Annotated in this window: 101 protein-coding genes and 2 tRNA genes (2 of these 103 running past the window's edge); 41 read left to right on the top strand and 62 right to left on the bottom strand. The window is 59.6% G+C overall.

All coding sequences use genetic code 11. The features are described 5' to 3' along the window. Positions 1-2,016: the 5' portion of an ATP-dependent RNA helicase HrpA gene (gene hrpA, locus JFT44_RS12955; protein ID WP_057958822.1), read on the bottom strand. The gene continues 1,896 nt to the left of window position 1, outside the view; only the first 2,016 of its 3,912 coding nucleotides appear in the window; the start codon lies at positions 2,014-2,016; its stop codon lies off the left edge, out of view. Between the two features lie 207 nt (positions 2,017-2,223). Further along, complete coding sequence (aceK, locus tag JFT44_RS12950) at positions 2,224-3,957, bottom strand: bifunctional isocitrate dehydrogenase kinase/phosphatase (RefSeq protein WP_057441325.1); 1,734 nt, start codon at positions 3,955-3,957, stop codon at positions 2,224-2,226. A 226-nt stretch (positions 3,958-4,183) separates the two neighbouring features. Here aceK and JFT44_RS12945 point away from each other — a divergent pair, with 226 nt between their 5' ends. Beyond that, positions 4,184-5,080 carry a DMT family transporter gene (locus JFT44_RS12945; protein WP_120732165.1) on the top strand — a complete coding sequence of 299 codons (897 nt, stop codon included), beginning with the start codon at positions 4,184-4,186 and terminating at the stop codon, positions 5,078-5,080. Between the two features lie 30 nt (positions 5,081-5,110). Here JFT44_RS12945 and JFT44_RS12940 read toward each other — a convergent pair whose 3' ends face one another. From JFT44_RS12940 to cysK, 3 genes are all read right to left on the bottom strand, one after another. Further along, on the bottom strand, positions 5,111-5,971 hold the full coding sequence (locus JFT44_RS12940; protein WP_198830781.1) for a DMT family transporter: 861 nt from the start codon (positions 5,969-5,971) through the stop codon (positions 5,111-5,113). Between the two features lie 689 nt (positions 5,972-6,660). Beyond that, complete coding sequence (locus tag JFT44_RS12935; RefSeq protein WP_057441260.1) at positions 6,661-7,599, bottom strand: aspartyl/asparaginyl beta-hydroxylase domain-containing protein; 939 nt, start codon at positions 7,597-7,599, stop codon at positions 6,661-6,663. Positions 7,600-7,804: 205 nt separating this feature from the next. Next, positions 7,805-8,779, bottom strand: coding sequence for a cysteine synthase A (gene cysK, locus JFT44_RS12930; RefSeq protein ID WP_057958819.1), 975 nt, complete (start codon positions 8,777-8,779; stop codon positions 7,805-7,807). Positions 8,780-8,904: 125 nt separating this feature from the next. Here cysK and JFT44_RS12925 point away from each other — a divergent pair, with 125 nt between their 5' ends. From JFT44_RS12925 to JFT44_RS12915, 3 genes are all read left to right on the top strand, one after another. Further along, the gene (locus JFT44_RS12925) at positions 8,905-9,981 is read left to right on the top strand and encodes a DUF748 domain-containing protein (protein ID WP_057958818.1); all 1,077 of its coding nucleotides are present in this window, start codon (positions 8,905-8,907) and stop codon (positions 9,979-9,981) included. 117 nt (positions 9,982-10,098) lie between these two features. Next, on the top strand, positions 10,099-10,944 hold the full coding sequence (locus JFT44_RS12920) for a MoxR family ATPase (RefSeq protein WP_029292347.1): 846 nt from the start codon (positions 10,099-10,101) through the stop codon (positions 10,942-10,944). A gap of 11 nt (positions 10,945-10,955) precedes the next feature. Continuing rightward, positions 10,956-12,134 (top strand): VWA domain-containing protein, encoded by a 1,179-nt coding sequence (locus tag JFT44_RS12915; RefSeq protein ID WP_057441266.1) that lies wholly within the window; start codon positions 10,956-10,958, stop codon positions 12,132-12,134. Positions 12,135-12,250: 116 nt separating this feature from the next. Here the strand turns inward: JFT44_RS12915 and JFT44_RS12910 are convergent, their stop codons facing one another. From JFT44_RS12910 to JFT44_RS12900, 3 genes are read right to left on the bottom strand one after another with little or no spacing between them, the layout of a single operon-like run. Then, positions 12,251-13,165 carry a biotin-dependent carboxyltransferase family protein gene (locus tag JFT44_RS12910; protein ID WP_198830780.1) on the bottom strand — a complete coding sequence of 305 codons (915 nt, stop codon included), beginning with the start codon at positions 13,163-13,165 and terminating at the stop codon, positions 12,251-12,253. After that, positions 13,162-13,866, bottom strand: a complete 705-nt coding sequence (gene pxpB / locus JFT44_RS12905) for a 5-oxoprolinase subunit PxpB (RefSeq protein WP_170045512.1) — start codon at positions 13,864-13,866, stop codon at positions 13,162-13,164. Before pxpB ends, JFT44_RS12910 begins: the two co-directional genes overlap by 4 nt. Continuing rightward, positions 13,863-14,606, bottom strand: a complete 744-nt coding sequence (locus tag JFT44_RS12900) for a 5-oxoprolinase subunit PxpA (RefSeq protein ID WP_057958815.1) — start codon at positions 14,604-14,606, stop codon at positions 13,863-13,865. Before JFT44_RS12900 ends, pxpB begins: the two co-directional genes overlap by 4 nt. 178 nt (positions 14,607-14,784) lie before the next feature. Here JFT44_RS12900 and JFT44_RS12895 point away from each other — a divergent pair, with 178 nt between their 5' ends. Next, positions 14,785-15,711, top strand: a complete 927-nt coding sequence (locus JFT44_RS12895) for a LysR family transcriptional regulator (protein ID WP_057958814.1) — start codon at positions 14,785-14,787, stop codon at positions 15,709-15,711. Between the two features lie 525 nt (positions 15,712-16,236). On the opposite strand, the gene JFT44_RS12890 is transcribed toward JFT44_RS12895, so the two are convergent. Genes JFT44_RS12890 through JFT44_RS12880 form a run of 3 tightly spaced genes read right to left on the bottom strand, consistent with a single transcriptional unit; the run spans position 16,237 to position 18,062 of the window. Then, entirely contained in the window at positions 16,237-16,779 is a 543-nt protein-coding gene (locus JFT44_RS12890; protein ID WP_057958812.1) for a DUF2937 family protein, read from the bottom strand. A gap of 11 nt (positions 16,780-16,790) precedes the next feature. After that, positions 16,791-17,567, bottom strand: a complete 777-nt coding sequence (locus JFT44_RS12885; RefSeq protein WP_057441274.1) for a class II glutamine amidotransferase — start codon at positions 17,565-17,567, stop codon at positions 16,791-16,793. A gap of 30 nt (positions 17,568-17,597) precedes the next feature. Then, on the bottom strand, positions 17,598-18,062 hold the full coding sequence (locus JFT44_RS12880) for an MFS transporter (protein WP_225923868.1): 465 nt from the start codon (positions 18,060-18,062) through the stop codon (positions 17,598-17,600). 90 nt (positions 18,063-18,152) lie between these two features. On the opposite strand from JFT44_RS12880, the gene JFT44_RS12875 reads away from it, so the two are divergent. Then, positions 18,153-20,207, top strand: coding sequence for a S9 family peptidase (locus JFT44_RS12875; protein ID WP_198830779.1), 2,055 nt, complete (start codon positions 18,153-18,155; stop codon positions 20,205-20,207). Here JFT44_RS12875 and JFT44_RS12870 read toward each other — a convergent pair. Next, on the bottom strand, positions 20,204-20,485 hold the full coding sequence (locus JFT44_RS12870) for a hypothetical protein (RefSeq protein WP_057441276.1): 282 nt from the start codon (positions 20,483-20,485) through the stop codon (positions 20,204-20,206). The two genes, JFT44_RS12875 and JFT44_RS12870, sit on opposite strands and share 4 nt — an antisense overlap. A gap of 81 nt (positions 20,486-20,566) precedes the next feature. On the opposite strand from JFT44_RS12870, the gene JFT44_RS12865 reads away from it, so the two are divergent. Further along, entirely contained in the window at positions 20,567-21,253 is a 687-nt protein-coding gene (locus JFT44_RS12865; protein WP_057441278.1) for a spermidine synthase, read from the top strand. A gap of 12 nt (positions 21,254-21,265) precedes the next feature. Here JFT44_RS12865 and rarD read toward each other — a convergent pair whose 3' ends face one another. Then, positions 21,266-22,150, bottom strand: coding sequence for an EamA family transporter RarD (gene rarD / locus JFT44_RS12860; protein WP_057441280.1), 885 nt, complete (start codon positions 22,148-22,150; stop codon positions 21,266-21,268). Positions 22,151-22,762: 612 nt separating this feature from the next. Here rarD and JFT44_RS12855 point away from each other — a divergent pair. The 3 genes from JFT44_RS12855 to JFT44_RS12845 all read left to right on the top strand — a co-directional run bounded on the left by JFT44_RS12855 (position 22,763) and on the right by JFT44_RS12845 (position 24,198). Further along, a complete protein-coding gene (locus JFT44_RS12855; RefSeq protein WP_038448187.1) occupies positions 22,763-23,137 on the top strand; it encodes a YajD family HNH nuclease in 375 nt (124 codons plus the stop codon). A 182-nt stretch (positions 23,138-23,319) separates the two neighbouring features. Further along, positions 23,320-23,787, top strand: coding sequence for an RNA methyltransferase (locus JFT44_RS12850; RefSeq protein WP_057441281.1), 468 nt, complete (start codon positions 23,320-23,322; stop codon positions 23,785-23,787). Between the two features lie 69 nt (positions 23,788-23,856). Next, positions 23,857-24,198, top strand: a complete 342-nt coding sequence (locus JFT44_RS12845; RefSeq protein ID WP_057958810.1) for a DUF2892 domain-containing protein — start codon at positions 23,857-23,859, stop codon at positions 24,196-24,198. Between the two features lie 492 nt (positions 24,199-24,690). Here the strand turns inward: JFT44_RS12845 and JFT44_RS12840 are convergent, their stop codons facing one another. Together JFT44_RS12840 and JFT44_RS12835 are read right to left on the bottom strand one after the other, a co-directional pair. After that, a complete protein-coding gene (locus JFT44_RS12840) occupies positions 24,691-25,923 on the bottom strand; it encodes a hypothetical protein (RefSeq protein ID WP_057958809.1) in 1,233 nt (410 codons plus the stop codon). Positions 25,924-25,932: 9 nt separating this feature from the next. After that, on the bottom strand, positions 25,933-26,382 hold the full coding sequence (locus tag JFT44_RS12835) for a YcgN family cysteine cluster protein (protein WP_029292333.1): 450 nt from the start codon (positions 26,380-26,382) through the stop codon (positions 25,933-25,935). A gap of 153 nt (positions 26,383-26,535) precedes the next feature. On the opposite strand from JFT44_RS12835, the gene JFT44_RS12830 reads away from it, so the two are divergent. After that, the gene (locus tag JFT44_RS12830) at positions 26,536-27,129 is read left to right on the top strand and encodes a nitroreductase family protein (RefSeq protein WP_120732150.1); all 594 of its coding nucleotides are present in this window, start codon (positions 26,536-26,538) and stop codon (positions 27,127-27,129) included. Between the two features lie 78 nt (positions 27,130-27,207). Here the strand turns inward: JFT44_RS12830 and JFT44_RS29150 are convergent, their stop codons facing one another. The 7 genes from JFT44_RS29150 to cynR all read right to left on the bottom strand — a co-directional run bounded on the left by JFT44_RS29150 (position 27,208) and on the right by cynR (position 36,659). Continuing rightward, positions 27,208-27,579: a hypothetical protein gene (locus JFT44_RS29150; protein ID WP_374068180.1), complete on the bottom strand. Its 372-nt coding sequence runs from the start codon at positions 27,577-27,579 to the stop codon at positions 27,208-27,210. A 3,161-nt stretch (positions 27,580-30,740) separates the two neighbouring features. Beyond that, positions 30,741-31,673, bottom strand: a complete 933-nt coding sequence (locus JFT44_RS12820) for a D-2-hydroxyacid dehydrogenase (protein ID WP_057441285.1) — start codon at positions 31,671-31,673, stop codon at positions 30,741-30,743. 113 nt (positions 31,674-31,786) lie between these two features. After that, entirely contained in the window at positions 31,787-32,080 is a 294-nt protein-coding gene (locus JFT44_RS12815; RefSeq protein WP_057441287.1) for a YcgL domain-containing protein, read from the bottom strand. Next, entirely contained in the window at positions 32,077-33,210 is a 1,134-nt protein-coding gene (gene rnd / locus JFT44_RS12810; RefSeq protein ID WP_057958805.1) for a ribonuclease D, read from the bottom strand. The genes JFT44_RS12815 and rnd overlap by 4 nt, the downstream gene beginning before the upstream one ends. Before the next feature lie 122 nt (positions 33,211-33,332). Further along, positions 33,333-33,989, bottom strand: a complete 657-nt coding sequence (locus JFT44_RS12805) for a class I SAM-dependent methyltransferase (protein WP_057441289.1) — start codon at positions 33,987-33,989, stop codon at positions 33,333-33,335. A gap of 98 nt (positions 33,990-34,087) precedes the next feature. Beyond that, a complete protein-coding gene (locus tag JFT44_RS12800; RefSeq protein WP_057441291.1) occupies positions 34,088-35,461 on the bottom strand; it encodes a glutamine synthetase family protein in 1,374 nt (457 codons plus the stop codon). Positions 35,462-35,747: 286 nt separating this feature from the next. Continuing rightward, positions 35,748-36,659 carry a transcriptional regulator CynR gene (gene cynR / locus JFT44_RS12795; RefSeq protein WP_057958802.1) on the bottom strand — a complete coding sequence of 304 codons (912 nt, stop codon included), beginning with the start codon at positions 36,657-36,659 and terminating at the stop codon, positions 35,748-35,750. Positions 36,660-36,771: 112 nt separating this feature from the next. Here cynR and JFT44_RS12790 point away from each other — a divergent pair, with 112 nt between their 5' ends. The 3 genes from JFT44_RS12790 to JFT44_RS12780 are packed head-to-tail and all read left to right on the top strand — an operon-like array spanning position 36,772 to position 38,809. Beyond that, a complete protein-coding gene (locus JFT44_RS12790; protein WP_057958801.1) occupies positions 36,772-37,413 on the top strand; it encodes a carbonic anhydrase in 642 nt (213 codons plus the stop codon). A 28-nt stretch (positions 37,414-37,441) separates the two neighbouring features. Continuing rightward, positions 37,442-37,912 (top strand): cyanase, encoded by a 471-nt coding sequence (gene cynS, locus JFT44_RS12785; protein WP_057958800.1) that lies wholly within the window; start codon positions 37,442-37,444, stop codon positions 37,910-37,912. Between the two features lie 54 nt (positions 37,913-37,966). Then, complete coding sequence (locus JFT44_RS12780) at positions 37,967-38,809, top strand: cache domain-containing protein (protein WP_198830777.1); 843 nt, start codon at positions 37,967-37,969, stop codon at positions 38,807-38,809. Positions 38,810-38,864: 55 nt separating this feature from the next. Here the strand turns inward: JFT44_RS12780 and JFT44_RS12775 are convergent, their stop codons facing one another. Together JFT44_RS12775 and pobA are read right to left on the bottom strand one after the other, a co-directional pair. Next, on the bottom strand, positions 38,865-40,319 hold the full coding sequence (locus JFT44_RS12775; RefSeq protein ID WP_233098352.1) for an MDR family MFS transporter: 1,455 nt from the start codon (positions 40,317-40,319) through the stop codon (positions 38,865-38,867). Between the two features lie 117 nt (positions 40,320-40,436). Further along, entirely contained in the window at positions 40,437-41,621 is a 1,185-nt protein-coding gene (gene pobA, locus JFT44_RS12770) for a 4-hydroxybenzoate 3-monooxygenase (RefSeq protein ID WP_169960425.1), read from the bottom strand. A gap of 189 nt (positions 41,622-41,810) precedes the next feature. Here pobA and JFT44_RS12765 point away from each other — a divergent pair, with 189 nt between their 5' ends. Further along, complete coding sequence (locus JFT44_RS12765; protein WP_115127604.1) at positions 41,811-42,686, top strand: helix-turn-helix domain-containing protein; 876 nt, start codon at positions 41,811-41,813, stop codon at positions 42,684-42,686. Positions 42,687-42,901: 215 nt separating this feature from the next. Here JFT44_RS12765 and JFT44_RS12760 read toward each other — a convergent pair whose 3' ends face one another. Beyond that, entirely contained in the window at positions 42,902-43,075 is a 174-nt protein-coding gene (locus JFT44_RS12760; protein ID WP_162947714.1) for a hypothetical protein, read from the bottom strand. A 90-nt stretch (positions 43,076-43,165) separates the two neighbouring features. Then, entirely contained in the window at positions 43,166-44,080 is a 915-nt protein-coding gene (locus JFT44_RS12755) for a LysR family transcriptional regulator (RefSeq protein ID WP_057441299.1), read from the bottom strand. Positions 44,081-44,193: 113 nt separating this feature from the next. Between JFT44_RS12755 and JFT44_RS12750 the strand changes: the two genes are divergently transcribed. From JFT44_RS12750 to JFT44_RS12735, 4 genes are all read left to right on the top strand, one after another. Continuing rightward, positions 44,194-45,060 carry an MBL fold metallo-hydrolase gene (locus JFT44_RS12750; RefSeq protein ID WP_057441301.1) on the top strand — a complete coding sequence of 289 codons (867 nt, stop codon included), beginning with the start codon at positions 44,194-44,196 and terminating at the stop codon, positions 45,058-45,060. A gap of 33 nt (positions 45,061-45,093) precedes the next feature. Beyond that, positions 45,094-45,708, top strand: a complete 615-nt coding sequence (locus JFT44_RS12745; RefSeq protein WP_120732140.1) for an NAD(P)-dependent oxidoreductase — start codon at positions 45,094-45,096, stop codon at positions 45,706-45,708. A gap of 161 nt (positions 45,709-45,869) precedes the next feature. Continuing rightward, positions 45,870-47,057, top strand: a complete 1,188-nt coding sequence (locus JFT44_RS12740) for a cyanate transporter (RefSeq protein WP_198830775.1) — start codon at positions 45,870-45,872, stop codon at positions 47,055-47,057. Positions 47,058-47,194: 137 nt separating this feature from the next. Continuing rightward, complete coding sequence (locus tag JFT44_RS12735) at positions 47,195-48,151, top strand: LysR family transcriptional regulator (RefSeq protein ID WP_198830774.1); 957 nt, start codon at positions 47,195-47,197, stop codon at positions 48,149-48,151. A gap of 17 nt (positions 48,152-48,168) precedes the next feature. Here the strand turns inward: JFT44_RS12735 and JFT44_RS12730 are convergent, their stop codons facing one another. Further along, the gene (locus tag JFT44_RS12730) at positions 48,169-49,071 is read right to left on the bottom strand and encodes a LysR family transcriptional regulator (RefSeq protein ID WP_057958792.1); all 903 of its coding nucleotides are present in this window, start codon (positions 49,069-49,071) and stop codon (positions 48,169-48,171) included. A gap of 108 nt (positions 49,072-49,179) precedes the next feature. Here JFT44_RS12730 and JFT44_RS12725 point away from each other — a divergent pair, with 108 nt between their 5' ends. Both JFT44_RS12725 and JFT44_RS12720 read left to right on the top strand, forming a co-directional pair. Beyond that, a complete protein-coding gene (locus JFT44_RS12725) occupies positions 49,180-49,377 on the top strand; it encodes a hypothetical protein (RefSeq protein WP_057441308.1) in 198 nt (65 codons plus the stop codon). A gap of 67 nt (positions 49,378-49,444) precedes the next feature. Continuing rightward, on the top strand, positions 49,445-49,837 hold the full coding sequence (locus tag JFT44_RS12720) for a VOC family protein (RefSeq protein WP_057441310.1): 393 nt from the start codon (positions 49,445-49,447) through the stop codon (positions 49,835-49,837). Between the two features lie 30 nt (positions 49,838-49,867). On the opposite strand, the gene JFT44_RS12715 is transcribed toward JFT44_RS12720, so the two are convergent. The 7 genes from JFT44_RS12715 to JFT44_RS12685 all read right to left on the bottom strand — a co-directional run bounded on the left by JFT44_RS12715 (position 49,868) and on the right by JFT44_RS12685 (position 62,354). After that, entirely contained in the window at positions 49,868-50,014 is a 147-nt protein-coding gene (locus tag JFT44_RS12715) for a hypothetical protein (RefSeq protein ID WP_162947713.1), read from the bottom strand. A 188-nt stretch (positions 50,015-50,202) separates the two neighbouring features. Further along, positions 50,203-50,457 (bottom strand): hypothetical protein, encoded by a 255-nt coding sequence (locus JFT44_RS12710; RefSeq protein WP_169989322.1) that lies wholly within the window; start codon positions 50,455-50,457, stop codon positions 50,203-50,205. Positions 50,458-50,994: 537 nt separating this feature from the next. Next, entirely contained in the window at positions 50,995-56,520 is a 5,526-nt protein-coding gene (locus JFT44_RS12705; protein ID WP_169989321.1) for a DEAD/DEAH box helicase, read from the bottom strand. Next, positions 56,517-57,557 (bottom strand): hypothetical protein, encoded by a 1,041-nt coding sequence (locus tag JFT44_RS12700; protein ID WP_169989320.1) that lies wholly within the window; start codon positions 57,555-57,557, stop codon positions 56,517-56,519. Before JFT44_RS12700 ends, JFT44_RS12705 begins: the two co-directional genes overlap by 4 nt. Before the next feature lie 10 nt (positions 57,558-57,567). Then, positions 57,568-59,445 (bottom strand): hypothetical protein, encoded by a 1,878-nt coding sequence (locus JFT44_RS12695; protein WP_198830773.1) that lies wholly within the window; start codon positions 59,443-59,445, stop codon positions 57,568-57,570. Beyond that, positions 59,429-60,865 (bottom strand): hypothetical protein, encoded by a 1,437-nt coding sequence (locus tag JFT44_RS12690; protein ID WP_198830772.1) that lies wholly within the window; start codon positions 60,863-60,865, stop codon positions 59,429-59,431. The genes JFT44_RS12695 and JFT44_RS12690 overlap by 17 nt, the downstream gene beginning before the upstream one ends. A 259-nt stretch (positions 60,866-61,124) precedes the next feature. After that, positions 61,125-62,354, bottom strand: coding sequence for a Druantia anti-phage system protein DruA (locus JFT44_RS12685; RefSeq protein WP_169989317.1), 1,230 nt, complete (start codon positions 62,352-62,354; stop codon positions 61,125-61,127). A 929-nt stretch (positions 62,355-63,283) separates the two neighbouring features. On the opposite strand from JFT44_RS12685, the gene JFT44_RS12680 reads away from it, so the two are divergent. Together JFT44_RS12680 and JFT44_RS12675 are read left to right on the top strand one after the other, a co-directional pair. Next, positions 63,284-64,903 carry an SEC-C metal-binding domain-containing protein gene (locus JFT44_RS12680; RefSeq protein WP_169989316.1) on the top strand — a complete coding sequence of 540 codons (1,620 nt, stop codon included), beginning with the start codon at positions 63,284-63,286 and terminating at the stop codon, positions 64,901-64,903. Between the two features lie 43 nt (positions 64,904-64,946). Then, a complete protein-coding gene (locus JFT44_RS12675; RefSeq protein WP_169989315.1) occupies positions 64,947-65,762 on the top strand; it encodes a restriction endonuclease in 816 nt (271 codons plus the stop codon). Between the two features lie 369 nt (positions 65,763-66,131). Here JFT44_RS12675 and JFT44_RS12670 read toward each other — a convergent pair. From JFT44_RS12670 to dapA, 5 genes are all read right to left on the bottom strand, one after another. Continuing rightward, positions 66,132-66,221: transfer RNA gene (locus JFT44_RS12670), tRNA-Ser, on the bottom strand. Between the two features lie 83 nt (positions 66,222-66,304). Further along, on the bottom strand, positions 66,305-67,018 hold the full coding sequence (gene purC, locus JFT44_RS12665) for a phosphoribosylaminoimidazolesuccinocarboxamide synthase (protein WP_198830771.1): 714 nt from the start codon (positions 67,016-67,018) through the stop codon (positions 66,305-66,307). A 28-nt stretch (positions 67,019-67,046) separates the two neighbouring features. Beyond that, complete coding sequence (locus JFT44_RS12660) at positions 67,047-67,805, bottom strand: MBL fold metallo-hydrolase (protein WP_057958791.1); 759 nt, start codon at positions 67,803-67,805, stop codon at positions 67,047-67,049. Positions 67,806-67,809: 4 nt separating this feature from the next. After that, complete coding sequence (gene bamC / locus JFT44_RS12655; protein WP_198830770.1) at positions 67,810-68,925, bottom strand: outer membrane protein assembly factor BamC; 1,116 nt, start codon at positions 68,923-68,925, stop codon at positions 67,810-67,812. 17 nt (positions 68,926-68,942) lie between these two features. Beyond that, positions 68,943-69,821 carry a 4-hydroxy-tetrahydrodipicolinate synthase gene (gene dapA, locus JFT44_RS12650; protein ID WP_057444335.1) on the bottom strand — a complete coding sequence of 293 codons (879 nt, stop codon included), beginning with the start codon at positions 69,819-69,821 and terminating at the stop codon, positions 68,943-68,945. A 260-nt stretch (positions 69,822-70,081) separates the two neighbouring features. Between dapA and JFT44_RS12645 the strand changes: the two genes are divergently transcribed. Both JFT44_RS12645 and JFT44_RS12640 read left to right on the top strand, forming a co-directional pair. Beyond that, on the top strand, positions 70,082-70,642 hold the full coding sequence (locus JFT44_RS12645; protein WP_029299075.1) for a glycine cleavage system protein R: 561 nt from the start codon (positions 70,082-70,084) through the stop codon (positions 70,640-70,642). 11 nt (positions 70,643-70,653) lie between these two features. Next, a complete protein-coding gene (locus JFT44_RS12640; protein ID WP_057958790.1) occupies positions 70,654-71,127 on the top strand; it encodes a peroxiredoxin in 474 nt (157 codons plus the stop codon). A 115-nt stretch (positions 71,128-71,242) separates the two neighbouring features. Here the strand turns inward: JFT44_RS12640 and JFT44_RS12635 are convergent, their stop codons facing one another. After that, a complete protein-coding gene (locus tag JFT44_RS12635) occupies positions 71,243-71,482 on the bottom strand; it encodes a sulfurtransferase TusA family protein (RefSeq protein ID WP_057441319.1) in 240 nt (79 codons plus the stop codon). A gap of 95 nt (positions 71,483-71,577) precedes the next feature. Here JFT44_RS12635 and JFT44_RS12630 point away from each other — a divergent pair, with 95 nt between their 5' ends. Next, positions 71,578-73,011 carry a M48 family metalloprotease gene (locus tag JFT44_RS12630; protein WP_029299078.1) on the top strand — a complete coding sequence of 478 codons (1,434 nt, stop codon included), beginning with the start codon at positions 71,578-71,580 and terminating at the stop codon, positions 73,009-73,011. 73 nt (positions 73,012-73,084) lie between these two features. Here the strand turns inward: JFT44_RS12630 and JFT44_RS12625 are convergent, their stop codons facing one another. From JFT44_RS12625 to rpoE, 4 genes are all read right to left on the bottom strand, one after another. Next, entirely contained in the window at positions 73,085-74,521 is a 1,437-nt protein-coding gene (locus JFT44_RS12625) for a DegQ family serine endoprotease (RefSeq protein WP_057958788.1), read from the bottom strand. Between the two features lie 240 nt (positions 74,522-74,761). Further along, a complete protein-coding gene (locus JFT44_RS12620; RefSeq protein ID WP_198830769.1) occupies positions 74,762-75,718 on the bottom strand; it encodes a MucB/RseB C-terminal domain-containing protein in 957 nt (318 codons plus the stop codon). A 16-nt stretch (positions 75,719-75,734) separates the two neighbouring features. Then, positions 75,735-76,322, bottom strand: coding sequence for a sigma-E factor negative regulatory protein (locus JFT44_RS12615; RefSeq protein ID WP_198792369.1), 588 nt, complete (start codon positions 76,320-76,322; stop codon positions 75,735-75,737). Between the two features lie 32 nt (positions 76,323-76,354). Then, positions 76,355-76,936 carry an RNA polymerase sigma factor RpoE gene (gene rpoE / locus JFT44_RS12610; RefSeq protein ID WP_003172477.1) on the bottom strand — a complete coding sequence of 194 codons (582 nt, stop codon included), beginning with the start codon at positions 76,934-76,936 and terminating at the stop codon, positions 76,355-76,357. A gap of 468 nt (positions 76,937-77,404) precedes the next feature. On the opposite strand from rpoE, the gene nadB reads away from it, so the two are divergent. Then, positions 77,405-79,021 (top strand): L-aspartate oxidase, encoded by a 1,617-nt coding sequence (nadB, locus tag JFT44_RS12605; RefSeq protein WP_057958785.1) that lies wholly within the window; start codon positions 77,405-77,407, stop codon positions 79,019-79,021. Here nadB and JFT44_RS12600 read toward each other — a convergent pair. Together JFT44_RS12600 and JFT44_RS12595 are read right to left on the bottom strand one after the other, a co-directional pair. Continuing rightward, a complete protein-coding gene (locus tag JFT44_RS12600) occupies positions 78,990-79,442 on the bottom strand; it encodes a hypothetical protein (protein ID WP_170045537.1) in 453 nt (150 codons plus the stop codon). The genes nadB and JFT44_RS12600 overlap by 32 nt on opposite strands. Beyond that, positions 79,426-79,680: a succinate dehydrogenase assembly factor 2 gene (locus JFT44_RS12595; protein WP_017736358.1), complete on the bottom strand. Its 255-nt coding sequence runs from the start codon at positions 79,678-79,680 to the stop codon at positions 79,426-79,428. Before JFT44_RS12595 ends, JFT44_RS12600 begins: the two co-directional genes overlap by 17 nt. Positions 79,681-79,817: 137 nt before the next feature. Here JFT44_RS12595 and JFT44_RS12590 point away from each other — a divergent pair, with 137 nt between their 5' ends. Together JFT44_RS12590 and JFT44_RS12585 are read left to right on the top strand one after the other, a co-directional pair. Next, on the top strand, positions 79,818-80,759 hold the full coding sequence (locus JFT44_RS12590) for a folate-binding protein YgfZ (protein ID WP_198830768.1): 942 nt from the start codon (positions 79,818-79,820) through the stop codon (positions 80,757-80,759). Positions 80,760-80,795: 36 nt separating this feature from the next. Next, on the top strand, positions 80,796-81,617 hold the full coding sequence (locus JFT44_RS12585) for an HDOD domain-containing protein (protein ID WP_057439740.1): 822 nt from the start codon (positions 80,796-80,798) through the stop codon (positions 81,615-81,617). A gap of 24 nt (positions 81,618-81,641) precedes the next feature. On the opposite strand, the gene JFT44_RS12580 is transcribed toward JFT44_RS12585, so the two are convergent. Together JFT44_RS12580 and JFT44_RS12575 are read right to left on the bottom strand one after the other, a co-directional pair. Next, positions 81,642-83,027 carry a sensor histidine kinase gene (locus JFT44_RS12580; RefSeq protein ID WP_057439741.1) on the bottom strand — a complete coding sequence of 462 codons (1,386 nt, stop codon included), beginning with the start codon at positions 83,025-83,027 and terminating at the stop codon, positions 81,642-81,644. Further along, a complete protein-coding gene (locus tag JFT44_RS12575; protein WP_057439742.1) occupies positions 83,020-83,691 on the bottom strand; it encodes a response regulator in 672 nt (223 codons plus the stop codon). Before JFT44_RS12575 ends, JFT44_RS12580 begins: the two co-directional genes overlap by 8 nt. A 247-nt stretch (positions 83,692-83,938) precedes the next feature. On the opposite strand from JFT44_RS12575, the gene JFT44_RS12570 reads away from it, so the two are divergent. From JFT44_RS12570 to JFT44_RS12550, 5 genes are read left to right on the top strand one after another with little or no spacing between them, the layout of a single operon-like run. After that, the gene (locus JFT44_RS12570) at positions 83,939-85,231 is read left to right on the top strand and encodes an OprD family porin (RefSeq protein WP_115127584.1); all 1,293 of its coding nucleotides are present in this window, start codon (positions 83,939-83,941) and stop codon (positions 85,229-85,231) included. Positions 85,232-85,275: 44 nt separating this feature from the next. Beyond that, positions 85,276-86,259, top strand: coding sequence for a tripartite tricarboxylate transporter substrate binding protein (locus JFT44_RS12565; RefSeq protein WP_120732104.1), 984 nt, complete (start codon positions 85,276-85,278; stop codon positions 86,257-86,259). Positions 86,260-86,319: 60 nt separating this feature from the next. Beyond that, entirely contained in the window at positions 86,320-86,778 is a 459-nt protein-coding gene (locus tag JFT44_RS12560) for a tripartite tricarboxylate transporter TctB family protein (protein ID WP_115127583.1), read from the top strand. A 1-nt stretch (position 86,779) separates the two neighbouring features. Next, positions 86,780-88,294 carry a tripartite tricarboxylate transporter permease gene (locus JFT44_RS12555; RefSeq protein WP_057439746.1) on the top strand — a complete coding sequence of 505 codons (1,515 nt, stop codon included), beginning with the start codon at positions 86,780-86,782 and terminating at the stop codon, positions 88,292-88,294. Beyond that, positions 88,287-89,324 carry an AbrB family transcriptional regulator gene (locus JFT44_RS12550; protein ID WP_198830767.1) on the top strand — a complete coding sequence of 346 codons (1,038 nt, stop codon included), beginning with the start codon at positions 88,287-88,289 and terminating at the stop codon, positions 89,322-89,324. The genes JFT44_RS12555 and JFT44_RS12550 overlap by 8 nt, the downstream gene beginning before the upstream one ends. Before the next feature lie 98 nt (positions 89,325-89,422). On the opposite strand, the gene ung is transcribed toward JFT44_RS12550, so the two are convergent. Beyond that, positions 89,423-90,115 (bottom strand): uracil-DNA glycosylase, encoded by a 693-nt coding sequence (ung, locus tag JFT44_RS12545; RefSeq protein ID WP_057958776.1) that lies wholly within the window; start codon positions 90,113-90,115, stop codon positions 89,423-89,425. Positions 90,116-90,249: 134 nt separating this feature from the next. Here ung and JFT44_RS12540 point away from each other — a divergent pair, with 134 nt between their 5' ends. Continuing rightward, entirely contained in the window at positions 90,250-91,362 is a 1,113-nt protein-coding gene (locus JFT44_RS12540) for an enoyl-CoA hydratase/isomerase family protein (protein ID WP_057439749.1), read from the top strand. Between the two features lie 25 nt (positions 91,363-91,387). Here the strand turns inward: JFT44_RS12540 and JFT44_RS12535 are convergent, their stop codons facing one another. Both JFT44_RS12535 and JFT44_RS12530 read right to left on the bottom strand, forming a co-directional pair. After that, a complete protein-coding gene (locus tag JFT44_RS12535) occupies positions 91,388-91,813 on the bottom strand; it encodes a DUF3757 domain-containing protein (RefSeq protein ID WP_170059966.1) in 426 nt (141 codons plus the stop codon). Between the two features lie 145 nt (positions 91,814-91,958). After that, positions 91,959-92,318 (bottom strand): hypothetical protein, encoded by a 360-nt coding sequence (locus JFT44_RS12530; RefSeq protein WP_128593595.1) that lies wholly within the window; start codon positions 92,316-92,318, stop codon positions 91,959-91,961. 217 nt (positions 92,319-92,535) lie between these two features. On the opposite strand from JFT44_RS12530, the gene JFT44_RS12525 reads away from it, so the two are divergent. The 6 genes from JFT44_RS12525 to JFT44_RS12500 all read left to right on the top strand — a co-directional run bounded on the left by JFT44_RS12525 (position 92,536) and on the right by JFT44_RS12500 (position 98,360). Then, positions 92,536-92,748 (top strand): cysteine-rich CWC family protein, encoded by a 213-nt coding sequence (locus JFT44_RS12525; RefSeq protein WP_057439751.1) that lies wholly within the window; start codon positions 92,536-92,538, stop codon positions 92,746-92,748. Then, entirely contained in the window at positions 92,748-93,440 is a 693-nt protein-coding gene (locus tag JFT44_RS12520; protein ID WP_120732098.1) for a 16S rRNA pseudouridine(516) synthase, read from the top strand. The genes JFT44_RS12525 and JFT44_RS12520 overlap by 1 nt, the downstream gene beginning before the upstream one ends. 295 nt (positions 93,441-93,735) lie before the next feature. Further along, entirely contained in the window at positions 93,736-94,620 is an 885-nt protein-coding gene (locus JFT44_RS12515) for an alpha/beta fold hydrolase (RefSeq protein ID WP_115127580.1), read from the top strand. 141 nt (positions 94,621-94,761) lie between these two features. Then, positions 94,762-94,835 (top strand) — tRNA-Gly (locus tag JFT44_RS12510). 181 nt (positions 94,836-95,016) lie between these two features. Then, positions 95,017-96,276, top strand: coding sequence for an integrase arm-type DNA-binding domain-containing protein (locus JFT44_RS12505; protein WP_198830766.1), 1,260 nt, complete (start codon positions 95,017-95,019; stop codon positions 96,274-96,276). Between the two features lie 86 nt (positions 96,277-96,362). After that, positions 96,363-98,360: an acyltransferase family protein gene (locus tag JFT44_RS12500; protein ID WP_198830765.1), complete on the top strand. Its 1,998-nt coding sequence runs from the start codon at positions 96,363-96,365 to the stop codon at positions 98,358-98,360. 55 nt (positions 98,361-98,415) lie between these two features. Here JFT44_RS12500 and JFT44_RS12495 read toward each other — a convergent pair whose 3' ends face one another. The 11 genes from JFT44_RS12495 to JFT44_RS12445 form a co-directional block, all read right to left on the bottom strand. After that, positions 98,416-100,980: a phage tail fiber protein gene (locus tag JFT44_RS12495; RefSeq protein WP_198830764.1), complete on the bottom strand. Its 2,565-nt coding sequence runs from the start codon at positions 100,978-100,980 to the stop codon at positions 98,416-98,418. 69 nt (positions 100,981-101,049) lie between these two features. Then, on the bottom strand, positions 101,050-107,169 hold the full coding sequence (locus JFT44_RS12490; RefSeq protein WP_198830763.1) for a hypothetical protein: 6,120 nt from the start codon (positions 107,167-107,169) through the stop codon (positions 101,050-101,052). Continuing rightward, entirely contained in the window at positions 107,166-109,277 is a 2,112-nt protein-coding gene (locus JFT44_RS12485; RefSeq protein WP_198830762.1) for a transglycosylase SLT domain-containing protein, read from the bottom strand. Before JFT44_RS12485 ends, JFT44_RS12490 begins: the two co-directional genes overlap by 4 nt. 10 nt (positions 109,278-109,287) lie before the next feature. After that, entirely contained in the window at positions 109,288-109,830 is a 543-nt protein-coding gene (locus JFT44_RS12480) for a hypothetical protein (protein WP_198830761.1), read from the bottom strand. A 12-nt stretch (positions 109,831-109,842) separates the two neighbouring features. Next, positions 109,843-110,310, bottom strand: coding sequence for a hypothetical protein (locus JFT44_RS12475; protein WP_198830760.1), 468 nt, complete (start codon positions 110,308-110,310; stop codon positions 109,843-109,845). After that, entirely contained in the window at positions 110,297-112,639 is a 2,343-nt protein-coding gene (locus JFT44_RS12470; RefSeq protein WP_198830759.1) for a hypothetical protein, read from the bottom strand. The genes JFT44_RS12475 and JFT44_RS12470 overlap by 14 nt, the downstream gene beginning before the upstream one ends. Next, positions 112,636-113,235 (bottom strand): hypothetical protein, encoded by a 600-nt coding sequence (locus tag JFT44_RS12465; protein ID WP_198830758.1) that lies wholly within the window; start codon positions 113,233-113,235, stop codon positions 112,636-112,638. Before JFT44_RS12465 ends, JFT44_RS12470 begins: the two co-directional genes overlap by 4 nt. 59 nt (positions 113,236-113,294) lie before the next feature. Beyond that, the gene (locus JFT44_RS12460) at positions 113,295-113,681 is read right to left on the bottom strand and encodes a hypothetical protein (protein ID WP_198830757.1); all 387 of its coding nucleotides are present in this window, start codon (positions 113,679-113,681) and stop codon (positions 113,295-113,297) included. Beyond that, complete coding sequence (locus JFT44_RS12455; protein ID WP_057700677.1) at positions 113,674-114,066, bottom strand: Bbp16 family capsid cement protein; 393 nt, start codon at positions 114,064-114,066, stop codon at positions 113,674-113,676. The genes JFT44_RS12460 and JFT44_RS12455 overlap by 8 nt, the downstream gene beginning before the upstream one ends. 37 nt (positions 114,067-114,103) lie before the next feature. Further along, positions 114,104-115,099, bottom strand: a complete 996-nt coding sequence (locus JFT44_RS12450) for a major capsid protein (RefSeq protein WP_120732075.1) — start codon at positions 115,097-115,099, stop codon at positions 114,104-114,106. A gap of 29 nt (positions 115,100-115,128) precedes the next feature. After that, positions 115,129-115,343, bottom strand: the end of a protein-coding gene (locus tag JFT44_RS12445; protein WP_198830756.1) for a hypothetical protein. Its footprint extends 502 nt past the window's final position; the window shows 215 of its 717 coding nt (coding positions 503-717); its start codon lies beyond the right edge, outside the window; it ends in the stop codon at positions 115,129-115,131.

Raw genomic sequence — 115,343 nt, 5'->3', positions numbered from 1 at the left:
GGCGGTCATCAACCATTGCGGGCGCTTCTTGCCGATGCCCGATGACGGATGAATCCAGAAGCGCCGCTGGCGGGCGCCGAGGTAGTCGCCGTCTTCGGTTTTCTGGCCGATCTGGCTCAACAGGCCGGACAGCACCGCCTTGTGCAGTTTCGCGAAGTCCGCCGGTTCCTTGTTGACCGTCAACTGCATATCACGGCAGATCAGGCTCAACTGGCGATGGGAGTCGCGCCACTCACGCAGGCGCAGGTAATTGAGGAAGTTCTTGCGGCACCAGTTGCGCAGCGGGCTGGCGGTCAGTTCCTGGCGCTGCTCTTCAAAGCCGCGCCACAGATTGACCAGCCCGGCGAAGTCCGAATCGGGATCCTTCCATTGCGCGTGGGCCTGGTCGGCCGCTTGCTGGCGCTCCGGCGGGCGCTCGCGCGGGTCCTGGATCGACATGGCACTGGCGACGATCAGCACTTCCTGCAAACTGCCGAGCTTGGCCGCTTCCAACAGCATGCGGCCCATGCGCGGGTCCACCGGCAGGCGCGCCAGTTGCCGGCCCAGGGGTGTCAGCTGGCTGTTACGGTCCACCGCCGAGAGTTCCTGCAGCAGGTTGAAGCCATCGCTGATGGCCTTGCCATCCGGCGGCTCGATAAACGGGAAGTCGGTAATTTCACCCAGGCGCAGGTGCAGCATCTGCAGGATCACCGCCGCCAGGTTAGTGCGCAGGATCTCCGGGTCGGTAAATTCCGGGCGCCCGATAAAATCTTCTTCGCTGAACAGGCGCACGCAAATGCCCGGCTCGACCCGACCGCAGCGGCCCTTGCGCTGGTTGGCGCTGGCCTGGGAAATCGCCTCGATCGGCAGGCGCTGGACCTTGGCCCGGTAGCTGTAGCGGCTGATGCGTGCGGTGCCGCTGTCGATCACATAGCGGATGCCCGGCACGGTCAGCGAGGTTTCCGCGACGTTGGTTGCCAGCACCACGCGCCGCCCCGGATGGGACTGGAAAATACGCTGCTGCTCGGCCGGCGACAGGCGCGCGTACAACGGCAGGATTTCCGTGTGCTTGAGCTGGGCCTTGCGCAGCATATCGGCGGCATCGCGGATCTCGCGCTCACCGGGCAGGAACACCAGCACATCGCCTGGGCTCTTGCGCTCGCTGCGTTCAAAGGCGGCGATTTCATCAAGGGTGGCAAGGATCGCCTGGTCCACGGTCAAGTCGTCTTCGACGCGGTTGCCTTCCTCGTCCTGCTCCAGGGTCAGCGGGCGATACCAGGTTTCCACCGGGAACGTGCGCCCGGAGACCTCGACAATCGGCGCATCGTCGAAGTGCTTGGAAAAGCGCTCCAGGTCGATGGTCGCCGAGGTGATGATGACTTTCAGGTCCGGGCGGCGTGGCAGCAGGGTCTTCAGGTAACCAAGCAGGAAGTCGATGTTCAGGCTGCGCTCGTGGGCTTCGTCGACGATGATTGTGTCGTAGCGCTCGAGGTATCGGTCGTTCTGGGTTTCGGCCAGCAGGATGCCGTCGGTCATCAGCTTGATCAGGGTGTTGGCGTCGCTCTGGTCCTCGAACCGCACCTGATAGCCCACCAGCGCCCCCAGCGGGGTGGCCAACTCTTCCGCGACCCGGCTCGCCACACTGCGCGCGGCGATCCGCCGGGGCTGGGTATGGCCGATCAAGCCGTACTGGCCGCGACCGATTTCCAGGCAGATCTTCGGCAACTGCGTGGTTTTACCCGAGCCGGTTTCGCCCGCGATGATCAGCACCTGATGCTTGAGCAACGCCGCCTTGATCTCGTCGCGCTTGGCGGCGATGGGCAGGCTGTCGTCATAGCGGACCTGCGGCACGCTGGCCGCGCGCGCCGTGACCTGGGCACAGGACGCCTGCATGCGCGCCACCCACTGCGCCAGCTTCTCCTCATCGGGCTTCTTGCGCAGCTCAAGCAACTGCCGACGCAAGCGGTGGCGGTCGGCGAGCATGGCGTGATCGAGGTTTTTCAGGAGTTGGTCGATAGCGGGCGCTTGGTCAGTCATCAGGTACTTTGAAGGTCGTCTATTTATGCACGGCCGGCAATTGTGGCAGAAAAGCGCACACAACGTTAAAGGCCGCGTAAATCACGCGTGGGAGCTGTCGAGCCCCGGCGAGGCTGCGATGACGGCGGCACGGCCAACATCAATGCTGCCAGGCCCAGCGCTATCGCAGCCTCGCCGGGGCTCGACAGCTCCCACAGGGTTTAGCCCCTATTCGTTATCCAGGCCCTTGCGCCGATACGGGAACACATCAATCACCTTCCCCGCCCGAATCGCCTCCTGCAGGCCTTTCCAGTAGTCGGCGTTGTACAACTCGCCGTGCAGCTCATCGAACAAACGCCGTTGCCCGGCATCGGCAAACAGAAATGGCGGGAACTCTTCGGGGAACACGTCCAGCGGGCCGATGGAGTACCAGGGCTCGGAGGCCATTTCATCTTCCGGGGTGCGCGGTGCCGGGATATGGCGGAAGTTGGCTTCGGTGAGGAAGCAGATCTCGTCGTAGTCGTAGAACACCACGCGACCATGACGGGTGACGCCAAAGTTTTTCAGCAGCATGTCGCCGGGAAAGATATTCGCCGCCGCCAATTGCTTGATGGCCAGGCCGTAGTCTTCGAGGGCTTCGCGCACCTGGGCCTCGTTGGCGTTCTCCAGGTAGAGGTTGAGCGGAGTCATGCGCCGCTCGGTCCAGCAGTGGCGAATCAGTACCGTGTCGCCTTCCACCTCGACTGTGCCGGCAGCCACTTCCAGCAATTCGGCCAGGCATTCAGGCTCGAATTTGCTCAAGGGGAAACGGAAGTCGGCAAACTCCTGGGTATCGGCCATGCGCCCGACCCGGTCGACACTTTTCACCAGGCGGTACTTCTCGATCACCGTGGCGCGGTTGACGTTTTTCGATGGCGAGAAACGGTCCTTGATGATTTTGAACACCGTGTTGAAACCCGGCAGGGTGAACACGCTCATGACCATCCCGCGCACGCCCGGGGCCATGATGAACTGGTCATCGGTGCTGGCCAGGTGGTTGATCAGCGCCCGGTAGAACTCCGACTTGCCGTGTTTGTAGAAGCCGATGGAGGTGTACAACTCGGCGATGTGCTTGCCCGGCAGGATGCGTTTGAGAAAGCCGATGAATTCCGCCGGCACCGGCACATCCACCATGAAATAGGAGCGGGTGAACGAGAAGATGATCGACACATCGGCTTCATCGGTGATCAACGCGTCGATGCGGATACCCTGCCCTTCGCGGTGCAGCAGCGGAATCACCAGCGGCCACTGTTCATCGCGGGTGTAGAGGCGGCCCACCAGGTACGCGCCCTTGTTGCGATAGAGCACCGAGGAAAACAGCTCGACGTTGAGGTCCGGATCCTTGCACACCCAGTCCGGCAGGTTCTCGCGCAGTTGTGCTTCCAGGCGCTGCAGGTCGGCAGGCAGGTCGGCGTAGGGCTCGCTGAAGCGGTAGTCGCTGAAGATCTGCTCGAGCATGCCCGCCAGTTGGCCCTGGGGCTTGTAGGTACGGGTTTGCGCAGCACGGGCGCGGCGCAGGCTCGGGCGGGTGGTATGGATGAACATGCAGCCGTCGCTGATCAGGTCGTGGCTGAACAGCCCGCAAAAGATCGAGTTGTACCAGGTCTCGGACAGCTCATCGTCAAACCGCAGGTCGATCAGGCTGATATAGGCACTCTTGACCAGGGGCCAGGACTGGATGTCCAGCAGCGCGCCCTCGTCGAAGGTAGCCCGCAAACGCGTGGTGACTTCGCCGACCTTCTCTTCATACAGGTTGATCCGCGCCGCCGAGGCCGTTTGCGCCTCTTGCCACTGGGCCTTTTCAAAACGCTCACGGGCGCCGTCGGTGATCTGGCGAAAGTGTTCGCGGTAATCGTCGAAGCCATCGAGGATCATCTGGGCGATGGACTGCGCGGTGTCGATGGCAGACGTTTGCTGCGGCATGTCGGAGACCTCTGCGGGCATTCGGAAGACCTGAGATTAGCCAGTGTCCGCAGCCAGGAGAAGTACAATTTTTGCTGGGAGCTGTGTCCCGGATAGAGGGGCTTCAAACCCTGGCCGTGCACCTCAGTGGCTGGGTGACGCGCTTTATTGTGCAGTGGATACGTAAAAGATTGTGTCAGGCAGGCCCCTGGGCAACACTCTCGCCCTGGTTAAGAAGGAGTTGTCCGTGAGACCTGTCGACACCCTGTACCTGCTGGTACTGGCCGCCATCTGGGGCGCGAGCTTTTTGTTCATGCGAATCATCGCACCGGAAATCGGTACGCTGCCCACGGCGTTTTTCCGCGTTTCGATAGCCGCCGCCGGCCTGCTGGTGATCCTGGCCCTACTGCGGGTGCGCTGGGACTTCCAGGGCAAGTTCAAGACCGTGCTGTTGCTGGGGGTGATCAACTCGGGCATTCCCGCCACCATGTATTCGGTGGCGGCCCAGGTCTTGCCGGCGGGTTACTCGGCGATTTTCAATGCGACGACGCCGTTGATGGGGGTGTTGATTGGCGGGCTGTTTTTCCATGAACGGCTGACCCCCTCGAAGATCGCCGGGGTGTGCCTGGGGCTGTTCGGCGTAGGCATCCTGACGCGGGCCGGGCCGGTGGCATTTGACCTGGAACTGCTGATGGGCGCCCTCGCCTGCCTGTTGGCCACCACCTGCTACGGCTTCGCCGGCTTCCTGGCGCGCCGCTGGCTGGATCAACAGGGTGGCCTGGACAGCCGTCTTTCAGCACTGGGCAGCATGCTCGGCGCCACATTGTTTCTCTTACCCTGGTTTGGCTGGAACGCCATCAGCCATCCGCCGGCCAGCTGGGGCGGCTGGAATGTGTGGTTGTCGTTGCTGGGCCTGGGGCTGCTGTGTACGGCGTTCGCCTACATCTTGTACTTCCGTTTGCTGACCTCCATCGGGCCAGTGAAGTCGATGACGGTCACCTTCATGATTCCGCCATTCGGCGTGTTGTGGGGGGCGTTGCTGCTGGATGAGCCATTGTCCATGGCGCACCTGTATGGCGGGATGTTGATCGCGGGGGCATTGTGGCTGGTGCTGCGGCCGGGGAAATTGATCAAAGCTGTGTAGGAGCCGGCTTCCGGCTCCTACACAGGGGGATCATGCTTTACGGAAGACGAATACCAACCCAATGATGATCAAACCCATCCCCAGCACGCTCAGCACTGCCAGCCGATTGCCGAAGATCAGGTAGTCCATCACCGCAGTGACTGCCGGCACCAGGTAGAACAGGCTGGTGACATTCACCAGGTTACCCCGTGCAATCAGGCGGTACAGCAGCAGCGTCGCCAACACAGACACCACCAGCCCCATCCACAGCACCGGCAGGTAGAAGCCGCTGTTGTGCTCGAAAGCAAAGGGCTGGAACGGCACGAACACTGCGCACAACAACAAGCCCGCCAGGTACTGCACCGGCAAGGTGCCCAATGGGTTATCGGTGATGCGCTTCTGCATGATCGAGCCCAGGGTCATGCTCGCCAGCGCCAGCAAACCAAACAGCATGCCGGCCAGGGACATGCCGGCCAGACCGATGCCCTGGTACACCACCATGATCAGGCCCGCCAACCCCAACGCCAGGCCGAACATCCGGCGCCATGAACGCTGGCGCTCCATCAGCACCACGGTGAGGATCGGTTGCACACCCATGATGGTCGCCATCACGCCGGGGGTGACCTTCAGGTCCAGGGCCAGCAGATAAAAAATCTGATAGGCCCCCAATAGCACCAGCCCGGTGGCCGCCGCATACCACAGCGGTTTGCCCGTGCGCGGCAACTGCAGCTTGAGGATCGGCACCAGCAGCACCAGACCCGCCAGGGCAATGGCAAAGCGGATCAACAGGAAGGCAAAGGGTGACGCATGGGCCAGGCCCAACTTGGAGAAAATCGCCCCGCTGCTCCACAGCAGGACAAACAGGCTCGTCGAGGCCGCCGCGGCCACGGATTGTTTCGAAATAACAGACATAAGAACACCTGTAGTCAGGCAAAAAGCCAACTCAGCCAAGGCTGAAATTCAGTAGGTTCGGTACAGGCGGGCAACGGGGAACAGCGGTTTGCTGATCAGCCCGAAACGCCAACGCCCGGCGGTGATACGACTGCGTACACCGGCGTGCTACTGACAGGTGGGGGGTAATGACTGATCTGCACAAGCTGCTGATTCCCGCACGGCACGACTGCAGCGTTGACCGCTGAATCGACTACCGCTATGCATGGGGATGCAGGCATGGGCTGATCTTTTTTGAAGGGATGAAAGGTGCTGCGAAACACCTGGCGCCGACTATAACCAGCCGGCGACACGCTTTGCAATGGCTTTGCCAAAAGACCAGTAAGGACACGTTGAGAAACCACCTCTAGCCTTGGGAAAAACCAACGCACTCCACTTAAGGAGACTTTCGACTCATGACCGCCAATGCCAAAAACACGCGACGCCTTGCGATTCCAGCTCTACCGATCCAAAGCCTTACGCCTTGCTACTGCATCGACGCATCTCCCCTCTATCAAAACCTGGGCTTTGACTTCGATTCACGGAGCAGGCTTGTGATAGCGGTAGAGAACGAATAGCTTCGAAAACATGTTCAATTAATGATCAATTGTGGAGGCTGCATGGGAGAACGTATAAAAAAACCGCTCATACGAGCGGTTTTTTTGAACCCATCAGCCAAATAACCAATACACCAACGCCACAACCACCACCGCCGCCAACACCGGCCGCATGATGCGATAGGCTTTGGGATGCTTGCGCTTCCACTGCTTGACCACCCCACTGAAGCGATCGCTGAAGCTCTTGCTCCAGGCATAGGCCTGGTTGATCCCGCCCACGCGCTCGTCATCCAGATTCTGTGGCGCGGTTGCACGGCCTAGCTGGGCACTGACCCAACGGTTGATGCGGGTCATCAGCCGGTTGCTCAGTGGTCGCTCGATATCACAGAACAGAATCACCCGGGTCTTCTCGGTTTCGTTCTTTACCCAGTGCACGTAGGTTTCGTCGAACATCACGTCTTCGCCATCACGCCAGGCGTAGATCTGGCCATCGACGAAAATGCGGCAGTCGTCGGAATTGGGTGTCGACAACCCCAAGTGATATCGCAGGGAGCCGGCAAACGGATCGCGATGGGGGTTGAGGTGGCTGCCACCGGGCAACAGCGCAAACATGGCGCCCTTGACGTTGGGGATGCTGCTGACCAGGGCCACGGTTTTCGGGCACAGCAGCTCGGCCGACGGCAGCGGTTTGTCGTACCACTTGAGGTAGAAGCGCTTCCAACCTTTCTTGAAGAACGAGCCAAAACCGGCATCGTTGTTCTTCTCGGCGGCGCGGATATAGCCTTCGTCGAACAGGTGCATGGCCTCGTCGCGAATCACTTCCCAGTTGTCCTTGAGCACATCCAGCTCGGGGAACTTGCTGCGGTCCAGGTAGGGCTTGGACGGCACCGCCGAGAAGATGTACATCAAGGCGTTGTAAGGGGCGAACAAGGCCGAATGGTTGACGAACTGGCGCAGCACCGGCAAACGTGCCTTGCCGCGCAAATGCACGTACAGCGTACTGCCGATAAACAGCAACAGCACCGACAGCTTGGCGGCCAAAGAAAAGGTCATGCAGCAACTCCTGGAAATAGCCTCCCGGCAGCGGGAAACCAGACATAGCAGCCGGCCATGATAAACACTCCGGGCCGGAGGAAAAACCCGCGTTATCCAACAATCCGTTTTAAGGGGCCCGCGGCGAACAATCAATTATGCATATGAGGCATAAAACCGGGCTGATATGGATCAACCCGATTTCGGTACACCGACACCTGCAACGTCAGGCCTGGTTTTCCTGATCGGTGAACAGATCGCTGAACAGCATGCTCGACAGGTAGCGCTCACCGGAGTCCGGCAGGATCACCACGATGGTCTTGCCCTGCATTTCCGGTTTCTCGGCCAGACGCACCGCCACCGCCATGGCCGCGCCACAGGAAATCCCGCACAGGATGCCTTCCTCCTGCATCAACCGCAGGGCCATGGCCTTGGATTCGTCGTCACTGACCAACTCCACCCGGTCCACCATCGACAGATCAAGGTTCTTCGGCACAAAACCCGCGCCAATCCCCTGGATCTTGTGGGGGCTGGGCTTGATCTCTTCGCCAGCCAACGCCTGGGTAATCACCGGCGAGCTGATGGGCTCCACCGCCACCGAGAGGATCGGCTTGCCTGCAGTGTTTTTGATATAGCGCGATACACCCGTGAGGGTCCCGCCCGTGCCAACGCCTGCCACCAGCACATCCACCGCGCCATCGGTGTCGTTCCAGATTTCCGGGCCGGTGGTTTTTTCGTGGATGGCCGGGTTGGCCGGGTTGTCGAACTGGGCCGGCATGAAATAGGTCGCCGGGTCGCTGGCAAGGATTTCACTGGCTTTCTCGATGGCGCCTTTCATGCCCTTGGCCGGCTCGGTCAGCACCAGTTCGGCACCCAGGGCCTTGAGCACCTTGCGCCGCTCGATACTCATGGACGCGGGCATGGTCAGCAACAATTTGTAGCCACGGGCCGCGGCGACAAAGGCCAGGCCAATCCCAGTGTTGCCTGAGGTCGGCTCGACGATGGTCATGCCCGGCTTGAGTTTGCCGCTGCTTTCCGCGTCCCAGATCATGTTCGCGCCGATCCGGCACTTCACCGAATACCCAGGGTTACGCCCTTCGATCTTGGCCAGGATGGTCACGCCACGGGGCGCGATACGGTTGATCTGAACCAGGGGCGTGTTACCGATGGAGTGCGCGTTGTCTGCAAAAATGCGGCTCATGGCGGGGTCCTTTAGGCGGTTTTCAGGAAGGCAACAAGGGTATGCCTCGTACTCCAAGGCGTCCAGTCGAGGAACGTTGCCGCTGCCTGTGTAGTCAATCGCCTATACACAGGGAGGAACAACCTATGAAGCGTCGCTACAGTTGGCCGATATGGACGGTCGCCGGGCTGGTGGTCGTGCTGGTGGCACTGGATATCGCCCTGCCCTACCTGGTGCGCAACTACCTCAATGAAAAACTCGCCGACATGGGCGACTACCGTGGCCAGGTGACCGATGTCGACCTGGCCCTGTGGCGCGGCGCGTACCGGATCAATGGCCTGCAGATCGTCAAGGTCGATGGCAAGGTGCCCGTGCCGTTCGTCAAGGCGCCAGTGATCGACTTGTCGGTCAGTTGGCATTCCTTATGGTACGACCACGCGGTGGTGGCCGAAGTGCAATTCGTCAAGCCGGAACTCAACTTCGTCGACGGCGGCGCCAACAAACAGGCGTCCCAGACCGGTCGCGGCACCGATTGGCGCGCCCAACTGGGCAAGCTGCTGCCCATCACCCTCAACGAAGTGCGGATCGACGACGGCAAGATCGCCTTCCACAACTTCAGCTCCAAGCCGCCGGTCAATATGGGCGCCACCCAGGTCAATGCCAGCTTCTACAACCTGACCAACGTGGTGGACGTCGAAGGCAAGCGCGATGCGCGCTTTGACGGCAAGGCCCTGTTACTGGGGCATGCGCCGCTGGAAGCCAGCGCGACCTTCGACCCGCTGAGCAATTTTGAAGACTTCGAGTTCCGCTTGCGCGCCCGTGATATCCAGCTCAAGCGCATGAACGACTTCGCCTCGGCCTACGGCAAGTTCGACTTCAATGCCGGCACCGGCGACGTGGTGATCGAAGCCCAGGCTGAAAAAGCCCAATTGACCGGCTATATCAAGCCGCTGCTGCGGGATGTGGAGGTGTTTGACTGGCAACAGGACGTGGAGAACCAGGACAAGGGGATTTTCCGCTCGATCTGGGAAGCCGTGGTCGGTGCCAGCGAAACCGTGCTGAAGAACCAGAGCAAAAACCAGTTCGCCACCCGGGTGGAACTCAGCGGCAGCGTTCACCAGCAAGATATCAGCGCGTTCCAGGCGTTTTTGCAGATTTTGCGCAATGGTTTCGTCCAGGCGTTCAACGCCCGCTACGAACAACCCAAACCCAGTGCGGAGTGACCCTGGCGTGACTGGTCATTCAGAGACTGAATAACCCGTCTGCGTTCACAGTCACCGGGGCTGCGCGCTATAGTCGCAGGCATGCTGACTACCGGCGTCATGTTCGAGGATTGAGAAATGAAGTTCGAAGGCACCCAGGCCTACGTTGCCACCGATGACCTGAAACTGGCTGTCAACGCTGCCATCACGCTGGAGCGTCCGCTGCTGGTCAAGGGCGAGCCGGGCACCGGCAAGACCATGCTTGCCGAACAACTGGCCGAATCGTTTGGCGCGCGGTTGATCACCTGGCACATCAAGTCCACCACCAAGGCGCACCAGGGCCTGTATGAATACGATGCGGTCAGCCGCCTGCGCGACTCGCAACTGGGCGTGGACAAGGTCCATGACGTACGCAACTACCTGAAGAAAGGCAAGCTGTGGGAGGCTTTCGAGTCCGAGGAGCGGGTGATCCTGCTGATCGACGAGATCGACAAGGCCGATATCGAGTTCCCCAACGACCTGCTGCAAGAACTCGACAAGATGGAGTTCTACGTCTACGAAATCGACGAGACCATCAAGGCCAAGAAGCGCCCGATCATCATCATTACCTCCAACAACGAGAAAGAGCTGCCGGACGCCTTCCTGCGTCGCTGCTTCTTCCATTACATCGCCTTCCCCGACCGCACCACCCTGCAGAAAATCGTCGACGTGCATTACCCCGACATCAAGAAAGACCTGGTCAGCGAAGCGCTGGACGTGTTCTTCGACGTGCGCAAGGTACCCGGCCTGAAGAAAAAGCCCTCCACCTCCGAGCTGGTGGACTGGCTCAAGCTGCTGATGGCCGACAACATCGGCGAGGCGGTGCTGCGCGAGCGTGATCCAACCAAGGCCATCCCGCCCCTGGCCGGCGCCCTGGTGAAAAACGAGCAAGATGTGCAACTGCTTGAGCGCCTGGCGTTCATGAGCCGTCGCGGCACTCGATAAGGGCTTTTGCCATGCTGCTCAACCTGTTCAATGAAATGCGTGCAGCCAAGGTGCCGGTCTCGGTACGTGAGCTGCTGGACCTGATCAACGCCCTGAAACAACGGGTGACCTTCGCTGACATGGACGAGTTCTATTACTTGTCCCGGGCGATCCTGGTGAAGGACGAACGCCACTTCGACAAGTTCGACCGGGCGTTCGGCGCCTACTTCAATGGCCTGGAGAAACTCGACGACCACTTGCAGGCATTGATTCCCGAAGACTGGTTGCGCAAGGAGTTCGAGCGTTCGCTGAGCGATGAAGAGCGCGCGCAGATTCAATCCCTGGGCGGCCTGGACAAGCTGATCGAAGAGTTCAAGAAACGCCTGGAGGAACAGAAGGAGCGCCACGCCGGCGGCAACAAGTGGATCGGTACTGGCGGCACCAGCCCGTTCGGTTCCGGCGGCTTCAACCCCGAGGGCATTCGCGTGGGCGATGCCGGCAAGCGCCAGGGCAAGGCGGTCAAGGTCTGGGACCAGCGCGAGTACAAGAACCTCGATGACTCGGTGGAGCTGGGCACGCGCAATATCAAGGTGGCCCTGCGCCGCCTGCGTAAGTTTGCGCGCCAGGGTGCAGCCGAAGAGCTGGATATCGACGGCACCATCGACCACACCGCCCGTGACGCCGGCCTGCTGAATATCCAGATGCGCCCGGAACGGCGCAACACGGTCAAGCTGCTGTTGCTGTTCGACATCGGCGGCTCGATGGATGCCCACGTCAAGACTTGCGAAGAGCTGTTCTCGGCCTGCAAGACCGAGTTCAAGCACCTGGAGTACTTCTACTTCCACAACTTCATTTATGAATCGGTGTGGAAGAACAACATGCGCCGCACTTCCGAGCGCACCTCGACCCAGGACCTGCTGCACAAGTACGGCGCCGACTATAAAGTGATCTTTATCGGTGACGCGGCCATGGCCCCCTACGAAATCACCCAGGCCGGTGGCAGCGTGGAGCACTGGAACGAAGAGCCGGGGTATGTGTGGATGCAACGCTTCATGGAGAAGTACAAGAAGCTGATCTGGATTAATCCGTACCCGAAAGACACCTGGGGCTATACCTCGTCGACCAATATCGTGCGGGATTTGATTGAGGACCAGATGTATCCGTTGACCTTGCGCGGGCTTGAAGAGGGGATGCGGTTTCTCTCCAAGTAGGGGGTGGATTCACCGCCGCTATCGCAGGCAAGCCAGCTCCCACATTCAGCATGCATTCACATATTTTGCTTTGTGAATGCAGCCCAAATGTGGGAGCTGGCTTGCCTGCGATGCCTTTAGCGATTCGTAAATCGCTGCAAATAGCTCAGATGCTCGCGATGCGCCGTCTCCTGCATCACCGGCGCCAGCCTCACCTTCTCCCCCGGCAGACACTGGGCCAGGCGCGCCAACGCCAATGGCGTCAACGCCCCCAATCGCGGATAGCCGCCAATGGTCTGGCGATCATTGAGCAATACAATCGGCTGCCCATCCGGCGGTACCTGGATCGCACCCAACGGGATGCCTTCGGAGATCAGCGACGGCCCCTGATACGCCAACGGCGTGCCCAGCAGGCGCATGCCCATGCGGTCGGCGCGGCTGTCCAGGGTCCATTCGGTATTGAAGGCATCGAACAGGCTCTGGCCACTGAACTGGCCGATCTGCGCGCCGAGGATCACGTCCAGGGGCGCGTTGGATTGCAACTGCTCAACCGGCAACTCACGCAACTGACTGCCGGTACCGGAATACACCAGGGACCCACCTTCAGCCAGGGCCCGGCCAAAACCGTCCAGCCCGCCGAGGGCTTCGCGCCCGACACTGGCACAACTGCCCAGCACCTTGGGCGCGTCAAACCCACCCGGCGCCGCCAGGTAAGCCCGTGCACCGCTGTGGGGTTGGGTGAAGCGCAAGCGCTGGCCTTTTTGCAGAATGAAACTGCGGCCTGGGCTGATGGCGCGCTCGTCGATGTACGCGCCCAGGTCCGCGCCGGCCAGGGCCAGCACGCAAAGCTCCTCGGCCTGCACGGTAAAACCGCCCAGGGTGATTTCCACCACCGACGCATCCAGCGGATTGCCCAGCAGCCAGTTGGCCCAGGACATCGACACCCAATCCAGCGCGCCGCCCTGGGTCACGCCCAGATGCCGCACACCAAAACGCCCGGCATCCTGCAACAAGCACAGCGCGGTGCTGGCCTCGATCAACAAGCGGCTCATACCTGGGCCTCCAAGGGCGTGTCATCGCCACCCAGGTTGATAAATTCAGCACGCCCGATGGCTTCGAAACGCACACTGTCGCCCGGCTGCATCAGGCTGTAGCCGTCGCGTTCGCGGTCGAACAATTTGGCCGGGGTGCGCCCGATCAGGTTCCAGCCCCCCGGGGATTCCACCGGATAGGCTGCGGTCTGACGCTCGGCGATGCCGACGCTGCCCGCCGCCACCCGTTTGCGCGGGGTGCCCAGACGCGGCGCCGCGAGTTGCTCTTCCACCAGCCCCATAAAGGCAAAACCGGGGGCAAAACCAAGGGCGAAGACCTGGTATTGATGCTGGCTGTGGCGGCGAATCACCTCGTTGACCGCAAGCCCGCTGCGCTGGGCGAGCAAGGTCAGCTCAGGGCCGACGCTGAGGTCGTACCACACCGGCAAGACATGACACTGCCCGCTGCCCTGGGCCTGGGGCTGCAAGCCCGTGAGGGCCTGATTGATCAGTTCCCGCGCCTGTGCCGGACTCAGCGCCAGCAGGTCGTAATGCACCATCAGGGTCGTGTAGGAAGGCACCAGGTCCACCAGCGCCGCGCCAAACCCCTCGCGCAGGCGGCGCGTGGCAGCGAGCATCCAGGGCATGTTGTCTTCGGCGATCACGTCAAACAGGCGCACCATCAGGCAGTCGATGGCTACCACTTCAATCCGTGGGTTCATGCTGGCGTCAACGCCTGGCGAATACGCTGCACCGCCGCCACCGAGCTGGCGTTATCGCCATGCACGCAGAGGGTGTTGGCCTGCAGCAGCAAGGGGCTGCCGTCGCTGGCAACCAGGGTATCGCCACGGGCAATGGTCAAGGCCTGCTCGAGAATGACCTGTGCATCGTGATGCACCGCGCCCGGCAACTGCCGCGAGACCAGATGCCCGGCGTTGTCATAGGCGCGGTCGGCGAAAGCTTCGAACCACAGGGTCACGCCGTACTCATCCCCCAAGGCCTGGGCGGCACTGTTGTCACGGGTGGCCATCAGCATCAAGGGCAGGCTGGCGTCATACGCCGCCACGGCCTGGATCACTGCACGCAGTTGCGCAGGCTTGGCCATCATGTCGTTGTACATCGCACCATGGGGTTTGACGTAGCTGACCCGGCCACCCTGGGCCCGGCAAATACCATCGAGGGCACCGATCTGGTAATGCAGCAGGTCCTGGATTTCCTGGGGTGCATAGGCCATGGAGCGCCGGCCAAAACCTGCCAGGTCCTGATACGCCGGGTGCGCACCGATCTGCACGCCATGCTGCAACGCCAGGGCGACGGTCTTGCGCATGATGCTCGGGTCGCCGGCGTGGAAGCCGCAGGCGATATTGGCGCAATCAATGAATGGCATGACCTCGGCATCCAGACCCATGGTCCAGGCACCAAAACTTTCGCCGATGTCGCAGTTCAATAGCAGGCGGCTCACGGTGAAGACTCCTGTAGGCTTTATTTTTTTGTAGTGTGGGATCTTTTACCAAGATCTCGCAACGATGTTGTCCTGAGCCCCGACGACGCTTATCGTGAGACAGCCCGATTTTTGGCGCGCAGCCCCTGTTGCGTCCAACTAATAAAAACCGATCCATGCATAAGAAAAAGTTGATCCCATGAATTTGAAGTTCCTCGAAACCTTCGTCTGGGTGGCCCGACTCAAGAGCTTCCGGCTCACGGCAGAGAAGCTGTTCACCACCCAGGCCTCGATCTCCAGCCGCATTGCGGTGTTGGAAGGCGAGTTGGGGGTGAAACTGTTCCTGCGTGACTCGCGTGGCGTGAGCCTGACCCCGGATGGGGTGAAGGTGCTCGAGTATGCCGAGCAGATGATGATCACCATGCAGGGGCTCAAGCAGTCGCTGGAAACCACCAGCAGCAAGGTCGGACGCATCCGTATCGGCGTGATGGACACGGTGATCCATACCTGGCTCAGCCCCTTGGTGACCGAGTTGATGAACCATTTCCCCCTGGTGGAAATCGAGCTGGTCGCCGATACCGCGCTGAACCTCTGCGATCAGCTGCAAAAAGGCTTTCTCGACCTGATCCTGCAAACCGACCTGCTGCGCCAGGAATCGGTGCGCAGCCTGGAGCTGGCCAGCCACCCCATGGGCTGGATCGTCGCCAGCCATTCTATCTACAACCGTGATTACACCTCCCTCGCCGAACTGGCCCAGGAACGGATCATCACCTACTCGAAAAACTCCCATCCGCACCAGGATGTACTGAGCCTGATGCAAGCCCATGGCGTCGCGGCGCCGCGCATGAACTGCGTGAACTCGGTGTCGGCCATCACCCGCTTGCTGCGCGACGGCTTCGGTATCGGCGCGATGCCGCCGGTGCTGGTCAGCGAAGAGTTGGCGCGGGGTGAGTTGATATTGCTGCCCATGGCGCAGCGCTTGCCGAACCTGCAGGTGGTGGTGTCGTGGCGGGTGGGGGTGGAGTTGGTGGAGGAAATCGTCGCGCTGTGCCAAAGCGTAGCGGCGCGGTATGCCGAGGAAGTGGGTGAAGAGCGCATGGTGCTCAACCAGAAGAAACCCGATTAAACCTAGCAGGCGCGGGCTTGTGTGGGAGCTGGTTTGTGTGGGAGCTGGCTTGCCTGCGATGCAAGCACCTCGGTACATCAGTTGCATCGCGGTGACGCTATCGCAGCATGGGTATCTACACAACTACTCTCTGGGTATGTGTACATATCCATTGCTGCGGTCACGGCTGCTTAGGGTTCCGCCCTTACGGCGGCTCACTTTGGAGAAGCGCCAAAGTAAGCAAAACGCTCTTGCCCCACCACTCGGTGCCTCGCCTAGGCTCGGCATGCCCGCAGTCAGGCATTGCTCCGTGGGCCCGCCGCGATCGGCCATCCATGGCCGTGTCGCGGCTACCCCGGCATCCATGCCGGGGTGCCCACTGCGCAATACCTGCCTGCGGCCATCGTGGTTTAACGGGGCGCCTAAGATCAAGATCAAAAGCCAAATCAAAAGCCAGATCAAAAGCCGGATCAAAAGCAGAGCCAGAGCGTGAAGCTGCATTCCTCCCGGTGGGAGCTGGCTCCAACCTTGGGATCTGTGGCGTACTCAGAGGCCTTTGAGGTCCCGCTCTTCAATCGGCCGGCTCTGGCGCAGACGCTTGCCGCCCAGCACCACCCAGTCAATCAAACGGAACAGGCACTCCAGGCCGAACGACAGCAGCATCGCCCCGCCCAATCCCCAGCCCATGGCCTCGGGGGTCAGGAGGATCTGGTAGCTGTAGCCATTCCAGGTTTCCCGGCGGATATCCGGGTCGGCGGCCACCGCCACCTGCAAGGCGCGGATGTACCACGGTCCCTGCATGGCCTGGAACTGCTTGTCCAACGCCACCTGGCGATCGAGCAAACTGCCGAGGCTGTTGGCATCGCTGCGAAATACCGGGTCATCGCTGGCGCGGTAATGGGCGACCAGGGCCTGTAAATCGCCTTTGAAGAACTGCTGCGCAGTGCTTTCAAAACCGCGCAGGCCGGTCTGGGCCTCGATCAAATGGGCCTCGACCCGCTTGGCGTAGTCGTTGATAAACCCCGGGACTTGCACCCCGACCAACAAGCCAATGGCAAACAACACCAGGCGCAGATAGCTGAGCAACATAATCAACGTCCTTATGCAGTTGTGCCCTGGCTGACGCATTCGCCGCGCCGCCACAGGCTCCACTGGCCCGGTTCGTAACGGGTCCAGGTCTCGTTTTCGGTCAAGGGTTCGGTGGCAATCACCGTCACCACATCGTTTGGCGTGGTTTCGGCCTGAAAATCGACGATCACGTCGACATCTTTGAGGCGCGCCGGGCCAAAGGGTGCGCGCCGGGTGATCTGCGCCAGTTTGGTCGAGCAGTAGCAAAACAGCCAATCACCATCACTGAGCAGGCAGTTGAACACGCCCTTGCTGCGGTATTCGGCGCAGGCGGCGATCAGGTCCGGCAGCACCTGCTCGATATCCACGGGCTCGGGAAACGCCTCACGGATGCGGTTGAGCAGGTCGCAGAAGGCGGCTTCGCTGTCGGTATCGCCCACCGGGCGGTAGAACGTGGCCCGGGGCGTGAAGTCGGCGAGTTGACCGTTATGGGCGAAACACCAATTGCGCCCCCACAACTCGCGGACGAACGGATGGGTATTGGACAGGCTCACCTTGCCGACGTTGGCCTGGCGGATATGGCCAATCACCACTTCACTCTTGATCGGATAACGCTGCACCAGCAGCGCCACTTCCGACTCGCTGCTGGCCGCCGGGTCCTGGAACAGCCGCAAGCCACGGCCCTCGTAGAAGGCAATGCCCCAGCCATCGCGGTGCGGCCCGGTGCGCCCACCGCGCTGCATCAGCCCGGTGAAGCTGAACACGATGTCGGTCGGTACGTTGGCACTCATGCCCAATAATTCACACATGCCAGGACTCTCGATGCTGGGCAAACAACGTTAAAGACGCGGTTCGACCCGCATACCACTGACGGGGGCCGGCGCACGGCCATAGGGTTCGTCGTCCTCAGGCTCGGCCGCAACCGCTGCCGCAGCGGCGGCTTTCTGCTCACGCCGGGCCTTGGCGGCACGTTCGATGGGCCAGCGGATCAGCACAAAGACCAGGTACAGGCCAAAGGCGATCATGGCGTACATCAGCAAGTCGGACACCGCCCGCCAGGCGTTATTGCCCACTTTGAGCAACAGATCCAGGGCGGTGATGGCCACGGCCGGGGCGAATTGCTCCTTGACCGGGTCGACAATGGTCGGGCTCAACAGCAGCACCGCCATCAGCAACCGCAGCGGTTCGCGCAGCCAGCGCCAGATCCAGCGGGTCAGGCGAAACCACACCAGCAGGCAGCCCAAAGCGGCGAAGGCGTAGAGGCCCCAAGCGGTCAGATAGTCGTTCTCGGTCATGGTGTCCATGGCAAGGTAGGCAAACAGGCCCGTATGATAACGGCTTTTGAGTGCCACGGCTGCAACGCCGTCGGCCCACCCCCAGACAGAGAGTGATCCATGCCTTCATCGACCCACGCCGCTGCCGCCCCGATTGCCCGCCAGGATTCAGGCCAGGACCCGTACGCCTGGTTGCAGGAGCGCGACAACAGCGAGGTGCTCGACTACCTCAAGGCCGAAAATGCCTGGCAAGAGGCGCAACTTGAGGAGCAGAGCGCGTTGCGCGAAAGCCTGTTCCAGGAAATCAAGGGCCGTATCCTCGAGACCGACCTGTCACTGCCCTCGCCCTGGGGCCCGTACCTGTATTACACACGCACCACTGCCGGTGACGAATACGCGCGGCATTACCGCTGCCCACGCCCGGCCGACGACAGCCAGCAGATCGACGAAAGCGCCGAAGAATTGCTGCTGGACCCGAATGTGCTGGCCAATGGTGGTTTTTTCTCCCTCGGTGCCTTCAGCATCAGCCCGGACCACAAGCGCCTGGCCTACAGCCTGGATACCAATGGCGAAGAGATCTACACCCTGTACGTGAAGGAATTGTCTTCAGGCAAGGTCAGTGAACTGGCCTTCGAAGACTGCGACGGCAGCATGACCTGGGCCAACGACAGCCTGACGCTGTTCTTCGGTGAACTGGACGACACCCATCGCCCGCACAAGCTGTATCGCTATCGGCTGGACGGCACCGCCGCCGAAGAAGTGTTTCACGAGCCCGACGGGCGCTTTTTCCTGCATTGCTACCGCTCCAGTTCCGAGCGCCAATTGCTGCTGTCGCTGGGCAGCAAGACCACCAGCGAAGTCTGGGCCCTGGACGCCGAGCAGCCGCAACAGGCATTTGCCTGCCTGGCGCCACGGGTTGAAGGCCATGAATACGATGTCGACCACGGCAAGCTGGACGACCAATGGACCTGGTTTATCCGCAGCAACCGCGATGGCATCAACTTTGCGCTGTTCCAGGCGGCTGACAACGGCCGCGTGCCCACTGAAGACCAGTGGCACAACCTGATTGCCCACGATGACGCAGTGATGCTCGATGGCGTGACCCTCAACGCCCGGGCCATGACCCTGAGCCTGCGCATTGGCGGCTTGCCGGTAATCGACGTGCACCCACAAGGCCTGCCGACTTACCGCGTGGAATTACCAGACGCGGCCTACAGCCTGTACGTGCAAAACAGCCTGGAATTCGACAGCGACAAGATCCGCCTGCGCTATGAAGCACTCAATCGTCCGGCCCAGGTCCGCCAGTTGGAACTGGCCAGCGGCGCGCAGCAAGTGCTCAAGGAAACCCCGGTATTGGGCGTGTTCAATGCCGACGATTATGTCAGCCAGCGGCTATGGGCCACTTCTGCCGATGGTACCCAGGTGCCGATCAGCCTGGTGGTCAAGCGCGACCAGGTGGGCCAGCCAACGCCGCTGTACCTGTACGGCTACGGCGCCTACGGTTCGAGCCTCGACCCGTGGTTTTCCCATGCGCGCCTGAGCCTGCTGGACCGTGGCGTGGCGTTTGCCATTGCCCATGTGCGCGGTGGCGGCGAATTGGGCGAAGCCTGGTACCGCGCCGGCAAGCAGGAGCACAAGCAAAACACGTTCAGCGATTTTATCGCCTGCGCCGAACACCTGATCGCCGAGGGCCTGACCACCTCCAAACAACTGGCTATCAGCGGCGGCAGCGCCGGCGGGCTGTTGATCGGTGCCGTGCTCAACCAACGCCCGGAGTTGTTCCAGGCGGCGATTGCCGAAGTGCCTTTTGTCGATGTACTCAACACCATGCTCGACCCGGACCTGCCACTGACCGTCACCGAATATGACGAATGGGGCAACCCACAGGAGCCCGAGGTGTATGAGCGGATCAAGGCCTATGCGCCCTACGAAAACGTCAGCGCCCAGGCCTACCCGGCGATGCTGGTGATCGCCGGCTATAACGACAGCCGCGTGCAGTACTGGGAAGCCGCCAAATGGGTGGCCAAGCTGCGGGCCACCAAGACCGACGACAACCTGCTGCTGCTCAAGACCGAACTGGGCGCCGGCCATGGCGGCATGAGCGGGCGTTACCAGGGGTTGCGTGATGTGGCCCTGGAATACGCCTTTGTGTTCAAGGCCCTGGGGCTGGTTTAAGAGCCCGCCGCCTTCGGCTTGCTGTCGTTTTGCTGCAGGCCGGGCAAGGTCTGGTCCTTGGGCGGCTTGGGCATTTCAATCGGTGGCAACGGCACCCCGGCCCCTTGTGGCTTGGGTGCGGTTGGCGGGGTGATTTGCGGATAGGGGGTCGGCGTTGCAGTGCCCGGCGCGCCGGTGGTGGTCGCCGGCGTGTTCGGCACCGGTTGCAACTGCTGGGCATGTGCGGCACCCAATGTGAGCACACTTCCTACAATGACCGCTAGAATGCTGCACTTCATCGATGGCTCCATGGCCTGACTGTTAACCAGTCCCAAGGCTACTCCCAACCGCGCAAGAATGCCCTTCCCAATGAGATTTCCATGAAACGTTTCGTGCTGCTCGACACCACCCCGATCCCCGATAACGGCGGCGCCCTGTGCCTGTTCGAATACGGCGAGGATTTTGTGATCAAGATCCAGGGCGGTGACGGCGGGCAATTGATGAACACGCGCATGCACGGTTCCGAAGATGCCCTGGCAGAGATTCCCTGCCGCAAGGTCGCCGGACGCCCCGGTTCACGGGTATTGATTGGCGGCCTGGGCATGGGCTTCACCCTGGCCTCGGCCCTCAAGCACCTGGGCAAGACGGCCGAAGTGGTGGTGGCTGAATTGGTGCCGGGCGTAGTGGAGTGGAATCGCGGCCCGCTCGGGGAAAAATCCGGCAACCCGCTGCAGGACCCGCGCACCGTGATCCGCCTGGAAGACGTGGCCAAGGTGCTGCAGGCCGAGCCCCAGGGCTTTGATGCAATCATGCTCGACGTCGACAACGGCCCCGAAGGCCTGACGCAGAAAGCCAACAGCTGGCTGTACTCCGCCGGCGGCCTCAGCGCCTGCGCCAAGGCCCTGCGCCCCAAGGGCGTGCTGGCCGTGTGGTCGGCCAGCGCCGACAAGCAGTTCAGCGACAAATTGCGCAAGGCCGGCTTCAAGGCCGAGGAAGTGCAAGTCTTTGCCCATGGCAACAAGGGCACCCGGCATACCATCTGGATTGCCGAGAAACTCAAGGGCTGAAGGGCGCGCCGGTCAGATCGAGCGGCGCAGGCGATTCAGATGCCGCAAACCTTCCAGCACCAGCACCACCACCGCCAGCCAGATGGGCAGGTAGGTCATCCACTGGCCCGGCTTGAGGCTGTCGCCCAGCATCAGCGACACCGCCACCAGCAGCACCGGCTCAGCGTAACTGAGCAGACCGAACAGGCTGAAGGGCAACAGGCGGCTGGCGAGGATGTAGCAGTAACCTGCCGCCGCACTGACCAGGCCCATCACTGGCACCAGCCAGTACAACGCCGGGCGCTGCGCCAGCGTCTCGCCGATGGGGTGGCCGCCGAGGATGAACCACAGCGCCACCGGGATCATCAGCATCATGTCCAGCCATAAACCGCCCAGGTTGTCGGTGCCACAGCGCCGGCGCAGGACGAAATACAGCGGGTAACCGACGCAGACCACCAGGGTGGTCCAGGAAAACCCACCCGTGCGGTACAACTCATTGCCCACCCCCACCGCAGCCAACACGGCGGCAATCTTTTGCAGATGGGAAAGGCGTTCGCCATAAACGATACGCCCGGTAATGACCATGGTCAGCGGCAACAGGAAGTAACCCAGGGAAACGTCCAGGCCGTGGCCATTGAGCGGCGCCCACATAAAGATCCATAACTGCACCCCCACCAGCGCGCTGGTCAGCACCACGCAGGGCAGCAAGGCCGGTTTCTCGCGCAAGCGCTTGTAGATCAGCGGCACCCATTGCCAATCCCCGGACAGGGCGAGCAGCAGCGTCATGAAGGGCAACGAAATAAGGATTCGCCAGGCAAATATCTGCTGGCCATCCAAGGGCTCAAGAAGAGAGGTAAAGAAATACAGCACGCCAAACAGGAAGGAAGCGGAAACCGCCAGAACAACACCTTTAGACACAACAGCCTCTACAACAAATTGCATGTATTGAATTGAAGACCGAGCCGTTGAATACAAGCAAAATGAGCATCAAAACTTATTAACACGCACCACAAACTTACAACTCACACAGAATATAATTCCAGAGTCATGAATTTATAAGCACAGGGTAATTCGTCGTTTTTTATTATTGGAAAGACGATCATCAGACTCTTCAACCCACCCGACTTCGATGATAGGCAGCAGCACGCTCTAGACGAGCGCCTCTGATTTGAAACGCCACAACGCCAGCCGCGGAGGCTGATATCGTGATGGGAAAACCCGATTGCACGGGAAACTAACGGTCGCCCGGAAAGACCAGGCTTATTGAATACTCGACACCACAGCGGCGGTGGGCCAAGAGGCGCCACATTAAAGAACTTGGCAAAGTTAGTCCAACACTTTCTCGCCCCAGACTAACTTTTGCGCTCTTTAACTTCCCAACGGTTTTTAAATAGATAGGCGGGCATTATTACCCCGCTCCACAGCACCCCATCGCCAGCCGGCACCCGGGCTGAAAAAGCCAAGGGCTTATTGCCCCGCGAGCAGCTAGAATCAACGCCATCCGTGATCCACTAGAAAACAGGAGCCATGATGAGCTCAAGCAACCCGCCCTCCCACACCGCCAAGCTGGACCGCATCCTTGCCGATGCCCAGCGCGACCGGGAAATGGGCTACCGCGACAAAGCCCTGAAAATGTACCCCCATGTGTGTGGCCGCTGTGCCCGTGAATTCGCCGGCAAGCGCCTCAGCGAGCTGACTGTGCACCACCGTAACCACAACCATGACGACAACCCCCAGGACGGTTCCAACTGGGAATTGCTCTGCTTGTACTGCCATGACAACGAGCACTCGCGCTATACCGACCAACAGTATTTCGGCGAAGGCTCCACCAGCAGCCCGACCATCGCCAAGGCCACGCACAACCCGTTTGCGGCGTTGGCGGGGTTGATGAAGAAGGACGACTGACGGTCGTCGCTGAACGTTGCGACGTCATCGCGGGCAAGCCCGGCTCCCACATTTGAAATGTGTTCACCTGGGGGAGCCGGGCTTGCCCGCGATGACAATCGCCCAAACAGGCCATGTCTATAGCGACCGCTGCTCGAGCAATCCCCGTATAATTGCGGTTTTTCTCGAAGGCACCCTCTCCCGTGGGCAATAAACGCTACAGCTGCATCGGTCTGTATAACCCCAAATCCCCCGAAAACGTCGGTTCGGTCATGCGCGCTGCTGGCTGCTATGGGGTGGCTTCGGTGTTCTACACCGGTAAACGCTATGAGCGGGCCCGGGACTTTATTACCGACACCAAGAAAGTCCACCACGACATCCCTCTGATCGGCATCGACGACCTGAAAAAGATCCTGCCCCTGGGCTGCATTCCGGTTGCCGTGGAGCTGGTGGACGGTGCCCGGCCGCTGCCGGAATACACCCATCCTGATCGCGCGCTGTATATCTTCGGCCCCGAAGATGGCTCCCTCGATAAAGAGATCCGCGAGTGGTGCGAAGATGTGGTCTACATCCCGACCACCGGCTGCATGAACCTCGCGGCCACCGTCAACGTGGTGCTCTACGATCGCCTGGCCAAGGGCAATAACACCCGTTCGGGGCCCAAGTACTGATTTGGCGGGAACATCCACCTCTGGCCCGCAGTCAGTTGCATATCTATGGCCCTTTGTTGGAGACAGACCATGAGCGACAGCAAAACCCTCAAACCCATGATTGAATCGACACCGTTCCAGACCCAGCCGACCCAGAACGTCCAGGGCTGGGAGCGCATTGGCTCACTGGCCGGTGGCGTAGTGATGATGGGCAAGGGCATTCGCCGCGGTGGCTTTTTCGGCCTGATCCAGGTGGCGATTGGTGGTGTGGCCTTGGCGCGCGGGATCAGCGGCCATAGTTCGGCCAAGTCGCTGCTGGAAAAAAGCCGCCAGGATATGAATAGCGTGCGCACCCGCATCGAGCGCGCGGGTGAGGAACTGAAGAACCTCAAGACTCGGGCTGAAGTGGCTGCCGAAAAAACCGCGCCCTGAGGCACAAGCCAAAGGTGGGGGCTGGTTTAGTCGGGGCGCAGCATAGGTATCTACGCAACTCTTTCGTGGTTCTTGGGGTTGTGTGCATATCCGTTGCTGGGGTCACGGCGGCTATTGGTTCCGCTCTTACAGCGGGTCACTTTTGGAAAAGAGCCCCAAAAGTAACCAAAAGGGCTCTTGCCCCACCACTCGGCACCTCGCCTAGGCTCGGTGTGCCCGTCATCCGACATTGATTTGGGGGGCCGCCGCGATGGGCCATCCATGGCCCAGCGCGGCTAACCCGGCGTCCTGCCGGGTTACCCCCCAAATCAAAATCGGATGACGGCCAGCGTGGTTTAACGGGGCGCCTAAGATCAAGATCACAAGCAAAGCGAGGCGGCCTGACAGCCGACCTGATCGTCGAGGCGTGCGCGGACTCCTGTGGGAGCTGGCTTGCCTGCGATGCGGCGACCCGACAAGCCAGCTCCTACACAAGCCTGTTTCCACTTGAGGTCAGCGCAGCAATTTGCTGTCGAGCACCACCGAGGATTGGCCGATCACACTTTCGGCCAACTGCACAAACTCCTTGGTGCTGAAGCTGTCCAGGCGCATCAGTGCCTGGGTCAGGTCATCCAGGGAGCGTTTGTTGTGGGTTTTCAGGCGGATTTCACGATCCAGCTCCTGCAACACCACCACTGCCCGCGCCACTGTGGCGCCGTTGACGTGCTCACCGCGTAACGTCGTTACGCCCTTGCCGTCCTTGCTCAAGCGCGCCTGTATCGCCCCATAACGCTCATCGCTGATACCGCCTGCGCGACGCAGCAGTTCGATGGCGTAATATTCCGCGAGGCCCTCACTGATCCAGTCACTGCCCTGATGGTCATTGAACCGGCCAATGGCCTGCACCACTTCGCGGATCAGCGGGCTACTACCGTTTTCACTGACCAGCGGCGTACGGCTATTGAGGTACACCGAATCGCGCCCGGCGAACGCGCCGCGGCGCATCGGGTCACTGGCGCCCACCAGCAGCAGCTTGGCCGGATGCCGGGGAAACGCCGCTTGTACCTGGGGCCAGACAAATGTCAGCAAGGTCAGCACGTCCATGCGGCGCATGGCCTGGCCCTTGGGCGAGGACACGGTGATTTCGGTTTCGCCCAGGCGCACCCGGCGGCTGCCCAGGCTGCCGGCGACCATCCAGCCGGTGGGCCGGTCGAACAGCCGGGAGACATTGTCGATACGGAACTTATGCTTGCCGATCCGTGGCCAGGCGGTCTCGACGCTTTTCCAGCCCGGCGGCAGCTCGAAGGTCAGCCGGGACACCAACTCCACGCCGTCCTGCTGGTCCAGGCGAGCCGCCGGCACCAGATCCTCGCCGCGAAACAGCGCCCAACTGGGGGTCATGCGCGACTCGTAGATGCCGGCCTTGCGCGCATGGCTCAGGCGCACGCGGTAGGTCAGGCTGGCCTTGTCGGCGCCCGGCTGCCACAGGCCGCGACTGGCCCCCGCGTCAGGCGTGACCTGCCACTGGCCATCAGCCTTGAAATCACTGTAGTCACCGTCGCGACCCAGGTCGAAATTCAGGCTGCGCACAGCCGAACCCTGGGACAGGCTCAGGCGCACCTCGGCCTGATCGCTCTGGGGCAACAGTTTGACGTGATAATCGAGATCGACCTTTTTCGCCGACCACGCCGACGCGCTCAACCCCAGCAACAGCAGGCTCGCCGCCAGCTTGGCTTGGACCGTCATACGCTCTCCTCAGCCTGCGCGGAAAATCAGGTAATCCTCCCAATCGTCCTCGGGCACGCTGCCTTCGCTGAGCATGCGGCCGGACTGGGAAATGCGTTCGTGGTGCACCGCATCGCGGTCACCGCAGACCAGGTGGTGCCAGAGCGGCAAATCCTTGCGCTCACTGACCAGGCGATAACCACAGGTCGGCGGCAGCCACTTGAACTGGTCGGCCTGGCCCGGGGTGAGCTGGATGCAATCGGGCACCGAGTCCCTACGGTTGGGGTAGTCGGTGCACTGGCAGGTTTTCAGGTCCAGCAGTTTGCAGGCGATACGCGTGTAATAGACGCTGTTGTCGTCTTCGTCTTCAAGCTTTTGCAGGCAGCACAGGCCACAGCCGTCGCACAGCGACTCCCACTCCTCCTGGTCGAGGTGCTCAAGGGTTTTGCGTATCCAGAAAGGTTCGACTTTAGCGGCCATGGCTCTACATCAGTATCGGTAGGTGAAAAGGTCGCCAGTCTAGTGCCCAAGCCCCCTGGGGCCAAGCGCTTACGACTGCCGGTAAGGCGAGACTTGTCAGACGTGCAGCGGCGACGTAGTTTTGAAGGCCGTTTTTTTCATCAGGATGCGCTTATGAGCTCTGAGCCACGCGTTGCCGATTATCCGATTCATCCGCAGTTCACCGACCGTTGGTCGCCGCGTGCGTTTACCGGCGAGAGCATTGCGGTGGAAACCCTGCTGAGCTTCTTCGAAGCCGCACGCTGGGCACCTTCGGCTTATAACTCGCAGCCCTGGCGCTTTTTGTACGCGCGGCGCGATACGCCGGATTGGCAACGGTATCTGGGCCTGCTGAACGAGTTCAACCGTGGCTGGGCACAACATGCGTCGGCATTGGTGATCGTGATCTCGAAAACCGACTTTGCGGTACCCGGCGCCAGTGAAGAAACCCCGGCACTGTGGCACACCTTTGACACCGGCTCGGCCTGGGGCCACCTGGCGCTGCAGGCCAGCCTCAGCGGCTGGCACACCCACGGCATGGCCGGTTTCGATCAGGAGCTGACCCGCAAGGAACTGAAAATCCCCGAGGGCTATGCGCTGCACGCGGCCGTCGCCGTGGGCAAGCTCGGTGACAAATCGACTCTGGCGGACTACCTGCAGGCCCGGGAGGCTCCCAGCCCGCGCCGGCCTTTGACTGAGTTGGTGGCTGAAGGGGATTTCAACCTTTAAGCACGGGTTCCGCCTGTGGCCAGGGCAGTCGTCGCCCCCCCCTGCCGTTAAACACCGGCAGGGGGCATCGCAAGTTGCTCAAGGGGCTTTAGCGACAAGGCTGGCAAACGCCCTGCGCAGTTCCTCCTTCTGTCGCTTATAAGCAGCCATCACCACCGGCACCATAAACTCCGCGCCCTGCGAATCCATATCCACCGGATAAATCTTCTGGTCTTTGGCCGAATACATAAAGTTCTTTAATTGCAGATCATTGTGATAGATATCCTTGGCCTCCATCTGCGCCAATACATCATCCATGAATGATCGCGCTTCTGGCGGCAAACTGTTTCTCTCAAACTTACTGAGATCCACGCCATCGACTTTGCCCATCTTTATATATTTACGACCGTCCTCGATGATCACACTTGCAAACCCCTCACCATAATATTTATTCAGCGATATCGCCTCCATGCTGACGTATTCAGCGGGAGGTTTGATTGAGGTAGGGCCAAGATCCTTGTAGACACTTTTCCCGTCGCGACTTGCGTAGATGACCCCCTCGCCGCCAAGTCCAATCACCTCCCCCAGATCGTCTGCCACCGATTGCGGAGCGGCGCCGGGCAAACGCAGGCGCTGCCACTGATCGCCCTGTACATGCTGGACCAGCAGCGGCGTCTGCCGACCTTTGTGATAGATCCGAGCCTGCACCACCCCATCCTCGGTACGGGTGACTTGGCGGACTTCATAGACCGCAGTCTTACCAGCGCTGTCGGTGTGGCGGATATGGGACAGGTGGCCATCAGCCGCGACGTAGACCCCCTGACTATTGCGCGAAAGCCCGGCAATGCTTGCGGGTGCAACGCTGTACTCGAGCAGCATCCGATTGCTCAGCTCACTGCCCGGCGCAATACGCGCCACGGCAAGCGTGCCGCCCATCGCCTTGGTTTCTGCGGTGAACCCTTCAAGGGGCCCGCCATAAGGCCGCATCTTGTCGGCGTCGAAGGCATACCATTTGCCGCCCTGGAGCACCGCACCGCCCTCGACACGCTGCCCTGCGACCCTGAACGTGCCCGTGGCCGCGGTGCCATAGTCCTTACTGACCGCTTTCAACAGGTCATAGCTGCCGGAAGCCCCCCTGAGCCGGTTAACCGCCTCAATCCCTTTGGAAACGCCTTTCCCGGCTAACCTGGCACCGCCGACCGCCAACTCGCCCCACCCGCCAAGGGGGTTCAATGCACTGATCGTGGCAGCCCCAATGATCTTTGCGCCCTGTAAAACCTTCGCCGCTGCGGATAACGCAGTCCCACCCAATCGGCCCAATTTCCCTGCGTTTGCAGCGCCAGCGCTGAGCAAGCCAAAGATATCCAGCGCAAGGTCAGTAGCCCCTTCGCCATAATTACCCTGCTGGAAATTGCCAATCGCCGAATAAAACGGAACAAGGCTCAACAGATACGCTTCAGCCACTGCTGCCCTGCCCCGCTGTTTGTCCAACGTGGTCTGCCCCCGTGCGTGTTCCTTTATGTCGGGATCATCGAGATCAAGGTGTTCAACAAATGCATCGGCGATGTACCGAGTGCGATCCGAAGCAAAGCTATCCAGTAACGCGTTGCTTACCGGAACGCTTTGTTTGTTCTGCTGCACTGCGTCATTGCGCGGTATGAACTCTCGGGTCTCGCGGACAAGATTGGCCTTTCTTGAGCTGCGTACATCCGCTCGCCAGAGGTCAGTCGATCGAATAACACCTTGGGCAAAGTTGATTTCGTATGCTGCAGGCTCACCCTCCCCTTCAATTTTCAACAGCAGTTCCTGCCCCTTGGGATGATCGGTTTTATCCGTAAACCCCAGGCCTAGCGTGTGGGACAGGTTTTGATAGAAGGTAATTTTTCCATATTCGAATTTCTTCCGATCCGCCAATGGAAGCTGTGCGATCAAGTGTTTGATGGCGACAGCGATCGCAGCCTTTTTACTCCGGATCGTGTCATTGAACTGCTGGGTGAACGCCTCGGTTATGCCAAATCGGTGATTGGCATTCAACTCGGCCAGGGGGATGCGGCTGTCCGCCGAATAGAACACCGCCGGCGACGGCAGGTCCATCATGGCGATATCCAACAGCGAATGATGGCCGACCAATGTGGTTGCCGGTGTTCCGGGACCGCCACGGGGATGATGGGTAGTGTTGATCAACGGCTCTTCAACAAGCCCGCCCAGCTCGCCAAACCGGTGCTTGAGCGCCTCCAGGGCCATCGCTTTGCGACTGGGAATGTCCTTATCCAAGGACTGGCTGGCAGTGATCATTTGCCGCTGGCGGGTGTTGAAGGTGGTTTGCAGCAGGTTCAGCTCTGCGTCGCTGTAGCGCTCATCCCCCTTGCGTTCGAGCAGGCCATTGACCACGCCCCAGTCCACCAGGGCCGCCCGCTGCACATCGCGGGTAAGACCAGGATCGGCCGCGCCCGCACTTTCTGCCTGCTGCATGACCTGGGCGAAGGTCATGTTCGGCACTTTCCCCGGCGACTTGGCCTCGATGGTCGCCGCAGCAATTGCCAGGCTGACCCAGGCCGGGCTGCCATAGGTCACCCGGTCCGGGATGTCCTTGACCAGAAATTCAGGCGCCTTGCGGGCCAGCAACCCATAGGCGCCTACCCCGGCCATCTGCGGGCTGGTCTTGCCACTGCTGCTCAGGTGCCTGCTCAACCTGTCCACCACGAAGGAGGCAGGTTTGCCCCAGTGCGCATCGCTGGCCAGGTCGAAACCCGCCACCTTGTTGCGATGAGGCGCGGCGATGGACTGCGGATCCAACTGCACCGCGATGGCGGCCAGCAGATAGTCGTTGACGCTGCGGTCGGTGGCTATCCCGCCCATTTGCTCTTGCAGATGCTTTCCCAGCCGCTGCCCTTCAGCGGAGCTCACCAGGGATTCCAGGGCCTTGACGGGGTTGCTCGGTACCGGTGTGGCAATGGGCTGGCGCTGGTTCAGAAAATCCAGCAGCCCCTGGCCTTGTGCGCCCTGCGGCTGCTCTGCGAGGTGGCTCTGGGCGAGCGCACCCAGCCTGCGTTGCTCATCCGGGCTCATGGGCACCGGCCACGACAACCCTCCGCCAAAATCCCCAAGGGGATGCTCAAGGGCTCTTGCAGTGACTGCATCGGCGAGGCTGGTGAGATGAAAGTGGCTGAGGGGCAGGAACAGGCCCAGGTGCCTGATGACGCTCGCCAAAGTGGCGCTCTTGCCGTCTGCCAGGGGATAGGAGGAGCCGGCGTCTATGTCCAGGGGGGTATGCGCCAACGCGGCCTGCACTGCCTGGGGTGTGGCGTTTACCCCAAGCCGGGTGGCGACTTCGTAGAGCTTTTGCCCCAGTACCTTGAGGTTCTGCCTATCGCCCAGCGCAGCCTCAAGGCCTGCCTTCTCCTCGACCAGGCTGATCCGGACCTCTTCGCCGCCAGCTGCCAGGTTGGATTCCGTCGGTGGGGGGCTGACGGGATCAGCCAACGATGCGGGCAGCATGGCCCCCAGAGACGGTTGCGAAGCAACAGCGCGCGATTCAAGCATGGAGAGGCCTCCCTTCTTAAGGTCAGTGAGCCTCCCACGTTGCCGCCAGCGATAAAATCAGATGCGCGCTACTCGCGATGTGGGGTGTTTCAGTATCCCCGCTCGAAACTCACCTCGCCACGCAGCGAATCCTTGGCCTGGTACGCCCGCAGATTTTCGACAAACAGTGCCACCATGCGCCGCGGGCAGGTCGGCGCCGAGCTGTGGCCGGTCAGCAACAAGCCCCAGGCGGTCCAGAACGGATGGCGCTGTGGCAGTGGTTCCTGGCGACAAACGTCGATGACCGCGCCGGCCAGGTGCCCTTCTTTCAGAGCCTCGACCAGATCGGCATCCACCACCGCCACACCCCGGCCGACGTTGATAAACAGGCCGGTGGGTTTGAACTGCTTAAACAGCGCCGCATCGTACAGATCGTGGGTATTGGGGGTGTTGGGCAGCAGGTTGACCACATAGTCCACCTCGCCCACCAGACGGCCCAGTTGATCCGGCCCGGCTACCTCGATAAACGGGGCCTGCTCCCGGGCTTGGCTGGCAATGCCGTACAACTCCACACCAAAGGGCAGCAGGAATTGCGCCACGCTCTGGCCGATATCACCGGTGCCGACAATCAGCACCTTGCGCCCCGCCAGGCTCTGGCCCATGCGGTTGTCCCACTTGCGCTCGACCTGGCTGACCAGGCGCGCCAGCACCTCACGCTCGTGACCGAGCATGTAGGTGAGCACGTACTCGGCCATCACCTGGCCAAAAATGCCGACCGCGCGGGTCAGGCGATAATCCCGAGGCAAGCCATCGGCCAGCAGCGGCGTGATGCCAGCCCAGGTCGATTGCAGCCATTGCGGGTGATGGCCCTGGCGCAGCAGGGTTGCCAGCAGGTCCGGCTGGCCCAGCCATACCGGGCAATCGGCGGCATGGCGCGACAATTGGGCCGAGTCGCCACTGGTCAGGACTTCAAGATCCGGCGCCGCTTCGCGCAGCAGTCGGGCGTACAGCGGGTGGTCCTGTTCTGCTATCAGAACGCGCATGGTTCAAACCTTTCAAAAACAGTGCAGGCGGCCACCGACAGCAAACTGACTGCAGGGCTCGGGGCTCGCCAGGTCATTCGATTCAAACGTGTCCCGAGCGGGACACGGGTCGATCACATCGGGTCGTTACGGCGCAGCAGTTCTTCGGGCAAGTGCTCGATGTATTCGTCATCCGGCGGTGGCATTTGCAGGTGGTAGCCCTGCTTTTGCAGGTTGTCCAGGACCGCGACGATATCTTCCTGCTGCAGTTTGCGTTCCGGCGTCAGCACCAGGTTGAACGCGTGTACCGGCTTGCCGAACACGGTTAGCAGGCCCTCGGGCACGCGTTCCAGGGCATCGCTTTTGAGCACATAGAGGTACATGCCAGCGCGTTTCGGGCTGCGGTAGATGGAGCAAATATGTTTCAAGGCTGTTCTCCGGCAGTGGCCAGGCTGTCGAGCAGCGCCTGGCCCATCAACTCGCGGCGCCAGCCACGCAGCGAGTCAGGCAATTGGTAAGGCCCATCGGGGTAGCCACTCTTGACCAGTGCCTCGAGGGTTTTCTTGCGCAGCATCAGCTCCGGGGCCATGTCCAGGCGTTCGGCGAAGGTCTGGCCGAGGGCGCGCAGTTGCTTGATCAGCACAGCGGCATCCACCGGCAACGGCTCAGGCACGGCCGGCGGCCATTGGTCCATCGGCACACTGGCGGCACGCTTGATCAGGCCCAGCAGGAATTCGCCGTCCTGGCGCACGGTACGCGGGTGCATGTCTTCGATTTTGCCCAAGGCCGCGAGGTTATCCGGCTGGGACTTGGCCAGGGGCCATAGCGAGTGTTCGCGGACGATGCGGTTGCGTGGCAGGTCGCGGGCACGGGCTTGCTGCTCGCGCCAGGCGCACAGTTCGCGCAGGACGGCGAGCTGGGCACGGGACAGTTTCCAGGCCAGCTTGGCGTCGCGGTACACCTCGTAAGGGTCGATTTCCCGGCGCAGGTTGGCCACCAGCTCGGCGCCGTCTTCCAGAACCCAGGCGTATTTTTCGTCCGACAGTCGCGGACGCAGGCGTGTATAGACTTCCGCCAGGTGCACCGCGTCTTCGGCGGCGTAACTGACCTGGGTCTCGGACAATGGCCGCTGCAGCCAGTCCGAACGGGTCTCGCCCTTGGGCAACTCGATGTCCAGCACCGCTTGCACCAGGCGCGAGTAGCCCATGGAGAAACCGAGGTTCAAGTAGGCGGCTGCCAGTTGGGTGTCGAACAATGGCACCGGCAGGCTGCCGGTCAGGCGCAGCAGCACTTCCAGGTCTTCACTGCAGGCATGCACCACCTTGATCACCGCCGGGTTTTCCAGCAAGGCGGCCAGGGGTTGCCAGTTATCAATGGTCAGGGGATCGATCAGATAAGCGCGTACACCATCCCCGATCTGGATCAACCCGGCGATGGGATAGAAGGTGTCGACCCGCATGAATTCGGTGTCGAGGGCGACGAATGGCAACTGCTGCCATTCGGCGCAATGCTGGCCGAGGCTATCGTTGTCGCAGATCCAGTGAATATCGATGGCCACACGGCTCTCCCTTGAAGAATGGCGCGCAGTATATATCGCCAGCGGGACTTTCGAGCACCCGCAGTGTGCCAGCCATCATGAAAACTCTGACAGGAGACGAAGAATAGCCCGACAGTTGAGGGTTATCCTCTTTTGCGCAGCACATAAACCCGCCACAGGGCCGAGCCGGGCATGAACTCTTGCTGGTTCAGCACCGTAAAGCCCGCCTGGCGAAACTCCGCTTCCACCTCCACACGATGGGACAACAAGGGTTGCCCTGTGCCCGGCGGGTGGAGCTGACGATGGCGGCTGTCGCTGTCCACCGCGACAATCACCGTGTCGCGGCTGACCCGGTGAAACTCGCGCAACAGCGTCAGTCGCGCCTCGACACTGGAGACGTGGCGAAACAGTTCCAGGCAAAAAATACAGTCCACCGCGTTGGCCGACAGGCCGATGGAAAATGCCGAACCCTGGAACGTCTTGATCCGCCGCAGAAAGGCCGCGCCATAGTGGCTCTGGGCATGATCAAGCATGGTCTGGGAAAAGTCCGAGGCCAGGATCACGCGATTGCTGTGCTCGGCCAGCACCGGCCAGAAGCGTCCCGCCCCACAGGCCAGGTCCAGCAACAGGCCGGGCTCCCCCGCGACTTTCAGAGCCTGGCGCACCAGGCGCTCGTCGCGCCATAACCACAGGCGCCGCAACAAGCCTGGCGGCCGTGGGTCACCACAGACGCGAGCGTGGTCACGATCACAGCGCGCGGCGAATTCAGCCTCGATGGACGATGGGGGTTGCGACGACATCACGGTACTCATGTAGATGAACCGGTCTCTACGGACACTGGACTTTCAGCTTAATCACACCCGCGTGAAAAAAAGGTCGAAAGACTCAGGGTTCATCATCACGCCTGGTGCAGGTACCAGCGCCAGTCCTGCTCGCCCACCTCGCCCATGAACTGCCGGTACTCGGCCCGCTTGACCGCCAGGTACACGCCGAGAAATTCCTCGCCGAACGCTTCACGCGCCCAGGCCGAACCTTCCAAGGCACGCAAAGTGGTGAGCCAGTCGGTGGGCAGCAGCTCCTTGGCCTGGGCATAACCGTTGCCCGTCACCGGCGCGCCGGGATCGCGCTGCTCGCGAATGCCACGGTGGATCCCCGCAAGGATGGCCGCCGCCGCCAGGTACGGGTTGGCATCGGCGCCACAGATGCGGTGTTCGATATGCCGCGAAAACGCCGGCCCACCCGGCACCCGCAGGCTGACGGTGCGGTTGTCGACACCCCAGGTGGCCGCCAGCGGCGCATAACTGTTGCTCTGGAAACGCCGGTAAGAGTTGGCGTTGGGACAGAACAGCAGCAAGGAATCGAGCAAGGTGCTGAGCATCCCGCCGACCGCCTGGCGCAGCAGCGGCGTACCGTCGGCTGCCTCGCTGGCAAACAGATTGTTGCCATCGGCGTCCGCCAGGCTGACGTGCATGTGCATGCCGGTGCCGGCCAGGTCGTCGAACGGCTTGGCCATGAAACAGGCGGTCATCCCGTGTTTGTGGGCCACGCCCTTGACCAGGCGCTTGTAACGCACCGCCTCGTCCATCGCCTGCAACGCATCGCTGCGATGCTCGAGGGTGATCTCCACCTGGCCGGGGGCGTATTCGGAAATCGCCGTGCGCGCGGGAATGCCTTGCAGCTTGCAGGCGCTGTACAGGTCGGCCAGAAACGGCTCGATCTGCTCCAGCTCGCGCAGGCCGTAGACCTGGGTCGAGCGCGGGCGACCGCCGTCCATATCCCGCGCCGGTTGTGGGCGGCCGTTACTGTCGGGCTTCTGGTCCAGCAGGTAGAACTCCAGTTCCGCCGCCATCACCGGGTAATAACCATCGGCCTTGAGCCCGTCGATGACCTTGGCCAGCAGGTGCCGGGGGTCGGCCACGGTCGCCGGCAAGCCTTCCTCCGGGTGCATGCTGACCTGCACCGCCGCCGTGGGAATCAACCGCCACGGCATGCGCTGCAAACTACCGCTGATCGGGTAGGCGCGGCAGTCGATATCCCCCACCTCCCACACCAGGCCGGAGTTTTCCACGTCATCGCCATTGAGCGTCAGGCCCAGGATGGTACTGGGCAGCGGCCGGCCGGTGGCGTAGACCGCCAGCAGTTCATCACGGTGCAGCAACTTGCCGCGGGGCACGCCGTTGCTGTCGAGGATGAACAGCTCGAACATCTCGATATCGGGGTTTTGGTCAAGAAAGGATTGGGCTTCGTGCAGGCTGGCAAAGACGGTACTCATGGCAACTCTCTTACGTTTGCGTCAGGCAGGCGCGCGCGACGGCGCACCCGTGATGGGGGCAATCAGCGTAAGGGAGCGGTATCCGGCGGGCGGGCATGGCGGCAGTGCCACAGTGCCCAAAAGGCCAGTTCAGAAGGCAGTGCATCAACGCCCAGCCGACACACCGGGCGGCTGGGCGCGGTGGCGCCAGGCGAGGCCTCGGGGTGAGTGTCGGGGGAACCGTCCATGCAGGGATCACAGTGAAGAGATGAGCGCCAGCCTCACACGCTGGGTTACGCCCTTAAATTCAGTCTTGGTGGAGTTCACTTTCAGGATGACTAAACATTCGCCACCCACTCACCACGTCGACAAACGCCCGGCATGCCGCGCTGCGATAAGCGCCCTTGCGACTGAGCAGGGCCACCGTGCGCTGCGGCAACGGCGGGCGCAGTTGCACCGCGTGCAAGCCCTGCTGGGCCATGGCCACCTCGCGGGGCAGGATCGTCGCCAGTTGGGTATGGCGAATAATTTCAATCACCGCACTGATCGAATTGGCCTGCATGGCAATCTGCGGCGTTATCTCCAGCGTCCGGCAATAGTCATCAATGTAACGTCGCGTCGCAAATCCGCTGTTCAACAGCACCAGGGGTTGCTGCTTGAAGTCAGCCAGCTTGAGCCACTGTTTGCGCTTCAAGGTTGGATGACTGGCGCTGGCCACTACGCTCAACTCCTCGACAAACACGCCTTGGCATTCGATGTCTGGCATGTGCTCGCCGCTGAAGCCAATGCCGATATCCAGCAGATCCTCGGTCAGCGCGCGCTCAAGACGGTCCTGGGGCATTTCCTCGACGCTGACGGTGATCCCCGGATACTGCCGATAAAACCGGGCCAGCAGCGGCCCGATCAGGTACGCGGTGAACGTCGGGGTCATGGCCAGGCGTAAATTGCCGCGGCTCAGGTCCTGCACGTCATGCATGGCCCGGGTGCCCGCCTGCAGATCCTGCAGCGCCAGGCGGGCAAACCGCACATAGGCCTGGCCCGCGTCGGTCAGGTTGACACTGCGCCCGGAACGATCCAGCAGCGGTGCCCCCAGGCTCTCTTCAAGTTGCTTGATCTGTTGCGACAATGTCGGCTGCGACACATGCAACGCTTCGGCAGCCCGCGTGAAGTTACGGTGTTCGGCGACGGCCAGCAGGTAGCGGATATGACGTAGCAGCATGCAAAACACTCCAGCTATAGGCATGACTTATAGAAACCATAATAAGCCGGTCTTGGACCCTATAACCAAAAACTTCCATCCTTGCCCCATCAGCGACGCAAGGAGAAACACCATGCAGCATCTCATCGACGGCTTGCGCAAGTTCCAGAGCGAAGCCTTCAGCCAGCGCAGTGACCTGTTCAAGCAACTGGCAACCACGCAACACCCCAGCACGCTGTTTATTTCCTGCTCCGACAGCCGTGTAGTCCCGGAGCTGTTGACCCAGCAGGAACCAGGCGATCTGTTTGTGATCCGCAATGCCGGCAATATCGTGCCGTCCTACGGCCCGGAGCCGGGCGGGGTCTCGGCCACGGTCGAATATGCGGTGGCCGTGCTGGGGGTCAGCGATATCGTGATTTGCGGCCATTCCGACTGCGGCGCCATGACGGCCATTTCCACCTGCAAATGCCTGGATCACTTGCCCGCCGTGGCCAACTGGCTGCGCCATGCCGAGTCGGCCAAGGTGATCAACGCCGCACGTACCCATGCCTCGGATGCAGAGCGACTGAGCGCTCTGGTACGGGAAAACGTGGTCGCACAATTGGCCAACCTCAAGACTCATCCCAGCGTCGCCCTGGCGCTGGAACAGGGCCGGCTGAGCCTGCATGGCTGGGTCTACGATATCGAAAGCGGCTGCATCAACGCCCTGGATGGCCGCACCGCTCGCTTTGTATCCCTGCTGGACAATCCACAGACCCGCGCACACGCCGCCTGAACCTTATTTAACCGAAGAGGAAGTCATCATGCTGCAATCCCAATTGTCCCAAACCCCACGCCTGGCCCTGGCTGACACCGTGATTGATATCAAGGCCCGCAAAAACCTGTCCTGGCAGGACCTCAGCGACGGCACCGGCCTGAGCCTGGCGTTCGTCACCGCGGCCCTGCTCGGGCAACACCCGCTGCCCAAGGACGCAGCCGATGTGGTGTGCGCCAAACTGGGCCTGGACGCGGACGCCAGCCGTCTGCTGCAAAGCGTGCCTCTGCGCGGCAGCATCCCCGGTGGCATTCCGACGGACCCGACCGTGTACCGTTTCTATGAAATGCTGCAGGTCTATGGTTCAACCCTCAAAGCCCTGGTCCACGAGCAGTTTGGCGATGGCATCATCAGCGCCATCAACTTCAAGCTGGACATCAAGAAGGTCGAAGACCCGGACGGCGGCTCCCGCGCGGTCATTACCCTGGACGGAAAATACCTGCCGACCCAGCCGTTCTAATCCCCGGGCAACCGTCTACGCTCTTGGGACATTCACAAGAACGAGGGACGGGTAATGAAGGGAATGCTCCGCGCCACCTGGCTGCTACTGTTGCTGTGTTTCAGCCAGGCCCAGGCCGCAACCCCCAATGAACAGGACGCCCAGGCCGCCAAGGCGCTGCTGGAGAAGGCCCTGGCTTATTACCACGACAACGGTGACAAGGCCTTCGCCGCCTTCAGCCGCCAGGGCGAGTTTGTCGAAAAGGACCGCTATGTGTTCGTGGTCGATACCAAGGGCGTGCTGCTGGCCAGTGGCGGTCCGTCATCGGCGCTGATCGGGCGCGACGTGTCCGAAGTGCTCGGGCCGGACCTGCGCCAGTCGTTCAAGGCGGCGCTGAAGATCCCGGAAGGCAATGGCATCCAGCAGGCCGAGTACCGCTGGCAGAACTGGAACGACGGCAAGGTGGAGCGCAAACATGTGTTCTATCAGCGCATCGGCCAGCGCATCCTCGCCGTCGGCTATTACCTGCCCCGGGCCACGCCCGAACAGGCCAAGGCCCTGCGGGACAAGGCGGTCAGGGAACTGGAGAAAAACGAAGCCGGCGCGTTGAAAGCCATCAATGCGCTGCAAGGCGGCTTTTTGCAGGACGACCTGTATGTGTTTGTGGTCGACCTGGATACCGGGCGCTATGTGGCCCACGGCACCAACCTGCGCCTGATCAATACCGACTTCGCCAAGGTCAAGGACCCGGACGGCAAGCCCGTGGGCGAGCCGATCCTGCAACTGATGAAGGAGCAGGATCAGGGGGAATATCAATACCGCTGGAAAAACCCGGTGACCGGCAAGGTGGAAAACAAGCATGCCTATCTGCGTAAGAGCGGGCATTTTCTGGTGGCGGTGGGTTACTACAGCCCGTAAGCGGGCTACGCGCACAGTTGCACTCCATGTAGGAGCCGGCTTGCCGGCGCCTACGCTATCGCGCCTTGTCTTCGCGCCCCCGCAACAGGTGGTTTGGCATCGCAATCGCCGCCGCCAACCCCAGCAACGACACCGCCGCACTGACCATCAGTAAATGCCGGAAGGTGCTCAGCAACTCCCTCCGCAACGCATCCTGCGCTGGGCCAGGCGCCGCGTTGAGGCCATCGAGCAACACATTGCCGGAGCTGCCTTCGGCCATCATCGAACCACTGGCCAGATGGGCAAAACTCGAATCCTGCAACAACGCCAACAGCAAGGCCGACATGCACGCCACCCCAACCGCGCCACCCAGTGAGCGGAACAGGTTGGTGGTGCTGGTGGCGACGCCGATGTCGTGTTGCGCCACCGAGTTTTGCGTGCCCACCAGGGAAGTCGGGAACTGCATGCCCGAGGCAATGCCGCTGAGCACCATGAACAGGCTGCTGAGCATCAGCGATTGGGGTGCGCTGAAGGCCATGCCGAGGATCGCAATCGGCGTGAGCAGCGCCCCGCCAAGGATCATCGGTTTATAGCGACCGGTCACCGAGGTCATGCGCCCGGCAAAGAACGCGCCCATCGGCAAGCCTATGGCCAGCGGCAGCAGATGCAAGGCGGCGCTGTCGGCACCGGCACCGGTGACGCTCTGGTAACGCAGGGGCATCAGCACGATCAGCGAGATGGCCTGGAAGCTGGTGAAGAAAATCGTGCACCAGCACAACACCGCGCTGCGGTTGGCGAACAGGTGCATGGGCAACAAGGGCTCCCGCGCCCGGCGCTCATGCCAGACAAATATGCTCAGCGCCACCAAGGCACACGCCAGCAGGCCCAGCACCTGATCATCACGCCAATGATGGCCCTGGCCGATTTCGGTGATGCCCAGCAACAACGCCGTCAAGCCAATGATCATCAGCAGCGTGCCGAGGTAATCAATGACCGGCTTGCGCTGCGGCACCGGCAGCCCCACCAGGGTGCGATGGGCCACCCACCAGGCGCCCGCGCCCAATGGCAGGTTGATCAAAAACACCCAGCGCCACGACAGGTACTCGGTCATATAGCCGCCCAACACCGGCCCGGCCACGCTGGCGACCGCGTACATGCTGCTGAAGTAACCCTGGTAACGCCCACGCTCACGGGGCGGGATAATGTCGCCGATGATCGCCTGGCTCACGGAAATCATCCCGCCTGCGCCAATGCCCTGGAGGATGCGCGCCAGCACCAGCTGTTCCATGCTTTGCGCCATGCCACAAAACAGCGAGGCGACGGTGAACAGGCCCATGCCGATCAGCATCATCGGCCGCCGCCCATACAGGTCGCCGAGCTTGCCGTAGATCGGCACGGCCACAGTCATCGCCACCATGTAGCCGGAGATGACCCAGGCCAGCAGGTTGACGTCGTTGAACTGCGCAGAAATGGCCGGCATCGACACGGCGACGATGGTCTGGTCCAGCGCGCCGAGGAAAATCGCCAGCATCAGGGCGGCGAGGATACTGCGTACAGAAGGAGTGGGCTGGGTCACGACAGAACCTGTAGGCAAGGCCCACGGGAAAAGAGCCCCGTGGCAATGCCCGATAGCTTACTCGATAGCCGGCTACTCGATAGCCTCGTAAGGAAGTCCGACGTAATTTTCTGCAATGGTTTTGCGCCCCGCCTGCGACTCGACAAAGTACTCCAGCTCGCTCTGGGCAATACGTTGGCTGAAGCCATCCGCCTCGGGAAACTGGTGCAGCATCGAGGTCATCCACCAGGAAAACCGTTCAGCCTTCCAGATGCGCCGCAGGCAGATCTGTGAATATTTCTCCAGCAACTCCACGCGCCCTTCCCGGTACACCTTGCGCAAGATAGTGAACAAGGTGCTGACATCACTGGCCGCCAGGTTCAGGCCCTTGGCGCCGGTGGGTGGCACGATATGGGCGGCGTCCCCCAGCAGGAACAGGCGCCCGTACTGCATCGGCTCCACCACGAAACTGCGCAGCGGGGCGATGCTCTTTTCGATCGACGGCCCGGTCACCAATTGCGCGGCCAACTCATCGGGCAGGCGCGCCTTGAGTTCATCCCAGAAGCGCTGGTCGGACCATGCCTCAAGCGACTCCTCGGCCGGCACCTGCAGGTAATAACGGCTGCGGCTTGGCGAACGCATGCTGCACAGGGCAAAGCCGCGTGGGTGCTTGGCGTAGACCAGTTCGGCGTGGACCGGCGGGGTGTCGGCGAGGATACCCAGCCAGCCGAACGGGTAGACTCGCTCGAAGGTCTGGAGCACATCGGCGGGGATCGACTGGCGTGCCACGCCGTGGAAGCCATCGCAGCCGGCGATGTAGTCGCAGTCCAGGCGCACGTGTTGGCCCTGGTGCTCGAAGGTCAGCCAGGGCCGTTCGCCCTTGAGGTCGTGGGGCTGAACATTGCGCGCTTCATACAGGGTGATCGCACCGGCTTGCTCGCGGGCCGCCATCAGGTCGCGGGTGACTTCGGTCTGGCCGTAGATCATCACGGTCTTGCCGCCGGTCAGGGATTTCAGGTCGATATGTTGCAAGCGCCCGTTCAGCGCCAGCTCGAAGCCTGCATGTACCAGGCCCTCGGCATCCATTCGCTGGCTGACCCCGGCCTGGCGCAACAGGTCGACCATGCCCTGCTCCAGCACACCGGCGCGAATACGTCCGAGGACATAGTCGGGGGCCTGGCGCTCAAGAATCAGGGTTTCAATTCCCGCATTGTGCAGCAACTGGCCGAGCAGCAGCCCCGAAGGGCCGGCGCCGATAATGGCGACTTGGGTTTTCAGGGTTTTCATTATTTTTATGGCCCGCCTGCTTCCCCCGAACGTATTCAGTGAAAGCGTTGTCATTGGTTTTGGTGCTGGCATTTTTCCCTTGAGTGAGCCCCATAAGAAGGTGAAAACTGAGCCAAAGCCTGCGCTTTTCGCCAATTGGGGCGATTACCGAACCACTGTCCTGAGTATCGGATTGAAACCATGACCAAAAATGCCAGTCCCGCCGTTCCAGTGTTCAAACTCTATGGGGAAAGCCAACAGTGGCCGACCCCGGATTTGTTGCACTGTGAAACCATCTCCCGGCGCAGCCGTGAGTACCAGTGGGAGATCCAGCCCCACCGACATGCGGACCTGTGCCAGTTGCTCTACGTGTACAAAGGCCAGGCGCAGTTGGAGATCGAGGGCCAGCGCACGACGCTGACGGAATCGACCCTGCAAGTGCTGCCGCCGTTATGCGTGCATGGGTTTCGGTTTGCCGAGGATGTGCAAGGGTTTGTGGTGACGCTGGCTGCGCCGCTGGTGGCGCATCTGCAAGGCCAACTGGGCTCGGCGGTAGACGGCTTGAGCGCCCTGGGCAGTTATCCGGCGGGCCAGGACAGTGACTACCTCAATAGCCTGTTTGCCCGGTTGCAGGATGAATACAACGATAACTTCCCGGCCCGGGACATGATGATGCACGCCCTGGTCAGCGTGCTGTTGGTGTGGATCAGCCGCCAAGCCATCCAGCGCTGCCATACCCGGGTGCCACGCAGCCTTGAGTATTTTCGGCGCTTCACCCAGTTGGTGGAGCAGCACTACCGCGAACACCCGAAGATCGAAGACCTGGCGCACAAGCTGGGGATCTCGGTGTCGCACCTCAACGGCACCTGCCGCGAACTGGGCGGGCAGCCGGCCTTGCAGATCATGCACGACCGCCAATTGCTGGAGGCCAAGCGCCTGCTGACCTACACCAGCATGACCATCAATGAAATGTCCGACGTACTGGGGTTTTCTGATCCGACGAACTTTTCTCGACTGTTTCGCCGCCGCGTCGGGTTTTCACCCAAGGTGTTTCGCGAACAGTTGAATGCAGAGTGATCGACCGCCCACCTTTTGTAGGCCGATTTACTGTGGTGAGAAGGTTTGTTGTGCTGAGGGGGCTTGTTGTGGCGAGGGGGCTTGCCCCCGTTGGGGCGCGAAGCGGCCCTGAAATGGGACTGCTACGCAGTCCAACGGGAGCAAGCTCCCTCGCCACAAGAGCCATAGAAGCCCCAGAAGCCACAGGAGCTCCATTGCCACCACAGCCCTCCGGCTTAGCGCAACGCGCTCAGGGTCGCCGAGTAGGTGCATTGTCCGTGGTTGCAGGTTGCGGCCATGCCGGGTTGCATGCGGGCCTGTTCGGCGCGGTAGGCGGCGGTGCCATAGAGGGCAGTGGCCAGGGCGCAGAGGGTAAAAATCATCAGGTACTTTCTGGTTTTGATCGTCATGGCGGTGACCTCCGGACAGATCAAGAAGGTGCTGTGGTAAGCATAGGTCAGCCAGGGCGAGTTGCCAGTATTGAGGGGTATTCAGGCGCCTTATCGCACGTCTAGCCCTGCATCCCATTGCGGCTGCGGCGGGAACCTCAACACCAGGAAATCCAGAAGGCTGCGCAACGCCTGGGGCATGTGCTTGCGCGAGGCATACACCGCGTACATGTTCATCTGCCGTGGCTCGGCATGGGGCAGCAGGCGGATCAACTGGCCGCTGCGGATGTAGTCGCCGGCCTGGTAGGTCGGCAACATCGCCACCCCCGCCCCGGCCAGGGTCACGCGTAGCAAGGTGCTGGCTTCATTGGCGCTGATGTTGCCGTGTACCGGCACCGACACCGGCTCGCCATCTTCCTCGAAATGCCACAGGCTTTTGCCGAAGTAGGAGTGGGTCAGGCAATTGTGCCCCGCCAGCTCTTCTACCCGCTGCGGTTGCGGATGTTCCAGCAGATAGGCCGGCGACGCGCAGATCACCGAGCGGCATACCGTCAGGTGCCGCGCAATCAGGTTGGGGTCCAGGTCGTTGCTGGTGCGGATCGCCAGGTCGATGCGCTCATCCACCAGGTTCACCGTGCGGTCGAGCATTTGCAGATCAATGGTCACCTGCGGGTAGCGCTTGACGTACTCGGCCATCGCCTCCGCCAATTGCGCCTGGCCAAACGAGGTGCTGACACTCAGGCGCACCAGGCCACGAGGGGTGTCGTCCGGTTCGCTGACGGCGGCCTGCATGTCGCAGGACAATTCCAGCATCTGCCGGCAACGCGGCAGGGTTTCGCTGCCGGCGGCAGTCAGGCTGAGCTTGCGCGTGGTGCGGTGCATCAGGCGCGCGCCCACCCAGTCCTCCAGCTCTGCCAGGTAGCGCGACACGACTGGGCGCGACAGGTCCAGATGATCGGCGGCCGCAGACTGGCTGCCCAGGTCGACCACCGTGACAAACACCCGCATTGCTTGAAGACGATCCATGATTTGCCCGGTTTTAGAAACAAACTATGTTCCAGCATCGCATTTTTTGCTGCGTTAAGTGCAACTAAGCTCTGTCCATCGCCTGCCAAGGCACCTCTGACCTGGACCTGAACATGCTCACCACCCTCAAGCGCTTCGTATTGGCCACAACCGTACTCGGCTTTGCCGCTCACGCAGCTGCCGCCGACCTTACTCTCGACGTGTACAACCCCGGTGAATCGGCGATCTTCCCCGTCAGCTCGGTGCTGGTCAGCGGCGAGAAAGACGCGATCCTGGTAGACGCGCAGTTCGGCAAGGGCCAGGCCGAGCAACTGGTGCAGAAAATCCGCGCCAGTGGCAAACAGCTGACCACCATCTACATCAGCCATGGCGACCCGGATTACTACTTCGGCCTCGACACCCTGGCCAGTGCTTTCCCACAGGCCAAGATCCTTGCACCGCAGCCGGTGGTCGACCATATCAAGGCCACCGTTGCCGGAAAAGTCGCCTACTGGGGCCCGAAAATGGGTGCCGACAAACCCGCCAAGACCATCATTCCTCAGGTCCTCGAAGGCCATAGCCTGACGCTCGAAGGGCAACCGCTGGAAGTCATCGGCCTGGACGGCCCGCAGCCGGATCGCAGTTTCGTCTGGATCCCATCAATCAAGGCCGTGGTCGGCGGCGTGGTGGTCTCGGACAATATCCACTTGTGGATGGCCGACACCCAGGGTGCGCAATCCCATGCCGATTGGCTGGGCACCCTGCAACGTATCGAAAAACTCAAGCCGGTCACCGTGGTGCCGGGCCACTACCTGGGCACGCCCTCGGTCAAATCCGTCGCCTTCACGGCCGACTACATCAAGGCTTTCGATGTAGAAACCGCCAAGGCCAAGGATTCCGCCGCCCTGATCGCAGCCATGAAAAAACGCTACCCGAAGCTGGCCGATGAAAGCTCCCTGGAGCTGAGTGCCAAAGTCGCCAAGGGCGAAATGCAGTGGTGAATTGATCCAACTCTTACCGCACTGGAGAACGTCATGAGCAAGATCGCAATCATTGGTGCCACCGGCCGTGCCGGTAGCCAACTGCTGGAAGAAGCCCTGCGTCGCGGCCATACGGTCACGGCCATCGCACGCAACACTGGGGCTATCGCCGCGCGCCCGGGCTTGACCGTCAAACAGGCCGACGCCCTGGACGCTGCTGCCCTGCAACAGGCCATCAGCGGCAGCGACGTGGTGATCAGCGCTGCGCACTTCGCCACCCTGCCGGCCCCTGCGGTGATCGGGCCGGTAAAACAGGCGGGCGTGAAGCGTCTGCTGGTGGTGGGTGGCGCGGGCTCGCTGCTGTTGCCGGACGGCGGGCGGGTCATCGACAGCCAGGGTTTCCCTGCCGAATACAAGGCCGAGGCCAGTGCTGGCGCGGCATTCCTCGACACCCTGCGTCAGGAAAAGGAACTGGACTGGACCTTCCTTTCGCCCTCGGCAGAATTTGTCGAGACCGAGCGCACCGGCACCTTCCGCCTGGGCCAGGACGACCTGTTGGTGAGCAGCGCAGGCCGTAGTTGGATCAGCTTTGCCGACTTCGCCATTGCCCTGATAGACGAAGTGGAAACACCGAAGCATTCGCGCCAACGCTTTACCGTGGGTTACTGACACACCCTGCCGACGAAATCGCCCAGGCTTGTGTGGGAACTGTCTTACCCGGTTCCCACACAAGCCGGTGCCGGTTTTTTCAATAGTCCCTGCGACTTTCTGATTTGCCCACTGCCCTGCGCAGCCGCCTAATAGCAGCCTTGTCCATTCAAGGCCCGCCCATGGAAAACGTCCACGCCAAACCCACCACCGCCCTCTGGCTGATGATCAGTGTTGTGCTGGTGGCCCTCAACCTGCGCCCGTCCATGGCAGCAGTCGGTCCTTTGTTATCGTCGATCCGTGGTGATATGCCGCTGAGTTTCAGCACCGCGTCGTTGTTGACCATGCTGCCGGTGATGGCGATGGGCTTGGCGATGTTCTTCGGTATGAGCCTGGGCAAACGCTTTGGCGAACATCGCAGCATCGTGCTGTCGCTGGTAGTGATTGGCCTCGCCACCCTGTCACGGCTGTTTCTCGACTCCGCCGCCGAATTGATCCTCAGCGCCATCGCCGCCGGCGTGGGCATTGCGCTGATCCAGGCGTTGATGCCGGCGCTGATCAAGTCGCGCTTTCGTGACAATGTTTCACTGTTCATGGGCCTGTACGTCACCGCGATCATGGGCGGCGCGGCATTGGCGGCGTCGTTCTCGCCGTTTATCCAGGTGCAGACCGGCAGTTGGCGGATCGGCCTGGCCATCTGGGCGGTGCTCGCCGTGCTGGCGCTGCTGTTCTGGTATGCCCAGCGCGCGGCATTGCCTCCCCTGCCCCACGCCGCTACCGGTGCGCAGGCGTCGTTTTTCGGTAATCGCCGCGCATGGTTGCTGGCGATATTTTTCGGCCTCGGGACCGCTTCCTACACCTGCGTGCTGGCATGGCTGGCGCCGTACTACGTCGAGCAGGGCTGGAGCGAACAGAGTGCCGGTTTGCTGCTGGGTTTCCTGACCGCCATGGAGGTGGTCTCCGGGCTGATCACCCCGGCCATCGCCAACCGGCGCCAGGACAAGCGCGCGGTGGTGGCCGTGTTGCTGGTGCTGATCATCGCCGGCTTCTGTGGCCTGATCCTCTCCCCACAGCACCTCACCCTCCTGTGGCCATGCCTGCTGGGCCTGGGCATTGGCGGGCTGTTCCCAATGAGCCTGATCCTGTCCCTGGACCACCTGGACAACCCGCGCCGTGCGGGTGGCCTGACAGCCTTCGTGCAGGGTATCGGCTACCTGATTGCTGGCGTGTCGCCACTGATCGCTGGGGTGATTCGCGACCAACTGGGCAGTTTCGAATGGGCCTGGTGGTCGCTCACGGCGGTGGTGGGGGTGATGCTGCTGATGGTCCTGCGCTTCGACCCGCGCCACTACGCACGGCATATTCGCTAGGGCGTCGTGTTCCAAACAGTATCTGTCCCACAACAGACATAGAAAGGTCTGACAAACCTTTCTATTGGTACGAGCGTTCCGTTAACATTTTGCCTTGTTTGCGCTGCGGTCGCGCAACAGGCTCACGGACGGAACGAATGCTAAACAGCAACTTGCTTAGAAAGCTCGATATGCAGGACCTGATGGTGTTTGTCGCTGTGTATGAGCAAAGCAGCGTCACCGATGTGTCCGAAACCCTGTTTGTCAGCCAGTCCACGGTCAGTTACAGCCTGAAGAAACTGCGCACCAGCTTCGAAGACGATCTGTTTATCAACACCCGTGCGGGCATGCGCCCGACCTACAAAGCCAGCAGCATGTACGGGCATGTGCAGAAAATCCTCGAAAGCATCAACCTCTGCCACGCGGGCGCCCAGACGTTCGACCCCACGCAAAAAGCCGTCACCTTCAACCTTTGCGCGCCCGAATACTTCGAGCAACTGATCCTGCCCAGGTTGCTGAAACACTTCGATCACGCCGACCTGCCAGTGATCGTCAATGTGCAGAAGCTGGAAACCGAGATTCCCGTAGAGGCCCTGCGCGACGGGCGCCTGGACGTGGTGATTTGCTTCGGCCCGCACTTTCACCGTGAGCACAAGGATCTCAGGACGCAGATGCTGCTGGAGGACGACCTGGTCTGCGTCTTCGATAAACGCGCCGCCCCGCGCGAGCCGGCGTTCAGCCTGCAGTCGTTTGTGGCCCGCCGCCATGTATTCCCGACACCCTGGACCTCGGACACCAACATGATCGACGGCTGGCTCGCCCGCCAGGCCCACAAGCGCCAGGTTATTGCCCGGGCCAACAGCTACAGCGCGGCGCTGAAGATGATTGCCGGCACCGACTTTATCGTCACCCTGCCCCGGCGTGTGCAACAGCTGCTGGCCCTGGAGCCGCAGTTCGGCCACTGCGAAGCCCCCAACGGCCTGCCGGGGTTCACTCTGGATATGCAGTGGAACGACGTCAGCGAGCAGGAAACTGCCAACGCGTGGTTTCGCGAGCAGGTGGTCAAGGCAGTGGCAAGCGTCAAGCAGGATGCGGCAAGAGAAGCGCAGAGATGACGTGCCGCTTAGCGCTCTCAGCCCCCCATAAATGCTTCCAGCCGCGAGCGCATCCAGCGTTCGGCGGGGTCACTGTCAACGTGGCTGAGCCAGACCATGGACAAGTCCAGGGTCGGCGTATCGAACGGGAACGGCTCACAAAACAGATTGCCCGCTGCGGCCATGGCCTGGGCCGTGTAATCCGGCAGGCTGGCGATCATATCGGTGCCGGCCAGCAGTGCCGGCAAGGAGCTGTATTGCGGCACAGATAACACCACATGCCGCTTGCGACCGATCTCCGCCAGCCACTCATCGGCAAACCCTGCGACGTTGGCGGTGTGGGACACCAGCACATGGGGTCGTGAGCAATATTCATCGAGGGTCAGCGGCTGGTCCGAGGCATCGGCGCGTAGCACGCTGGGGCGGATATGGCGCAGCAACTTGCGCTTGGCATTGGCCGGCAGGCCACGGGTCTGAGTGATGCCGACGGTGATATCGCCAGAGGCCAGCAAGTCCGGGATCCGCCAGTAATCGACATGCTGCACCACAAACACTACCTGCGGCGCTTCGGTGCGCAGGGCCCGCAACAGCGGCGGCAACAGGCCGAACTCGACGTCATCGGACAGGCCGATGCGAAAGGTCATGGTGCTGACAGACGGATCGAAATCATGGGTAAGGCTCAACGCCGCCGACAGCGAGTCCAGGGCCGGCGACAGATGCAAGATAAGCTCCTCGGCCCGCGCCGTGGGCTCCATACGATGGCCGACACGGATAAACAGCGGGTCGTTGAACAACGTGCGCAAGCGGTTGAGGGCCGAACTGACCGTGGGTTGGCCGAGAAACAGCTTCTCTGCCACACGCGTTACGTTGCGCTCGAGCATCAGCGTTTCAAAGACCACCATCAGGTTGATGTCGGCCTTGCGTAATTCATTGCGATTCATGGCAAACGCCCTACAGCCCAAGACTGCCGGCAGTTTAGGAACACTGCAGGGCCTGCGTCTATGCGTCGACTATCCAACCCACGTGTTTGAGACTATAAATCAGCTTCCATGACAACCGAGAACATCCCCGTGCTGGTCATTCTTGCCCTGGCCATCCTGATGGCCGGGCTGTGTATCTGGAGTATCAGACTCATCGCCCACCCAACCGCCAGGACGCTGCTGCGGGTGTTTGTCGGACTGTGCCTGGCCGCCATCGTTGCGTATCTGGTCCTGGCGTCGGGGTTTCCCACGGCGCTGCTGGTATAGGCAGATTGACGAGCCTGCCGCCTCGCCCTCTAATTAGCCACTTTCTTCAAGCAAGGAGCGCTTAGCCATGAAATTCGCCTACACCATCGTCTACGTCCCGGACGTGGCCGCGTCACTGCAGTTTTTCGAAAAAGCCTTTGGCTTCAGCCGACGCTTCCTGCATGAATCAGGGACCTATGGCGAGTTGGAAACCGGGGGCACTACGTTGTCCTTCGCCGCCCATGAGCTGGGGGAGATGAACTTCAAGGGTGGGCACGTCGCCGCCCATACCTCGAAGCAACCGCTGGGTATGGAGCTGGGGTTTGTAACCGAGGACGTGCCGGCGGCCCACGCCAAAGCGCTGGCCGCGGGTGCCAGCGAACTCTCGGCACCGAGCAGCAAGCCCTGGGGCCAGGTAGTGTCTTACGTGCGCTGCCCGGATGGCACGCTGGTAGAGCTGTGTACGCCGATAGCCGGATGAAAGCGCTGGGGGCGTTCTCATCGTCGGACGTCAGGGCTTAAGCGGGCGCTCCTGGTCGCGCTCGGACAATTCCGTCCCATCATCCGGGTGCTTCCAGGTCTGCGGTTTCTCTTCTTCGTGAAGCCGCCGAGCCCGCTCCTGCGCCGAGTCGTCGCGTGGCTTGGGTTCGTTATTCATACCCACCTCCCATCCATAAGAATTGGTCTTATGACCCAGCATAGAACTGGAGATAGCCATGGACAGCTTTTCTGATGGATGGTGGCAAGCCAAGCCTTTTCGTGAGAAATGGACAGCCTCAGGTAAGACAGCGCATTCCCCCATAACCTATGGAAACAACCACCGGCCTTATTCAGAAGGGTCGCCTCTCAGCTTCCTCGCTCTTTATTGGATTGGGAGAGCACAGAGGCGGCAAGCGCTCTCGTCTGCTCGCTGTACTGATCGCTCTGAAGCGTCTTTCCAGCTTTCTCCTCCATCTGCGCACTGGTCTGCTTATCCGTACCACTCTGAGCCAACGCCGAGGCAGCCAGGCTTCTGGCGATAGCTGAGGCGTTTGGATTATTCAGGGTTTCGGCTGCTAACGTGGCCATCTTGTCGGAGGTCTTTTTCGTGTTTTTACTCATCAGGCATTCCTTTGCAGTGTTGGGATGGGAGAACTATCTCGCACACGGCAAACAATGGTTTACCGCACCTAGCGAATGGGTGAGGAAAAAGGTGCGCTCCTCATATTCGGCCTGATGGACACGCAAAATCGTTGCAATCTCTTCATCCAGTTCTACGCTCATAGAATTTTCATCAACCTTCGAGTTATTTATCAGATGCTCGCTCCCGCCATACTTTGTAAAGAAAGAAAACACCTGCCAGGACTGCGCAACCGATCGCCATGCTATCTGGACGGAACTCCCTTCTTATCGAATAAGCAACGTTGTATGAGCCAACGCCGACCAAAAAAATGATCACCAACGGCAAAAATGACTTCCATTTAGACATGCGTTTCCCTTTCGTTTGTGGACGCGAAATTAGGCGTCCTTTTGCTGGCTAGCTACACCAGCTAGCGCAAGCCGGTGTAGCTAATGTGCGATTGATCTTGTAAAGACCTTAATTTTGATCAGGGACTGATCGATCAGCTAGAAATATCGCCTAACTAACCGACCACCCAGTTATTGAAACATTGCTCGTACCCTCTGATGTGCGTCAGGTAGGTTGGACCTGAGCAAGTACTCGTTCAACTCAAGACTGTCGTTGACATCTGCGGCGTGCCTGACAGGATGCACAAACTCTGACGTTCCAATGAGGCCTGGATAACAGCCAATGGCAACACGCCGGCCATCCCGTTCTACCAGCAGGGGAATCTCTAGTGTTCCGACTGGCGTACAACGGAAACCCTCCAATTCGAGGCTTGAGCGAAGTTGGGAGAGTGTGGCTACCTGCTCGTGAGGAGAGGAGCAGCTAGGCTTCTCGCCCAACACTGCGTAGCGGAGTAGCAGTGCGCCAAGTTTTCGGTCGAGTCTTTTCTGAAGGTGCTGATTGTGAAAATGGTTTAGGCATTCAGTGCAGGAGGTTTCGCACGTGCAGCCTTCCAGAAGCGCAAGGGTCGACTCTAGAATTTCAGGCAAATTCCTAGCTGCGACTTCGGCATACCCTGCTCCTCCAGAAAGCGTGTCATACAAAAAGATGTCGAGCATTCGAGCGTTGTCCTTAAGCGCGGGCTCAATGCGGAAACCAGAACCGAATTCAGCAGGGTCTAGGTCCAACTGCCGGTGCCGACTTGCAGCAAGTCGAAGCGCTTCCGCTATCGAGTGCAACGCATCTTCGAGCATCTGCAACACGACTACCTCAACCGTATTTGTTACCAATGGCTCGGCAATCTTCAGCCTCAGCAAGAGTAGGTCGGTGCTGAAGTCATGGCCCAGCAGGACTCGCCGGAATGCGCCAGAGCAGCGCGGCGGTGTCCCTTTTGGACCCAGTTGTCGGTATGGACGGTCATGCACTCCCGCCTGCGGTGCATATTGATCGAATACGGTTGCATACCCACAGTCGACACAAACCGAAAAACCTCCAAGCTGCGAACCTTCCTTACCCCGGTTAACTGTCACCAATGTTCGGTCGGTCGCGTGGGTGAAGCTTGCGTTAGGTCCATACTCGGTGAAGGTAAACACCTCTGGGTCAACGGGTTGAGGAAATTGAGCCATGGTGGCGAAAGTAATGTCCTGCTCACGATCATCCTCTGGAAGATCTTGCGCATTTTCTGGACCGAATACCTCCGGCAAAATCATGGTTTCCTCTTTAAGTTCTCCACCACATACCGGACAGATTTCACCATCACCTCCAGGTTTGTTGGGATCTCGTACAAATGAACATGCTTCGCAGTGGACATGTTTTTTTGAGTTTTTGAAAAGAGGACGAGCGCGATTGACCTCGCCGGCGGGCATATCTGCAAAAACACCTCCCGATCGGTAGGTCTTTTTGTCGATTACGATAAGCCGACCTGGTGCGTATTCGCTAAGGGCTTTAGAAATTGCCTGCTGGGGACGCTGAAGCGTACGGATCTCCCAATTGCCATTCGAGTTTTTCTTCAACTCTTCGACCAGGAAGCTGGAGAGACTCGTAGGGAAGGCATAGCTCGGCAAAAGCCCATGGAAAAACAGGAACTCCAACAGTTCCTTCTGCTCAACACCGGCTCCGGGATTTTCATCTACCTCGGCTTCTTCTTCACTAATCTCAGCAGCAGCGATGGGTTGCGGGACATCTGAAGCGAGCTCGTGCAGAGTCGACAGCAAGCCCTCAACCGTTTCCACTAACCACTCATCAAGAGTAGAACCGCGAGTGTCCAAGTTAGGCGGCAACCAAGCCAAAACCGAGGCTTTTAGATCCGCATCTGATGCGAGAACTCGACGTGACACCCAGCTCTCGAAGCTCGCTAGATTGAGCCCTGTATCATCGGCACCGTAAAAAAAGTCCTGGGTTAATCCGAGCGCCTTTAAAAGCAATGAGGTTTTTTCTGCCGGAGGATTGGTGCCCTCAGCCATCACTTCATGAAAGAAAGTCTGAACCAAATAAGCATGCACGTGCCGGCGGGCAATCTTCGCGTTATCGACCTTGACCTCAGGAGTGCGTGGTGGACCGGCGACGATGTGCTCCGGGTTTAAGAAGTAATGGCTGTCGTGTGGTCCATTCTGCGAATATGTCACCACGGTGGAGACAGAAGAACCTCGCCGCCCTGCCCGCCCGGCGCGTTGCTGATAGTTTTCGCGTTGAGGGGGCACGTTTCTCAGTGCGACCGCCACCAGTGAGCCAATGTCCACGCCTACCTCCATAGTGGTGGTGCAACTTAGAACATCGATGGGCCTATCCTTGGCGCCAACAAGAACGTCCTGGAACCTCAATTCGTACAACTCAGTGGTTGCATGGACTTTGCTTCTGTCCCGATTCGACAGTTGCGCGGTATGTTCCTCCACGCTCAAGTTTGAGAGGCGTGCTCCCGGTTCGAGCGCCTCTTTTACTGGAAGACGCCAGAAACCTTTGCGTGCCGTGACATAGTCGCTCGTCGAGGGGGCGATCGGTACAGCGCCTTCACTCCCACAGGACAGACAAATGTTTCCGCCTAGCGCAAATGGCATCAGCGCAGTGCAATCTGGACACTGAGTCCAGACGTGAGAAAGATCAATCACGAGGCGCAAAGAATTAGGAGCAAGGAACCACGCACCATCGACTTCATCGGCTAGCTGCCCGCGGAAAGCGCCTTCCACGGCTTCATAGGTGGACGTATCCCAGCCCCAACGGCTAGTGAGTGCCTCTCTCAAAGCTTTGTCGAACTGTCCCTTACTACCCCAAGCGGGCTTGTAGTATCCAGCGGCCTTGTAGCGGTAAACCTGATCGATTGTCGCGTCGAAGGCGAAATCCTGAAGCATGGAATCAATCCAGCCAACCGCAAGCGCAAGTAGATCCTCCTCCCCAACTGAAACCCCTTCGTTACTCAGGACCTCCTTCAGCCTTTTAAGCTTTGCTCGCGCAGGCACCACAAAGCCTACGGTCGTACCTGAAAGCGAGTAATAGCTGCCACACAAGAGCTTGAGCAAAGCAATTCGATAACGTGAAGGTGCCTCCTGTGGGTTGAATCTATCCTCCAACGCTTGACCCAAATCAGAGTCGTAGTCACGCTCAAAGACGCTGCGCGCATCCTCAATTTTCTTTGCATCTATGCCGTCAAATATAGCGAGATCGTGACCGGTTAAAATGGAAAGGAAGGCGAGATAGAGCGTCGGTGTTGGTCGAGGCTCTAACCTTTGCTCATCCAATTGCCCACATGCCAGGGCTATAGCCTGACGAAAAACGTCGAGTTCAATATCTCGAGGAATATCTCGCGCCAGGCGAGCAGCCTTCTGGCGACCGTCGGAAAAAATGAGAACTTTTCGACCACCGTTGGGATGTCTTGCATCGTTAGCACGACTCGCCGCCTGACGGGCCATTTGAGTCCGAACCAACGTGGTAAACGGTGCTTCGCCCTTCGTAACATGGTCCATGATCTTCGACGGTTCGTCTTTGGAATTTCTGGTCCTACGGATACAGACCGGGCAATTATCGAAAGTTACATCAGGACCAACGGCGACCTTATCTGCTACACGGACTTTGCGAAAACCGGTTCCCTCCGCTGGGCATGTCGCAGAAAGGATGCCGGTGGAAATGTGCAGCCACATGTCCTTGTGTCGACTGCGCGGGTGAGCAGTTTGCTCTACGAAAATTTCAACCGGCATAAGGTCCAAGGTTCCACCTTCGGACAATGGCCCGCTTGGCTGATGCCATACGAAATCCATTTCAGCGCTGACATACCCTCTGATAAAGGCGGCGCCACAATCACGGTGGGTTAACAGCTCATAGACCCGACCATTGGACTCACAACCGCAATTACTCAATGGTTTAGTGTGGAGGCGGCCAAGAATGGTAGGTCCGCCATGCTCACCCAAGCGCTTCGAACAGTTTGGGTCCACGCAAGCATAGAGTCCTGGCAATCCGCGATGAAATAAGTGCAGACGGGTCGGAAGCAACACGCGACCATCTGAGCTTCTCTGTGCATGACTCCCCAAGGCGAGTAGTGCGTCAGTAGCTTTTTCGGCTGTTTCTAGAGGACACCCCTCAAAAAGAGTTTCGCTCAAGGTCCCTAGCTTGACCGCTTTACCTGACACTAAGGTAATAAGCTTTTCCAACGGTCCGAAGTCAGTTAGGCTTCGAAACAGCCAGTCGCGAAATGATGAGTGATCGCTTGCATTCGGAGCTTCCCAACCAAGCTGTCCAGCAAGCGCCGCCGCGGCTTTTTGGGCAGAAGGGAGATCATTTGCTGCCTCTTGGAAGGCGTAGAGATCAAAGCCCGCCAAGGCATCAATCTGTTCACGGGTAACCGTGTGCACCGAGGAACGCTGCTCGTTCGTCCCCTGAATAACTCTAACCTTGCGGGAGGAGCTTTCCAACAACCCGGTCAAGTCGCGTGCAAATCGTTCACCGTCCGAGACGGCAGTTTCACCGGCGCCAAGACTCGCACTGGTGAGAATGCAACGCATACGTTCTCGCGGAATTTCCAAGCGGGCACATAGACGGCGAATGAGAAGCGCGACTTCAGCACCTCCAGCCCCCCTATACATATGCGCCTCATCCAGAACCAGTATGAACTCGTTCCGGATGTCTTCTTTGAGCCAGTCTCTCGTCTGCTCGAAGATCCCACGCTCAATCGGTCTCATGAGCATGTATTCGAGCATGGAGTAGTTTGTCACTAGCAGTTCAGGACAGCGTACCTGCATCTCGTGCCGTGTCATGAGCTCACGGTCACCAGGCTGAGTTAGCAGCCGCCCCTTCCAATTTTTTGAAACGAATTGGTTGCCGATTTTCTTCCCGGAGGCGTAGGTTTTGGTCTCTACCGCATCATCCGCGTAAAAAGCATCAAGATCTTTGCTCGGCCAGCGGCCAATACGAGCCAGGTCTTTTTGGATGGCCGGGATCTTGGCCACTTTCTTATAAAACTCCTCGAAGAGTGGCTTGATGAACTGCTCGTCTCGTGTGGAGGAGCGCTGCCCCGGGTATGGTGTCCTACCGGTATAGCTGCCGAAGCGGATCGGTGTTTTCCTGCCGTTCAAAAGCAGTTTCGCTGCCTCAGGGTTACCGAGTATTCGACGGATACGTGCGAGTTGGTCATTCACCAAGGCGTTCATGGGGTACAGCAACATCGCCCTACAACCCGGCAAAGCAGCAGACTCAGGTCTTTCGGCGCCTTCTACTGCCAGTTTCCCAATTACCGGCATCAAAAAGCTTTCTGTTTTACCCGAGCCCGTACCGGTTGCCACCACCAGGTCAGCAGCCTCATCGCCGAGGAATGAGGTGAGCGCCTGAGATTGGTGCTCATACGGCAGAGGGTAAAGGCCAAGTCCCATTACCGACAATTTGGTCAATGCGTCAGAGGCAGCCTGCGGTATTGGCAAGTCCTCGTAGGGAGTTCCCAGTTTGTAGACTGGCGTTGACTCTACATAGGGGGTTTGGGCAATAGTTTCATTCGCTTGGAGAAGCGCGCGTCGCTCCCTGACGAGACCTTCATCGAGAATATGATACTGAGCCTCGATATATTGCCTTAGGCTATCAGCCAAGCTACTCGCGGTCTCATGGACGCCTGCCGCTTCAGTCAACGTAGACTTCACACTCATTGGTTCCCTCCTTCTGCGCCGCAGCGCTCATCCAAAATCACGCCTAACCCGTCGAGCGCATCGCGCACGATGGATAGCATTTCTATAGGTAAAACGTGATACGTCACGCCTGGGTGCTCGCCTTCAGGCGTAGGTATTTGCCAGCCCAGTAAAAGCACCCTGGCTTCCTGGGGGGGTAACCGACGTTCTAATCGAAGTTTTACAAAGCCCTGAGAGGTCGTCGCTTTGACTCTCATGGGCCGACCAACTTGAGCATCTAAATGAAAGCGGAGGCGTCTAGCATCCTGAAAGTCGAGAGACGCCATTTTGCGAATGCGCCCACGGAAATAATCCCCAATGAAATGTAAAGCCACCGGACCTGTCTGACATTTTGAAAGAAAAACCCCTCCCGCGTTGGGCAGTTCTGCCAAGGCACCCCATCGACCTTTATCGTAAATCGCAATCTCACCCAAATCGCTGGGCACATCGGTGAACCGCGACTTCATCGTTGCTATCAGTTGGACAGACCAAGCCTCAAGCCCTTCGACGGGCGCACCAACCCACTCGCGAGCATCCCAGACGTCGATCCAATCATTGCAGTCGACTAGATCGACAAGTCGCACCCTGCCTGCGGCTTGTGTTTGGATGCTGTGAGGGAGAGTCTCTAAGGGACCGCCGCCTATTATCACCGCGCTGTCATTGGCCGCTTTGATGGCATGTGCTGATGGCGTCAGCCAGCTTCCGCCTCGAAGTCTGACCAGGTCACCCAGCTCACCCAAACTATTCAAGACCGACAACACACCAGGGCGAGCATCCTTATCCTCTGCAAGATCTGGCCAAAGTGGTGATAATCGCCTTCGGACCATACTGGTCAAGCTAAGGGAGGCAGCGGGTTCCCAAGTGCCATTGCCAGCGACTGGTGCAGAAGCGAGGTACGACGCCGCTCGCAGACACTCGGCTATCGCAGCGATACGAAGCCCTTCCCCTCCTACCCTGCAACGAATACTTGCCGCGAGAATTTTTTGCGCTCCTTCGCGGGAAATCGCCTGCCACTTCATCTGCGTTCCCTCAGGTCTCTGCCTCGGCTTGCAATTCGGCCAACATCCGGCCCGCGATACGAGCGATATCCTCAACGGGGCCGGCCGTTGCCTTCGCCCATGGGAGAGCCCACAACGTCAACACGGAGTGCAGATCCTCTTCTGATGACCCGCCGGGGATAGTCCGCAGACGTGAGTAAGCACGGTCGGCCATCCTCGTCCAAAGATTGCCGGGGACAAACGAGCTCTCCTCTATGAGTTCCTTCAGCTCAGAGACAAGTGCCCGCGGCGAATCATCGTCAAGGCCGTCAATCTGATTCCAAGCGTTGCGCACCAGTTGGCCAAACTTGAGCTCCGGTAATTTGGCGGATACCCCACGCATAGAAAAATTATCCGTATCAAAAACCGGACCGATCTCCGCGAGCGTGCCGCCATCAGGGAACGTGGCAGGGCCCTGTGTCCACGCGGCTATCAACGAGAGACGTTGGTAGATTGGCAGTGAGAATTGGCGGCGCGTAACGACGTCTCGAATCGCGGTACCGTACACCTCAAAAGCTGAACGGTTTGCTCCCTTCATCAGCAAACAACCAGAGGTTTCCGAGACCACCTCTAGACAATCAATCGCCGCCTCATCGGATACTAATCCGACCGGTACACGCCATTCATGAAATGTTTGACCGCCAATGGCTGCTGCCACGGCATCTGCCACTAAATCAGAAATCGAGCCCGAGAACTGGACCATCTGCCCCGCAGACAACGCTGCTAATATCTGGCGGGCTGTGGCAATTGCTGCTCCTTTCATAACTCCGCAAGACTGAAGGTTGCATGCAATCAGCTCACAGGCGCCTTTGACAGAGTGGATCTCTACAATAGGCCCCGGTGACTCAACTTCAAAAAGTCGAACCTGTGGTTTGGTCGCCATGCCATTGCCTCCCTTTGCAACGGCTGCTTCTAAAATATCGATCCGTTCAGCCAAGTGACCTACTGCCGTGACGGCGTGGTTCCACTCGACCTCCTGCGCACAGAGCGCATCGATTGATTGCTTGAGCGCTGAAACCTCCGCCTGAGTTTTGTCCCACGAGCGGCCCTGTTCTGTAAGCGCCTCCAAACTGTGGTGGAACTGTTCGGCTCGTGCGTCGGCGGCGGCGATTACTTTTGTGATCTCCTGCCTTGCGACGCCAAGTGTATCGACCGCCTCTTCCAGTCCACTGGCACGCTCAGCCACGCGCTCGAGTGCAACCCGAAGTTCCTTTACGTCACCCTGACTTTTGTCGACACTCAAGACGACTTCTCGAATGCCTTTAGCCAGAATGTCCGTCTCGGACTCAAGTTGATCAATTCGCTCCGCCACCTCTTCTGCCGCGGCTTCAGCAATTTCGAAGTAACCTTCAATCTTATGCAACCGCCCCGGAAGTGCGTCGATCATGAGGTCACGAGCTAGCGTCGATGCTGGACGAAAGCGTCCGAGTGCGACTTGGGCTTCGGGACTATCTGCAAAGCCACTGAAGTCCAACAGACGTTCCAGACTCTCCCTGGCTGCGTCAGGGAAAAGCTCCGCCAGGCCGGTTAAAAAAACGGGCCCAGCGTCCGGTGTAGCCGATGAAATGTCACTTGGGGGAAAAGTTGAACCCAATCGGTTCCTTGCCCAAGCCTCCCACAGACAGGCAAATGTGTTCCAGTCGGCAGCCCCTTTCTGCCCAGGCTGAGTGTGAATGAGGTGCGCGACCAAACGCTTTTGTTTTTCCTTGAACTCGGGGGGCGATCCCCGTCGGAAACCCTGGATTGGCGGCTGGCGATCATAAAAAATTTTACGAATACCATGAGGAATCTCCTCAATGAATTCAGTAATCGCAATTTGTCCGAACGCAGAGATACGATCCCTTGCCTCCTGGCTATATTGGTAGCTCATATGAGACTCCTTCCCCTAGCTGTTTGAGCTCAAAGCCGCGGGCGAGGACGTCCTTCACCAGCGTACGGTAATTCGGAATAAGTTGTGGATGGGGTCTCAAGCTAGCGAAGGTTCTAACCAGCGCATAGTCATCGGAAACCGCGGCGATAGGGCCACATGGTTGCAACTGAACCATAAAGCTGAGCAGCCTGGATCGAAGCGAGGGACCCAGGGTAACGAAGGTCTCGCTGATAGGTCTGCTGGAAAGATCGCCGGCAATGTGCAACCGCCCGAATCCACCGAAGTTGATGTCGACGTAGCATGTCGGGTCGACCAGGTGCGCAATGAGAAGGGTCTGCACTTCTGGTGGAAGAAGGCGCTGATGCTGGCTGTGTTCAGACACTGTGTCGCCGGAAAAAAGTAAGATCTCACTGCGCTGAGAGGACTTGTCAGCAATAAGTCGCCCATTACAGCCGTGTGGCATGGAGAGATACTCAAGCGTCATTGTCTGAGCTCTGGCAGCCATGACAAAGGTCCTGCATTTTTTTTGATGCAAAGGGACTACGTGTCGTTTCGACTCCCGGTCCCTAAATGCAAACTCTACAGCCGGCAACTTTTGATTTCGGCTCGGTGAAAGCGTGCAAGAGACAAATTTATCGATGTCCGGGTAGTCCGCCTTTCCGACTCGGAAGTCTTGGGTTTTCTCGGTTGCCAAAACAAATAACGCTGGTGACTTTTCGATCCCAGTGGCAGAAAGGCGCTCTCCTCCCCCGTACACTTGCATTGTCGGCCCCCTGTCCTGCTGTCCGACGGGCATCATTTGTGTCGACAGCAGTACCGTAGGCGACTCAAGGCACTCAATAGCGTTAACGCTCGAATTTCTCGTAAGAAACGGCCATATCGGGGTAATGGAGGGGGCGGGTGGATTTACGAGCAGCCCCGTAAAAATGTGAAGCCATTCCATGCATTCTTCAGAGGGCTTTTCCGGGATGATGGCAAGAGCCAGGCCCCAGCCCTGCCTGCTCTGAAACTTATCGAGTACGAGCTCATCAGGAAAAACTGGAGCGGCATTTTCACTCCATAAAAAAGCGTATGTTTCCGAACCTCTGAGCTCCTGTGCTCGGGGAAATCCAGTTGCTCCTTCGCGCCCCGACGCTGAAAATACAGCAACTCCCGAGGGTGAAAGTCCCGGGCACTCGCGCTCCACACTGGCCATGAAAAAAGGATCGGCATGGGCGCTATAGGACACGATGCGATAATTTTCGACGGACAATTCGGCCGTCACGCGAAAGCCCTTTGCCATACCACGCATATCTAAGTGCTGAAGCCTTCCTCCCACGTCGATTGTGACGGTGGCGTCACACACACGACATGCAGGTACCGCCAACTCCAACCACCAGGCAGCGCGCTGCCCTCTGGTAATCATCAGGCGCAGAGCCATCCGGCGCCTCGTCACGGTGGCAAGAACGCTACCTTCTGAGTTCTGCCCGTATTGGCTCGGGATAAAGTTTTCGCACTCTGGTGATCCCCAACCGGGCCAGTGGCCAAAGTGTTTTTTTCGTTTGTCACCCGAGCGAAAATTCACCATTGCTTTACAGCACGGACAAATGAACATACCAATTCCCGATGACTGAGCAGCGGACTCTAGCTTGTTCGTCAGTTTGTTAACGGCGTATTCCAACGCAATTCCCCTTGCGACCCTAGCAGCCGAAACTGTTGTCTAGCATCACTTCTCGATTAGCCTCGGTGCGGAGAATTTGAGCTTGACTACCGAACAAATTAATCAGGTCAGTCGGCGTCCAGCCTCGGTATCCCGGTACATTCCTAGAGCGCGGGATCATCCATCGATCCAACGCCAGGCCGGCAATTTCACTTACAGACAGAAGCGCGCTGACATCAGGCTTACCCTTCCCAGACTGCAAGATTTTAGTTGCATTGGATGCAAGCTGACAGATGAAGACCTCACGCTGAATACCGTGGCGCATCAAATCATCCTTGAAACCTAATGCCGTAAGCGCAGCACGTGTTGTCCTCAAGCGCCAGTTGGGCCCCTGCCCATAACCATGCTGGTCGGCGTACGTATGGTCGATGTGACGCAGGTAGTCACGCATCTCCATGAACAACCAATCGGGGATATGAAAATGCCCCCAGCCGCCGGTATAACCAATTGGCTTGAGATATTGAGTGCCATCCAGCTTCAGTCGGTTATAGACCGAGGACCGACCCATCGATGATGTAGTGACGATGGAAAGTAGGCGAGCCTTCTTTTCTGCCTGCGAGATGATCCCCGTCGAGCTGCCATAGGCCTTCGCAAAATCGTCGTAAATATCACGGCTACGAAGCAGGCATGCGACCAACTTGCCTCCAAGAAGCGAGTTGTAAGGTGGGATCGCCCCAAGAACGTAGGCATCCATCAGATTGACTAGCCGAGCCCCCCTGTCATGAATATCCCAGCCAATGAATTTGTCTCTAACTCCCAGATTGAAGACAGGATCACCGATCGCGATAAGCCCCATGAGCTTGCCGTTACTTTCATCCCAAACCAGGTAACGCAGACGCCTACCGAAACCGTTTGAAACCGGCACCGACCAGGACAAGGCAGCAAGCCTGAATAAATCGCCCTGCCAAGTATTTGAGGAAACCCGTTCCAAAACCGGAGAAATTTTCTCAGGATTCACATCTTTGCCCGATGCAAAAAACTGCATCAGCTTTCCCCCAGCCCGCGACACGAATTTCTCGCTCGCGAGAAGTCGCTCCTCTCTCTGGGCGCTGTGAAGGATTCGGATCGCGTCTTTGGTATTACCTGGGGCTCGTAGAGCCCCCTCATCCGTTTTGGTGAAGCCTAAGGAGTGCAGATGTTCGCGCAGCTTTCTCTTGAGGTTCGCTTCGCGGGGATTGACCCCAATGATGATTGCATCGCCTTTTGGCATTAGCTGCTTCCTGCCCAATACTTTTCCAATTGAGCTCTAAAAAACAAAGGGCTCGGGTTCCCGGTACTAATACACGGATGATGCTAGTGGTCTTAGCAAAACATAGGCCGTGGAGTTGCAAAGCAATGCGTGCATGGACAGCTAGTGAGCTCACATTCGCCAACCATATCGATCAGCGTCAGCATGCCCGTTATCGCGTTCAAAATCTCACTTCCCCAAGCGTTCAAGCTGTAGCTCGCTAGGCCGGCAAATCGTACAGCTCTGTCGGGCTTATAGAAAGGCTACTGACGCTAAACACCCCGTAGTGGCAGCCCGAGCTAGTCGCTGGTGCGATTTGGTCCAGCGCACTCGCGCCCTTGATAAAGGCCACTTGCCATTATTTCACTTTCAAGGAAGAACTGCGCCCTATTCGACTACCTAAATCGGTCGGTTGGAGAATTTAGACCGACCGCGCTTCACGTTGGACGACGCCCAGCAATACCTCAAGCGTCTGGTCTGGCTCAAGGACCAGGAAACTCTCAGCGATTAACGTCAGTGGGTGTACTTGCAGAACGGAGGTAACCGTTCGGCCAACACATCTTCCTGCCCCCTGCGTTTGAGGCTACGGGGTCTGCCTTTGTCGATTTCAGCTACGCGGATCGAGCTTCGGCGATAGATAGATCTACGGAAGCTCTGATGGCATCAATTGCGCCTTGAGCGAGCGCCATAACCGTCGTTGTGCTAATTTCAATCCCACTGATAATTGATCCAGACATTAGCCTCAAAGAGGGTCGAAATCCCCCACCGAATTACGTGATGATGAAGCCCGATGCAGGCAAGGAACTCGCTGTGCTCGCAAAAGAGCAAGAGATCATGCGTCTCTTCAAGCACATCGAGCCACCGACTATTTTTCCTTGGCGATGAGCTTTCAGATTCTCAGGACGTAGGCGATGAACGATTACGAATTCGCAGAAAGCATTTCTGCAGAGGTTGGTAAATATTACGGCAAGGCAAAGGCTCAACTCATCAGCCTTCCTGAACTGTCATTGATAAACCAGCGCTCGCTGGCAGTGCTCATCTGCAACATTATAATAAATTGCACCTCAGCCGAAATCGACGTTCGGGGAGACCTTGACTACAAAATTGCCCGATTGAAGAAATCAAATCTCATCAATTTTGACGTTGCTGACTCACTTAATATCGTCAGAAAAAATGGGAATATCGGTGCGCATCCTGACGAATACAAATTGTCAGATGAGGAATATCTGAAGATCGCTAAAGCGTCGATCAAAGAGTGTGTGAGCTTGCTCGACTACTGCTACCAGCTCATGCATGGGACCGCCTCTGTCCCTGCCTATGAGATCACTGAGCCAGTCGATGATTTCCTGCAAACCATGAGTTACAAGGCGATGGTCGAAGGTGATGCAGAGTCTCAATACCTTGCGGGTAGGTATTTCCAAGGCAGAGCCGCAAAATACGATGATGACATTCGCAAAGCTGGACATGGTTTTTTCGGTCAGGAATACCAGTCATACCTAGACCAAGCTCAGATGTGGTTCAAGCTTGCCCAGCATCAAGACCATCGTGAAAGCCTCTACGAATACGGAATGACGCTCGCGAATGGGCGCGACAAATCCATGATTGGCATGGGTCAGGGTTGCATCGCTCGATCAGCCGGGATGGGTTATGCCGAGGCTCAGGTTCGCCTTGGGATGTACCTGCGTTACGGCTCGAACAACTTCGATATAGATCTTCCAGAAGCGCTCTACAACTTCACAGAGGCGGCTCAGTTGGACCACCCAGCAGCGCTTGCTGAACTGTCTGAAATGCACGCCAATGGTTTGGGTACGCTTCTCGATAACGCAAAGGCTTTCGAGTGTGCTTTACGGTCGGCAGAGGCTGGATACCCACAAGGGCAGTTCTACCTTGCAGACTGCTACATGACTGGCATGGGTGTAGAGCCAAACGAAGCGCTTGCTTATGAATGGCTTGCCAAGTCAGCAGAACAGTTTTATCCCGAAGCTATGTACACGCTTGCGACTGCCATCACAGGTGGGCACACAACCGCCTTCAAAATTGAAGACGCCAAGACCTACCTGAACCTGTGTCTGCACGTTCCAGCCATCCAGAACCATGCAAGGGTCGGCTACGCGAAATACCTCCTAGAATTCGAGCCGGGGCTTGAAGGCATGGTCGTCGCAGCTTCGATGTTCCAAGAATGCTATGAGGGTGAAACCGAAAATTCAGACTTGTCCAAAGAATCTGTCTCGTTGGGAAAAGAAACCATCACAAAGGTTCGCGATTCCTTGAGGACGGTCATCAGCAATAAAACTCTCGCCCAGAGCGCAACGATAATTTCTGCGTATTACGACGAGCAAGGCTATCCGTACAAAAATCGGGCAGAGCGGACAGCGTTATTTTTAGATTCCGCTTATAGCTACAAAGCTGGAAAGAACATTGATGGTCCGCTCAAAATTTTGGGTTTATCCCAACCCTACCCCAAGCAGCCTAGAAACGAGCTTTGCATCTGTAATTCCGGGAAGAAATACAAGGCATGTCATGGGAAATGAATTCGGGCGTTAGCTCAGCGCCATTCAACAAAGGACAACCGCAATGCTCGACGTAAAGGACAGTACCGAATACGAGAAGGTTGCCCAGCAGGTCTACCAAGCGATTCTAGCCACTGATGAGGTTGATACGATTGAGGCCCTGCACAACGTCCAGATCACTGGGCGTTCTGGCGTAACTCACCAGATTGACGTTTATTGGCGCTACCTCAAGGACGGTGTAGAGCATCAGGTACTCGTGGAGTGCAAATACTACAAATCCACCATCGACCTCATCCACGCCCGAAACCTGCTTGGCTTGCTCACCGACATCCCCAACAGCCAAGGCGTCTTGCTCACCACTCTGGGCTTCCAGAGCGGCGTGGTGAACCTATGCAACTTCTACGGGATAAGCCTCAAGCGGCTCCGAGATCCGCAAGGGTCTGACTGGGATGGATTCATACAAAAGGTCGAAATTGAAGGCAGCCTCAATAGGACAGAGTACGTCGATTTTGCACTCACAATTGATGGTAAGGATGAAGAGTCCATAGCCACCCTAGCAGGCGACAAAACCCTCTCGGTGAACTCGCTGGAAATGCTTTTCAAAGACGCCGAAGATTCCCCTGTACCAGCAGTCACATGGCTTGACCGCAACGTTCCTTTCGATGAGGCACAGGTCGGTACCCCGTTGGCCATCACCCTCACTCCGACTAGCACATACATCGTTCTCCCATCCGGGAAGCGAGTTAAAATCCGCAGCCTTGACGTTCATTACGTGCATTCGAGCCAGACGTTCCGCCTTGGCTTTGACGCAATGGATCTGGTCAAAGCCGTTCTTGAGGATTTCAACACGATGGCAATTGACTACACCTTTCACCACTAACCTGACAGCAAAAAGCCGACTGCAATGGTCGGCTTGTGTGGGATTCTCTGATTCGGTTCGTGTAACGGCTTGGACTTGCCCAATCATAGAGACGCTCTGATCACCGGACCAGACTGATGACTCATCCTGTAACGTTATAAGCGGCTATTCAGTCGCTCCAAGTCCTGAATGACGAAAGGAACGCGCTTGAGGGTTTGATACGCCAGAAGCATGTATAAAAAGGAGCTGAACTAGCAATCAACAGCCAAAGGTGTGACTGAAATCATCTAAAGACGGCAAAAATTTTACGTACTATGCCTACGTACAATGACCAGAATCAAGAAACGAAAAACCCTCGCAAATCAATGACTTGCGAGGGTTTTATACATATGGCGGAGAGATAGGGATTCGAACCCTAGGTACCGGTGAAGGTACAACGGATTTCGAATCCGTCCCATTCGGCCACTCTGGCATCTCTCCAACGGCGCGCATCATAACAGTCTGTTTCGTGGAAGCAAAGCGCCGAAGCAATTTTTTTCCGTGCTATCAGATGCTTGCGTCGATTACAGCGGTACGCCGAGACGGTTGGCGACTTCTTCGTAGGCTTCGATCACGTCACCGAGGCCCTGGCGGAAGCGGTCTTTGTCCATCTTCTTGCGGGTGTCTTTGTCCCACAGGCGGCAGCCGTCCGGGCTGAATTCGTCGCCCAGGACGATGGAGCCGTCGTGGAATACGCCGAATTCCAGTTTGAAGTCCACCAGCAGCAGGCCGGCGTCGTCGAACAGTTTGCTCAGGACGTCGTTGACCTTTAGGGACAACTCTTTCATGCGCGCCAGTTGCTTAGCGGTGCCCCAGCCGAATGCCACGACGTGGGATTCGTTGATGAACGGGTCGCCCTTGGCGTCGTCCTTGAGGAACAGTTCGAACGTGTAAGGGTTGAGCTTGAGGCCCTCTTCCACGCCCAGGCGCTTGACCAGGCTACCGGCAGCGTAGTTACGCACGACGCACTCGACCGGGATCATGTCGAGTTTTTTCACCAGGCATTCGTTGTCGCCCAGCAGTTTGTCGAACTGGGTCGGAATGCCGGCCGCTTCGAGCTTCTGCATGATGAAGGCGTTGAACTTGTTGTTCACCATGCCCTTGCGGTCGAGCTGTTCGATGCGCTTGCCGTCGAACGCCGAGGTGTCGTTGCGAAACAGCAGGATCAAGCGGTTGGCGTCGTCGGTCTTGTAAACCGACTTGGCTTTGCCGCGGTAGAGTTCTTCACGTTTTTCCATGATGGGCTCCGCTTGGTAAGTAGGTGGGCTAGGCGATATGTCGCCAGTCGAGCCCTGAATCTTGATCGGCCAGTTGCAGCCAGTCCGGGTCGCACCCGAGGGTGTCGACAAAACATTGCCGGGCAAGCTGCGGCAGGTTGTTCTTGCTGCTCAGGTGGGCCAGGACCAGGTGTTGCAGGTCTTGCCAGCCCAGCTCATACACCAGGTACGCCGCCTGGTGGTTGTTCAAATGTCCCAACTCGCCGCCAACCCGCTGCTTGAGAAAGTACGGGTAGTGACCGCGCGCCAGCAGGTCCCGGCAATGGTTGGACTCGATCATCAATGCATCGAGGTCCCGATAGCCTTCCAGCACCTTGGCACAGTAGGAACCCAGGTCGGTAAGCAGGCCGAAGCGGCGCTCGCCGTCACTGAATACATATTGCGTAGGCTCATGGGCATCGTGGGCCACGGCAATCACATCGATGCTCAAGGCACCCACCTGCAGTTGCTCGCCACCAGCCAGGAAACCTGCGGGTTCAACGGGTTTGCGCATCCCGCGCAAGGTGCCGCGACTCAGGTACACCGGAAGATTGTAGCGCCGAGACAGCAAACCCACGCCATGCACGTGGTCGGCATGTTCGTGGGTCACTAGAATCGCGCTCAACTGCGCCGGGTGAACCCCCAGGCGCAGCAGGCGTCGCTCGGTTTCCCGCAGGGAGAAACCACAATCCACCAGGACGTACGTGTCGTCGTGGGCTACAAGCGTGCCGTTCCCTTGGCTACCGCTGCCGAGAACAGCAAAACGCATCAGATCAGCCCAGGTTGTCCTGAATCACGCCCAACACTTTGCGCGCCGTTTCTGCTGGCGCCACGGTGTTGATGTTCTTCTCGACGGTGACTTGCACGTTGTCGCCAACCTTGCTCAAGCGCACTTGATAACGCTCGGCGCGGGTCTCGATCTCTTCCTTGGTCGGCTCGCTGCCGAACAACTTGCTGAAGAAACCACGCTCTTCGTCTTTCTTCTCGGCCTTTTCAGCCACGTTGATGTAGTACAGGCCCAGGCTGCGGTTGATGTCTTCGACGCGCCATGGGCCTTGCTCCAGGGCACGGCCGACGCTGGCCCAGGCACGATCCAGGTCTTCACCCAGGTTGAGCACGACGTTGCCGCTGCCGTCTTCGGTGAGGCTGACACGGCTAGGTGTGTCGTAATCACGGGCAGCGAGCAGGGATACGGAACCACCCTTCTCGGAGATGCGGCTCATGCTGGCAAGCATCTCGTCGACCAGCGCAGCATCGACACCGCTGTTGACCGAACGGTTGGTGAACTCGACGTTGGCGGTGCTGCCGGCAGGACGCGCGGCGCTGACCACGTAGACTTCACTGGTATTGCGCTGCACGCCTGGCTCGATGCGTACGCGGATCCGGCTTTCGCCATCAGCGGCAACACCACCGGCCTGCAGGCGCTTGGCCATATTGGCCGACAGTTCGTTCGACTGCTGCCACGCGGTGGTGAACTCACCGGTTTGCGGGCGTTGTTCGTCGATACGGAAGCCATTGTCCTGGAAGAACTGCACCGCCACCGGCCAGACTTCGGCAGGTGGGCGCTGAGCCATGATCCAGCGCGAGTCGCCGCTTTTCTGCAGGCTGTAGTCGCTGGCATCGGCCATGGCCGAAATCGGCTGTGGACGCGGCACTTCGTACTCGCCCTTGACGGTGTCGTCGGCCACGCTGCGCGGGATCGGCAACAGCGGGTCAAGGCGCTTGGCGACATTGACGTCCGGCGGCAATTGCATCGGTGCGGTTTGTTGTGCTTCCAGGTAATCGCTGCCGCGGTCACGGAAGTAGCCTTCCGGGCCCCAGATCCAACCGCAGCCACTGGTGCTGGAGATAATCAAGGCAAGTGCGGAAAGTCCGGCCAATCGCTTCATGCGTAGTGCTTCCTCAATTAAACCAGGACGCCGGACTGGCGCAGGGCCTGTCGCAGCGGTTCGTGACAGGCGGGGCTGAGGGGGGTGAGCGGCAGACGGATACCGTCCGGCATCAGGCCCATCTCATGCAGCGCCCATTTCACGGGGATTGGATTGGATTCGATAAACAGGGTTTTGTTGAGCGGCATCAGTTGCTCATGAATCGCCCGGGCCTTGACGGCATCACCGGCGATTGCAGCGGCACACAGTTCGCTCATGGCACGCGGGGCCACATTGGCGGTCACCGAGATGTTGCCCTTGCCACCCAGCAGCATCAGTTCAACAGCCGTGGCGTCGTCACCGGAGTACAGCAGGAAGTCGCTGCTCACACCGGCCAGGATGTCCTTGGCGCGTTGCAGGTCGCCGGTGGCTTCCTTGATACCGATGATGTTCGGCACGGTGGACAGGCGGATCACGGTCGCGGCCTGCATGTCGCACGCTGTGCGACCTGGCACGTTGTACAGGATCTGCGGAATGTCGACGGCTTCGGCGATGGTCTTGAAGTGCTGGTACAAGCCTTCCTGGGTCGGCTTGTTGTAGTACGGCGTCACCAGCAGGCAGGCATCCGCACCGGCTTTCTTGGCGTTCTTGGTCAGTTCGATCGCTTCGCGCGTCGAGTTGGCGCCCGTACCGGCTATCACCGTAATACGCCCTGCCACGCGCTTGACCACAAACTCGATCACCTTGATGTGTTCTTCCACATCAAGCGTGGCCGATTCACCTGTGGTGCCGACGGCCACAATGGCGTTGGTGCCTTCTTGCAGGTGAAAGTCCACCAGTTTGCCCAGGCTGTCCCAGTCGAGATTACCTTGTGCATCCATGGGTGTGACCAGTGCCACCATACTGCCCGCAATCATGCAACCGCTCCTGCCGGAAAAAGAGAGCCGTAATGGTACTGGCGCCAAGATGCTTGCACAAGCGAAGTACCCTCTGAGGACGCGTTCTGGATCAACTTAGTTGCCAGCAACGCCATCATTGGGCCAAAGCACGGCCAGATGCCGCTGAATATGCAATGAAAACGCCACGTCCTAGCCCTTGGCGGCGCTTTTCGCTACCCTTGATCCTTTGATCGGTACCGCACGCTCGTATCGACCGCTCATCGCTTTAGGAATGCTGCATGTCCACCCCCACAGTCCGCGAACAATTCCTTGTTATCAGTGCCCTTGGCGCCAACCCCATGGAGCTGACTAACGTCCTGTGCCGCGCCAGCCATGAAAATCGCTGCGCCGTTGTGACTTCACGCCTGACTCGCCATGGCGAGTGCAGCGCGCTGGTCCTGCAGATTTCCGGGAGCTGGGACGCCCTGGCGCGCCTGGAAGCCGGCTTGCCGACCCTGGCCAAAAAGCACGACTTCACCGTCAATGTAGTACGCAGTGCAGCCTTGGAGAACCGTCCCCAGGCGCTGCCGTATGTGGCCTACGTCAGTTCGGCCTACCGTTCGGACATCGTCAATGAGCTGTGCCAGTTCTTTATCGACCATAACGTCGAACTGGAAAACCTGACCTTCGACACCTATCAGGCCCCCCAGACCGGCGGCACCATGCTCAACGCCACCTTTACCGTGACCCTGCCGGCAGGCGTACAGATCAGTTGGCTGCGCGACCAGTTCCTGGACTTCGCCGATGCGCTGAACCTGGATGCACTGATCGAACCGTGGCGCCCACAGAATCCAATGTAAGGAGGTTTTTCATGGCGGTAGTCATCGACACACCAGTCGCCGATTTCGAAGCCCAGGCGACCAGCGGGCAGACGTTCAGCCTCGCCGGGCTCAAGGGCAAGCAAGTGGTCCTGTATTTCTACCCGAAGGACAGCACCCCGGGCTGCACCACTGAAGGCCAGGGGTTCCGCGACCAGCATGCTGCCTTCCAGGCTGCCAACACCGAGGTGTTTGGGGTGTCCCGGGACAGCCTGAAGTCCCACGAAAACTTCAAGGCCAAGCAAGCCTTCCCCTTCGAGCTGATCAGCGACAAGGATGAGGCGGTTTGCCAGCTGTTTGATGTGATCAAGCTGAAGAAGCTATACGGCAAGGAATACCTGGGCGTTGATCGCAGCACCTTCCTGATCGACAAGGAAGGCGTGCTGCGCCAGGAATGGCGCGGCGTGAAAGTGCCGGGGCATGTGGAGGCGGTATTGGCCGCGGCACAGGCACTGCACAAGGCTTGATGCGGCGAGTGGCAGTTAGATAGCTATCGCAGGCAAGCCAGCACCCACATTGGATCGGTGCCAGGCAAGACAACCCGGCCAGTGTGGGGGCCGGATCCGCCCCCTCCCCGCAGGCTCAGGCCTTGCGCAACCAGTAGCGATAGACGCCGTTATCGGCCTCTTCGTGCAACAGCACATGCCCCGCCAGCTTGGCAAACGTGCGGAAGTCCCGCTGCGACCCGGCATCCGTGGCAATCACCTTGAGCACCGCACCACTGGCCAGCCGATTGAGCTCCATCTTGGCCTTGAGCAGTGGCAACGGGCAATTGAGGCCACTGGCATCGAGCTCAGCGTCGTGGTTTACAGCAGCGGTCATGGTTTTGCTCCGGATGGCATCAGGGGATGCTTAGAATATCTGGTCCCAGGCTCAGTGTCCGGCTACAGTAAGGTCTTTGTCGAAAGGCTTTGTGCATGACTTTTTTGCGCCCTACCCTGCTGACGCTGGCTTGCCTGCTTGCCTCTCCAGGCTTCGCCGACGACCTGCCGTCACTTGGCGACGCCAGTTCTGCCATTGTCTCGCCACAACAGGAACACCAACTGGGCCGGGCATGGCTGGCGTTCCTGCGCGGCCAGGTCTCGGTCCTCAATGACCCGCAGCTCAAGGATTACGTCGAGACCAGCGTCTACAAGCTGGTAGAGACCAGCCAGGTCAATGACCGGCGCCTGGAGTTCATCCTGATCAACAGCCCGCAACTCAACGCGTTTGCCGCGCCGGGTGGGATTGTCGGGGTCAACGGCGGCCTGTTTCTCAATGCCCAGACCGAAGGCGAATACGCCTCGGTGATGGCCCACGAATTGGCGCACTTGTCCCAGCGCCACTTCGCCCGAGGCGTGGAAGCCCAACAACGGATGCAGATCCCGATGATGGCCGCGCTGCTCGGCGGGATTATCGCGGCCGCCGCCGGTGCCGGTGACGCCGGGATTGCCGCGATTGCCGGCAGCCAGGCTGCAGCGATTCAGGAGCAGCGGCGCTTCTCGCGGCAGAATGAACAAGAGGCCGACCGCATCGGCATCCTCAACATGGTCAAGGCCGGTTACGACCCGCGCTCGATGCCGACCATGTTCGAACGCTTGATGCGCCAGTACCGCTTCGATGCCAAACCTCCGGAATTCCTGCTGACGCACCCGGTCACCGAATCGCGGATCGCCGATACGCGCAACCGCGCCGAACAGGCCAAGACCGGCGGCACCGAAGACAGCCTGCGCTATCAACTGATTCGCGCCCGAGTTCAGCTGTATTACGAAGACACGCCCGGGCTGGCCGCCAAACGCTTCCGTGCGCAACTGGATGAGAACCCGAAAAGCGATGTAGCACGTTATGGATTGGCCATCGCCCAGATCAAAGGCACCCAGCTCAACGAGGCGCGCGAGACCCTCAAGCCTTTGCTGGCCAAGGCACCCAACGACATCACCTACAACCTGGCGCAGATTGAGCTGGATATCACCAACAATCGCATGCCCGATGCGCAGCAACGTACCGACCGCATGCTGGCCCAGTACCCCAGCAACTACCCGCTGAACCAGGTGCGCGTGGACCTGCTGCTCAAGCAGAACCGCACCGCCGACGCGGAAAAAGCCCTGGAAGGCCTGCTCAAATCGCGCTCCGACGATCCGGACGTGTGGTACCAGGTGGCCGAGACCCGCGGCCTGTCCGGCAATATCATTGGCCTGCATCAAGCCCGCGCCGAGTACTTCGCGCTGGTCGGCGACTTCCAGCAGGCCATCCAGCAACTGGACTTTGCCAAGCGCCGGGCCGGCAGCAACTTCCCGCTGTCGTCACGCATTGATGCGCGCCAGCGTGAGTTGATCGAACAGGAACGCATCGTCAAAGGCATGATGAGCTAAATCCAGCGCCCACAAAAAAGCCCCGCTCTCGACTATCGAGAGCGGGGCTTTTTATTGACCTACGGCTAGCGGCTTACTCGGCCAGCTTGAAGGTGATGAAGCTGGCACGCCCTTGACGCAGGACGCGCATCGACACCGAGCGATTCTTCGGCAGCGCCTTGGCGATGTCGGTGAATTCCTTGGTGGAGTTGATCGCCTGGTTGTTCAAGTGGGTGATCACATCACCCGGTTGCAGGCCGATCAGGGCGGCCGGGCCGTCCTGGACCTCCTTGATCACCACGCCACTCTTGAGGTCGAAGCTCTTCTTCTGCTCGTCAGTCAACTCGACCACGGCGATGCCCAGGCGATTGCTGCTGCGCTCGGCACCCGATTTACCGCCCAGCGCGCCAAGCTCCTGACCTTCTTCAGGGATCGCGCCCACGGTCAGCTCGACGTTCTGGCGCTTGCCTTCGCGGATCACTTCCAGCTTGGCCTTGCTGCCCGCCTTGAGTGCGCCGACCAGGTGCGGCAGGTCGGCCGACATGACAATCGGCTGGCCGTTCATGGTCAGGATCACATCGCCAACCTGCAAGCCGCCTTTGGCCGCCGGGCCGTCGTCCTGAATCTGCGCGACCAGGGCGCCAGCAGGTTTGTCCAGGCCAAAGGACTCGGCCAGGTCTTTATTCACTTCCTGGATCACTACGCCCAACCAGCCACGGCTGACCTTGCCACCGGCTTTGAGCTGGTTGGAAACATCCATGGCCACATCAATCGGGATGGCGAAGGAGACGCCCATGAAACCGCCGGAACGGGTGTAGATCTGCGAGTTGATCCCCACCACTTCGCCCGCCAGGTTGAACAGCGGACCACCGGAGTTACCCGGGTTGATCGGCACGTCGGTCTGGATGAACGGCACGTAGTTCTCGTTCGGCAGGCTACGACCAATGGCACTGACGATGCCCTGGGTCACGGTGTGGTCAAAGCCAAACGGCGAACCGATGGCCACCACCCATTGCCCGGCTTTCAGATCCTGGGACTTACCCAGTTTCAGCACGGGCAGGTCCTTGCCTTCGATCTTCAGCAAAGCCACGTCGGAGCGTGGATCGGTGCCGACCAGCTTGGCCTTGAGCTCACTGCGATCTGCCAGGCGCACGAGGATTTCGTCGGCGTCGGCGATCACATGGTTATTGGTGAGGATGTAGCCATCAGGCGAAATGATAAAACCCGACCCCAGGGACTGGGCTTCACGCTGACCGCCACCGCCGCCACGGGGTGAACGCGGCTGAGGCATACCGCGCTCGAAGAACTCCCGCAGCATCGGCGGCAGGCCTTCAAGGTCAGGCATCTGCTGGTTCGAGACTTTACGCTCCGGCAGCTTCTGCGTGGTACTGATGTTCACCACGGCAGGCGAGGCTTGCTCTACCAACTGGGTGAAGTCAGGCAGTTCCGCCGCTTGCGCGGTAACGGCCTGACCCAGCACCAGCACCGTGGCGACTATGGAAAGGTAAGACTTCAAACGTGGTATCGACATACAGCTCCCGTTACGACGAGCAGGGTTGGGCGACAAGGTTCTTTAAACGCCGGAGACTACTACTACCGACGTCAACATTGCGTGAACAACACAAGGCCAGAACCGAGAAGTTCTGACCTATAAAAAACATAAGGAAATTTTGCAAGTGAAAATACTCTCCAGACATTTCATGTTCTGTGCAGCAGGGCAGGCACTTCCCGCATTACTGTGAACAATCTGGATGAGCATAGGATTAACAGCTCACGGTTTTTCGGGCGCCGTGCCACTGCGCACCGACAGCGCGATCCGTTCGGCGGTGCCGAGGGGGATCTCCCCGACCACCGTCACCATGATCTCGCCTTGAGGGGTGTTCATGCGGCGCGATACGGCAACCGTTGGCCCCAGTTGCACCCGGCTCTCCGTTGCAGCCTCGCCACTGACGGGCTCCAGGAACACCGAAAAACGCGCCAACCCATCCTCGTACATCAAGCTGTTTACCACCACATGGGTCCGGGAGTCCTTACGCGAAGCGCTACGGGCCAACTGGAAGCCAGGCGGCAGCCAGCTCGGATGCCAAGCCTGGGGGGCGACCACGTCCTCGGCCTTGCTGCTGGCGACCGACAATGGCTTGCAGTCCCTGCCGGGCTGCAAAGCGCTCTCATCCGGGGCTTTGGTACTCAATTGAGTGAACTGGAAACGCTCCAGCAACTGCCCCTTGTCATTGATCAACAATGATTTGAGCGGCAGCGCGGTTTCACGATCCAGATGCATCTCAAAGCCGTAGCGGTGCTGGTCGCGCGGCGTCAACGAGACGATCACCGCTTTACGACCAGCCACACGGGATTCGCCAATGGCGGCAAGCGTGTAAAAAGAATTGAGTTTTTGCGGATCAAGCACATGGGCGGAACCGCCCGGGGAGTTACCAAGACCCGCTACCAGGCTGCCGCTGACACATTGAGTGTGCCCATCGACACGTACGACTTCCTGAGCTGATCCATCGAGCTGCAATATCCGTTCGCGGACCTGACCATTCTGGACTAGATGCCAGATGTCATGGGTAGAGAAACTACCGTTACGCTCGTAGATAAATGTACCTTGGTAGCTTTGCTGCTGCTCTGCCCGCCCAAGACGCTTCAGCCAGTCTTGGGCTTCATCGGCATGGGCGGGAACTGCAAACCAGCCACTGAGCAAAAGCGCAAGGAGCGGTATGGCACGCATAAGGCTCCTTAACGGTTTAGCGGTTTTCCAGGCTTGCAGCGCGAGCGTATGGCAGCGCGCTTTCAGTGCCTTTTACAGCCGATTCCTGAGCGTGCTGGCGCAGATAGCCTGGCAGACGCTGATCCTGCCAGCCGGATTGCCCTTGAAGCACGCCATTGGCCATCGGACCCGTTGCGTCGGAGCTTTCCTTGTAGCCAGCCAGAACAGCTGGACCCTTGACCTGCGGAGCGGCCATGACCGGCTGCTGGGTTTGCTGGGCCAGTTCGGCACCGGCGATCTCGTCCTGGTTGTACAGGCGCACACCAGCCAGTACGGCCACCGTCACCGAGGCAGCGACTGCCAGGCGACCCAGGCTACGCCAAGGACCACGAGCAGCTTTTGCCGGAACGGCTTCATCAGCCAGCGCAGCAGAAACGGCCGCAGCAATATCCAGACGAGGGATTAACAGATCTTTGTGCATCACCGCCCGAGCGACTTGGTAACGAGACCAGGTATCACGGGTTTCGGCATCATCAAATGCATTGAGCACTCGACGAAGTTCCAGTTCATCCGCTTCGTTATCCATCACTGCGGACAGCGATTCCTGCAGGGCATCACGACTCATGGCGGTTCCTCTCTTGGCTGTCGCCGCTGTCTTTAGTTTTCCTGCAACAACGGTTGCAAGGCTTTATCAATGGCTTCCCGAGCCCGGAAAATCCGGGAGCGTACGGTCCCCACCGGACATTGCATGACGCTCGCAATGTCCTCGTAACTCAGACCATCGAATTCACGTAAAGTTAATGCCGTACGCAAATCTTCTGGCAGTTGCTGAATAGTGCGATGGACAGTGCCTTCGATCTCGTCGCGCAGCAATGCACGCTCCGGCGACTCGAGATCCTTGAGGCCGTGATCACCATCGTAAAATTCTGCATCTTCCGAACTCACATCACTATCGGGTGGGCGGCGTCCGCGAGACACCAGATAGTTCTTCGCCGTGTTGATGGCGATGCGGTACAGCCACGTGTAGAACGCACTGTCACCGCGAAAATTACCGAGTGCACGGTAGGCCTTGATAAAGGCTTCCTGTGCAACGTCCTGCGCTTCATGGGTGTCGTGCACAAACCGCACGATCAACCCGAGAATTTTGTGCTGGTATTTCAGCACTAGCAGATCAAATGCACGCTTGTCACCGCGCTGAACGCGCTCGACCAGCTGCTGATCCTCTTCCTGGGTTAGCATGAACACTCCTCGTTGTACTTGAAGGAGGCTTGCATAACTAAACGATCAGGCTTGCAAACATAGACTAGGACTTTTCGCAAAAGTTCTCCCCCTTCAAGCAAGTTTCCGGTGGGCTCTGTTTTGGCACACACGAAAAACGCAGCGCGGGCATAGCCGGCTGCGTGAATAATCTTGTCGCCGGTTTTCTGACGCTCCCATGCTCCAGGCCAATCAGTAAAACCAACGTTTTCCCAGCTTTCGGGCATCCTGTTATGGAGTCGGAGTGGATACAAAAGTTCCCACCTCGACGCCGGACCGCCTCATCAAACCGTGCAGTTCGTTCACCGTAGTCTCACAATGCCACGAATGCCCGGCTATTGTGCCGATCCCCCCCTCTATATACTAGTGGGCCGTGTGACCCTTTGATTCGCCGATCCAGGCGTCCTGTTTGCGCCACCCCTACGGATCGCTTTTTGCGGAATCCCATAAATGAGCCAACAGTTTCAACACGATGTCCTGGTGATTGGTAGCGGCGCCGCAGGCCTGAGCCTTGCTCTGACTCTGCCGAGCCATCTGCGCATAGCCGTCCTGAGCAAGGGCGACCTGGCTAACGGTTCGACGTTCTGGGCCCAGGGCGGGGTTGCCGCCGTGCTGGATGACACCGACACGGTGCAATCCCACGTTGAAGACACCCTCAACGCCGGCGGCGGCCTGTGCAATGAAGACGCGGTGCGCTTCACCGTCGAGCACAGTCGCGAAGCCATTCAGTGGCTGATCGACCAGGGCGTACCCTTTACCCGCGATGAACATGCCGGCAGTGACGACGGCGGTTTCGAGTTTCACCTGACCCGTGAAGGCGGCCACAGCCACCGGCGCATCATCCATGCCGCCGACGCCACCGGCGCCGCGATCTTCAAGACCCTGCTCGCCCAGGCCCGGCAGCGGCCGAATATCGAACTGCTCGAGCAACGAGTCGCCGTCGACCTGATCACCGAGAAACGCCTGGGCCTGGCGGGTGAACGCTGCCTCGGCGCCTACGTGCTCAACCGCGCCAGCGGCGAAGTGGATACCTACGGCGCGCGCTTCACCATCCTGGCCTCAGGGGGCGCCGCCAAAGTCTACCTCTACACCAGCAACCCCGATGGCGCCTGCGGGGATGGCATCGCCATGGCCTGGCGCTCGGGCTGTCGGGTGGCGAACCTGGAATTCAACCAGTTCCACCCCACCTGCCTGTATCACCCCCAGGCCAAGAGTTTCCTCATCACCGAAGCCCTCAGGGGGGAAGGTGCGCACCTCAAACTGCCCAATGGCGAACGCTTCATGCAGCGCTTTGACCCACGGGCCGAACTGGCGCCACGGGACATCGTGGCTCGCGCCATCGACCACGAGATGAAGCGCCTGGGCATCGACTGCGTCTACCTGGACATCAGCCACAAGCCCGCCGACTTCATCAAGACCCATTTCCCGACGGTCTACGAGCGCTGCCTGACCTTCAATATTGATATCACCCAAGGGCCGATCCCGGTTGTGCCGGCGGCGCACTACACCTGCGGCGGCGTGATGGTCGACCAGCAAGGCCGCACCGATGTCCCCGGCCTGTACGCGATTGGCGAGACCAGTTTCACCGGCCTGCACGGCGCCAACCGCATGGCCAGCAACTCGTTGCTCGAATGCTTCGTCTACGCCCGTTCCGCCGCCGCCGATATCCTCGAACAACTGCCACGCATCCCAGTGCCGGCCGCCCTGCCCCGCTGGGATGCGAGCCAGGTCACCGACTCGGACGAAGACGTGATCATCGCCCACAACTGGGACGAGCTGCGGCGCTTTATGTGGGACTACGTGGGTATCGTGCGCACCAACAAGCGCTTGGCGCGGGCGCAGCATAGGGTGCGGTTGTTGCTGGATGAAATCGACGAGTTCTACAGTAATTACAAGGTCAGCCGCGACCTGATCGAGTTGCGCAACCTGGCCCAGGTCGCCGAACTGATGATCCGCTCGGCCATGGCGCGCAAGGAAAGCCGGGGGCTGCACTACACGCTGGATTATCCCGAGATGCTGCCAGAGGCCCTCGACACTATCCTGGTGCCAACCACCTACGGCGACTGAACTTCAAGCGCACGCGCAGGCGCCGATGCACATCGGCGGCCTGCGAACCGCGCGGTACGCACACCGAGCGTACTCGCCAGTCTCCCGGCAGTCGGTAGCGCAGCACCACGATCAGCGGCAACGCCAGGCTGTCGGGACGCAACTGCACCGCATGCCAACCCCGCGCTACGCTCCACAGTTGCCAGCCGCCAGCATTGCGCCGCAGGCCACGAACCGACGAACGGTGGGTCAAGCGAATATGGCGTGGCAGCGTCCACAGGGCGTGGCCCAGGCACGCGAGCACACCCAGTGCCGCGATCGAAAAAGGTATAGCCAGCAGACACAGCGCACCCAGTGCAAGCACCTGTGCGAGGAGATACGCCGCCAGCAACAGCCCGCAGGCCTGCCAGCGGCATTCGAAGCTATTACTTGGGCTGGACACGATCCAGGATCATCCGGACCATGCGCTGCAGCTCCGGATCTTCTGATTCGGCACGTTCCATGAACCAGCCGAACATGTCCTGGTCTTCGCAGGTCAGCAACCTGACGTAGAGGTCGCGGTCTACCTTGTCGAGGGTCGCGTACACCTCTTTGGTGAACGGCACCAACAACACATCCAACTCCAGCATGCCGCGACGGCTGTGCCAGTACAGGCGATTGATTTCTACATCTTCGACCATGGAGCGCTCCTCAAATAGGGCGCAAGTATACAGGCCCACGCCCCTCGGAACAGTCGGCTTTGGTCGGGCTTATGAAACTACCCATTTGCCGGGCGCCCCTCTATGATGCACTCATGACTCTCCAACTGCGATGACCCATGGCTGACTCTGCTTTCTTCTGCTCCCTGTCCCACGAAGGTGTCCTGGCCGTTCGCGGCGCTGACGCGGCCAAGTTCCTCCAGGGGCAACTGACCTGCAACCTCAATTACCTCGACGACACCCACGCCAGCCTCGGCGCGCGCTGCACCCAAAAGGGGCGCATGCAGTCGAGCTTCCGGATCGTGCTGCAAGGTGACGGTGTACTGCTGGCCATGGCCAGCGAACTGCTGGAACCGCAACTGGCGGACCTGAAGAAATACGCTGTGTTTTCCAAGTCCAAGCTGACGGACGAAAGTGCTACCTGGGCCCGCTTCGGTCTGGTGAATGCCGATCAGGCCCTCGCCAGCCTGGGCCTGGATTTGCCGGCCGAGACCGACAGTGTGGCGCGCCATGAAGAACTGCTGGCCATTCGCGTCTCCCCGGGCCGCGCCGAACTCTGGGCGCCCGCCGCGCAAGCCGAGCCCCTGCGCAGCCAACTGGCCGCCACACTTGCCGAAGGCGATCTCAATGCCTGGCTGCTGGGGCAGGTTCGTGCCGGCATCGGCCAGGTCATGGCCCAGACCCGCGAGCTGTTCATCCCGCAGATGCTCAACCTGCAAGCGGTCGGCGGCGTAAGCTTCAAGAAAGGCTGCTACACCGGCCAGGAAATCGTCGCCCGCATGCAATACCTGGGCAAACTCAAGCGCCGCCTGTATCGCCTGAGCCTCGACAGCCATGCGCTGCCCGAGCCCGGCACGCCACTGTTTGCCCCCAGCCATAACAGCCCCATCGGTGAGGTAGTCATCGCCGCCCGGGCCGACGAAGGGATTGAACTTCTGGCGGTGCTGCAAGCCGAAGCAGCCGACAGTGGCAACGTGCATTTAGGCACGCTGGAAGGCCCAGGCCTCAAGTTACTTGACCTGCCTTACCAACTGGACCGTGATCGCGAGATCCAGCGCTAATCGCCGTACCCTTTTGCAGCACCCTAGAGAGCATGAATGAATAAACTGGCGGAAAAAGTCCAACAGGCGTTGGTGATGGCCATCGATAACGATGACCTGGTTCTGCCCACGTTACCGGAAGTGGCCCTGAAAATTCGTCAGGCCGCCGAAGACCCCGAAGTCAGCATCAGTCATTTGAGCAAAGTCATCAGCCGCGATACCGCCCTGACGGCGCGGCTGATCAAGGTCGTCAACAGCCCACTGTTGCGCGCCACCCAGGAGGTCACCGACCTGCACACCGCCATCACACGCCTGGGCACCAACTACAGCAGCAACCTGTCGATTGGTCTGGTGATGGAGCAAATCTTCCATGCCCGCTCAGAAGTCGTCGAACAGAAGATGCGTGACGTCTGGCGCCGCAGCCTGGAAGTGGCAGGCGTCTGCTACGCCTTGTGCCGCAACCACAGCCAGCTCAAGCCGGACCAGGCGGCACTCGGCGGGCTGGTGCACCAGATCGGTGTGCTGCCGATCCTGACCTACGCCGAAGATCACTATGAACTGCTCTCCGACCCGGTCAGCCTCAACCATGTGATTGACAGCATCCACCCGCTGCTGGGGGACAAGCTGCTGAGGGGCTGGGACTTCCCGGAAATGCTGGTAAATGTGCCCGCACACTACCAAGATCTCGAGCGCGATTCGGCGAGCCTGGACTACGTCGACCTGGTGCAAGTGGCGGTGCTGTACTGCCACAAGAATACCGATCACCCGCTGGCCAACGCTGCGCTGTCGAGCTTGCCGGCATTCAGGAAGCTGCGCATCGACCCGCTCAACGAAGCGGTGCGCACCGAGCTGGACGAAGCGCGCTCGATGTTCTATTGACCGGTCGGTGTGGCAAGCACGGCCCTACCCAGCGATAAAACTCACCCGCACCTTAAGCCCTTTCAGCTCGCCATCATGCAGGCTGATCTGGGCCAGGTGTGCGCGGCAGATCTCCCCGACAATCGCCAACCCCAGGCCCGAACCCGCGCCCTGCTGGTTACGTCGATAGAATCGCTCGAACACCCGGTCCCGTTCGTCCTGCGGAATCCCAGGGCCATCGTCCTCCACTTCCAGCACTGCCGGCGCCGTCACCCGCAAGATCACATTGCCACCTGACGGCGTGTGGGCCAGGGCGTTATCCACCAGGTTGCTCAGCAGCTCGTTCAACAAGGTCGGCTCGCCCCGCAGCCACACCGGCTCATCCGCCTCCAACGCCAGCGCCACCCCACGGGCATGTGCCAGGGGCGCCATGGCCATACCCAACTCACGGGCCAATTGGCTGAGGTCGAGCAATTGCGCACCGCCTTCGGCAATCGCCCGCGCCCCGTTTTCGATGCGTGCCAGGGACAGCAACTGGTTGGCCAGGTGGGTCAAGCGATCCGTGCCTTGCGCCGCCGTTTCCAGGGTGCTGCGCCAGATCGCCGGCTCCTCGGCGCGCAGCCCCAGCTCCAGGCGGGCTTTGAGCGCGGCCAGCGGGGTGCGTAATTCGTGGGATGCGTCGGCAATAAACTGCGCCTGGCGCTCGAACTGCCCGCGCAGGCGTTCGGTGAAGTGGTTCAACGCCCGCACCAGCGGCCCGAGTTCGTGCTGCACTTCAACCAGCGGCAACGGCCGCAGATCATCCGGCTGGCGCTCCTCTACCGCCGTGCGCAAACGCTCCAGCGGGCGCAGCGCCGCACTCACGGTAAACCACACCAGCAGCAGGGCCCCGACGCCCAGCATGCCCAGGCGCAGCAGGGTATCGGCCATCAGGCTGCGGGCCATGCTGACCCGGGCTTCGTCGGTTTCTGCGACGCGGATTTCTGCCATGCCATTCATGTTCGGCTCCGACACCGCCTTGAGCAGGCTCACCACCCGCACATTCTGCCCCTGGTACTTGGCGTTATAGAACCGCGCCAGGGCCGGGTAATCGTCGGTGCGCGGCGTCCCGGGCGGCGGGCCTGGCAGGTGTTCGTAACCGGAAATCAGCTTCTGGTGAATATCATTGACCTGGTAGTAAATCCGCCCGGCACTGTCATAGGCGAAAGTGTCCAGCGCCACGTAGGGCACATCGGCACTCAGGGTGCCGTCACGCTGGGACAGCCCGGCGGCGATGGTCCGCGCCGAGGCCAGCAGGGTGCGGTCGTAGGCAGTGTCTGCGGCCTCGCGACCGTTCCAGTAGGCGCTCAGGCCGCTGGCCAGCATCAGCACCACCAACAGCAGTGCCAGGTTCCACAGCAGGCGCCAACGCAGGCTGCTGTGCTTACGCATCGCGGGCTTCCAGCAGGTAGCCAAGGCCACGGAAGGTGACGATGGCGACCGGCTGGCCATCGAGTTTCTTGCGCAAGCGGTGCACATAGATTTCGATGGCGTCGGGGCTGGCCTCCTCATCCAGGCCAAACACCTGGGACGCCAATTGCTCCTTGCTCATGACCCGGCCGGGACGGGCGATCAGCGCCTCGAGCACCGCCTGCTCGCGAGAGGTCAGGGTCAGCAGTTCACCGCCGAGGGTAAAGCGCCGGGTTTCCACGTCATACACCAGCACGCCACAGGTCTGCTGCCGCTCGCCACCCAGCACGCTGCGGCGCAACAGCGCCTTGACCCTGGCCTCCAGCTCGGTCAGCTCAAAGGGCTTGGCCAGATAGTCATCGGCGCCCAGGTTAAGGCCATGCACCCGATCCTTTACATCACTGCGGGCGGTGAGCATCAGCACCGGAAGATTTTTCCCACGGGCCCGCAGGCGTGCCAACACCTCGAAACCATCCATGCGCGGCAGGCCCACGTCGAGAATCACTGCCGCGTATTCCTCGCTGCTCAAGGCCAGGTCCGCAGCCACGCCATCGTGCAGCACATCCACCGTCAAGCCCGTGCTCTTGAGCGCCTGGGCGACACTTTCGGCGAGCTGCAAATGGTCTTCGACGAGCAGGACACGCATGGATTTGTACCTCGTTAAGGGGCAGCCGATGCCGCCCTCTGTTTACCGACTCGCGGCGCAGTTTACAGCCGCCGCCTGTGCTGTGAAGCCCGAAAACATTGAAAGACCGTTGAAAGGTTAGTGAAAGGTTCGCCCATTAGCATCCAGAAACGGACGGTTACACCTTCCGAGCTATTTCACCCATAGCGCCCGAAAAACGCCTCGAAGCGTTTTCGCCCTATAAGAACAATAAACGGAGTGCTCTACGATGCTGTCGACACAGCCCCAGGCTTGCCCGCCTGTTCGTTTTTCCCGCCTGACCCAGACCGCCCTCGCCAGTGCCGCTGCCCTTGCCGGTTTTTCGCCGCTTAGCCAGGCTGCCTTCTTCGAAGACAGTAGCGCGACCCTGGAAACCCGCAACATGTACTTCAACCGCGACTTTCGCGACGGTACCAGCGCCCAGCAATCCAAACGCGACGAATGGGCCCAGGGCTTCATGCTCAACCTGCAATCGGGCTACACCGACGGTACCGTCGGTTTTGGCGTGGATGCGCTGGGCATGCTCGGGGTCAAGCTCGACTCCAGCCCGGACCGCACCGGCAGCGGCCTGCTGCCCACCCACGATGATGGGCGCGCCGCTGACGAGTACTCGAAACTGGGGCTGACCGGCAAAGTGAAAATCTCGGCTACCGAGCTGAAAATCGGCTCGCTGATTCCTGAGTTGCCAATCCTCAAGGCCAACGACGGACGCATCCTGCCGCAGACGTTCAACGGCGGCCTGCTGACCTCCAAGGAGTTCAAGCACCTGACGTTCACCGGCGGCCGTCTGGACAAGGCCAAGGACCGCGACGACAGCAACTACGAGGACATCGCCCTCAACAACAAGAACGGCCGCTTCGTCGGCGGAGCCACCGGCAAGCACTTCAACTTTGGTGGCGTGGACTACAAGTTTGCCGAGAAGGTCACCGGCAGCTATCACTTCGCCCAACTGGACGACGTGTACCGCCAGCACTTCCTCGGTGTGGTCGCCTCCACTCCGATGGGTCCCGGCACTTTCGGTACCGACCTGCGCCTGGCCATCAGTGATGACACCGGCAGCGCGCGCGGCGGCAGCATTGATAACAAATCCCTCAACGGCCTTTTCAGCTACGCCCTCAACGGCCATAAACTGAGCGCCGGCTACCAGCACATGTCCGGCGATAGCGCGTTCCCGTATGTGGATGGCAGCGACCCGTACCTGGTCAACTTTGTGCAGATCAACGACTTTGCCGGCGCCGAAGAACGCTCCTGGCAGGCTCGCTACGACTACGACTTCGCCAAGCTGGGGATCCCCGGCCTGAGCTTCATGAGCCGCTACCTGTCCGGTGACAATATCCAACTCAAGAACGGCGACACCGGCAAAGAGTGGGAACGCAACACCGAGATCAAATACGTGGTGCAAAGCGGCACCCTCAAGGATGTGGCCGTACGCCTGCGTAACGCCACTTACCGCTCCAACTATTCGGCACGGGACGCAGACGAAGTGCGCGTGCTGGTCAGTTACAGCGTCGCGCTGTGGTAACCCTGCAAGTCATATCCCCAATAACAACAATGACGGAGTTCCCCATGTCCTCATCCCTGCGTAAATTTGCCCTGGCCGCCGGCTGCATGCTGTTTGCCGGCCAACTGCTGGCAGCCGAAGAACCCAAGCGCCCGGAATGCATCGCACCGGCCTCCCCCGGGGGTGGTTTTGACCTGACCTGCAAGCTGGTGCAAAGCGCACTGGTCAACGAAAAGCTACTGAGCAAGCCGATGCGCGTGACCTACATGCCCGGCGGCGTGGGCGCGGTGGCCTACAACGCCGTCGTCGCCCAGCGCCCCGCCGATGCCGGCACGCTGGTGGCCTGGTCCAGCGGTTCGCTGCTGAACCTGGCCCAGGGCAAATTCGGTCGATTTGATGAAAGCGCAGTGAAATGGCTGGCCGCCGTCGGCACCAGCTATGGCGCGATTGCGGTGAAAGCCGATTCGCCCTACAAGAGCCTCGATGATCTGGTACAGGCCCTGAAGAAAGATCCGAGCAAAGTGGTAATTGGTTCCGGCGGCACAGTCGGCAGCCAGGACTGGATGCAGACCGCACTGATCGCCAAGGCTGCCGGGATCAACCCGCGTGACCTGCGTTACGTGGCCCTCGAAGGCGGCGGTGAAATCGCCACTGCCCTGCTCGGTGGTCACATCCAGGTAGGCAGTACCGATATCTCCGACTCCATGCCACACATCCTCAGCGGCGATATGCGCCTGCTGGCGGTGTTCTCCGAAGAGCGCCTGGACGAGCCGGAAATGAAGAATATTCCGACTGCCAAAGAGCAAGGCTACGACATCGTCTGGCCAGTGGTACGGGGCTTCTACCTCGGGCCAAAAGTCAGCGATGAAGACTACGCCTGGTGGAAGGCTGCGTTCGACAAGCTGCTGGCCTCCGAAGAGTTCTCCAAGCTGCGTGACCAACGCGAGCTGTTCCCGTTCGCCCTGACCGGACCGGAACTGGACACCTACGTGAAGAAACAGGTGGCTGACTACAAAGTGCTGGCCAAAGAGTTCGGCCTGATCCAGTAATCGCCCCCCTGTCGCGCGGCCACGCCCCTTTGAATCGGGGGCGTGGCCCAGGAGTTCTACATGCTCTTACAACGCATTTTCGCCGCAGTGCTGTTACTGGTGTGTATCGGCCTGGCGCTGATGGCCTGGCCCTATCAGGCGGCCTTTTCCTACGAGCCAGTAGGGCCTCGGGCCTTCCCACTGCTGTTGCTCGGGCTGATGGGCCTGGCTCTGACCTACATGCTGATTCGTCCGCAACCGACCAAACACACTGACGATGAACCGCCGCTGGACCGCCCGACCCTGATTAAGATCGGGATCTGCGTGAGCTTGCTGCTGGTGTTTGCCGGCACTTTCGAATCTCTGGGTTTCATTCTCAGCAGCATGCTGATTGGTATTCCGATGGCACGGCTGTATGGAGGGCGCTGGTTGCCCGGCGTGGTGATCATCACCTTGATGAGCGTCGGTCTTTATCTGCTCTTCGATAAAGCCATGGACGTACCGCTGCCCCTCGGTCTGCTCGACGTTCTGGAGAACTGATATGGATACTTTTGGCTATTTGGGCCAGGGTTTCGGCGTCGCGCTGAGCCCCTATAACCTGGTGACCGCACTGTGCGGCACCCTGATCGGCACCGTCGTCGGCCTGTTGCCGGGCCTGGGCCCGATCAACGGCGTGGCGTTGTTGATCCCCATCGCATTTGCCTTGGGCCTGCCGCCCGAGTCGGCACTGATCCTGTTGGCAGCCGTGTACCTGGGCTGCGAATACGGCGGCCGGATCAGCTCGATCCTGCTGAACATCCCGGGCGAAGCCTCCACCGTGATGACCACCCTCGACGGCTACCCAATGGCCCGCAAAGGCATGGCCGGGGTGGCGCTGTCGCTCTCAGCCTGGAGCTCGTTCATCGGTGCGTTTATCGCCACCTGCGGCATGGTGCTGTTCGCCCCGCTGCTGGCCAAATGGGCGATTGCCTTCGGACCTGCGGAATATTTCGTACTGATGGTGTTTGCGATTGTCTGCCTGGGCGGCATGGCCGGTGACAAGCCGCTGAAGACCTTTGTCTCGGCGTTGATCGGCCTGTTCCTTGCCTGCGTCGGCATCGATGCCAATAGCGGTGTCTACCGATTTACCGGTGACAACATCCATCTGACCGATGGTATCCAGTTCGTAGTCCTGGTCCTGGGTCTGTTCTCCATCAGTGAGATCCTCCTGCTCCTGGAAAAAACCCACCGTGGCCAGGAGGCAGTGAAGGCCACCGGGCGCATGATGTTCAACGTCAAGGAAGCCTTGTCGGTGTTGACCGTGAACCTGCGCTGCGGTGTATCGGGCTTCATCATCGGCGTATTGCCAGGTGCTGGCGCAACCATGGCCTCGGCCGTGGCCTACATGACCGAAAAACGTATCGCGGGCGCCAGCGGCAAGTTCGGCCAAGGCGACATGCGCGGCCTGGCCGCCCCGGAAACCGCCATCGGCGCGTCAGTCTGCGGTGCCATGGTGCCAATGCTGACCCTCGGCGTTCCGGGCTCGGGGACCACGGCGGTGATGATCGGCGCCCTGTCGCTGTACAACATCACACCTGGCCCGCTGCTGTTCCAACAGCAACCGGACATTGTCTGGGGCCTGATCGCTTCGTTGTTTATCGCCAACATCATGCTGGTGGTCCTCAACATCCCGATGATCCGCATCTTCACCCGCATCCTTGCCGTGCCGAACTGGGCACTGGTGCCGGTGATCGCGATCATCACCGCGATTGGCGTCTATGCCGTACACGCCACCACCTTCGATCTGTTCCTGATGATCGCCATCGGCATCTTCGGCTACATCCTGCGCAAGCTGGACTTCCCACTGTCGCCGCTGCTGCTGGGCTTTATCCTCGGCGGCCTGATGGAGCAGAACCTGCGGCGTGCGTTGTCGATTTCCAATGGCACCCTGGAAATTCTGTGGTCGAGCCCGATCACTTTGGGCGTCTGGGTACTGACCGCCATCATGCTGCTCGTGCCATTGCTGCGTATCTGGCGCAAGCGCGCGTTGCAGCGTCGTGCCGTAGCCGATGTCTGAGGTCACCCTTAGACAATGGTGGGGAACACCGCTGGTCGGCCTGGCCGGCGGTTACCTGGCCAGCCTGGTCGGCTGGCCTTTGCCGTATATGGTCGGCTCGTTGCTGGCGATCATCCTGGTGCGCTGCCTGACGCCCTGGCAGTTGGGCGAGATTCCCGGCGGGCGCAAATGCGGCCAGTGGGTGGTGGGCATTGGTATCGGCCTGCACTTCACCCCGGTGGTGATCGAACAGGTGATGAGCCACTTTGGCCTGATCTTCTTCGGCGCGCTGGTCACCAGCCTGTCGAGCATTGTCGGCGTGTGGTTGATGCGCCGCAGCGGTGAAGATCGCGCCACTGCGTTTTTCTCAAGCATGCCGGGCGGTTCCGGGGAGATGGTCAACCTGGGCGCACGCAATGGCGCGGTGCTCAGTCGCGTGGCGGCTGGCCAGAGTCTACGGGTGTTGCTGGTGGTGCTGTGTGTGCCGGCAATCTTCAAGTATTTACTGGGCGGCGGCGCACCACAGTTTCACCCGGCGCCTGTGGATTGGGCCTGGCTGGCCCTGCTGTTTCCCATTGGCGCGCTGATGGCCTGGGGCTGGCAACGCTTGCGCCAACCCAACCCCTGGTTGTTCGGGCCGTTACTGGTCAGTGCCGTCGCCAGTATCACCTGGGATTTGCACATCGGCCTGCCCGAAGGTGGCAGCCAGATCGGCCAATGGTTGATCGGCAGTGGCCTGGGTTGCCACTTCAACCGGCAGTTCTTCCGACGGGCACCGTCGTTCATGGGCCGCACGGTGGTTGGCACACTGCTGAGCATGCTGATCGCGACCTTTGCGGCGGTGGGTTTGAGTGCATTGACGCAGTTGGATCTGCGCTCGCTGACGCTGGGGATGATGCCCGGTGGGATTGCCGAGATGAGTTTGACGGCAGAGACCCTGCAACTGTCGGTGCCGTTGGTAACGGCGATGCAGGTGATGCGGCTGTTGTTTGTGCTGTTCCTGGCGCAGCCGTTATTCCGCCATTGGAACCGCCAGCCGGACACCATTTAAATGTAGGCGTTGGCTTGCCTGCGATTGCGGTGTGTCTGCCAACAGAGATATCGGCAGACTGTCAGTCATCGCAGGCAGCTTCTACCTTGTGTTGACCTTTAGAGCGGCGGCAACCGCCACTCGATCGGCGTCTCGCCATTCTGCTCAAGAAACTTATTCGTCCGGCTGAAATGCCCGCAGCCCAAAAACCCGCGATACGCCGACAACGGCGACGGATGCACCGAGGTCAGCACCAGATGCTTGGTCGCGTCGATCAGCTTTTGCTTGCCCTGGGCATGGGCGCCCCACAACAGGAACACCAGGTGCGGCTGATGCTCGCTGACAATCTCGATCACCCGGTCGGTGAAGAACTGCCAGCCCTTGCCCGCATGGGCGTTGGCATTGGCGCGCTCCACGGTCATGGTGGTATTGAGCATCAACACACCCTGGTCAGCCCAGCTTTGCAGGCAGCCGTGGCTGGGGATGTCGATATTGAGGTCGCGCTTGAGCTCTTTATAGATATTGACCAGGGACGGCGGCGCCGGCACGCCCGGTTGCACCGAGAAGCACAGGCCGTGGGCCTGGCCCGGGCCGTGATACGGGTCCTGGCCAAGGATCACCACCTTGACCTTGTCCAGCGGCGTGGAATTGAGCGCGTTGAAAATCAACGGGCCCGGCGGGTAGATTTCCTTACCCGCCGCATGCTCCTGGCGCAGGAACTCGCGCAATTGGCTCATGTAAGGCTGCTCGAATTCCTCACGCAGGGCGTGTTTCCAGCTCGGTTCAAGTTTGATACGGTCGTCGACAGTCATCAGAAAAGCATCATGTAAAAAGAATGGGCGAACCCTAGGAAAGCCCACCCCACTTGTCAATTGATCTGACGCGCAACCGGCACTTTCCCACGAAGGGATCATACTCAACGTTCAATTTACCGATTGAGGTCATGATGAATCTGCACTTCGAAGAGCTCACTGGCACAGACGGCGCCCGTATCGGCATCGCCAGCCTGGACGCAGAAAAGTCCCTCAATGCCCTCTCCCTGCCGATGATCCTGGCCCTGGGCGAGCGCCTGGCGAGTTGGGCCAAAGACCCGCAAATCGTCTGCGTGCTGCTGCGCGGCAACGGCGCCAAGGCGTTTTGCGCCGGCGGTGAAGTGCGCAGCCTGGCCCAGGCCTGCCGCGAGCACCCGGGCGAAGTACCCGCCCTGGCCGCGCAGTTTTTTGCTGCCGAATATCGTCTGGACTACCACCTGCACACCTACCCCAAGCCCCTGATTTGCTGGGGCCATGGCTATGTTCTGGGCGGTGGCATGGGCTTGCTGCAAAGCGCCGCCATCCGCATCGTCACCCCGAGCAGCCGGCTGGCCATGCCGGAAATCAGCATCGGCCTGTACCCGGACGTCGGCGCCAGTTGGTTCCTCTCGCGCCTGCCCGGCAAGCTCGGCCTGTTCCTGGGCCTCACCGGCGCCCATATGAACGGGCGCGACGCCCTGGACCTGGGCCTGGCCGACCGCTTCCTGCTGGATGAGCAACAGGACGAAATGCTTGAGGGCCTGTTACAGCTGAACTGGCAGGAACAGACGGCGATGCAGCTCAACAGCCTGTTCAAGGCCCTGGCCCAGGAGGCCGCCAGCCAGCAGCCCGAACCACAGTGGCTGCCGCGCCGCCAGCAGATCGACGCATGGTTGGATGTGGGTGATGTGCACTGCGCCTGGCGCGCCTTGAGCCAACTGCGCGAGCATGCCGACCCGCTGTTCAGCCGGGCCGGCAAGACCTTGAGCGAGGGCTGCCCGCTGACCGCACACCTGGTCTGGGAGCAGATCCGACGGGCGCGGCACCTTTCTCTGTCGCAGGTGTTCCAGATGGAATACACCTTGAGCCTCAACTGCTGTCGGCATCCGGAATTCAGCGAAGGGGTACGCGCTCGCCTGATCGACAAGGATCAGCAGCCACACTGGCACTGGCCAGATATCAAGCGCATTCCCGAGGCGGTGGTCGAGGCGCACTTTCACAAGGCCTGGGAGGGACGTCACCCACTGGCAGACCTGTCTGATTTATGACAGACGCAAGTCAAGCGACGGGCTATTATTTTGGGCGATCGAGGGTGAACGAACAGTTGTCGGGCTGGCTGTCCGTGCACACAAAAATTTCCTGGTCAAACGGCCCGCGGGCCGGCATCCAATGGGTGGAGTCGGTCAGCGACATGCCGGACAGGGGCTCGGGCGCCTGGAACCTGAGGTTGACCCACTGGTTGTTGGCCGCCTTGTAGCTGCAATACTCCAAGTAGCCTTGTTTGCGCTCCTGGTCATTGGCCGGAATAAAAACCGCCCCGACAAATCTTTCCAAAAAACTGTCGGCCCCGCCTGCAGGGCTCCTCCAGTGGCCATTGTCACTTTGGAAATGGCCCGCCTTGCGCTTGATCGACGAGGGATAGGGGCAGCTGAATTCTGCGCTGGCGTGAGCGAAGGAAAAAAAACCGAGTAAAAAAAGAATAAGTGCCCGGCTGATCATGTGTCATTCCGTTGAGCTACTGAGGTCTTGCCACCCAGTAAAGTCCTAGAAGAACACTTAAGATAGCTGTTAAATATGACAGCCCAGACAGACGGTCGCCCACAAAAAAACGGCGCATTTCGCGCCGTTTCAAAGAAAAGTCTGACTACCGATGCCCGCCACGTCCCCGGCCATGATCACCGCCACGTCCATCGCCGCGACCATGGCCGTTGTAGCCCCGATGATCCCCCCATCCCTGACTGGGATAGGGACGGTAGCCCGCCCTTGGCCCGGCCTGATAGTAACGGGGCGCCGGCTGGTAATAACGCGGCGCCGGATAATAGCGTGGTGGCGGTGCGTAATAACCGCGCCGGTACTGGTATGACGGACCGCCGCCGTAGTAATAGACCGGCGCGGGCGCGGTATAGACTTCGGATCGATAGTAGCTGGAGCCTCCATCGTAATAGGGCACGCAAGCAGAAAGGGTCAAACCGAGCACAGCTGTGATGAGCAATCGACGATACATGGCGGCCTCCTGGACCGCGGAAGAGCACACACCAGCGACGCTGGGGGGCGACAGACAGCTTTCACTGAATGACAAGAGATCAGACCGCAAAAAGCAAATCTGGTGCGACTTGGACATAGATTGATACATCTATGGCGCAATAAACCGCCCAGGTCTGTATCGTGCCAAATACACCGGTTTCGCCGGAACCTCGACGCCATGACACCTGAACCGACCGATGAACACTCCCACACTTTGCCCGGCCTGCGGCGCTCGCAACGATTGCACCCTGGCCGACCCGCGCACCGCTGACCGTGCCTGCTGGTGCTACAGCGTCACCATCGATCCCAAGGTGCTCGAAGCCCTGCCGATGGAGCTGCGCAACAAGGCCTGCCTGTGCCCGCGCTGTGCCCAGGTCGACGCACAACTGCGCGCAGCCGAGCCCCGGTAATGCGTATCGACCGATTCCTCAGTAACCTGCCCCGCTTCAATCGCCAGCAAGTGCGCTTACTGCTGGCGGAGCGACGGATTCAAGTCGATGGGCTGCCGGTTGCCGATCCCCACCATGAAGTGCGCGAGTTCAGCCGCGTGGAATGTGATGGCGAAATCCTGCAGGTGGGGAAACCCGCACGCTACTTCATGCTGCACAAGCCGCCAGGCTGCGTCAGTGCCACCGTCGACCCACAACACCCCACCGTCCTCGACCTGCTGGATGAGCCGGACAAGGGCGACCTGCATATCGCCGGCCGCCTGGACTTCAACACCACCGGCCTGCTGCTGATCACCAATGATGGCCAGTGGTCCCGGCGCCTGACCCAGCCCAGGACCAAGCTGCCCAAGGTCTACTACGTGGAGACCGAACAGGCGATTGGCCCGCAGTACGCCGCAACGTTCAGTGCCGGCCTGTACTTCGCCTTCGAAGACCTGACCACCCAACCGGCCGACCTGCAAGTGTTGAGCCCCAAAAGTGCGCGCCTGAGCATCATTGAAGGGCGTTATCACCAGGTCAAGCGCATGTTCGGGCACTTCGACAACAAGGTGACGCGCCTGCATCGCGAACGCATGGGCCCGCTAGTGCTGGATGAACAACTCGCCCCCGGCCAATATCGGCCGCTGACAGAAGCTGAAATCCGCCAGATATGACCGTTCAGCCGGTGATCGGCAAAAGCCCAGGGTCAAACGTGCGACCTGGCCCGCCTCCTGCTTAAATCAAACCGCCAGCCGCAATCTGACTGGTGAGTCACCCGACCTCCAAGAAACACATTGCCGGCCCGTACCGCTTGACGTAGGGGCCCAGGCAAGTTGCCCGCCATAACAACACCCGTCGGCCAGCCTCATCGGACCGACATGGGCCTCCCTTCCAGGCGTATGCCTACCTGTCACAAAGCTCGTGCAGAGTGATCTGCGCGCATCACCCGCTTGCCAGGAGTCTTACGACATGAGGCCAGAAATCGCTGTGCTGGATATACAGGGTCAGTATCGGGTTTACACGGAGTTCTATCGCGCGGACGCTGCTCAAAAGACCATCATCCTGGTCAACGGCTCCATGGCCACCACCGCGTCGTTCGCCCAGACCGTGAAAAGCCTGCATCCGCAATTCAATGTGGTTTTGTACGATCAGCCCTACGCCGGTCGTTCCAAAGCCCACAACCGCCATGAGCAAATGCTGACGAAGGACATTGAGGGCCAGATCCTTCTGGAACTCATCGAACACTTCGCCGCCGAGCATGTGCTGTCGTTTTCCTGGGGCGGTGTCGCCACGCTCGTCGCCCTGTCCCAGCGTCCCCGGCGCGTGGAGAAAGCCGTGATCAGCTCCTTCTCCCCAGTGATCAACGCACCGATGCGCGACTATCTGGAACGTGGCGTCGACTACCTCGGCACCCTCGACCGCCACAGCGTCGGCAACCTGGTCAACAGCACCATCGGCAAACACCTGCCGCCACTGTTCAAGCGCTTCAACTATCGACACGTCAGCACCCTGGCCGAGCACGAGTACGGGCAGATGCACTACCACATCAGCCAGGTGCTCAATAGCGACCGCCAGTGCTACCTCAAGGCCGCACGGCAGATCGACATTCCGGTTCTGTTCTTGAATGGCGAGTGGGACGAATACACCAGTGCCGAGGATGCCCGGCTGTTTGGGCAACATGTAGCGAACAGCAGCTTCGGCACCATCCAGGCCACCGGGCACTTTCTGGACATGGAGCACAAGGCCGCGTGCAATGACAGTCGGCAGGCATTGATGGGCTTTTTGAAACCGGAACAGTCGGTGAGTCGACTGCGGCATCACCAGGGCCAGGCCCTGCATGCGTTTGCGATTTGAAAGCAAGGCCCTGGGCAGGGACGGTGCAGCGTTTCTGCCTGGGGTGGGCTCAAAGCATCCGCTGACGCTCGCAACTTGCACATTTTTCAAAGAAAAACTTCAAATCGCCGCGCACTTCTGGTACAAAGTCAGCCGCTCTGAGCGGGTATAGTTTAGTGGCAAAACGAAAGCTTCCCAAGCTTTAGTTGAGGGTTCGATTCCCTCTACCCGCTCCACATTCTTATTCCCTCCCTGTCCCGCCCCCTCCCGCAACACACCAAACCCCCTAGAACACTGATCAAAACCCTATCCCTGCTATTCCCCGCTATTCCCTTCTGTGTCCGCTTATCCTTGATTCCGTGTATGGCGCAATGTATGGTGCGCACAACATCGAACCAAACCATACAAGAACCCAGTATGAAACGATCCGAGATAAAGCGCCGGCCACTGGCCGACACGGTGCTGGCCTCCCTTGAGCCAGAGGCAAAGGAATACCGCGAAAACTATGGAATTGACCGGCTTTATTTCGTGGTCGGCAGCACTGGCCGCAAGCGCTGGGAACTCCGATTCAAGAAGCCAGATGGCAAATGGGGATGGCACGGCCTTGGCTCCTATCCTGATGTGACCGCCAAAAAGGCCAGGGAGAAAGCGCAGGAAGCGCAACGGCTGAACTCAGAAGGCGTTGATCCAATCACCCACAAGGCCACCCTCAAAGCGTCCAGGGATGCAGCCGAGGCCAACACCTTCAAAGCTGCTGCTGATCAGTGGCTTGAAAAGAAGATCAAAGATGGGCGGGCCGAGAAAACCTTGGCGGGGATCAATGGGGCATTGACCAACGACATACTGCCGGCGCTTGGTAGCAAACCCCTGAGCAGGATCACCCGGGCTGACTGCGCCAACCTGCAGGCGAGCATCGAGAGCCGAGGCGCCCACAACACCGCCGAGAAGGTCCGTGTATGGGTAAACCAGATATTTGGCCTGGCCATCGCCAAGGGCATGACCGAGAACAACCCGGCCAGCAACCTGATCGACATTGCTGAAAAGGCCCCAGAGGAATCGCAATACCCGCACCTGCTGGAACCTGAACTGCCAGAGTTCTTGCGGGCGATGGGCGAATCGCGGAGCGGGACCATCGTGCGTACAGCGGCATGGTTGACGCTGCTGACTGCATCGAGACCAGGCATGACGCGCTGGGCGGAATGGACAGAGGTGGACTTGGATGCGGGACTGTGGACCGTACCGGGCGTGAAGATGAAGATGAGGCGCGACCACATCGTGCCGCTTCCTACCCAGGCCATTGAGATAATCAAGGACCTGCAGCGGCTTACTGGCCGGTCGCGCTACCTATTCCCCTCCAGCGGCGAAAAGGTGCCAGTCATATCCGACGCTTCAATCAACAAGTGCTTTGCGCTGATTGGCTATAAGGGCCGGATGACCGGCCACGGTAGCCGGCACACCTGCGAGACGCTTTTGTCTGAGCACGGATGGCCAGAGCATTGGCGGGACATGCACCTAGCCCACAAGAAGCCGGGGCTGAAAGGGGTCTATGACAAAGCGATCTACCTCCCCCAGCGCCAGGCAATGGTGCAGTGGTACGCCGACTACCTCGACGCACTCAGGGATGGCATAACGGATAAGCAGCGCGGCGAATTCAAAGCAGAAGTAAACGCAAATTAACTCTAATTAAAACGATGCCTGAGCCTGCCCGAAAGGTGAGTTCACCGTTGGTGCCGGGCAAATAAACACATGGAGCTGAAACCACAATGACGTCCCTTGCCGAATCGGCCCCAGCGCTTGGCGCTCAACACCTGGCGCACACAAAATACCGGCCTGATATCGACGGGCTGCGTGCCATTGCCGTCCTTTCAGTTGTAGCGTTCCACGCGTTTCCCGAGTTGTTCGCCGGCGGCTTCATTGGCGTCGACATCTTTTTTGTAATTTCGGGCTATCTCATCTCAACGATCTTGATGAAAAGCGTGAATCAAGGAACGTTCAGCATTGGTGAGTTCTACTCTCGCCGAGTAAACCGGATTTTCCCGGCGCTCATCCTGGTCATGATCTGCTGCTACGTATTCGGTTGGCTATCCATGTTCACGGACGAGTTCCAGCAGCTCGGCAAACACATTGCCGGCGGGGCTGCGTTCGTATCCAACCTGGTGCTGTTCAATGAAAGTGGCTACTTCGACACATCAGCAGAGATAAAACCTTTCCTGCATTTATGGTCGTTGGGTATTGAAGAGCAGTATTACATCTTATGGCCGCTGATTATCTGGGCGGCATGGAAGCGCAACATAAACCTACTAGGTGTTGCGGTGTTGCTGTTCGTGGCGTCGTTCGTTGCAAACATCATGAACGTTCGCGAGAGTCCGTCGTATACCTTTTACCTGCCGCACACCCGCGTATGGGAACTACTGATAGGCTCGATCCTTGCCTATGCCCATTGCTTTCCATCGAGAGGATTCAAAAAGACGGCCGCAATCAGCAACACCATGTCGGCGGTCGGCCTCGCGCTCATCGCGTATGGCCTGTTCACCATCACCAAAGTCGATCAGTTTCCAGGCTGGGTAGCGCTGTATCCTACAGTCGGATCCGCACTGGTGATCGGCGCCGGGCCTACTGCCTTGCTGAACAGATACGTCATTGGTAACCGCATGTTCGTCTGGGTGGGCCTGATCAGCTTTCCGCTCTATTTGTGGCACTGGCCTCTGCTGACGTTCGCCAGGATCGTAGAGAACGGCCCGCCGCCAGAGGGCTTACGATTTATTCTGGTTGCTGCGTCCGTACTGCTGGCGTGGGTCACCTACTTTTTCGTAGAGAAGCCGATCCGCAATAACCGAAACCGCACCACTACAACCGCCCTGTGCTTGACGATGACGGCAGTTGCAGTGATTGGCTTCCTGACCTACCAGAACAATGGGCTCCCTTGGCGTCCAAGCATTCAGAAGACAATCGCGGTTCAGGAACAATTTGTAGGAACCACATGGAAATATTCCACCAATGACATCTGCCTTAATCGCTATCCGTTTGAAGAACGAAAAGATTACGGATATTGGTTCTGCATAACTAACAAGGATTCCAATCCTACGATACTGATTTTTGGGAACAGCTACGCCAACCATCTTTATCCAGGATTCGCAAACAATAAGAACCTTGAAAGCAATACCGTCCTTAACGTAGGTGCGTGCGGCGTAGGTTCGCCCGCATACTCAGACAAAACGATTCTAGGCGGCAATGAGCCTTGCACCGGCTATCGTCCGGAGCATCAGGAAAATTTGATATTCGATATTATTGATAAGTCGAAAACAGTTAAGTACGCCATAGTCGACGGTCTAATAAACACGCCATATGGCGAATTCTATATAGACCTTGTCGAAAAACGAATCGCAAGACTTCTCGAAAAAAATGTGAAGGTCGTTATCTTCGTACCGCACATGACTTTCAACGTAGATATCAAGACCTGTTTCACCAGACCGCTTTTCTCTGGGATTAATGATGGATGCTCGGTACCTATCGAAAAGAAAAAAGAGGTGGACGATAGATTCAAGCCGATGATGGACGCTATATTGGCGAAGCATCCTTCCGTTAAATTTTTTGACCAAAACAAACTTATCTGTGATTCAACAAAATGTTCGATGGTTATTGACGGTATGCCGATGTACCGAGACCAGGCCTATCATTATTCTGAATACGCCAGTCAGAAAATCAGCGAATCTTTTGTGAGGTGGGCTAAAGACAACGCGCCAGATATATTAAATCCGTAGAAGGCACCTCGGCGACCTGCCTCCTTTTCCGGAGGCAGGTCGTTTTTTTTTGCCATTAGATTGCCGAAATGATGAACGCCAACAGTTCCTCATACCGGATACCGTAACGCTCCCCAGGTTCCCTGATTTTCTCTCTTCTGGCTTCCGTTACAACCTGCGTGACGGGATTGCCGTCCGCATCGAGAACCGGGCTTCCAATTGGCCGCATCACCTGATTACCTTGCTCGTCCGTAACGGGACGCCCGCGACGGTTGACAGCTGGGGTTTCCTCCGTTGTCAAAACAACTTCGCGAACCTCTTCAACGTCCCGCCATAACTCGCCCCACGTGTTGTGGCAGAGTATTGCGTATTCCTCTGCTACAAGCCCCTCTAGCTCAAACGCTGCCTTCACATCTTGGGCGATAACTCCAAAGTGAATCCGCGCACCATCCCCCTTTTCCTCTACGGCGCTATTGAATTTGAAAGCCTTAAGCATCGACTTGAGGTTAACCGCTACTGCGTGCTCCCGATCTGACACAGGGCGAATTTGCTGTTTTTCGCGCTCGTCAGAGGTGACGATTGTTCCGGATGCGGCAGCAAAAAACGAGAACCTTGCGCTAACCTCGCCGCAGCTGATCTTGTTGTCGCTCATTGGGTCGAACGCCAACTGCCCTGAATCGTTGGCCAGGCGAACGCCGATAACGTTGTGTAGCGTGCCCGGCGCGGTCGCATGCTGGTATTCAGAAATCCACCAGTCTGAACGGGAAACATACTGTCCGGCTGCACCACCTACATAATACGAAGTAAAGTTTAGGCCAGAAGATTGCAGGAACGGCGCGTCCTGGTATTGATAGTTTCGAAGCGAGAATACTTCGCGAAACTCTGCTGCCTTGTGCGGCATATAGTTGCGCAATACTTTTCGGAAGGATTCGTGCTGATCGATAGAAACGTTAGAGCCTGGAGTGATGTTTATAATACCGCCAGCGAACTCGTTATTTTTGGCGTGGATAATGCCGCGCCTTGTAACGTCAGTTCCAAAGTCATCGCTACCAGCGAACAGGCGGTTACCAGTCGCATTAATGAATGCCCCATCAGCGTATAGCTTTGCCCCAGCAGTGGTATGGAGCAGGTTTCCCGTCACGTTGATAGGGCCTACAAGACGTCCTCCAGCCATGTCGCCAACGGCCCACACAGTGTTGTAGGTGATGAACTCCATATCCATACCATTGACGTTAATGGCCCCGTTCCCCGCACCGACACGAACGCCATACAACAGCTTCTCAGTAAATCCCCCGGCAATCTCTACGCCATTGCACTCAGCTCCATCCATGAAGTTGATTGCGCTGTTGCCGGTTTTTAGCCCACCCCAAATTAGCGCCCCGATTATCGATGAGCCGTTGGCCGCCGCACCGGGCAAGAAATTGATACCGTTCCCGGCAAAGTGTTCAAGGGTGATGTCATTGGCATTGAAGCCCCAGCACCAAGTCCCAACCTGCACAGCATCACCTGTCGCGTGTTCAACCTGACACGGGAAGGTGGTGTAGTTCATGCGCTCAATGAAAATGCCCGTTTCGGCATTTTCGTTGCAATGCAAGGTAACGCCCCGCCCAATCCGGGCCCGCCTCCGGGCCCGGCCGCCTACATCGCCAAGCAGGCCGTGCAAGTAAACGATCATTGCGTTAATGACCGTTGTCCCACCGGTTTTCTTGGTGACCGTCTCGCCAACAAATCCAGGCAGCGCAATGATGATGGCGCCATCACCCTCAAACTGAATTGCGTGTTGCGCCCTGAGAGCCTTGGTTATCCCGTATTGGCCTGGAGGCAAGTGGATGGCGGGCAGGATGTACGGATAAAGACTCGCGGCCGGCAGTGACTCAACATGGTTGATCGCTGCCTGCAAAGCGCTGGTATCGTCCCCGCCAGTCCCTTGGGCACCGAAATCCTTCGCGTTGATACGCTCAAAGATAAAGTCGTAAAGCGTTCGACCTACAGCCCCCAAAGCGTTGCGGATCATGCCGAATAGGCTTACACCCTTTAACGGGTCGGTCTTATTCGACATGTCCTGAACGGTCACCGGAACACCATCCGGGCCGATGTAGATTACGTTCGATGCAAGGTTAATCGGTCCAGTGCCGGCGCCGACAACCTCACCAACATAGGTTTCCATTGATATCTTGTTGACTGCGTCCTGCGGCTCGACAGGATCAGCAAGCGCTGTGATACGGCGATTTTCTGCGAAGAAGTAATCCCGTCCCAAAGGTCTGGTAAGCGCCCGTTTAAAAATCGCAAACCCTTGCTGAATCAACATCGTCAGTTTGTCGAAAACGTCTTCATGCGTTTCTGCCAGGAACTTCCCCTGGTTGCGCAGGCTGGTTTGCTGGAACGCTTCCATTTCCCGCGAAACAATCAGATGCCCAGGGCCAGCAAGTGCCGACGTTGTGACGATGCTCCCGCCTTGGTCATTTCCTGCGCCGTTGACGGTGTAATGCGTGCCGAGGGTCAGTGTTGAACTGACGCCAAGCGGGTCAACGTACGTTACTACCAGATCCTCATTGGCTAGGAACTTGAAATAGAACGGGAAGTTGGTGGTAACCCCGTTGGTATCGAACTCCGCAATGCTGCTGATTGTGTTGACGGTCACTGTCGTGACTCCTTTTCTCGGGTCGAAAAAAAGCCCGCTCAGTGGCGGGCTTCGGTGTTTGCTGCGGACTTACTTTTTCGGGGCCCCGTGCAACAGGGCTTTAATGAACTCGGCGGCGTCTTCCGGGGTTTCCTCGCCCACGGCAACGTTCCAGAGGTACGAGCCCTGGCGGGTTAGTGGTTTTGTTGGGACGCCCAGCAGGTAGCCGCCGGCGGTTACCACAGATTTGGCCGCTGCACCTGCATCCTTATCGCCGGTAACCAATCCAGTAACCGCGCCAGCGGCCTGGCGCCCTGCATTGATGGCCTGCCATGCCGGCGACAGCGACCCGGCGTGACCACTGAGCGCGGCACCGATGGTGTCGCGGATAACCGGGAACCCGGAAACCCCGAAGCCAAGCGTGCTTTTAGCCATCCAAGCGGCGGTGTTCTCGTCTTCGTCGGGCCCTTTGCCGGTGAGCAAGTCGCCCACCACGCCCTGGAAGAAAGCCACGGCCAGCATTGCAGCGGCAGCGCTGGCCACCGTGCGTGATCCCTGTTTGGCTTCGAACGCCAGGTCGCGGTTCTGGTTGTAGTAGGCCGAGAACGGCGTATAGAACATGGTCAGCAGACGCATGGCAGCGCCCTGGTCCTTACGCTGGATGGCCGCGATATCCATCGCCCCGGTGCCGCCCTGAGATAGGCGCACCGCATTGTCGCCATCGAGCGCCGCGGCGGACGCTTCCTTGCCGGCGGCCAGACCTTCGCGATAACTGGCCATCCAGATAGCGCCGGAAATGCCGCGATCCAGATAGCCCAGCAGGTTGAACGAGAACCGCACCAGGTCATCACGCTTGCGGAAAAAGGCGTTCTTGCCGATCAGGTCGGCCATGCTTGAAGCCAGTCGGCCGTCCTCCATGTCCCAACGCAGGCGCATTGCCGGCGATGCATCGGTAATCATCCGGTACGTCTCGACTGGCGAACGGATGCCATCGAGCAGACTTTGAGCCAACAGCTTCGGCTTGACGTACAGCAGGCCCGGGATCAGGCCGCCGACCTGCGCCAGCAAGGTGGTGCTGGAAAGGCCCAGGCCCACGATGGACGTATTTGTCCTGGCCGCATCCAAGAACCGGTTGAAGTTGCCGGTTTCCGGTGGGTTGCGGTCATTGGCTATGGCTTTCAACCACGGCAGGAACGAATCCGCGCCGCGCGGGCCGAGCTTGTCGAGCAGCACCGCCCTGATTTGGGGATCTTTGGTCAGCCGGTGGGCATCCTGCAGCGCTTCCCGGTGCGTCAGGTCGTGGACGTGCTGGGCCAGGCGCTGAGGAATGGCGCTCAAATCCAGCAGCAACGGCCCACTGGCGTTGTCGTTACGCTGATTGGTGAACCCGTTGGACGGTAGTGCCCCCTCGAAACCCTCGTTGAACAGCTCGCCACCAACTGCCGCCGGCGGCGCCCCTGCCCTTTTGCGGTCGTACATGATCGGGAAGTAGCCCCCCCGATATTCGCCGAAGGCAGTGCTTACCGGTTTCGGCTCAATGCGTGGCGGCTCGACACCGGACAGCCGTTTGTACATGGCGGCAATGTCTGGCCAGAGGGTATCGAAGGAATCCCACACCGACTGCACCAGGTCCCAGTCCTGTTTATCCAGACGGCCCAGCATGTCAGCCAGGGCAGCGTCATTCAGCTTGTTGCCCTTGAGCAGCTTGGTACGGTTCGACTCGTTACCGGTGTTCAGAGCGTGCATCAAGATTTCACGGCGGTTGAACGACTTCCCAGCGCTGGCTATATAGAAGCGGTCGGCCAGGCGCTTGGAATCCATGCCGGCGAACTTCTCAACAATCGAGCGAATACCGTTTTTGAACAGCGTGCGTTCATTGGCTTGAGCCTCGGCCAGCGGATTCCAAACCAACTCATGCCAGGGGCCGCTGGTGTTTCGACCATCCAGGCGGTTGATCACGTTTTCCATGCGGGTCAACGAGGCATCAATCCCCGCCAGTGCGCCAAATGCCTTGTCGGCGGCTGTCTCGCTGCTTTCCGAGGTCGCCACCTTGCGGGCATCGACTGGCACGTTGTCATTGAGGGAGCGGATCAGATCGCTGCTGGCCTGCTCGTAGTCGCGCTTGTATTTGCTGTTCAGCAGTTTGTTTTTCAGCTTGGCCAGGTGTTCGATGTTCACCACAGCGTCACGCACACCGTTCAGTTCCTCAAAGGTCAGATCCCGATAGTTGACCCTGGCGCTCTGCTCAATCAGGTGTTGCGGCACGGTAACCACGTTGCCGGCGGCTTCCTGCTCGGTGACAAACTGGGCCAGGCTTCGGCGGCGCTCAACCTGTGGACCACTGACCCTGCGGAACTCGTACTGGTCGAGCAGGCCCTCGATCTGCTCCAGGTAGCTGGCGCCAGCCTTGCCAATGCGCTCCCGGGTCGATGGCTTTTCAAAGCGGCGCATGAACGTGTAGATCTTTTCTTCTTCCTTGCGTGCGGCGGTGGCTGCCCGGTACAGGTAGTGGTTCAACAGCTCGCGCTGCTTCGCCTCTGCGGCCTCCTGCCAACGGTTCTTGGTCGCAAAGTTGAAGGCGTCACGGTTGGCCTTGCGCTCGGCGTTCAGGTACAGGTGCGGCTGGATATCGCGCACGGTCTTATCGGCGATCACCTGGGTGGCGACTTCGCGTATGTCCTTCAATGACGGGATGGCGCTGTAGGCGTCATTGCGCAGGGCGCGGGAATTGCCATCCTGGGCCCGCTGGACTTTCTCCACCTGGCGACGCAAGCGATCAATGGCGCGCAGCTCTTCCCGAACCACTTGGGCCCGGTCATCGTTGTGTACTGCATCAATTGCACGATCAGCCAGCGAGCCGTCGTTGAGCATGTCGCCGTACTCGGCGCGCATCCTTGCGTCGGTTTCGGCCTGGATCAGTTCCTTGCGCCCACGGGCGCCCACCAGGGCCTGCACCATTTCATCGCCGGACGTGTAGCCAAACTGCTCGGCCACCAGGTCCGGGTGTATCCCTTCATCGCCGGTCATGCCGCGCAGGCGGGAAACTACCGGCTTGCCATACCGCTCCACCAGCGGGCCTCGGGCCAGCTTTACCGGCTCGCCGACCGTGCCATCAGTTTGCAGCCCCTTGCGCAGCAGATCCTGCACACGGTAAACCGGCTGGGCATCAACTTCCTTGGTCACAGCTTCTTGCATCACGCCGCGCGCGTCCTTCCACCACTTCTGCTGCTCGCGGGTCAGTTCGTGCAGCGCCTCGGCGGTCAACTGTTCCTCGGCGGCCTTGCCAGCCTTATCGGCGGTAGCGCGGTAGGCGTCGAACTCGTCCGGCGACATACCGGCGGCCTGGGCATCGGTGAACAGGTTGCGGTACGGGGCCTTGGCGACAGCGATTTCATCGTCGGTGGCCAGCAGGCGGTCGAACACCCGGCGCACTTCGTCATTGAGCTGAACATTAAGGCGGCTTGCATCCCGGTAAATCTGCGTCAGCCAGGCCTTGAATCGGGAAAACGCCGATTGCAGTGCAGCGCTGGGCGCCTTGCCTTCGCGCAAATACGCCTCAAAGCCACGGGCGAACTGTTCGTGCTGATCAACCTTGATTGCCGATCGATCGTTCACACCAAACCAGTCGAGGATTGTTTGATAGTCCTGTTTGACCTGGTCGGGCACGTCAGTCCGTGCAGCAAGGTCGCCCATGACTTCAAGGTAGAAGTGCCCGGTCTCATGCAGGAAGGTGGAAAGGTTGGCCTTGTCGGTCAGCTTGATATTGAACTTGCGGTCATCACCGAACTGAATAAACCCACGGGCGCCGTCTTCTGCCTGGTCAAAGCGCACAGCGTCATCACCAAGCAAAGCCTTGCGGACAGCGGCGTTATCCATTGCACCCAGGTCCAGCCCCGACTGATCAATAGCGCGCTGCAGCTCATCCAGCGTTGTACGGGTATCCAACTGCTCCTGGTTGATGTTGCCGGGGGCCGACTGGCGCTGGCCGCGCAGTTCCTTGTCGAGCGAAGCCAGCAGCATGTCAGGTGTGGCGGTCATGACGTTGCCCAGGTAGCCGGCCTCTGCTGCCTGTGCGGCCATATCGTCAAGGCTGCGCCCGCCCTTCCTGGCGATACGGTTGAAGCCACGGCGCCCCACATCGGCGTCACGGGCGGCCAGCTCGCCGCCTTCATCATTGATGCCGCCGCGCTCGCGAATGAAGTCGATCAGCGACGGGCCATTGATCGTTGCGTCGTCTGGAATGTCGCCCATGCGCAGGCGATCCAGCAGCAAATCCAACTGATCAGCACTCGCCGGTCTGCGCAGCACCTCGGGGATATCGCGACCGACACGCAACTGGTACTGGCTGAACAGCTCGAAAGGGTCGACTCCGGAGCGTTCGCCCAGGGCGCGGAAAGCCGACTGATATAGCGATGCCTCACGGTCTGCGGTCTGCGCCTCGCGACCAATACCCAGCAACTGCCCGCGTACATCCTCAAACACCCGGCGATCAGACGCCGCCGCGGTGTCCTGTTCTACCCGGTCGCGCAGACGGTCCAGCTCTTCCGGCACACGCTGTTGGAATTCGGCCAACTCGCGCAGGGTCATTGCGTCAGGCGTGGCGCGCATGTCCTGCTCCAGCCCCCGGTGGTGACCATCCTTTGCGATGACCGAGGCCCACTTTTCCAGCGGGATCGAGATATCGCCACCCAAGGTCAGCGCCTCGCCCAGGGCGCCAGCATTGCCGGTGGCGGCCGTGGCGAACTGTTCAGGATCTAGGTTGTTATCCTGGAAGTAGCGCATGAACTGTTCGGCCGGTACCAGGATGTTTTCCACGGTGCCGCCGGCCTGCTCTTTCAGGCGAGCGATCAACGTTTCAGCACGGGCCGGAGACCGCTTGAACAGCTTGGAATTCTCGGCCATGTCGCCCAGGCGCTGTACTGCGGACAGGTCCTGTTCGATCTGCCAGTAGCGTCGGCCCGAACTGGCGCTGGCCATTGCCACGTCAAGCGGCGCGGTGGACAGGCCCAAGGCGGCATTGAGGAACATTTCGCCCCCGGTCGCTTCCTCGCCGACGGCGGCGGCACCAGCAAGCGCGCCACCAGCACCACCAGCAGCCTGGGCCGTGCCCTCGACAGCGATATTGCCCAGCTTCCCGCCAATGCCACGGCCAGCAAACGGAATGGGCAGCATGCCGCCCAGGGCGTTTACGGCGGCTTCTGCCACGGTGCGCTTGAGGCTGTAGGCGTAGGACTGATCGATATCGCCCGTTTTCTTGTAGCCCTCGGCCAGGTTCTCACCTGCACCACCAGCAATGCCGGCGCCGAAGTTCACACCACCAACCACGATTGCTTTTTCAGCTGCCCGCTGGGCAAAGGTGCTGGCCAGGCGACTGACCGCAAAGTTCTTCACCGGCTGGGCGGCAATTCCCCCAGCGCCGCCGCCCACCAACAGGCTTGGCAACGCTTCGGTCAAAGCGCTGCCGATCAGCCCAGGGTTGCGCAAGGCATACATGCCGGTATCAGCCGCCGCGCTGCCAAAGCCTGCACCGCCTGCCCGGGCCTGATCGAACACCTGGCCAGCGAAGGCGATACGTTGGTCACGCGGCATGGCCATATACCCCTCCACGGCGCTGACCACGTTGTTTTCGCTTTGCCCGGTGTAGTTCGGTTCATCCGTGCCATTGCGATCAAGGGCGCTTTGCGGGGCCAGCATGTTGACGAAGAAGCCGCCGACCGACGAAAGCGAGCGGTCCAGCAGGTTGGCGGCAGCCTCGCCTACCAACCCGATCTGGCCAATACCACGGGACAGCGAATCACCGGGGCCCGTTGAGTGCTGCTGACCCGATTCCTTGACGAAGCTGTCGAAGGCCCCCTCAACGTTCGACAGTGCGTCGATATCGTCATGCGCCACGCCGGCATTGTTCGGGTCGGTCAAAAACTTGTTGGTGACCGGGGCGCGACTCAGCAACGCGTCATAGTCCACAGCGTCCAGCTTGGCCTTACGCTCAATCTCTGGCCGGTTGCGCGATACCATTTCCGGCGGCAGCCCGGTCAGCTCCGCCAGGCGTTGGATATTGGCCTGCTCGTCCGGGTTGGTGTCGGCAACATAGCTCAATGCAGTGCGCGGATTTGGCAGGTCGCGCCGGCGCTGAATCGCTGCGTCGTATTTGTTGGGCTCGGCGGCTTCCTGCTCGCCGGCACCGGAGAGCAATTCGTCGTAACGATTCATCGGTTTGCCTCATTGAAAAGACGAAGAATGTCGGCGTCATTGGGCTTCTGGCCGTGGCGCTTCATGGCCTCGACAATCTGCTGGTGCTCATCTGGCGGGATCTGCTTGATATCCCGGACGATCACCTGGTCACCGTCCTGACGTTCAAAAGTCCGGCGCTTGGAGGTCCACTGTCCGAGGTTCCACCAGTTGCCACTACCGTCCACATCACCCTGGATGAAAGCGCGGTCAACGACCTTCTGCACCTGGTCTGGCGTGGCCTTCTTGCCCTGATCCTGCTCCAGGGCGCGGATCTGCGTATCGACGTAGCGGCGTGCGGCGGCCACTTTCTTGGCGTCTGACTTGCCCGCCTTTGCCTCTGGATCAATGCCAGCTACACGCAATGCTTCTTTGAATATGTTGTCGTTGCTACCAATGGATGCCGTGGATTCGGCGCCCTTCTCGCGACGATCCTGCTGGAGTTTGGTCAGTTCCTGGAAGTCGGTGTCGGAAAGCTTGCCGCGCATGCCCAGCAGGTTCAGTTCCTCGCCTCCCACGATCAGGTCACGGGCGCGGTAGTAGACCTCCTGGTCAGTTGGCCGGCCTGGCTTGTACTCCATGATCTGCTTACGGCCTGCGGCAGGAAGCGCAGCCCAGGTAGCGGCCGGGATCGAATCCCAGCTATTGCCCTGCAACACCACATCCCATGCCGATTCAAGGTTCTGGGCATCCTGCTGCTTGCGCTGCTCGGCCTGCCAGTCAATGCGCTGCTTTGCGGCTTGCAGGGCAATAGACTTTTGATCAACCGTCAGGTCATCGCGGGAATCAATGGCCTGGGCCACTTCGCCAAAGCTCGGCTCTTGCGCCTGGACAGCCTTGCCCAGAACCTTCTGGGTGTATTCGCGGGTTTCCTTGAAGGGGATCCTGTCGAGGAATTCAGCCTGGCTGATTTCGCCGGTACGTGGGTCGCCCAGCTTGAGCTTGTCCGCGTTCTTGCCCGTGGCATTGGTGCCGTTGATCCAGTCGTTAACCATTCCAGGGCCTGCGTTGTACGCGGCCACAGCCAGAGCCGGCGACTTGAAGTCGTTGGTCAGCTTCTGAAAATAGGCCTGGCCCAGTTGCCGGTTGTATTCCGGGTCATTGCGAAAACGGGTTTCATCCCACTCAACGCCGGCCAGCTTGGCAGCCTCAGGCCCTGTGCCGGGCATGATCTGGGCGGCACCGATAGCCCCGCGACTAGAGGTCGTTGGTTGACCGTTGCGGTCAAATTGCTTGCCACCGCTTTCGGCCTGCAGGATCGAGGCGAACAGACGGTTGTCTGGGCTGCTCACAGCCTCGACAGCCTTGGAACCGACGCTAACGCCCACCTGGCGGTCAATCAACGGCTTGAGCATTTCTGCAGCCTTGATCTGTGCATCGGCAGTCATGTTGATGGCGTTGCTGGTGAAGTACTCGCGGGCCTTCATCGGGTCGCGCGCGGCCAGTCGCTCAATGACTGCGGCGTTCAGTCGGGTGTTTGCTTCCAGGCGCTTCTGTTCCGCCAGTTCGGCAGGAAGCCCCTTGCGCTGCGCCTCAGACCCTTCAACGATATTCATCTTGGCTTGGTAGTACGCCAACTGCTGCGGGTCGTTGGCGTACAGCGCGGCCCCCTGGATGGCGCTTTTGCGCTGACCTTCTGCGGTGTCGTCGTAATGCTGCTCTCGCTGGGTGAACTCGTACCGGTTCAGCTCGTTGGAAAGCGAGTTGCGGCGGCCTGCAACGATCTGCGCGTACCGGGCCTTCTGCTGTTCGCTGGTCAGCGTTTCGGCGATCTTGGCCTGGGCGTCTTCAAACTGGGCCAACGTCTGATTGGTGATATCCAGCGCCTGCCCACCCTTGCGGGTGTAGACGCCGCCCTCAGGGTTGAACATGGTGTTCTGCTGCCACTCGGTCAGCTTGCGATCAGCGTTCATGATCGACGCTGTGTCGGCTTGCTCGCGGGACTTGTCGGCCAGAATCTGCGCCCCACGCTCGAAACTCTGCAAGCCACGGGCAATCGAGGTGTTATCCGGCGCAACGCCCTGCACTTGAATAGGCCGGGTTGGCTGCTGCTGGACCTGCGCCGTGTCGTATGTCGGTACTCTTGGCATTACCTACCCCTTACGCAAGGCGCTGATTGGCATTTAAACGACTGGTACCGCCCGACATTGCGGCCTGCGTACCCGCGCCAGCGCCGCCAAACCCACCGCCGCCGGCGAACGAACCAAAGGCATTGCCCAGGCCGCCAAGGATTGAGCCCATGGCAGCGGTATTGCCGTTTTTGACGGTTTGCTTGGCGTTGGTCCTGTCCTGCTGTGCCTGCACGCGGTAGCCGTAAGCCTCACGCGCCGCGTTGTTCTGAATCGTCAGGGCGTCCAGCTCGCCGAGCATGGCGGTGTCGTCCTGGATCAGGGCGGAACTGCCGCTGTTCACGTCGATACCGTTGGCGGCCTGCACACTGCGTTGGGTGCCGACCATTTGCCCGGTGCGCACGCGCTGCCAATCTGCCGAGGTGTCGCCGGCGTTGATGGTCTCTTGGGCGGTTTGCTCTTTGAACATGGCGTTCTGTTTCAACATGCCCGATTCAAAGGCGGCATTCTGCTTCTGCCCCTGGGCCTGCATCATGCTGCCCGCCAGGCCTATGGCGACTGGTATCAATGCCATCCAGCACATGGGTTATTCCTCTCGATCCAAGGTAAAGGGGTAGAACGGCAAGTGCCTTGGCCCATACGGAACGGCCTCGCCGAAGTCGAAGCCAAGCCACTTCAACCAGCGAATGGCGGCGGTATTTCGGGCATCGACGTAATTGAATAGGTGTCGGTGGCGGGTAAGCATCCCCTGGACCTCTGGCTTGCATACCTTCAGGAAGGCTCGGGCGTGATGCTCGACGTGGATGGTGCTGATCAGCCAGGGCACACCGACAGAGCCCAGAAGGCTGTGCACCGCGTCACCAAACACCGCGACTATCTGGCCATCCACTACGATCTTCCGGGCGTTTAGACTGCCGGCGATGCCGTCGACCAGTTCACTTTCCAGAGACACACCCAGTCCTTCGACGATTTCGTCAATATCGGCCTGGCGCACGTCACGCAGAATTACGGCGATATCCTCGGGCTCAATTGGCAAAACATCAGCGGCCGCCAATGGTCACCTCCGGGATCACCGCCAGAACGGACAGCGGGAGCGGGTCAGCCTGGCGGATGAACACCCGGCCATTGTTCTGCCAGGTGTTAGGGATGGTGATTTGTGCCTGGCCGGTGAGCAGCTCAATAGGCGGCTCATACTCGTAGCGGTTGGTCTTGGCTTCGTACAGCTGGTTTTTATTCGTGCCCGCGAGAATGCCCCGCGACTCCTCGACCACCACCGTCAGCGACGTGACAGCAATCTTCTTGTCCTGGACTGTTTCATTGGCGTTTTTAAGCTCGAGGTCGAGGGTTTCCATGTCGGAGAAGTACTGAAGGCCGACATGAGCAATGCCCGCGGCTTCCTGCAATGAAACCGATCCGCCGGTTACAACGCGCTGCGGATGCACGCTGCCGTCAGTCAGGATGGAAACGGTCTTGCCTTCCAAGTGGCCCAGGCCCGACAGGGTTTTGACTTGGCGGGCCCATGTCGAAACGGCCGTGCCACGCAACGATTCCGGGCAGATGACCAGTAGCTTGACGGTAACCACGCTGGTGCTGGTGTAGCCCACCACTTCAACCCGGACAATCTCGGTCACTGGGTCGCCGTTTTCGTCCATGGTCTCGCGCTTGAGCGAGTAGTCGAAGCCAACGCTTCCCAACGTGAACGGCGCGTGCCCCACGGCGGTCATGGTCACAACTTCGGGAAACAACCAGGTGCTGCCGCCGGAAATGGTGAAGGTCTTGGCGCTGTCCGTATTGCGACCGTCATAGGTCAGGCCGCAATCAACAAAGAAAGCATCCTCAATGCTGGTGATCTGGCGGGACGCCATGCGTTCGATATAGCGCTTCTGCACGCCATTTACGGTGCGGCGAACCACCATATAAAGCGCGTCCTCCTGCCCCTCTGGAACGCAGGCGATCGACTCAACGAACCCATCCGTGTCGTGCCAGTGCCAGCCCACCAGTTGCTGTTCCGGCAGATAGGTCAGCCCAAGCAAGATCCCGTCATCACGCACATACCAGACGATAGAGTCAGGAATTTTCTGATAAGCAACGTTGGTCAGTTCCCGACCCCGGAACAGATGGGCACTGAACAAGGTCAGGTCATCGGCGGCGAACCCGTCGGCATTGAGCGAGTAGCCGAACGATGACACGCGGCTGCCCCTGGCCTGCACGTACACCGCGCTGTTTCCCACCACCACGGGCGGCACGATGGCAGAACCGTCGTAGCCTTCCTGGCTCGCCTGCACCGTCTTGGCGGTCAACCCTGTGTCAGCGCCGGAGAATGTCCACTCCCCACCCGACGTAAGCCCCAGAAGCTTTCGAAGGCCCAGCAGATGGCGCATCCGGTTCACTTCCCTACTGGCGATAGTGAACGTGATGGCGTCATCGTCTTTGTTTGGAGTCGAGAACCCGAAGTTTTTAAACAGTCCGGTCTTGCTCATCCAGACGGTTTGGGGGCTCAGGTCACTACCTGCGAACACCAGGCGCTGCTGGTAATAGCCCACGGCACCAGGATAGTTACCGGTGCCCACGAATGGGTCATTGCCGTTTGGCGGCGTATCCGTCTTGACGGCGGTGATGTTGTTGTCGGTGAACGTGAGGGCCGTAGCGCGACCGATGAACCCATAGATTCCCGCGCCGGCATTGTCCTTGTAGACGATGTAATAGGTGGCCCCGGTGACTGCCGGCCAGGTGATGGTGGCAGACGCCACATCGGCATGACTGGTGATTGGGTTCGAAGTGACCGGTAACGACTCGTCCAAGGTGTTGCCATCGTCAAGCACGGCCGTGATCTGGTATCGCCATGTCTGCGCCACACCAGAACCACCGCCGCTAACAGCTGTAGCGGACGCCGGTGCCGCAATGCGCGGGGCCAGGCTGATTTCCGCCGTGGTCCAGTTGTCGTGTGCCAGTCGACTAAGTTCGCGGGGTTTGTAGCTGGGCTGCGCGAAGGTCATAACGTCGGCGGACTGGGTGAAGTTCAACAAGCCAAGGTCGTTCTGGGTGTACGGCAACGCCAGCTCGAAAGGCTGACCAACGCTAGGGCCGGCGCTATACAGCACCTGGCCACCGTCCTTCATTACTCGCATGTTCAAGTCGCCGAACGCCAGCACGTAGGTCTGCACGTCGTTGAACTGGAACGGGATCAGGCGGCAACGCTTGGTCGAGTCTTTGACCTCGCACACGAACTTTGTGCCCGCCCGGTTCCGCACGCCACCGTAGGGCATGACCATGAAGTTGCGGCACAGCTTGAGCCCGGTGTAGTAACGGGCAATGTCGGTGCGGGCGCTGGCCGACGGCGACAGCTCGCCAGCCGCAAAGGTTGGCTGAAGAACGCTGCTCATGCTCTCACCGTGACGAATTCAGATTCAGGCTCGGGGTCTGATTGCGACTCTTGGAAGGCCGAACCCTCGGCCAGGGTCAAGGCCATCTGGTATTGCTGGGCGGCGAACTGCTGCAAGTCAGGCTTGGAGGCAAGCGGCAAAGCCAGATCCATTGCAAGGCGCCAGGCCAGCGCCTCGACAAACTGCGGGTCGAAGAACGTTGAGTCATCAACCTTGAAGGTGAAACGGCACACCGCCTCTGGCTGGTCGGTATGAATAACCCGCCCGCCGGCGTCGTAGCCAATTTGATATGGGATTTCCATGTCGCTGCTCAGTGCGCGACGAAACCCTGGTTGCACGATGTTGCGAATTTTCAGGCAGTCGGCCGGGTACCGATAACGGAACGCCCAGCCAGGTGCAGGGCTACCAAGGGATGCCAGCGCAACGATCGATTCCGCGAATGGCCAGGGAAACTCTTGCAACACCAGCTCACGCAGCGGGGCATAGAACACACGGCATAGTTCGGCCGCCTTGCTCTTTTCCGTGAACGAAACTATCGGTTGCGTGTGTGCAACCCGCGACAGCGCCATGTTGCAAATCTCTACGTCGCTGGACATTCTGGAACCTCAGAAAAAGAAAAGGGCCCCGAAGGGCCCGTAAGGTGTGTTGCTGGTGATCAGGCGTCTGGCAGTCCGTTGCCGTTGGTGTTGCCCTGATCGTTGTTATCAGCGCCCTGCTGGATGGTTGGCCCAACAACTTCGCCGCCAGCATTCAGGCGGGCAGCTTCCGCTTCCGCTTCCGCCTTGCTGCCGATGAACTCGCCAACCCGCTGATCCTTGTCGTCCTTGATCACGAACTTGCCAGCAGCACCGCGGGCAGCAACGTAGCCCAGGCCCAAATCATCAGCGTTCTGCTGGATGGTTGGAGCCTGCGCAGCCTTAGCCGCCCCCACTTCCTTGAGGTTGCTGCCTGGGTTATCAATCTCCAAGACGACAATTTCTTTGGGCTCATAGAGTCGGCCGTTGATAAACGACCGCTCAAGCACTTCATAGCGCTTAGGCATTGGTCTGCACTCCAGCAACGATGCCGGCGGTTACCTTGCCCAGTGTTGGGGCGGTGCCAGTCACGGTGTAATTGAGGCGCAGGAAGCGTTCGGTTTTCTGCGGCAGGGTGATGACGGGGGTCTGATAACCCAGTTTCAGGTCAGCCAGCGGGACCACCACCGAATACAGTGAGCGGGCCGAGGAAAACGCCGAGTTGTCATCGGTCTGTAGCTCGATGGTGAGGCTGGTCAGGGTGTTGAACGCTTCAACAACCTGAATGACCAGAGGAATGTCACCGGCGCGGCCTACATCCTTGTTGTCGCCACGGTCGATAACGTCGGTCGAAGCTGCGGAGGCAGTAATTGCCTGGGCGTTCGACATGAGCAGCTTTGCGTCGAAAAGCATGATGGTCTCTCCTGAATAGGGGAAAGCCACGCAGTCGTTAGACTACGCGGGCTTCGGTGTTGAGGATGGCGTCGATGCGCTTGATTGGGATGCCCAGGAACTCCGGGATCTTCTTGCCGCCGTACTCGCCCAGGGTGAGGTTGACGTTTTTGGAGTTCATCGCCTGTTTGTGCAGCCACGACTGGATAGTGCGGTTGGCATAGATGATGGTCCGGCCTTCGCCCTGCTCCGGGTTGTCGATGCGATACAGAGCATCAATCATCAGGTCAATGATGTTCGCGCCGGTCGCACCATCACGGGTCAACTGGGTGACATCGATGTTCGCGATACGGGCATTTGCGCGCCAGTCACGAACGGACATACCGATATCCCATTTGAAGTGATCGCGGTACGCCTCGAAATCACCACCGTTTTCGGCGCGGGCGGTTTGCTGGCCCAGGAACTTGTGCTGGAAGCCCGCCACGCTGCCTTTCGGATACAGCAGGTGGGTAGACATCTCGCCCCAGGTCACAAACCAGATGGAGGTGTTGGTGGAGCCAGTGCCGCCGGCATCGACGATGTTGGCGCCCGACTCTGCCGACTTATCGTTGTAGCGCGGTGCCAGGCCCAGGAACGCCTGAGGCTCTGCCTGGGTGTTGCCGTAGATCATGTAGCGGGCGGCCTTGTTGTTGAAGCCCTGCAACTTGGCCATGTTTTCGGAGGTGCGGAAAGCGTCGGCATTGCCACTGAGATCAGCCAGCGCCTTATCGACCAGGCCGTAGTCTTCCATCATGCCGGTGGTATCCAGCACTGGAACGGTGGTTGATTTGCTTGGCTGAATGCCCTGGTTGAACATGCGCCAGGTCGGCTCAGGGATGCCCGAGCGCATGGTGGTCTTGTGCTTGGAGCCGTCGTTGCACTCCTGGTACTCGGCGTCTTGAAGAATGTCGTTACGCTTGGCCATCAGCTCAACGATCTTCATGACCTTTTTCGTGCTGTCTTCCCTGCTGAACTTATCGATCAGGGTCGGCATGGTGGAGGTAAGGATGCCCATCTGTGTATCTCCTACGGTTTATGAATGCCTTAGCAGAAGGCGTCAACAATGGTCATTTCTTTGGGTGCATTGGCCTGGCTGCCAGGCAAGACGAACTTGTCCTCCGAGATAGCCGCGCTGATGCGGTGGCAGAACTTGAACAGCGCCGGGTGGTTGCCCAGCCCGGAGGTATTCAGCAACTCGGTCAATGCCGGGTCACCGAAGGACTGAATGACCTTGATAGCGCTGGCTACGCTCTTGTCGT

It is taken from the genome of Pseudomonas sp. MF5691 (assembly GCF_016405645.1).
GTDB classification, from domain to species: Bacteria; Pseudomonadota; Gammaproteobacteria; order Pseudomonadales; family Pseudomonadaceae; genus Aquipseudomonas; species Aquipseudomonas shahriarae.
The sequence above is the reverse complement of the archived record's forward strand: the minus strand, read 5'-3'. Positions and strand labels throughout refer to the sequence as shown.

Bases quoted from the DNA above. Each gene is read 5' to 3' on its own strand.
- aceK (WP_057441325.1), bottom strand. From the start codon at position 3,957: ATGCCGCAGCAAACGTCTGCCATCGACACCGCGCAGTCCATCGCCCAG.
- JFT44_RS12940 (WP_198830781.1), bottom strand. From the start codon at position 5,971: ATGTCTGTTATTTCGAAACAATCCGTGGCCGCGGCGGCCTCGACGAGC.
- JFT44_RS12935 (WP_057441260.1), bottom strand. From the start codon at position 7,599: ATGACCTTTTCTTTGGCCGCCAAGCTGTCGGTGCTGTTGCTGTTTATC.
- cysK (WP_057958819.1), bottom strand. From the start codon at position 8,779: ATGAGCCGCATTTTTGCAGACAACGCGCACTCCATCGGTAACACGCCC.
- JFT44_RS12925 (WP_057958818.1), top strand. From the start codon at position 8,905: ATGAAGCGTCGCTACAGTTGGCCGATATGGACGGTCGCCGGGCTGGTG.
- JFT44_RS12920 (WP_029292347.1), top strand. From the start codon at position 10,099: ATGAAGTTCGAAGGCACCCAGGCCTACGTTGCCACCGATGACCTGAAA.
- JFT44_RS12915 (WP_057441266.1), top strand. From the start codon at position 10,956: ATGCTGCTCAACCTGTTCAATGAAATGCGTGCAGCCAAGGTGCCGGTC.
- JFT44_RS12910 (WP_198830780.1), bottom strand. From the start codon at position 13,165: ATGAGCCGCTTGTTGATCGAGGCCAGCACCGCGCTGTGCTTGTTGCAG.
- pxpB (WP_170045512.1), bottom strand. From the start codon at position 13,866: ATGAACCCACGGATTGAAGTGGTAGCCATCGACTGCCTGATGGTGCGC.
- JFT44_RS12895 (WP_057958814.1), top strand. From the start codon at position 14,785: ATGAATTTGAAGTTCCTCGAAACCTTCGTCTGGGTGGCCCGACTCAAG.
- JFT44_RS12890 (WP_057958812.1), bottom strand. From the start codon at position 16,779: ATGTTGCTCAGCTATCTGCGCCTGGTGTTGTTTGCCATTGGCTTGTTG.
- JFT44_RS12885 (WP_057441274.1), bottom strand. From the start codon at position 17,567: ATGTGTGAATTATTGGGCATGAGTGCCAACGTACCGACCGACATCGTG.
- JFT44_RS12880 (WP_225923868.1), bottom strand. From the start codon at position 18,062: ATGGACACCATGACCGAGAACGACTATCTGACCGCTTGGGGCCTCTAC.
- JFT44_RS12875 (WP_198830779.1), top strand. From the start codon at position 18,153: ATGCCTTCATCGACCCACGCCGCTGCCGCCCCGATTGCCCGCCAGGAT.
- JFT44_RS12870 (WP_057441276.1), bottom strand. From the start codon at position 20,485: ATGAAGTGCAGCATTCTAGCGGTCATTGTAGGAAGTGTGCTCACATTG.
- JFT44_RS12865 (WP_057441278.1), top strand. From the start codon at position 20,567: ATGAAACGTTTCGTGCTGCTCGACACCACCCCGATCCCCGATAACGGC.
- JFT44_RS12855 (WP_038448187.1), top strand. From the start codon at position 22,763: ATGAGCTCAAGCAACCCGCCCTCCCACACCGCCAAGCTGGACCGCATC.
- JFT44_RS12845 (WP_057958810.1), top strand. From the start codon at position 23,857: ATGAGCGACAGCAAAACCCTCAAACCCATGATTGAATCGACACCGTTC.
- JFT44_RS12840 (WP_057958809.1), bottom strand. From the start codon at position 25,923: ATGACGGTCCAAGCCAAGCTGGCGGCGAGCCTGCTGTTGCTGGGGTTG.
- JFT44_RS12835 (WP_029292333.1), bottom strand. From the start codon at position 26,382: ATGGCCGCTAAAGTCGAACCTTTCTGGATACGCAAAACCCTTGAGCAC.
- JFT44_RS12830 (WP_120732150.1), top strand. From the start codon at position 26,536: ATGAGCTCTGAGCCACGCGTTGCCGATTATCCGATTCATCCGCAGTTC.
- JFT44_RS29150 (WP_374068180.1), bottom strand. From the start codon at position 27,579: ATGGAGGCGATATCGCTGAATAAATATTATGGTGAGGGGTTTGCAAGT.
- JFT44_RS12820 (WP_057441285.1), bottom strand. From the start codon at position 31,673: ATGCGCGTTCTGATAGCAGAACAGGACCACCCGCTGTACGCCCGACTG.
- JFT44_RS12805 (WP_057441289.1), bottom strand. From the start codon at position 33,989: ATGTCGTCGCAACCCCCATCGTCCATCGAGGCTGAATTCGCCGCGCGC.
- JFT44_RS12800 (WP_057441291.1), bottom strand. From the start codon at position 35,461: ATGAGTACCGTCTTTGCCAGCCTGCACGAAGCCCAATCCTTTCTTGAC.
- cynR (WP_057958802.1), bottom strand. From the start codon at position 36,659: ATGCTGCTACGTCATATCCGCTACCTGCTGGCCGTCGCCGAACACCGT.
- JFT44_RS12790 (WP_057958801.1), top strand. From the start codon at position 36,772: ATGCAGCATCTCATCGACGGCTTGCGCAAGTTCCAGAGCGAAGCCTTC.
- cynS (WP_057958800.1), top strand. From the start codon at position 37,442: ATGCTGCAATCCCAATTGTCCCAAACCCCACGCCTGGCCCTGGCTGAC.
- JFT44_RS12780 (WP_198830777.1), top strand. From the start codon at position 37,967: ATGAAGGGAATGCTCCGCGCCACCTGGCTGCTACTGTTGCTGTGTTTC.
- JFT44_RS12775 (WP_233098352.1), bottom strand. From the start codon at position 40,319: ATGCTGGCGATTTTCCTCGGCGCGCTGGACCAGACCATCGTCGCCGTG.
- JFT44_RS12765 (WP_115127604.1), top strand. From the start codon at position 41,811: ATGACCAAAAATGCCAGTCCCGCCGTTCCAGTGTTCAAACTCTATGGG.
- JFT44_RS12760 (WP_162947714.1), bottom strand. From the start codon at position 43,075: ATGACGATCAAAACCAGAAAGTACCTGATGATTTTTACCCTCTGCGCC.
- JFT44_RS12755 (WP_057441299.1), bottom strand. From the start codon at position 44,080: ATGGATCGTCTTCAAGCAATGCGGGTGTTTGTCACGGTGGTCGACCTG.
- JFT44_RS12750 (WP_057441301.1), top strand. From the start codon at position 44,194: ATGCTCACCACCCTCAAGCGCTTCGTATTGGCCACAACCGTACTCGGC.
- JFT44_RS12745 (WP_120732140.1), top strand. From the start codon at position 45,094: ATGAGCAAGATCGCAATCATTGGTGCCACCGGCCGTGCCGGTAGCCAA.
- JFT44_RS12740 (WP_198830775.1), top strand. From the start codon at position 45,870: ATGGAAAACGTCCACGCCAAACCCACCACCGCCCTCTGGCTGATGATC.
- JFT44_RS12735 (WP_198830774.1), top strand. From the start codon at position 47,195: ATGCTAAACAGCAACTTGCTTAGAAAGCTCGATATGCAGGACCTGATG.
- JFT44_RS12730 (WP_057958792.1), bottom strand. From the start codon at position 49,071: ATGAATCGCAATGAATTACGCAAGGCCGACATCAACCTGATGGTGGTC.
- JFT44_RS12725 (WP_057441308.1), top strand. From the start codon at position 49,180: ATGACAACCGAGAACATCCCCGTGCTGGTCATTCTTGCCCTGGCCATC.
- JFT44_RS12720 (WP_057441310.1), top strand. From the start codon at position 49,445: ATGAAATTCGCCTACACCATCGTCTACGTCCCGGACGTGGCCGCGTCA.
- JFT44_RS12715 (WP_162947713.1), bottom strand. From the start codon at position 50,014: ATGAATAACGAACCCAAGCCACGCGACGACTCGGCGCAGGAGCGGGCT.
- JFT44_RS12710 (WP_169989322.1), bottom strand. From the start codon at position 50,457: ATGAGTAAAAACACGAAAAAGACCTCCGACAAGATGGCCACGTTAGCA.
- JFT44_RS12705 (WP_169989321.1), bottom strand. From the start codon at position 56,520: ATGAGTGTGAAGTCTACGTTGACTGAAGCGGCAGGCGTCCATGAGACC.
- JFT44_RS12700 (WP_169989320.1), bottom strand. From the start codon at position 57,557: ATGAAGTGGCAGGCGATTTCCCGCGAAGGAGCGCAAAAAATTCTCGCG.
- JFT44_RS12695 (WP_198830773.1), bottom strand. From the start codon at position 59,445: ATGAGCTACCAATATAGCCAGGAGGCAAGGGATCGTATCTCTGCGTTC.
- JFT44_RS12690 (WP_198830772.1), bottom strand. From the start codon at position 60,865: ATGGCTCTGCGCCTGATGATTACCAGAGGGCAGCGCGCTGCCTGGTGG.
- JFT44_RS12685 (WP_169989317.1), bottom strand. From the start codon at position 62,354: ATGCCAAAAGGCGATGCAATCATCATTGGGGTCAATCCCCGCGAAGCG.
- JFT44_RS12680 (WP_169989316.1), top strand. From the start codon at position 63,284: ATGAACGATTACGAATTCGCAGAAAGCATTTCTGCAGAGGTTGGTAAA.
- JFT44_RS12675 (WP_169989315.1), top strand. From the start codon at position 64,947: ATGCTCGACGTAAAGGACAGTACCGAATACGAGAAGGTTGCCCAGCAG.
- purC (WP_198830771.1), bottom strand. From the start codon at position 67,018: ATGGAAAAACGTGAAGAACTCTACCGCGGCAAAGCCAAGTCGGTTTAC.
- JFT44_RS12660 (WP_057958791.1), bottom strand. From the start codon at position 67,805: ATGCGTTTTGCTGTTCTCGGCAGCGGTAGCCAAGGGAACGGCACGCTT.
- bamC (WP_198830770.1), bottom strand. From the start codon at position 68,925: ATGAAGCGATTGGCCGGACTTTCCGCACTTGCCTTGATTATCTCCAGC.
- dapA (WP_057444335.1), bottom strand. From the start codon at position 69,821: ATGATTGCGGGCAGTATGGTGGCACTGGTCACACCCATGGATGCACAA.
- JFT44_RS12645 (WP_029299075.1), top strand. From the start codon at position 70,082: ATGTCCACCCCCACAGTCCGCGAACAATTCCTTGTTATCAGTGCCCTT.
- JFT44_RS12640 (WP_057958790.1), top strand. From the start codon at position 70,654: ATGGCGGTAGTCATCGACACACCAGTCGCCGATTTCGAAGCCCAGGCG.
- JFT44_RS12635 (WP_057441319.1), bottom strand. From the start codon at position 71,482: ATGACCGCTGCTGTAAACCACGACGCTGAGCTCGATGCCAGTGGCCTC.
- JFT44_RS12630 (WP_029299078.1), top strand. From the start codon at position 71,578: ATGACTTTTTTGCGCCCTACCCTGCTGACGCTGGCTTGCCTGCTTGCC.
- JFT44_RS12625 (WP_057958788.1), bottom strand. From the start codon at position 74,521: ATGTCGATACCACGTTTGAAGTCTTACCTTTCCATAGTCGCCACGGTG.
- JFT44_RS12620 (WP_198830769.1), bottom strand. From the start codon at position 75,718: ATGCGTGCCATACCGCTCCTTGCGCTTTTGCTCAGTGGCTGGTTTGCA.
- JFT44_RS12615 (WP_198792369.1), bottom strand. From the start codon at position 76,322: ATGAGTCGTGATGCCCTGCAGGAATCGCTGTCCGCAGTGATGGATAAC.
- rpoE (WP_003172477.1), bottom strand. From the start codon at position 76,936: ATGCTAACCCAGGAAGAGGATCAGCAGCTGGTCGAGCGCGTTCAGCGC.
- nadB (WP_057958785.1), top strand. From the start codon at position 77,405: ATGAGCCAACAGTTTCAACACGATGTCCTGGTGATTGGTAGCGGCGCC.
- JFT44_RS12595 (WP_017736358.1), bottom strand. From the start codon at position 79,680: ATGGTCGAAGATGTAGAAATCAATCGCCTGTACTGGCACAGCCGTCGC.
- JFT44_RS12590 (WP_198830768.1), top strand. From the start codon at position 79,818: ATGGCTGACTCTGCTTTCTTCTGCTCCCTGTCCCACGAAGGTGTCCTG.
- JFT44_RS12585 (WP_057439740.1), top strand. From the start codon at position 80,796: ATGAATAAACTGGCGGAAAAAGTCCAACAGGCGTTGGTGATGGCCATC.
- JFT44_RS12580 (WP_057439741.1), bottom strand. From the start codon at position 83,027: ATGCGTAAGCACAGCAGCCTGCGTTGGCGCCTGCTGTGGAACCTGGCA.
- JFT44_RS12575 (WP_057439742.1), bottom strand. From the start codon at position 83,691: ATGCGTGTCCTGCTCGTCGAAGACCATTTGCAGCTCGCCGAAAGTGTC.
- JFT44_RS12570 (WP_115127584.1), top strand. From the start codon at position 83,939: ATGCTGTCGACACAGCCCCAGGCTTGCCCGCCTGTTCGTTTTTCCCGC.
- JFT44_RS12565 (WP_120732104.1), top strand. From the start codon at position 85,276: ATGTCCTCATCCCTGCGTAAATTTGCCCTGGCCGCCGGCTGCATGCTG.
- JFT44_RS12560 (WP_115127583.1), top strand. From the start codon at position 86,320: ATGCTCTTACAACGCATTTTCGCCGCAGTGCTGTTACTGGTGTGTATC.
- JFT44_RS12555 (WP_057439746.1), top strand. From the start codon at position 86,780: ATGGATACTTTTGGCTATTTGGGCCAGGGTTTCGGCGTCGCGCTGAGC.
- JFT44_RS12550 (WP_198830767.1), top strand. From the start codon at position 88,287: ATGTCTGAGGTCACCCTTAGACAATGGTGGGGAACACCGCTGGTCGGC.
- ung (WP_057958776.1), bottom strand. From the start codon at position 90,115: ATGACTGTCGACGACCGTATCAAACTTGAACCGAGCTGGAAACACGCC.
- JFT44_RS12540 (WP_057439749.1), top strand. From the start codon at position 90,250: ATGAATCTGCACTTCGAAGAGCTCACTGGCACAGACGGCGCCCGTATC.
- JFT44_RS12535 (WP_170059966.1), bottom strand. From the start codon at position 91,813: ATGATCAGCCGGGCACTTATTCTTTTTTTACTCGGTTTTTTTTCCTTC.
- JFT44_RS12530 (WP_128593595.1), bottom strand. From the start codon at position 92,318: ATGTATCGTCGATTGCTCATCACAGCTGTGCTCGGTTTGACCCTTTCT.
- JFT44_RS12525 (WP_057439751.1), top strand. From the start codon at position 92,536: ATGAACACTCCCACACTTTGCCCGGCCTGCGGCGCTCGCAACGATTGC.
- JFT44_RS12520 (WP_120732098.1), top strand. From the start codon at position 92,748: ATGCGTATCGACCGATTCCTCAGTAACCTGCCCCGCTTCAATCGCCAG.
- JFT44_RS12515 (WP_115127580.1), top strand. From the start codon at position 93,736: ATGAGGCCAGAAATCGCTGTGCTGGATATACAGGGTCAGTATCGGGTT.
- JFT44_RS12505 (WP_198830766.1), top strand. From the start codon at position 95,017: ATGAAACGATCCGAGATAAAGCGCCGGCCACTGGCCGACACGGTGCTG.
- JFT44_RS12500 (WP_198830765.1), top strand. From the start codon at position 96,363: ATGACGTCCCTTGCCGAATCGGCCCCAGCGCTTGGCGCTCAACACCTG.
- JFT44_RS12490 (WP_198830763.1), bottom strand. From the start codon at position 107,169: ATGAATCGTTACGACGAATTGCTCTCCGGTGCCGGCGAGCAGGAAGCC.
- JFT44_RS12485 (WP_198830762.1), bottom strand. From the start codon at position 109,277: ATGCCAAGAGTACCGACATACGACACGGCGCAGGTCCAGCAGCAGCCA.
- JFT44_RS12480 (WP_198830761.1), bottom strand. From the start codon at position 109,830: ATGGCATTGATACCAGTCGCCATAGGCCTGGCGGGCAGCATGATGCAG.
- JFT44_RS12470 (WP_198830759.1), bottom strand. From the start codon at position 112,639: ATGAGCAGCGTTCTTCAGCCAACCTTTGCGGCTGGCGAGCTGTCGCCG.
- JFT44_RS12465 (WP_198830758.1), bottom strand. From the start codon at position 113,235: ATGTCCAGCGACGTAGAGATTTGCAACATGGCGCTGTCGCGGGTTGCA.
- JFT44_RS12460 (WP_198830757.1), bottom strand. From the start codon at position 113,681: ATGCCTAAGCGCTATGAAGTGCTTGAGCGGTCGTTTATCAACGGCCGA.
- JFT44_RS12455 (WP_057700677.1), bottom strand. From the start codon at position 114,066: ATGCTTTTCGACGCAAAGCTGCTCATGTCGAACGCCCAGGCAATTACT.
- JFT44_RS12450 (WP_120732075.1), bottom strand. From the start codon at position 115,099: ATGGGCATCCTTACCTCCACCATGCCGACCCTGATCGATAAGTTCAGC.